This is a genomic window from Streptosporangium sp. NPDC050284 (genome assembly GCF_044459525.1).
Taxonomy (GTDB): domain Bacteria; phylum Actinomycetota; class Actinomycetes; order Streptosporangiales; family Streptosporangiaceae; genus Streptosporangium.
Genome location: NZ_JBITIZ010000009.1, coordinates 171,302 through 255,621, shown reverse-complemented (window position 1 = coordinate 255,621; position 84,320 = coordinate 171,302). Strand labels below are relative to the sequence as shown.

Below are 84,320 nucleotides of genomic sequence, written 5' to 3'. Positions count from 1 at the left end.
TGTGACGGCCGGCGGCGCGGCGCGCGCGGCGGCGCCGCGGCTGGGCCGCCCCCCCCCCCGCCCCCCCCCCCCCCCGGCGGGGGGGGGGGCGCCCCCCCCCGCCCCGCCCCCCCCCCCCCCCGCCCCTCTCCCCATGTCCGCTCGGGCTCCCCGCGCGCCTCGCTCCTCGCGTCGGGGGCGGAGCACGCTCGGCACCGGCGGCACTCCCACGCCGGGTCCACTCCCCTGGCCGAAGCCGGGAGTCCGCGCCCGGCAGCTCCGACCGCGAACGCGCCGCTCGGTCTTTTCCGGTTTCAGACGGCCGCCTCAGCCGCCCAGGTACTCCCCCGCCGCGTCGAGGAGCCAGGCCGCGAGGTAGGCCGCGAAGGACGAGCGGACGAATATGTGGAACTCGTCGCCTCCGCGCGCGGCGAGGACGACCTGGGCTCGGGCGAGCATGGTCTGGGCGCAGCGGCCGGGGCCGAACACGCGAGGGTGCAAGTCGAGGGCGCAGCCGTGGGAGAGCAGGTCACGGGCCCTGGGACCGGCCACGAGCAGTACGGTCCGCTGGGCGGAGACGTCGGTGACGGCGGCGTGACCGGTTCCGGCCGCGGCTCGCAGCCGGGTCTCCAGACCCGTGTCGCCCGCGGGCCCGACGACGAGCCACTCGTCGGGACCGAGCCACAACACCAGGGTGTCGCTCCCGGCCGTACCAGACGGCACATCGTGGCCGGTGCTCGCGAAGGTGTTCGGCTCGACGGGGAACGGGACGCCGAGGGCGGCGAGGGCGCTGGCGACGCCGGCCGCGGTGCCGCTCCCCGGCTCCACCCGCAGGTCGATCTGGGTGAGGAACGGCAGCTCCGCGATACGAAGGTCCTGGCTCGACACCGGTTCCAGCCGGGCGAGCGGGCTCAACCGCCCGGTCGGTGGCTCAGCCATCGCGGCGCGCTCCCTCGGGGTCGTAGAGGACGTGGTGGGTGACGGTGACGGGCAGCAGTTCCCCTGCGACGGGCACGTACAGCCGCTCGCCGACGCGTTCGCGCCCGCCGCTGACGAGGGCGAGGGCGAAGGTCCTGCCGAGCGCGGCGCTGCGGTAGCTGGAGGTGACGTGGCCGAGCGTGGGGACCGGCGGCTCGGGCAGCCGGTCGAAGGCCACCAGGTGGGAGCCCTCGGGCAGCAGGAGGTCCGGGTCGAGCGGCAGCAGGCCGACCAGGTGCTTGCGGTCGGGCCTGGCGGTGTCGGCGCGGGAGAAGGAACGCTTCCCGAGGAAGTCGGCCTTCTTCTTGGACACCACCCACTCCATGCCGAGGTCGGCGGGGGTGACCGTGCCGTCGGTGTCCTGCCCCACGATGGGGTAGCCCTTCTCGGCCCGCAGCACGTGCATCGTCTCGGTCCCGTACGGGGTGACCGCCCCGGTGGCCTGGAGCGCCTCCCACAGGGCGAGCCCGTCCCAGGCGCTGACATTGATCTCGTACGCCAGCTCACCGGAGAAGCTGATCCGGCACACCCGCGCGTCCAGGCCCGCCACCCGGCCGTCACGCCACGTCATGAACGGGAAGCTCGCGTTGTCCACGGCGAGGTCGGGGGCGAGTGCTGCGAGCACCTCGCGGGAGCGCGGCCCGGCGAGCGCGACCGTCGCCCACTGCTCGGTGACCGAGGTGCAGTAGACCCGCAGCGACGGCCATTCCGTCTGCAGCCACTCCTCCATCCAGTCGAGGACGGCCGCGGCGTTGCCGGTGGTGGTCGTCACCAGGAAACGGTTCTCGGCCAGGCGGATCACCGTACCGTCGTCGAAGACCATCCCGTCGGGGCGGCACATCACGCCGTAGCGGATCGAGCCGACCTTGAGGGTGCTCATCAGGTTGGTGTAGAGCCGGTCGAGCAGCCGCGCGGCGTCCGGCCCCTGAATGTCGATCTTGCCGAGGGTGGAGGCGTCCATCGCTCCGGCCGCCCCCCGCACGGCCCGGCACTCGCGCAGGACGGCGGCCTCCATGTCCTCGCCCTCGCGGGGGTAGTACCAGGGCCGCTTCCACTGGCCGACGTTCTCGAACGGCGCTCCGTGGGCCACGTGCCACTCGTGCAGCGCGGTGACCCGGACGGGATCGTGCAGCGCTCCCCTGTCGCGCCCGGCGAGGGTCGCGAAGGAGACGGGCACGTAGGGCGCGCGGAAGGTGGTGGTGCCCAGCTCCGAGACGTCCACGCCGAGGAGGTGGGCGACGACACCGCTGGTGAGCACCCCGGAGGTCTTTCCCTGGTCGTGCGCGGTCCCCGCGGTGGTGTAACGCTTGACGTGCTCGACCGAACGGAGCCCGGCCCCGGTGGCGCGCATGATGTCGGCGACGGTGACGTCGCGCTGCAGGTCGACGAAGTGGGTCCGGTAGTCGTCGGCGGGGACGAGCCACACGTGCTCGGGAAGGGCTCCGCCCAGTGTCTCGTCGGCTGTCTCGTCGGCTGTCTCCCGAAGGTTCGAGACCGCCTGCGTGTCCCGCGTTCCCCCGGCCCCCGCGGCCTCCGTCGCCTCCCGGACGGACGCGTGGGGGGCGGTCGGGAGGGCACCGAAACCGGCCGCCTCGGCGGCCCGCGCTCCGGCGGCGGCGCCGTCCTCCAGGCAGGAGGCGAGGGTGCGGAGCCCTCGGGCGGCCCCGGCCACCTCGACGGCCTGACGGCAGGTTCCGGGGACGAAGGAGCCGAGCGCCTCGTCGTAGCGAAGTGTCCCCGACGCCTGGCTGAACAGGTGGACGGCGGGGTTCCATCCGCCCGAGACGAGCAACAGGTCGGCTTCGATCTCGCGTCCGCCGGAGGTTTCCGCCTTGGAGGTGTCCGCCTCGGACGCGTTCGTCCCGGAAGCGGGCGCCTGTGAGGCGACACCTCCGGGCGCGGCGGACCCAGACGCGGTGATCCCAGAGGCGACGGCCTCTGACGTGTTCGTCCCGGCAGCGGCTCCGGAAGGCGTGCCGGCCTCGGCGGGTCTTTTCGAGACGGTCACGGAGGTGACGCCGTGTTCGCCGTTCACGCGGGTGACGACGTGACCGGTGAGCACCTCGGCACCTCCGAGGCCCCCAGCGAGGTCCCCCGCGTCGTCCGTGCCGTCCACGTCGTCCGGACCGCTCAAATCATCCGGGCCGCCCCGCCCCGCCGCCCCGCCGGGGCCGTTCCGGCTCGGGTCGGCGGCGAGGCGCGTGTCCACGACGGCGGCGATCTCGACGCCCGCGGCGGCCAGGTCGCGGGCCGCGGCGTAGGCGCTGTCCCCGGTGGTGAACACCACCGCGCGGCGGCCGGGCAGGACCCCGTACCGGTTGACGTACGCGCGCGCCGAACCGGCGAGCATCACACCCGGCAGGTCGTTGCCCGCGAAGGCGATCGAACGCTCGTGCGCGCCCGTGGCGAGCACGACGCGGCGGGCCCGGACGCGCCAGACGCGCGTCCGGGAGGAGGCGTTCTCCCCCCTGCGTTCCACGGCGACCAGGTAGTTGTCGTCGTAGTAGCCGAACACGCTGGTACGGGTGAGCACCCGCACCTCGGGACGGGCCTCCAGCGCGGCCAGCGCGGTGGCGGCCCAGGTCGCGCCCGGGAGGCCGTCGACGCTCTCGCCGGTGTCGGGCAGGCTTCCACCCGGCGAGGGACGGTCGTCGGCGAGGATCACCCGGGCGCCCGAGGTGGCCGCCGCGGTCGCCGCCGCGAGGCCCGCCGGTCCCGCGCCGACCACCAGGACGTCGCAGTGCGCGTACACGCCGTCGTGGCGCGCCGGGTCGGGTTCGGCGGCGAGCCTGCCCCTGCCCGGCAGGCCGATGGCCACCAGTCCCGCGTACAGCTCGACGACGGTGGCCTGGAGCATCGGCTCGGGGAAGGGGTGCTCGATCTGGACGACGGCGTTGGGTTCCTCGGTCCAGGCGGCGAAGATCCCGCGAGGGCGGCCGAGTGCGACGCTCGTCGCGACCGTACGGACGCCGTTGGCGAGCAGCGCGGCGGCGAGCGTGTCGCCCCGGTACCCCTCGTAGTCGCGGCCGTCGAACCGGAACGGCAGTGTCTCCCCGCGATGGCCCGCCCGGCGGAACGGCTGCTCGCTCACCGGCTCACCGGCCCCGGCTCGCCCACCCGGTAGACGGCGTGGAACTCGTTGGTGGCGGTGTCGCGGACCGCGTTGAACCAGCGGCGGCATCCGGCCACGTGGTACCAGCGCTCCGCGAAGGGCCCCTTGGGGTTGTCGCGGAAGAACAGGTATCTCGCCCACTCCTCGTCGGAGAGCGCGGCGGGGTCGTCGGGGTAGACGACGTGGGCCTGCCCGCCGTAGTGGAACTCGGCCTCGTCCCGTGGCCCGCACCACGGACAGGGGATCAGCAGCATCGGTCGGGCTCCTTCAGTGGGCCACCGCGGCGGCGCCGTGCTCGTCCACGAGCGCGCCGGTGGTGAATCGTTCGAGCGTGAAGGCGGCGTTGAGGGGGTGCGGCTCGTCGTGGGCGATCGTGTGCGCGTAGCACCATCCGACGCCCGGGGTGGCCTTGAAGCCGCCGGTCCCCCATCCGCAGTTGACGTAGAGACGGTCGACGGGGGTGAGCCCGACGACGGGCGAGGCGTCGGGGGTGACGTCGACGATCCCTCCCCAGGTGCGCAGCACGTGGGCCCGCGCGAAGACGGGGAACAGCTCGAGCGCCGCCGCCATCTGCCGCTCGATGATGTGGAACGCGCCGCGCTGCCGGTAGGAGTTGTAGGCGTCGATGCCCGCCCCCATGACCAGCTCGCCCTTGTGCGCCTGGCTGACGTAGACGTGCACCGCGTTGGACATGACCACCGTGGGGTGTACGGGCTCCAGCAGCTCCGAGACCAGGGCCTGCAGCGGGTGGCTCTGCACCGGCAACTCCACCCCCGCCATCCGGCCGACGACCGAGGAGTGTCCCGCCGCGCACATCGCGACCCTGCCCGCGGCGATGCGGCCCCTGGTGGTGCGTACGGCCTCCGCGCGCCCGTCCACGACGTCGATGCCGGTGACCTCGCAGTGCTCGATCAGGTCGACGCCCATCGCGGCGGCGGCGCGGGCGAACCCCCACGCCACGTAGTCGTGCTTGGCGATTCCCGCGCGCGGCTGGTAGGTGGCGCCGAGGACCGGGTAGCGGGTGCCGGGCGAGACGTCGACGATCGGGCAGACCTCCTTCACCTCCTCGGGGCCGAGCCATTCGGCGTCGACGCCGTTGAGGCGGTTGGCGTTGACCCGGCGGACGCCCTCCCTGACGTCCTGCAGGCTGTGCGCGAGATTGAGCACGCCGCGCTGGCTGAACAGGAGGGGATAGCCGAGGTCCTCCTCCAGCCCCTCCCACAGCTTCAGCGAGTGCTCGTAGATGCCCGCGCTCTCGTCCCACAGGTAGTTGGACCGGATGATGGTGGTGTTACGGGCCATGTTGCCGCCGGCCAGCCAGCCCTTCTCCAGCACGGCCACGTTCGTGATCCCGTGGTTTTTGGCCAGGTAGTAGGCGGTGGCCAGGCCGTGGCCTCCGCCGCCGACGATCACCACGTCGTAGGAGGGCTTCGGCTCGGGAGCACTCCACAGCCGGTCGGGGTGCTCGGGGAGCTCCTCGGTGCTCATCGTTTTCCTTTCGGCGTGGAGTCCTCCGCCTTCATGCACGGCAAGGAAGTCGACGTCGTCCCTTCTCGGTCCCTCGGGCGAGCCCGCACGCGGGCGGGTTCGGGCCTCGCGGAGTTCACGGGCATCCCCTTCGTTCCCGGTGCCCGGTCAGCCACGCAGGCGCTCCATCGCCGGGTCGTAGAGCGGCTCCTCGGCGACGACGGCGGGCACCCGCTTGTCGAAGTAGCCGATGTGCAGCTCTCTCCCCGGCACGGACAGCTCGGCGGGCAGCCAGGCGTAGGCGATGTTCTTGCCGATCGTGTGGCCGTAGGCGGCGCTGGTGACGTATCCGGCGCGGGACTCACCGTCGTACACCGGCTCCTTGCCCATCACGACGGCGGCGGAGTCGTCGACGGTGAGGCAGGTCAGCCTGCGCCGGGGGGTCGTGCCGCGCTCGGCGAGGGCCGCGCGGCCGATGAAGTCGCCCCGGTCGGCCTTGCGCACGGCGAAGCCGAGGCCCGCCTCGTACGGGTCGTGCTCGTAGGTCATGTCGGTGCCGAAGGAGCGGTAGCCCTTCTCCAGCCGCAGGCTGTTGAAGGCGCCGCGGCCCGCGGCGATGATCCCGTGCTCCTGGCCCGCCTCCCAGAGGGTGTCCCACAGCTTCGCGCCCATGTCGGCCGTCGTGTAGAGCTCCCAGCCCAGCTCCCCGATGTAGGAGAGCCGCAGCGCGGTGACGGGCACGGCGCCGACGTACGCCCGCGCGGCACGGAAGTAGCGGAAACCGCCGGGGCCGAAGGCGGGCCCGGCGAGCGGGGCGACGACCTCGCGGGCCAGGGGACCCCAGACGCCGACGCAGCAGGTTCCCGGCGTGATGTCGGTGACGGTGACCGACCCGTCGGCGGGCAGGTGACGGCGCAGCCAGTCGAGGTCGAGGTTGCCGTTGGCGCCGACCTGGAACAGGTCGCGGCCCAGCCGGGCGACGGTGATGTCGCTGCGGATGCCGCCGTCGTGGTCGAGCAGCAGGCAGTACGTGACCGAGCCGACGGACTTGTCGACGTCGCCCGTGGAGATCCGCTGTAGAAAGGCGGCGGCACCGCGGCCCGCGACCTCGATCCGCTTGAGCGCGCTCATGTCGTAGAGGGCGACGGCCTCGCGTGAGACCTGGGCCTCCGCGCCGACGATCGGCGACCAGTGGCGGGCGGCCCACTCGTTGGGGCGGGGGATGTCACGGCCGTCGAGCAGAGGCGCGTTGGCTCCGTACCACTGGGGGCGCTCCCAGCCGACGGTCTCAAGGAAGTAGGCGTCCAGCTCGCGCTGGCGGGCGTGAAAGGGGCTGGTGCGCAGCGGGCGCAGGTTCTCCGCCGGCTGCAGCGGGTGGATGATGTCGTAGACCTCGACGAAGTTCTGGCAGTCGCGGGTGCGGACGTACTCGGGGGCGAGCTGGTGGGCCTCGAACCGGTTGACGTCGCACTCGTGCAGGTCGAAGGAGGAGCAGTGGCCGTCGGCCAGCCACTCGGCCATGGCGCGGCCCACCCCCGCCGAGTGGGTGACCCACACGGCCTCGGCCACCCAGAAGCCCTCCACCTCGCGTGACGGTCCGAGCAGCGGCATGTTGTCGGTGGTGAAGGAGAACAGGCCGTTGATCCCCGCTTCGAGCTCGGCCTCCCCCGTGTCGGGCAGCAGCGTCTTCGTCTCGGCCCAGGCGGGGGCGAAGTCGTCGCCGGTGAACGCCAGCACCGAGGGCATGACCTCGGCGTCGGCGAGCGGGAGGATCTCCTCGGCGGTGATCGGCATCGGGCGGTGGCCGTAGTAGCCGACGCCGAGCCGATCGAAGCGCTCCCGGTAGTACAGGTCGGCGTCCTGGTGGCGCAGGATCGGCCGGACGGCCTCGCTGTCCTGTCCGGCGAGCGCGGGGACGGGACCTGTCCAGGCGAACTGGTGGGCGAGGGGGGTGAGCGGCAGCGTCATGCCGACCATGCCCGCGACCTTGGGCCCCCAGATCCCGGCGCAGCAGACCACGAGGTCGGCGAGGATCTCACCCCGGTCGGTGACGACGGCCGCGACCCGGTCGTCCTCGACGCGGATGTCCAGCACCTCGTGCCGGTCGAGGACGCGGACACCGCGTTCCCGTGCGCGCGCGAGCTGGACCTCGACGGCGCGCACCGCTTTGGCCAGGCCGTCGGTGGGGACGAACAGCCCTCCGAGGATCTTCTCTCGGTCGAGCAGGGAGTGGCGCTCCACGCACTCCTCGGGGGTGAGCACGCTCGCCTCGATCCCCCAGGAGGTCGCCCAGCCGTGGCGCCGGTGCAGCTCGGCGAGCCGCTCGGGCGTGGTGGCCACCTCCAGGCCGCCCACCTGGAGGAAGCAGTCGAGGTCGACGAGTTTTTCGACGGTGTAGCGGGCGAGCTCCGCCATGGTCTTGGAGGGGTTGGTCTGGAAGACCAGGCCCGGCGCGTGCGAGGACGATCCCCCGGTGGCGGGCACGGCGCCCTGGTCGACGACGGTGATGTCGTCCCGGCCCCTGGCCGAGAGCTCGTCGGCGAGGGCCGCCCCGACGACCCCGGCTCCGATGATGACGACGCGTCGGCCCGCCATACCCACCTCCGTCGTTGCGCAGTCCGAAACGAAGTGCGCTTCCCGCAACAGATTGTCCTCCCGTCGCCAACACTGTCAAGAACGGGCCAGCGGTCGTCCACGGGAAACGGCGAACCGGGGACAGCCGGGCCTGCTCCGTCCCCTCGTGCTCTGAATCGCTCCGGATCTGATGGAGGCTCCGGTGTGCCCCGAGTTCGGATAGGGGAACTTTGGCTGGTGGGTACTGACGGACTCACACGAAGAATTCGACTGGCTTGCAAAGCACGGCCCGTTCCGTCACGTCTCCTGTGTCACCTTCGCCCGGTCCCTCAGTCCTCGCGAGGCGTTGATGCGTCTCGGCGCGGACAGCAACGGCCTCGAAGAGGTGACCTTTGAAAAGCACCAGGAACGAATGATGGAGTACATCGATTCGGACAGCATGCGCACCAGCTACGTGGCCGCGCTGGACGTGAGCGGCTGGACCGTACTGATCCAGCTCTGGACTGGATCAATCGGCCTCAACAGTCTTCTACTGCGTAACCTCTCCCAGAGGGACACCGACACGAACCACCTGTGGCCCGACTCGACCTGTTGTCCACAGAGCCCTCCAGCGCGGGAGATCCCCACTGGGATGTCTTCCTTGCCGCGCTCGCCGAACATCTCGCCGCGAAAGACGGCCATGCCGGCCCCTCCTGGGCCGAATCACGCCGGCTCCACCAGTTCTGGTTCCCGTTCAACACCCCGGCAGCCCGCGTCGACGTATTCGTCCACGCGCCGGCTTCCTTCCGGCGCCGTGGGGTCTCCGTCCATCCCCAAGAACCGGAAGTCGCATAAACGACGTCTCTCTGCCGATCAGGCCGCGTGCGGCTCGAACCATACCGAGCCCAGATCGTGGCCGGAGGTAAGGCGAACGTCAGCGTTCAGCGCCGCAGCCAGATGCCGTAGCAAGGCGATCGTCGGCGCGGTCCCACCCTCCTCCATACATTCGATCTCATCCTCGGTCATACCCGCACGCTCGGCCAGTTCGGCAATGGTCAGCCCAAGCGCATCACGTCGGTCATACAGAGCCTTACCGAAGGCCAACGCCTCTCGAATCATGATCCGTTCAGGGTCCTCGGCCTGAGGCTCAGGTCGCACCCAGCGGGTGTGATAGCCAGTCATCACACCTTCCTCTCATAGATCTCGGCCACCGGCCCATGATGGTCGCGTTCACAGATCTTCTGCGCCCGGACCGCCCTGTCGATCTGCCGCTGATCGTGCTGCTTGGTCTTACGGAAAACCGTGAGCAACACGATCGTCCTACCCGGAGTAGACCAGTACGTCACCCGAGCTGCAACATCACGAAGCCGAACCCGTAGTTCCCAGACCGGCCCTTCCAGGTGGTCCGACCATGGACCACCAAGTTCAGTCCCTTTTTCCGCCAGTAGACCGGCGACCTCATCGACCCGCTTGAAGTCGCTGTCACTCAGGCTGTCGAGCCACTCACGGACTTCGGGTTCGATCTCAAAGCCGTACGGCTTACGCACATGAGGCCCTTCCCGTGCACGCACCCCACTCAGGGTAGTGAATCGTTGCCAACAGTGACGGGCATCGAACCCATCTCGCCCCACATGAGCCCTCATCAGCGCCAAGCCGCCCTCGGAAAATCCGCCGACATGGACGGACACAGTTGAGGCGAATTCTGTCTTAGCGGTACAACCAAAGGACAGGACACGAAACACAAAAGACCCCGACTTGTTTGCACAGGTCAGAGTCTTGCGGTGGGCACCACTGGGTTCGAACCGGTGACATCTCGCTTGCAAGGCGATCCGAGCGAGGGCGCGACCAGGGCCGATACCGGCGCTGACCTGGGCACACAGTCCACAGCCGTCCACCGTTGTCCGCCCCCGTCCGGGGTCGTTGTCACCCGGTTGGTCACCCAGAAGTGGCGCTCTCCGCAGGCTCGCGCGGCTCCTCCGCCCAGACGTCCCGGCTGGAGATCTACTCGACCACGATCTTCGCCGTGGCCGATGAAAGGTTCCAGGTAAGCGGACGACCGTAATAAACCGGTCAGTACGGCACGTTTCCCCCAGGGAACATACGTGACACATCACGGTAATGACTGATCTATAGCGTCACGCGCAATACCGGGTTCCTCAAGGAGCGCGTAGTGCGCAAAGTCCTGATCTCCCTCACCTCCCTCTCCCTCTCCTTCACCCTCGTAGCCGTGCAACCCCAGCAGGCCAACGCCAAGGTCAAACTCGATCTTGAGAGTTTGACCGGCGCCGAGGCCATCTCCCTCATGGCCGCCGGCAAGCTGACCTCGGTCGACCTGACCAAGGCGTACATCGACCGGATCACCGCGCTGAACAAGCGCGGGCCCGGCCTGAACGCCGTCACGGACCTCAACCCCAACGCGTTGAAGGAGGCCGAGGCGTACGACCGCCTGCGTAAGAAGGGCAAGTCGCTCGGCCCCGCCATGGGGCTGCCGATCCTGCTCAAGGATTTGATCGACGTCGAGGGCATGCCCACGACGGCGAACAACTGGTCGCTGCGCCGGTCCTTCCCGGCCTCCGACGCCGGCATCACCAAGAAGCTGAAGGAACGCGGCGTCGTGATCCTCGGCAAGGTGGGGCTGTCGGAGTACGCCAACAGCTTCGGCTCTCAGCCCTCCGGGTTCGGCAACTACGGCGGCCAGGTCATCAACGGCATCGACGCCGACCAGAACCCCTCCGGGTCGTCGTCGGGCACCGGCGCGGCCATGGCCGCGGCGCTGTCGACGCTGGGCATCGGGACCGAGACCTCCGGTTCCATCATCTCGCCGTCGAACGCGCAGTCGCTCGTGGGGCTGCGGCCGACCGTGGGTCTCGTACCCGGTTACGGCATCGCGCCCATCTCGGCCTCGCAGGACATCGCCGGCCCGATGGTCCGCACGGTCTCCGACGCCGCGCTCACACTGGCCTCGATCGCCGGGCCCGACCCGGTGGCCGACGCCGGGTACAAGGCCATGTTCGGCGACGACTACATCGCCAAGGGCATCATCCCGCCGCTCCCCGCGACGCTGCCCGACTACGCCAAGGCCATCGATCTCGGCTTCGTGCGCGGCAAGAAGATCGGGTACAACGGCACCCTCACCGAGGGCAGTCCGCTCAAGATCGCGTACGACGCCCTGACCGCCGCCGGCGCCATCCTGGTGCCCCGCCCGCAGGCGACGATCCCCTCGCTGCCCACGCTGCCCAGCGGCTATGAGCAGCACAAGAGCATCGACTCCTACTACGAGCGGCTCGGCCCGCAGGCGCCGATCAAATCGCTGGTCGAAGAGGTGCAGGTCAACCAGGCCGAAGCTCACCAGGCGCTCAAGTTCGGCAACGTCAACCACCTGAACTCGTCGCAGGCGGACGTGACCCCGGGTGGGGCCAACGAGCAGGCGTACCGGACGAACCTCGCGATCCGTAAGGCCGCCTGGCACAAGGCCATCGACGACATGGTGACGTACACCAACTCGGACCCGGCGCAACCGGCCGACCCGGTGATCGCCATCCTGGGCAGCGCCCCGAGCGCCCCGCAGGCCGGTTACCCGTCGATCACGATCCCGATGGGCTACACCGCGACCCATCGGCGCGCCCAGAACGTGCAGGTCCACGGCAACGCCTACAGCGAGTTCAACCTGCTCGGCGTCGCCTACGTCATCGAGCAGGCCACCAAGCTGCGCCGGCCGGCCAGCCTCGTGAACCCGAGCATGTACCGCTGCGCGAAGACGACCCCGGCTCCGCCGTTCGCCGAGCGCGGCGCCTGCAACCCCGACTACGACGCCGTCCTCAAGGTGACCCACTACGACTCCCGGCCGCTCGGTTTCTCGCTGGAGACCGAGACGGCGCAGAGCCTGATCCAGAGGCTGAACAAGGACGAGGTCTCGGCCGAGGAGCTCACCCGTGCCTACCTCGACCGCATCGCGCTGACCAACGCCGAGGGCCCGGCCACCCAGGCCGTCCGCGAGATCAACGCCGACGCGATCAAGGAGGCTCGCAAGCTCGACCAGGAGCGGTGGAAGTACCGCACCGGCAAGCCCGCCGGCCCGAACGACGCGCGCCCACCGCGTCCCGCCCTCTGGGGCCTGCCGGTGCTGGTCAACGACACCATCGACGCCAAGTCGCTGTCGACCACGGGCGGCTCGATCGCCCTCCAAGGTCTCAAGCCGGCCGACGACTCCGCCCTCGTGGCGAAGCTGAAGGCCGCCGGCGCGATCGTGCTCGGCAAAACCAACGTCACCGAGCTGAACGGCGTCTTCGACGCCAACCTGCCGAAGGGCTACTCCTCGCTCGGCGGCCAGGTCCTGCTCCCGAACGACACCGACAAGACCCCTGCGGGTTCGTCGGCCGGCGCCGCGGCGGCCACCGCCTCGGGTCTGGCCGCGATCACGATCGGCATGGAGACCTCACTCGACTCGGCGCAGCTCCTCGCCCCGGCCGACGCGGCCGGTGTGGTGGGACTCAAGCCGACCGTCGGCCTGGTCAGCACGACCGGTGTGCTCCCTGTGGCCAAGTCGCAGGACGCCCCCGGCCCGATCACCCGCAGCGTCGGCGACGCCGCGACGATCCTCAACGTGATCGCCGACCCGGCGAGCCCGGTCGACTACACGAAGGACCTCAAAGCCGACGCCCTCGCGGGCAAGAAGATCGCCGTGGTGTCCAGCACGAGCGCCCCCTACCAGGAGGCGATCGCCAAGCTCCAGGGCCTCGGCGCGACCGTCACCCAGGTCTCGATCGCCACACCGGCCGCGACCGACAGCGTCGTCGCCACCGAGTTCAAGCGTGACCTGAACGCCTACCTCGGCGCGGCCAAGCCCGGCACGACGCTGCAGAGCATCATCGACTACAACAACGCCAACCCGGTCGAGGGCCTGAAGTACCAGCAGGGTCAACTGCTGGCCGCCCAGGCGATCGACCTGTCCGACCCCGCGACGAACGCCAAGTACACGACCGACCTGGAGGCCGGCAAGGCCGCCAACAAAGCCGTCCTGGACACCGTCCTGAGCGGGTATGACCTGATCCTGGTCCCGAGCGGCAGCAACGTGATCGGCTACGCCGACCGCGCCGGCTACCCCGCGCTCACCATCCCCGCCGGGTATGGCGCGCAGCAGAGCTCGTCGGGCCGCAACCCCATCGGTGTGACGCTGATCGGCGGCGCCTTCTCGGAGGCGAAGCTGCTGGCCGGCGGCTACGCGCTGGAGCAGGCGATCGACGACCGCCTCGCCCCCAGCTACACCAACCCCAGCATGTGGCGCTGCGTCCCGGAGAGCACCTTCTTCACGGGCGAGTTCTGCCTGCCGGGCGACCGCATGGCCCCTCGTTACAAGGGCTGACCACTGGTTGAAGAGAAGGGCCCGCGGTCTCCCCCGCGGGCCCTTTTCTCATTGCGGGGTACGACCTGAGCTGCCCGTCCACTGCCTGACTTGGGCCGGGGCGGCCCTTCACGCAAGGTACCGAGGCCATGGATGACATCTTTGGGAGTCAGTCGCTCACGCCCCGTTCCGAAGATCAGGAACGGGGCGTTTCGGCTGGTGGGCACTACCGGGTTCGAACCAGTGACATCTCGCTTGCAAGGCGAGCGCGCTCAGGAGGTGGGGAGCCAGGCCTTCACCTTGTCGGGGTTGTCGCCGACCCACTTCTCCGCGGCCTCCTCGGCCGTCATCTTGTCCTCGGAGATGTACTTGGCCACGAGGTTCTGGTCCTCGTTCGTCCAGGTGAAGTTCTTGATCAGGTCGTACGCCGGACTGCCGGAGTCGGCGAACTTCTTGCTCACGATCTTGTCGAGGTCGTAGAGCGGGTAGTCGCAGGCCACCTTCTCGGCGTCGGCGTCGCAGCCCTCGGTGTACTCGGGCAGCTTGATCTTGACGAGCTTGACCTCCGACAGGAACCACTGCGGCTCGTAGAAGTAGCCGAGCATCGGGGTCTTCTGCTTCTCCGCCTGCCTGAACCCGGTGATGAGCGCCGCCTCGCTGCCCGCGTAGACGACCTTGTAGTCCAGCTTCAGGTTCTTCACCAGGGCGGCGTCGTTGGTCACGAAGGACGGGTCGCCGTCGAGCAGCTGCCCCTTGCCCCCCGACTCGGAGGTCTTGAACAGGTCGGCGTACTTGTTGAGGTTCTTCCAGTCGGTGATGTCGGGGTACTTCTCGGCCATCCACGGCGGCACGTACCAGCCGATCACCCCCTTGTTACCCGTCGATCCCGCCGAGACGGCGACCTTCTGGTCGTCGATGTACTTCTTCTTCAGGTCGTCGTGGGCCCAGTTCTCCACGATCGCGTCGACCTGGCCGGTGGCGAAGCCCTGCCAGGCGACCTCCTCCTTGAGGTCCTTCTTCGTGACCGAGCAGCCAAGCTCCTTCTCCGCCACGTGGGCGATGACCGCCGCGGTCGCCTCGTACCCGACCCACGGGTTGATCGCGATGTTGACCGCGCCGCACGCCTTCTTGCCCTCCGCGCCCGAGGCGGCCGGAGCGGCTCCCGTGTCGCTCTCGCCGACCTTCGCCCCGCCGCACGCGGAGACGAGGAGGCCGGCCGCGACCAGGAGCGCCATCGCCCGCGGTCGCCCGATCCTCGAAACTGTCACCAGGTCCTCCTGATATTGGGTGTCGTGTGCCGTGTTCGTTCCGCCCGGCGGGTGTCCGGCCGTGCCCTGTCTCCCGGCTGTCTCCCGGCTGTCTCGTCTCTTCCCGCTCCTCACCGGACGCCGTGCGCCTCGGCGTCGGCCCGCCGCGCCGCCGCCCTGGTGATGCGCTCCAGCATGATCCCGAGTACGACGATCGCCACGCCCGCGGCGAGCCCCTTGCCCCGCAGCTGCAGCTGGGAGAAGCCCGCCACCACGTCGTAGCCGAGCGCGCCGGCGCCGACGAGGCCGCCGACGACGACCATGGAGAGCACGTAGATGAGCCCCTGGCCGGCGGCGAGGGTGAGCGCGGCGCGCGCCATCGGCAGCTGCACCTTGGTGATGAGCTGCCAGGTGCTGGAACCCGCGGCCGTGGCGGCCTCCACCGCGCTCGGCGCCACGCCGCGGATGCCGTCCGCGGTGAGCTTGACCGCCACCGGCGCCGCGTAGACGACCGCGGCGATGATCGCGGTGATCCGGGTGGCGCCGAACAGGCCGAGGATCGGCACCAGGTAGACGAACGGCGGCATGGTCTGCCCCGCGTCGAGGACCGGCCGCACCAGCTGGTCGACGCGGTCGCTGCGTCCCATCCAGACGCCGAGAACCACCCCCAGGCCCATCACCAGGACGGTGGCCACCAGCGTGGAGGCGAGTGTCACCATGCTGTCCTGCCACAGGCCGAGCACGACGAGCACGGCGACGCAGACCGCGGTGACGAGCACGATCCTGACATTCGTCAGGATCGCGGCGAACGCGATCAGCACCGCGCCGACCAACCACCACGGCGAGTCGGTGAGCAGCGCCTCGAACGGGTTGAGCAGGCCGTAGGAGACCGCGTTCCTGAACGCGCCGGTGTAGACGGCGAGGTTGTCCTGCGCCCACAGGGTGGCCGCGTCGACGCCCTGGCGGACGTACCGTCCGACGTTCGCCTCGCCGGGGAACTCCGCGGCCCACACGTAGACATGGGAGAGGTAGACCAGCACACCGGTGACCGCGAGGACCGCGCCGATCTCCGCGCGGCGGCAGCCCGCCCCACGGGAGAGTCCGGCCCGGTTCCTGGCCTCGACGCGGCGTCCCGCGGCGGAGGTGACCCGGTCGAGCACGATGGCCATCACGACGATCGCCAAACCCGCGTTGAAGGCACCGCCGACGTCGAGGGTCTCCAGCGCCTTGACGACGGTCTTGCCCAGGCCGGGGGCGTCGATCAGCGCGGCGATGGTGACCATGCACAGCGCGGCCATGATGGTCTGGTTGACGCCGACGACGATGGTCCGCTTGGCCAGCGGGAGCCGTACCTTCCTCAGGGACTGCCAGGCGGTCGCGCCCAGGGAGGTGCTCGCCTCCAGCGTCGCGGGCCGCACCTCGCGGATGCCGTGCGCGGTGATGCGGATCGTGGGCGGGACGGCGTAGACGACGGTCGCCACGGTCGCGCTCGCCGGGCCGATGAGAAAGAACAGGGTGAGCGGCGCGAGGTAGACGAACGTCGGCATCGTCTGCATGAAGTCGAGCAGCGGGGTGACCAGGCGGTCGAACCGGTCGTTCACCCCGGCCCAGACACCGAGCGGGATCCCGATGAGCAGCGAGATCGCGACGGCGGCCAGAGTGAGGGCGAGGGTGTCCATGCTCTCCTCCCACAGCCCCAGCAGGCCGAAGGAGGCGAAGCCGATCGCGGTCAGCAGGGCCACCCTGAGGTTGCCCCACAGCAGCGCGACCGCCGTGGCGATCGCGACCACGCCCAGCCAGCCGACGACCGGCAGCGGGCGCCCGAAGGACGGCTGGCTGATCAGCGCCTGGACGAAGGTGACGAACTCATCGAGGAAGAGCCGAATGTAGTTGACGAAGTACAGGAAGAACGGGTTCTCGTTCCTGCTGTTGTCGATGACCTCGCTCGCCTCGTTGACCCGTACGTGCAGCGGGGTCAACTCCGCGCCGCCGAGCTGGAAGGTGTCGCGGCCCTGGAGGAACACCCAGAGCAGCACCCAGGCCGCGACGACGGCGGCGATCAGATAGCGGCGGGGCCAGGCGGGCAGGAGCCGCAGGCCACCGGCCGGGGTGGCCCTGACGGCCATCAGCCCTGCTCCCCTGACCTGCCCGGCCCGGCGACGGGCTCCGCGGACTCGGTGGAGGCTCTGTCCGGAGACCGCCCGGCGGCTCCGACGGGTTCGGCGGGTTCGGCGGGTTCGGCGGGTTCGGCGGAGGTTCTGGCCGGAGACGGCCCGGCGGCTCCAGCAGGTTCTGCGAGTGTGGCCGGTTCGGTAGTGGCCCCCTCGGGAGACGGCTCGGCAAGCACGCCGAGGACCTCCTCGGCGGTGACGACCCCCAGCAGCTCACCGCCCTCGACGACCTTGACCGGGCGCGTCGCGCGCAGGACCGTGTGCACGACGTCGCGTACGACGACGTCGGGGCCGACCTCAGGGCCGTCCAGCGGTTCGTCCGGCCGGGGCGGGCGCATGATCCAGCGGGTGGTGAGCACGTTCGAGCGGGGCACGTCGCTGACGAACTCGCGCACGTAGTCGTCCACCGGCGCCCCGACGACCTCGTCCGGCGTGCCCATCTGGACGAGCTCGCCGTCGCGCATGATGAGGATGCGGTCGCCGAGCTTGAGCGCCTCGCTCAGGTCGTGCGTGATGAAGATCATCGTCTTCCCGACCTCGCGGTGCAGGCGGATGACCTCGTTCTGCATGTCCCGCCTGATCAGCGGGTCGAGCGCGGAGAAGGGCTCGTCGAAGAAGAGCACGTCCGGGTCCACCGCGAGGGCCCTGGCCAGCCCGACGCGCTGCTGCATGCCGCCCGACAGCTGGTCGGGGTAGGAGTCCTCCGAACCCGACAGGCCGACGAGCTCGACCATCTCCCTGGCCCGCTCGTAGCGGGCCTCCTTCCTCATGCCGCGGATCTCCAGCCCGTAGGCCACGTTGTCCAGCACCCGCCGGTGCGGCAGCAACCCGAAGTTCTGGAAGACCATCGCGAAGCGGTGGCGGCGCAGCTCGCGCAGCCGCCGGTCGCTCGCCTCGCGGATGTCCTCGCCGTCGAACAGCACCTGTCCCGCCGTCGGCTCGACGAGCCGGGTCAGGCAGCGGACGAGGGTGGACTTGCCGGAGCCGGACAGGCCCATCACGACGAAGACCTCCTGGGACCGCACGGTGAAGGAGACGTCGCGGACGGCGGTCACGCAGCCCGTCCTCGCCCTCAGCTCGCTTCGCGATAGCTCCGCGAGCGGGGTTCCGACGACCCGGTCCGGACGCGGGCCGAAGACCTTCCAGAGACCTCGCACGTCGAGGACGGCCCGGTCCTCGCGTCGCGCGGCGGCCTCCGGCCGCACCTGCTGGGTCGGTGACGTCATGGTCGTGACCACCTCACGGGTCGTCTGGGGACGAGGGTCGGTCCGTCAGCCGCGGAACCACCGCTGCGGGCGGGGGCGGACGTTCCGCCGCACGTGCTTGGTCTCCCGATACTCGGCCGGACCCGCCTGGCCCGGCTCGCGGCCTATCCCCGGCCGCCTGAAACCGCCCCGCTCCGCCCGGGGGGCGTAAGGGCGGTGGCGGTGGTCGTTGATCCGGACGGTCCCGCGCCGGAGCCGCCCGTTCACCTTCCACCAGGCCCGCAGCAGCACGAACGGCCGTCCTTCCGTTACCGCATGATCCGCTGCGCATAACGCAGTTGCGTATGACGCATCGGAATGCTTAACGAGGAACAGAATCGTCCTTTTTCGTTCACGCAGTCAAGGGTTTGCGGTCTTCATTCCCGTACCAGCCCAATCGTGAGGAGACCTCGGCCGCGGCCGCCATCACCTGCTCGGCCACCTCGGGGAGGCGCTCGGGCGGCAGCCGGAAGGTCGGCCCGGACACGCTCATCGAGGCGACGACCGTGCCCTCGACGTTGAAGATCGGCGCCGCCACCGCGGTCAGGCCGATCTCCAGCTCGTCGGCGGCGGTGGCGTAGCCACGCCTGCGGACGGTGTCGAGTTCCTCGCGCAGCAGTTCGGCGTCGGTGACGGTCAGGTCGGTGAACGGGCGCAGCGGCCCGGCGGCGAGCCGCTCGAACCGCTCTTCAGGGGCGTGGGCGAGCAGCACCTTGCCGTTGGACGTCGCGTGCAGCGCCACCCGCCGCCCCGCCCAGTTGTAGGCCTGCAGGGCCGAGGGCCCCGCCATCTGGTCGACGTACAGGGCCTCGTCGCGATCGAGGATCGCCACGTTCACGGTCTCGCCGACCGCCGCCGCGAGCCGCTCGCCGCTGGCACGGCTCTCCCGCACCACGTCGAGCCGCACGGTCGCGGCGCCCGCGAGCCGGACGATCCCCACCCCCAGCCGGTACTTCCCCCGGTCGGCGGTCTGCTCGACGAGCTCGTGCAGTTCCAGCGTCATGACGAGACGGAACGCCGTGGAGCGGTGGACCCCCAGCTCCGCGGCGATATCGCTGACGCCGAGGTCACCGTGGCGGGCGAGCAGCCGCAGGACGGACAGCGCGCGGTCGACGGACTGCACCGCAGCGCCATCTCTCTCCAGCTCGTTGCTCATGACACAACTGTAAGCGGATCGCGCACAGGCACGGCCTACGGAAAGCCCCTCATCACCGTCCACGGGAGAAGGCCCCGGCGACGGAGGTGGCCTCCGTCCATGCCGGGGACCGCGCGAGACGCGGCGGACGGACGGGCGCGGTCAGGCACGGTCGGCGGACGGGCACGGTCGGCGGGGAACGACCGGCGCACGGCCGACGGGCGCACGGTCAGCGGGTGAACGACCGGCGGGCGCGGTCAGCGAGGGGAGCCGTCGCGGTGCCGATAGAAATCGGCGTGCTCGGCGGCGAGCGGGGTGTTGCCCAGGATCAGGTCGGCCGCCTTCTCCGCCACCATCATGACCGGCGCGTAGATGTTGCCGTTGGTCACGTACGGCATCACCGAGGCGTCCACCACGCGCAACCCCTCCAGGCCGTGGACCCGCATCGACAGCGGATCCACCACCGACATGGCGTCGACGCCCATCCTGGCGGTGCAGGAGGGGTGCAGCGCGGTCTCGCCGTCCCTCGCCACCCAGTCGAGGATCTCCTCGTCGGTCTCGACCCCGGGGCCCGGCGACAGCTCACCGGCGTTGAACGCGTCCATCGCGGGCTGGTTCAGGATGTCGCGGGCGACCCTGACGGCCTCCACCCACTCGCGCCGGTCCTGCTCGGTGGACAGGTAGTTGAAGCGCAGCGCCGGGTGAACCCGGGGATCGGTGCTCTTGATCTTCACCGAGCCGCGCGAGTCGGAGTACATCGGCCCGATGTGCACCTGGTAGCCGTGCCCACCGGCGGGCGCAGAGCCGTCGTAGCGGACCGCGATGGGCAGGAAGTGGAACATCAGGTTGGGGTAGTCGACGTCTTCGTTGCTCCGGGTGAAGCCGCCCGCCTCGAAGTGGTTGGTCGCGCCGGGGCCGCTGCGCAGGAAGAGCCACCGCGCGCCGATGAGCGGCCGGTTGCGCCACTTCATCGCGGGCTGCATCGACACCGGCTGCTTGCAGCCGTACTGGATGTAGACCTCCAGGTGGTCCTGGAGGTTCTCGCCGACGCCCGGCAGGTCGTGCACGACGTCGACGCCGAGGGCGTCCAGCTCGGCGGCGTTGCCCACCCCGGAGAGCTGGAGCAGCTGCGGGGAGTTGATCGCGCCGCCGCACAGGATCACCTCGCCCGCGTGGACCGTCCGGCCGTCGTACTCGACGCCGACCGCGCGCCCGCCCTCGAAGAGGATCCGGGTGACGTGCGCCCGCGTCCTGACCTCCAGGTTGGGGCGGTTCATCACGGGGTGCAGGTAGGCGCGGGCGGCCGACAGGCGGCGCCCCCTGCTGATGTTGCGGTCGAAGCGGGCGAAGCCCTCCTGGCGGTAGCCGTTGACGTCGTCGGTCAGCGGGTATCCGGCCTGCTGCACCGCCTCGAAGAAGGCGCCGAACAGCGGGTTGCGCACCGGCCCGCGCTCCAGCACCAGGGGGCCGCCCCTGCCCCGCCAGGAGTCGGCGGGGTCGGCGGCCAGGCAGTTCTCCATGCGCTTGAAGTAGGGCAAGCAGTGGGCGAAGTCCCAGGTCTTCATGCCCTCGTCGGCGCCCCAGCGCTCGTAGTCCATGGGGTTGCCGCGCTGGAAGATCATCCCGTTGATGCTGCTGGAGCCGCCGAGCACCTTGCCCCTGGCGTGGTAGATCCGGCGGCCGTTCATGTGCGGCTCGGGCTCCGACTCGTACTTCCAGTCGTAGAAGCGGTTCCCGATGGGGAAGGGCAGCGCGGCGGGCATGTGGATGAAGACGTCCCACGGATAGTCCGGGCGGCCCGCCTCCAGCACCAGCACCCGGTTGGCGGGGTCGGCCGACAGCCGGTTCGCGAGGGCGCTTCCCGCAGAACCGCCCCCGACGATGACGAAGTCGTACATGTCTGCCTCGCCTCGCTCAAGCTGGAGGTAATGCCGGAAATTGTAGCGAATGGCGCAATGGGCTGCACTATTCGCAACGGCGATTGTTCCCGCGATGGCATTCGTTGTCCCCAGCGCCTACAGTCCCTGGCTATGGGCAACGATCCCCTCGGCGGCCGTACCGCCGACAGCAGTGGCGGAGTCCAGTCCGTCGACCGGGCCATCACCATCCTGGAGATCCTCTCCGAGCGCCGCGAGGCCGGGGTGAGCGAGATAGCCCAGGAGATATCGGTCCACAAGTCGACGGCGTTCCGGCTGCTGGGGGCGCTGGAGTCACGCGGCCTGGTCGAGCAGGCCGAGGAGCGGGGAAAGTACCGCCTCAGTTTCGGGATCATCCGCCTCGCGGGCGGGGTCGCCTCCCGGCTCGACCTCACCCAGCAGAGCCGTCCCGTCTGCCGCCGCCTCGCCGAGGAGATCGGCGAGACGGTCAACATCGCCGTCCTGCGCTCCCACTACGCGATCAACCTCGACCAGGTACGCGGCCCGGCGGCGGTCACCACCCACAACTGGGTCGGCGAACTCACCCCGCTGCACGCCACCTCCAGCGGCAAGATCCTGCTCGCCCACCTCGACGACCTGCACCGGGTCCAACTGGTCACCGCGAGCGGGCTGAAGACGTACACCCCGAACACGATCACCTCGGCCGACGCGCTGGAGAAACAGCTTCTTCAGGCCCGCGAGCGGGGTTACGCCGTCACCGTCGAGGAGTACGAGATCGGCCTGAACGCCGTCGCCGCGCCCATCCGCTCCCACGACGGCGAGATCGTCGCCGCCGTCAGCGCGTCCGGCCCGGCCTACCGCTTCGGCGAGGAGCGGCTGCACGAGCTGGCGCCGGTCGTGATCGCCGGAGCCCTGGACATCAGCCACCGCCTCGGCCACACCGACCGAACCTGAGCGCCACGGTCTCGCCGCAACCACCCCCGCCTGGTGTGCGGCGACCGGCAGCCCCGTGCCGATCGCGAATCGTGCGCCGTAAGCGCCGCCCCGCGGATCGTGCGCCGTGAACGCCGTCCTCCGGCCCAAAAGCGTTCGCCCCGCGTTCCTCGGGCGGACTAGCGTTGATCTCCCTCACGCGCGGGAGGACGCGCCCCGCCCCGCGCCCACGAGCCGGCGAACTGGAGAAGCCATATGACTGCTCAGCTCGTAGCACTCTGCTTCGACGCGAACGACCCGCTCCGTCTCGCACGCTTCTGGGCCGGAGTCCTGGGCTGGGAGACGGCCGACGACGCCCGCGACGACGTCACCCTCCTGCCGAGCGATGACACCGGATTCCGGATCCGATGTCTGCCGACCCCGGAGAAGAAGACGCGCCAGAATCAGATGCATTTCGATCTGACGAGCACCTCCCTTGAGGACCAGCGGCGCACGGTGGCCAGATCGCTCGAACTCGGCGCGCGGCACATCGACATCGGGCAACGCCCCGAGGAGGGGCATGTGGTGCTCGCCGACCCCGAGGGCAACGAGTTCTGCGTCATCGGGCCGGGCAACAACTTTCTCGCCGACTGCGGATTCGTCGGAGCGCTCGCGTGCGACGGTTCGCAGGAGGTCGGATACTTCTGGAGCGAGGCGCTGGGCTGGCCGCTGGTCTGGGACCAGGACCAGGAGACCGCGATCCGCTCGCCGCACGGCGGACCAAAGATCACGTGGGGCGGCCCCCCGGTGGCGCCGAAGACCGGGAAGAACAGGCTGCACTTCGACCTCGCCCCACCCGCGCACGGTGATCATCAGGCGGAGGTCGAGCGTCTCGTCTCCCTTGGCGCGACCCTGATCGAGAGCGGTCCGCGCGGGACCGGCCGGGTGCTGATGGCCGACCCCGACGGCAACGAGTTCAGCGTGTCGCCCCCGCCGACAACGTGACCGGCCCCGGCGGATCGACGCCGAGCCGGCCGGGAGACCCAGGTCACGTTCGTCCGATGTCACAGGGAGTCGGGCTGCCTCGTCTCTGGAGGTGTAGCCATCGACGACCACGAAGGGGCACACCATGGACGCGCGACTGAACTACTTCGCCGACCCGACCGCCGGCAAGATCCTCAAGCACTTCATGGCGGCGGGCAAGGCGCTCAAGGAGTCGCCGCTGCCGGCCGCCACGCAGGAGCTGGTGGCGCTTCGGGTGAGCCAGATCAACGGCTGCGCCGTCTGTGTCGACATGCATACCAAGGACGCCGTCGCCGCCGACGAGAGCTCGGTCCGGCTGAACCTGGTCGCGGCGTGGCGGGAGGCCACGGTCTTCACCGAGGCCGAACGTGCCGCGCTGGAGCTGGCGGAGGAGGGGACCCGGATCGCGGACGCGGCCGGTGGGGTCGGCGACGAGGTGTGGGCGTACGCCGCCAAGCACTATGACAGTGAGCAGCTCACCGCCCTGGTGCTCCTGATCTCCTTCATGAACGCGGCGAACCGAATGAATGTCATCAGCCGGCAGCCGGCCGGCGACTACGAGCCGGGCCGGTTCCACTGAGAGGGCGGGGATCAGGTGTGAGCGAGGTCGAGGAGTTCGAGGAGCTGCGGCCGCTGCTGTTCTCGATCGCCTATCGGATCCTGGGCAGTGTCGGCGAGGCCGAGGACGCGGTGCAGGAGACGTGGCTGCGCTTCGACGGCTCGGCGACCCGGCCCACGTCGGCCAAGGCGTTTCTGTCGGCCACGGTGACGCGGATCTCCATCGACGTGCTGCGCTCGGCGCGGGTGCGGCGGGAGGAGTACGTGGGTCCGTGGTTCCCCGAGCCGCTGCTGAGCGATCCGTATCAGGATCCGGCGCGGGCGGCGGAGCTGGCCGACTCGGTGTCGATGGCGGCGTTGCTGCTGCTGGAGCGGCTCAGCCCGTTGGAGCGGGCGGTCTTCGTGCTGCGGGAGGTGTTCGGCTTCGGGTTCGACGAGGTCGCCGCGGCGGTGGGCCGTTCGGAGGCGGCGTGCCGGCAACTGCTGGTGCGGGCGCGGCGCCACATGGAGGCCGGGCGTCCGCGCTTCGAGGCGGTCCGCGCGGAGCGGGAGGAACTGGCGTCACGGTTCTTCGGCGCCTTCCGCGAAGGTGACCTCGCCGGTCTGCGTGAGCTGCTCGCCGCCGACGTCTCGATGGTCGGCGACGGCGGCGGCAAGGCCCCGCAGCTGGCCAGGGCGGTCGTCGGCGCCGAGTCCGTGGCCCGGCTGCTCGCCTCCCTCTCTCTCAAGCTGGCCCGGATCGACGTGACGTTCGAGCCGCACGAGGTCAACGGCGAGCCTGGCGCGATCTTCCGCGACCGGGACGGCAAGGTGCTCTACACCCTGGTCCTCGACATGCTCGACGGGCAGGTCCAGACGATCCGCTCGGTGATCAACCCCGACAAGCTCGGGCACGTGGGCCCGGTGGCGGATGCCTGGGCGCTCGTCCGCGAGCTAAGGCAGGCACACCGGCGCACGAAATGATCGTGCCGAGGAGCGGGGGCCCTCGGCACGATCGTTTCGTGCGCCCTCGCTCCTCGGCTCGGATGAATCGGTGGCGGGCGGTACGAGCGGTTCCTTACGCGGCGTAGGTCTCGAACTCCGCGACCTGCGGCGTGGCGGTCGCGCCGGTGATCCTGAAGGTGATCTTGCTCAGCGAGGTGGCGGTGAAGGTGATGGTGCCCGCCCCGCTGCCGGACTTCAGCACGGCGCCGTTGGCGGGGTTGACGACCTGCCAGGCCCCGATGGCGCCCGTGGCGCCCGACGCCTCACGGATGACGATCCTGGAGACCGTCTTGGCGGAACTCCACTTGATCGAGATGTCACCGGTCGACCCGGACGGCGACCAGTAGGTGCTCAGATTGCCGTCGCGCACGTTGCCGTAGCTGGTCCCGCCGCCCTTGCTTGAGCCGTCGGAGTCGGCCCCGATGCTGAGGTTGGTCCCGCCGGACGGAGGGGTCGACGGCGTGACGGTGGGGGTAGGGGTGGGGTTGCCGGACGGCGGCGGCGTCTGCGGTGAGCAGCTGCCGTTCGACACCTTTATCCCCTTGTTCGCGCCCGCCGTCTGGCTGACGACGCTCGGCACGCAGCTCGCCCCGTCGAGGCTGTAGGAGTACGGGACGCTGACGGTGGTGTTGGACTGCGGGTTGGGACCGGCGGGGTTGTTGTCGCCGCTGCGGCTGGACCAGGTCACGTTGTCGAAGATGTTGCCCGCGACCTGCCAGTAGCCGGCCTCGCTGGTGTAGAAGGTGCCCAGGACGTCCTTGGAGTTCCTGAAGTAGTTGTTCTCCACCTTCGCGCGGGCCCCGGCCCGGGAGTTGATGCCGGACTCGCGGAGGTTCACGTAGGAGTTGTTGTAGATGTGGGCCACGCCGCCACGCAGCAGGGGCGTGCGGGAGTCGATGTTCTCGTACAGGTTGTGGTGGAAGGTGACGAAGCCGTTTGAACGGTCGCTCTCGCTGGACCCGATGAGCCCGCCGCGGCCGGAGTTGCGCAGGGTGCTGTAGGACAGGGTCACGTACTGGGTGTCGTCCTTCATGTCGAAGAGGCCGTCGAAGCCCTCCGACTCCCCACCTGAGGCCTCCAGGGTGACGTGATCGACCCAGACGTTGCGGACACCGCTCTCCATGCCGATGGCGTCACCGCCGTTGGACGTGGGCGAGCCCGACTTCTTCACGTTCCTGATGGTGACGTTCTGGATGATGATGTTGCGGGCCTCGCGGATGTGGATGCCCAGCTGGTCGAAGACGGCACCGTTGCCGACCCCGATGATCGTGACGTTGCTGATCTGCTTGAGCTCGATCACACCGGCGGCGGTGTTGCAGCTTCCGCCAGACACCTTGGTGGTGTTGCCGTGGTTGATCGTCCCCTCGACCTGGATGGTGATCGGAGTGCTGCTGCTCGCCCGGTTACACAGGGCCGCGTGGATCGCGGTCCCCGTGGTGGCCCGCACCGTCTGCCCGCCCGCGCCGCCGGTGGTCCCGCCGTTGGCGGTCGCGTAACCGGTGGCGCTGCCGACCGCTGCCGACGCCTGGAACGTCGGCAGGACCACACCGACCGCGGCCACGGTGGCCGCCGCGGCCAGCCCCGCCTTGAGTCGCAACGCGACTGCTCGTCTCATCCTCGTCTCACTTTCTTCGCCAGGTAGGGGGCCCGCGAATCCATACGGGTCGAATCCATGCAGGTCGACACGGAAAGCGCTTTCCCATCGCTTGCACGATAACGTCGGCCGTCAAAAGGCGTCAATGGCGACGGTGAAAGCTGCAACAAAGCTGCACACGCACCTGTGAGCTCCACGTAACGCGCCACCTCCACCCAGCGGCCGAGGACGACCACGAGGTTCCGGGGTCCGGCCGGGGATCGCGGACCCACCCCTCGAACACCGAAGACCTCCACCTTTCCGCGGTCGAACGATCCGCACTTCCGACGAGTCCGGAGCGGTGGTTACCCGGGACGCGAATTCCTTGCCGTATCCGGCCGTACAGCGGGAAAGACTCCGACACACCGTCCGGAAGTTCGAACCTGACGTAAATCCCGGTTTCACCCAAGGAGGAATCGGCGATGTTCGGATTGTTCGGACAGACACCGGCCCGAACGCCTCCATCGGGAAGGATTTAATTCCGGAAAGGGCCACCTTTTTCGGCTTCGGCGATTCGACGGCGGGATCGCGACGGGAGACGGGACTCTCCGGCGAGGCGTCATCCCCTGGCAGGACCGCCGCTATACCGCGATCCTACCCCCAGGTCAACCCACCTCATGCACGTTTCTCACGAACCCCGGCCATTGGATTGACAAAGATCACAAAAAAGCCGCACATCTTGATTATCGGCGAGCTCACAACGCTTTTACGGCCGACGATAAACCATCGAACCATCGGCCCGAATTTTATATGCAATAAAAAGTGTCATCAATATTGAAAGTACGACGACTACGGCACACACTCGGCGTTAAGAAGGCCCACCCCCCAGCTTTTGGAGCCTCAATGGACCGAGCCGTAACCGGAACTCACGGGCGTAGGAAAACGACGCTCCGGCGACTCACATCCGCCGTCGTCGCGACCCTCGCCGTGGCGTTCCTCTGTGTGCCGTCCGCCAACGCCCTCGCGCTGCCGACACCAAAGGACCTGACCGCCTTCCTCGACCTCGAATGCTTCAAGACCGACCCGTACCAGCCGCCCACCACCACGCTCACGCTGCGGCACCTCAACCCGGTGCTCGGCAACCTGCCGGTCGAGACCGTCACCCTCGGCCAGCGTGAGCAGTTGTGCGTCCCGGTCGCCAAGAACAACCAGGCGCCGCCGTCGCCCGCGCTCGACTTCATCAGGTTCATCGACCTGGCCTGCTACAAGATCTCCGGAACCACCGTGAACACGGGCCTCGTGCTCAGCCACCTCAACCCGCTTTTCCAGGGCCTGCCACGCACGCAGATCTCCATGACCACCCCGCAGCAGCTGTGCGTGCCGGTCATCAAGAACAACGCGGTCCCGCCCGCGGAGATCCTGGCGTTCGTCCGCCACATCGACCTCAAGTGCTACGCCATCACCCCCAACACCTCGCTGAACCAGCAGCTGTCCCTGCGCCAGCTCAACCCCGTCCTGACCCCGATCATCCCCACGCACGGCGCTCAGATCCTCAACGCCCGCCAGCTGTGCGTCCCGGTGCAGAAGGCCGGCGACAACATCCCGGGCGAAGTGCTCAACATCGTCCGGTGGATCGACCTGGAGAAGTTCGACCTCGCCACCCCGGCCCTGCCCACGGTCTCGCTGACCCTGCGGCACATCAACCCCGTCCTCGCCGGCCTCCCCGCCGAGAAGGCCGTCCTCAGCGGCGCCAGCCAGATCGCCCTGCCCGTCGCCAAGAACGGCAACTTCCCACCGGGCTGACCTCCGGCCACGGCGCCTCTCCATCGGCGCCGGCGCATTCCAGGAGTCGTCGCAACACGGTGATCGGTCGTCGGCGACGAGAAACCTGACAGGACGCTCGGCCGCGGCACGCGGCCGAGCGTCCTGTCGCCGTTCGGCACAGTCGCGCTCGCCTTGGTGCATGTGAGACGAGATGGACACCCTCCTCGCGAGCCGCGAGCCTCCGACCGCACCTTCATATAGCCGTATACGAATGATAGTATTCGGGCATGCCATTGACTGCGGTGGACAATCCACTGACCCTGCGGCTGCTCGGCCTCCTGGTGGAGCGGCCGATGCACCAATACGCGCTGGCGGTCGCGCTCAACGAGCGCTATCCGTACCTGAACGCCAAGAGCGGCTCCGTCTACACACTCATACGGTCGCTGGAGGCGGCCGGATGGGTGGCGCCGACCGGGGTCGAGCAGATGGGCAACCGCCCGGCGCGCACCGTCTACGCCCTGACCGATCAGGGCTGGAGCGTCTTCAAGGAACGGGTGCGACGCCAGATCCGCGAAGCCAAGGTGACAACCTCGGCGTTCGTGGACGCCCTGGCCTATCTCGGCGCGCTCGACCGAGCCGAGGCCCCGCACGTGCTACGCGAGCGGCAGACGTCGCTGGAGGAACGGATCGCCGAGTTGGAAGGGGCGAGCGACCCCGGCTTGCCGGAGATCACCATGATCGAGGTCGACTTCGTCCTGCACCAGCTGCGCGCCGAAGCGGAATGGATCCGCGCGCTGATCACGCGCGTCGACGACGGCGAGCTGGCATGGCCGGTGAAGGGACAGGCATGAGCGCGATGACGTACGGCATCTACGCGGCAGGCCAGGTGGCCGCCACGGTGGGCCCGCCGGACGACCCGGCGGCCATCGACGACCTGGTCCGAGGCCTGAGCGGCGGACGGCCCTTCCTCGTCCGCGAATACGCGCACTTCCTGGGAACGCCCGCAGACCCCGAAAAAGCGCGGATCCTGGCACCCGACCGGAAAATGCGCGAGCTGACCATGCCCGACCGGTGGTACGTCACAGGAAACCGCCGACTCGACCTCGTCCTGTGCTACCTACCCGCCGAACGCGACCTCGACGGCTGGCTAGCCTTCATCGAACAGGCCGTTCATCGATACGGGGCCATCGCGCGCTTCCTGCAGATCACCCTGGAGCCGAACTTCAAACTGCCCTGGATCGACGGCAGCTCCCCCGGGGTCCTCGACGCCCTCACCACCGGGACGCGCCACGCCCGCCGACTGCTCGACGCCGCCGGGCACCGTGACGTCCGGCTCGGATTCTCCGTCGCCGAACCGCCCGAGTTCCTCGGCGGCGACGAGGAGTTCTGGGCGTACCTGGAGGCTCTCGCACCCGCGGACTTCGCAGCCCACGTCGACTACGTGGGCCTGGGGCTCTACCCCGACGCTTTCTCCCCCGTGCCCGAAACCGCCCTCGCCGGGCTCACCGAGCACGCACTGCGCCATCTGCGCGAGCAGAACATGCCCCGTGCCCACCTCGGCCCGAACGTGCCCATTCACATTGCCGAGAACGGCACCCCCACCGGGCCCGACCGCACGCCGGACGACCAGGCATCCCGGCTCGACATCATGATCCGTACGGTGGCCGCCGCCGCCACGCGCCACAACATCACTCACCACGAGCTGTTCGGCCTGCGTGACGCCGACTCCGCCCGTGCCGAGCCGACCGCCCAACTCGGGCTGACCACCAGCGACTACCGCCCCAAGCCCGCCTACGACGTCTACCGCAAACTGATCGCAGAAAGCTGAGCCGCACCTCACTCCGTACCGAGCCGAGCGCGCTCAGGGGCCGTCCGAGGCCGGCTTCTCGATCCCCTACGGCCGAGAAGCCGGCCGGTCGCCCGGCGCTTCGGCGAACGTGGCGCCGATCTCCATCATCCGCTCGACCGCGTAGGCGGGGTCGATCAACGCCTCGGGAGTGTGGAGTCCCGGCGCCACGGTTTCGCCGCGCAGGCCGAGCAGTCGTTCGACACCGAGGGCGACGGCGAGCGCGGTCAGGTCGCGCTGCCCCTCCGGGTGGCGGAGGTGGCACCTCCTTCTGAGCGGCGCGCCCCGGTGATCCTCTCCTTCGAGATCGATCCCGACCACGCTGGAGGCGGGCTCACCTCGGCGCCTGTCTTCGGCGGACACACCGACCGCGAACGCGAAGCGGACGTTCGGTGCGCCTGTCGCGAGGGCGAGACTCGGAACGTCGAGGGCGGCCATGAGCTGACCGGGCAGGACGGCGCCGTCGGCCCCGAAGACCTCCACCCGCGCGTCGGGGCCGTCGACCCAGCTGAAGACGCCGTCGCGACGGACGAGACCCGCCGAGGTGGCGGCCGTCAGGCGTTCCATGTCCGCCGCCGCCGCGGGCCCGCCGATGTCCGGCTCGTCCAGCACGGCGCCGACCCCGATGGTGTCGATCCGGCCGAACTCCCTGGCGAGGTCCAGTGTCGCGAGGGTGACGAGACCGGCGTACCAGTGGCTGGCCAGCAGGATCGGCGCGGCGCCGGCCCGCCGGCCGCCCGCGACGACCTCGGGGGCGATGTCCGTCAGGCCGCTGGAGAGGCTGACGTACGGCAGCCCGCGGTCCTGGGCGTAGCGCAGTCCGTTCAGGTGGCTGTCCCACAGTGCCGCGACGACCGCCGAGTGTTCATGGCCTGCGGGGAGGCCGAGGTCGTCGCGGCGCAGATCGACGGTCACCGCTGTCGCGTCGCCGAGGTCGTCGGCGACGCGCCGCGCACGCTCCAGATCGCGGCCCGCGATCGTGAGCGGCAGCGTCGGATACCAGCGGCGCAGGATGGCCGCGATCCCCGCGCCCGTCTGGCCGGACCCTCCCATGATCAGTACCGATTTCGCGTGTTCCATCGCGTTCTCCTCTCACGTCTCCACTAACCTACATTTTGTAACCTACACTTTGTAGCCTAGGCTGGGCGGCAACGCAAGGGAGGACGATGGCCCCGGCATCGACCCGCCTGTCCAAGCAGGCCAGGCGGGAGCAACTGCTCGACACCGCCCTGACGATCGTGCGCGACCAGGGCGCCGACGGCCTCACCCTGCTCACCCTCGCCGAAGCCGGCGGAGTGAGCAGGCCGATCGTCTACGACCACTTCGGCACCCGGCCCGGTCTGCTCCTCGCGCTCTACCAGCGGCTCGACGAACGCCACAGGACCGCATCGGCACAGGCGTTACAGGAGGCCGAGCCCACCCTTCGCGAAACGGCGCGCGTCCTGAGCGACGCGTACTTCGTGTGCTCCACCGACATGCCCGAATGGAACGCCGTCTCCGCCGCACTGAGGGGAAACCCGCGGATGGAGACGATCGAGCGGGAGATGTTCGACAGCTTCACCGACCTGATGGCCTCGGCGTTGACGCCGTACTCCGGCCTCACACCGGAGGCCCTTCGGCTGCGCTGCGTCGGCGCGCTGGGTGCGGCCGAGGCGATCGCCGCGGAACTGAACCGGGGACGGACCACCGCCACCGACGCGGTCGCCGCGCTCACCGACCTGATCGTCGGCGGCATCACCGTCGGGACCGACCGATCGGCGACCGACGGTTCATCGCGGTAGTCCCATGGACAGACGGGAACTCCGCCAACCCGTCGAACAACGCGTACGAAACCGGATTCGCTTCCGTCCTACGGCCAGGCGGCCAACTGGAACCAGACCGACTTGCCGTACGGGTTCAGGGTCCAGCCCCAGTTGTGGGAGAGGTCCTGGACGATGGCGAGACCACGGCCCGATACCTCCAGGTCGCCGGTCCGTCTCAGGCGCGGAATCGCGATGCACGCGTCGTAGACGTCCACGGTCAGCAACTCCTTCTCCCTGCCGACCGTGACGCGGACAGGACTCATGGGAGAAACGTCCGACGAACCGTACGCCAGCGCGTTGGTGACGAGTTCCGAGGCGAGGAGTTCGGCGATTTCCGGGATTTCTCCGGCCGCCTTCCAGTCGGTGGCGACATCGCGCACGAACCGGCGGGCGGACGCGACACTCGCCGGTTCACGCGGTATCCACTTCTCCCCCAGCGGAGAAAGTCCGGGATTCATCGCGTAGCGATATTCGGTCAGCGCCGCGCTCGCCTTGAGGACCTCTTCCATGATTTTCTCTCTCCGTCTCGGATTTCGTATGTTCAGCCTGCCGAGACGTGGCTACTCTTGGTAGTCGAACGGTTACCAACGCTGCGAGCTGGAGTTCATCGGCCTTTTGTTGAACTCCGACAAGGAGGGCATCATCTCCAATCTCTATACGCCTCAGGCGATCTGGGGCAGAGAGCTGCGCCACCACCGCAAGGCCGCGGGCCTCACCCAGAGCCAGCTCGCCGAGCGGATCCACTACAGCGAGTCCCTGATCAGCGGGATCGAGACGGGCCAGATCCCGTCCTGCCCGGATTTCGCCGAGCGCTGCGACGAACTCCTCGAAACAGGCGGCCTCCTGTCCCGCCTCCTCGACTGGCGCAAAGGACAGGTCTTCCCCGCGTGGTTCGGGAAGTGGAGAGACAAGGAGCAGGAGGCAACCGCGCTACGCGCCTATGAACCGCTCGTCTTTCCCGGCCTCCTCCAGACAGAGGGGTACGCTCGGGTCCTGCTGCGCGGAGACGAGACGGCCGTGGAAGCTCGCCTGGATCGTCAAAGCATCCTCACCCGGGAGGACCCCCAGCCTCCAACACTCCGCTGCGTGGTGGACGAAGCGGTTCTCCACCGCCCCATCGGCGGCCCCAAAGTGATGAAAGAGCAACTGGAGCACCTCATCTCGGCGGTCAGTCCACGACTGAGTGTTCAGGTGATTCCCCAGGGGATGCACTCGGGTTTGATGGGCGGATTCGCAATTGCCACCCTAGAAGGAGGGGACAACGTACTGTATGCGGAGACGGCAGTTCGCGGCATCACGACGAGCGATCCGGAAGACGTCGCCATTGCCGTGGAGCGTTTCGAGGCTATCCGGAGCGAAGCGCTGCCGATAAGCATGTCCATCGATCTCATCCAGAAAGCGGTGTCGGAAAAATGGACCTGAGCAACGCCACGTGGGTCAAATCCAGCCTCTCAGGAGACAACGGCGGAAACTGCGTCGAGGTCGCCACGCTCAAGGACACCACCAACCACCCCCACCTGATCGCCGTACGCGACTCCAAAGACCCCCACGGCCCCAAACTCCTCCTCACCCCCACCACATGGACCACCTTCCTCAACCACCTAAAAACCGACAAGCTCACCATCGACTAAAGGACCGCTCTCCATCGTCGGAACACCGACCACCCAGAACAGGCAAGATGACCCCGTAAGGCTCGGAGAGCTGCCCGTCGGACGTCTTTCGTGGGCACCGAGCAGGAGGAGGTGGTGATGGCTGGGCGGCTGGTTGAGCTGGAAGTGGAAAACTTCCATAGCTTGCGGAAGGTGTCGTTGCCACTGGGACCGGTCAACGTGCTGGTGGGGCCCAACGGTGCAGGCAAGACGAACGTGCTGAGGGTGTTCGACTTCTTGGCCGACATCGTCCGGACCGATTTGGGACCCGCATTGGAGGACCGGGGAGGCTTTGACGAGCTGGTGTTCCGGGGTGGCGACCTGCGGCCAGACCATATTCAGATCGGGTTGAAGGGGCACTGGTCCGTGCCCGAGACATCCGGATGCCCGCTTGACATGTACCGCTTGAAGATCAACGGTAGCCCTCCGGCGCGCGAGGAGATCTTCCACCTCAGCCGTGCCGGCGGGTGGCGGAACCGGATCGAAGTGTCCGGTGAGAGAGTTGCGAGTTCACAGTACGGGGCCGACGAGGTGATATCGGATGACGAGTCCGAGCGGCGCACCGCAGTAATGGAGGTCGGGATCCAGCCGTTCAGCACCGGCCTGTCCACTCTGCCCCGCCTGTCAGAGAGTTTCGGCGGGCGAGAGGTGGTGGCCCTGGCCGACTTTCTCACCACCTTCCGCGTCTTCGACGTAGACGTCCCCCGTGCGCGCATGCCCTCGCGCGTTTCCCGGAGCGGATATGAGGCCATCGCGGACGACGCCTCCAATCTGGCGAGGTTCCTGTTGACTCTGCGCGATACCGATGAAGAGGCGTGGGAGCGACTCCAGGCCGACGCCATAGAGGTGCTCCCCCAGCTCGAAGCACTCGATTTCGACTATCCGTCCGGGGGCGCTCGTTCCGTCGTCGTGGTCCTCAGGGAGCGCGGGCTGCGCGAACCCACCTCACTGCTCGACGCCTCCTACGGCACGATCCGCCTGCTTGGTCTTCTCGCGATGCTCTACGACCCCAGTCCGCCCGCGCTCACCTGCGTCGAAGAGATCGATCATGGCCTGCATCCTCAGGCGTTGGAGATCCTCGTCGAGCGAGTCCGGGAGGCGAGCGACAGAACACAGTTCATCATCGCCACACATTCACCGGCCCTCGCCGACCGGCTCAAGCTAGAGGAACTCATCGTTTGCGAACGAGCGGAAGATGGTTCCTCCGTGATCCCGACGGTTTCAACTTTCAGCGAGCCGTAATCGCTCGTACGAGCAACTGCGAGAAGACGCCACCCGTTGTTGCAGCGATCACATGTGCCTCACATCCGTAGGCTTCGCGGTCCTCGGAGCCTTGATGCTCCTCGGCGATACTCACGGCTTCCGGCGGCCGAGCCCGCGACGACGACCCCGTCCGTGCAGACCGCTCCGCCCCCCTGCCGCGAGGCAGGTAAAGGCTTGCCGGGGCGGCGGGCCGAGCGGCTCGATCCGGTCCCGGTCGTGACCGACATTGGCTCGGGCGGGCCCGCGAGCGTGCCAGGCCCGGCGAGGACCCGACCACCGCCGCAGCGGCGACCGCCGGCGCGGAAGCGGGCGCGCGGCCTCTGATCCCGCGCTGGCTGCGCGGGACGGGAGGGGCGCCAGGTCACCGCGTCGGCCGTTCTCCGATTACCCAGGTCCTTCCGTTACACAGGAGCGGGCCGTACGTGTAGGTCCTGCCGCTCTCGGTGCCGGTGGCGACCAGCCAGCCGCTTTCCTTGGGCTCGAGTTCTCGACACATATCCTCGGGAAGACCCCGGCTCGTACCCCCTTCCGGTGCGAGAGTGGCGAAAGAGCCGCCACCGACCTTGTGTTTGATCGTGACGGTCTCCGCAGTGTGGTTGTAGATGTGAAACTGTTCATCGTCCCGGGGTGTACACGCACCGAGAAAAATCATGGAGATCACCGCCAGAGCCGTCGAACACAGGAGGGTCGGCGTCGGGCATGCTCCACGAGGTGTGTTCATGACGACCTCCTCGTTCCCGTCCCCGATGTTCACCCGTGGTGCCCGCCGCTTCTTTCAGCGAGCCAGGTGATGGTCATGTTCATCTGGGGAGCGCAGGATCGGCGACACGGTTCTCCTCGGAACACACTACAGTCGGCCGGAGTCGCGGTTCGCTGTCTCCCCGCCGACGACGTTTGAATCCTGACCCTCTGTCATCACCATGGGGTGAGTTATCACGCGTCGTCGGCACTTTCTCACCGTCACCGCGCCGGAGAGGCCGGGACAGAGCCTCTCCGGCGCAGTGAATCATTTACGGTCGCATCGAAACCACCCGGGCACGACCGATCACGGGATCTTCGAAGAAAAGAACGCACTCGTCGGTACGTCAATGAACTGTGTCCGATAGGCATCCGGGAAGAAGTAGCCACGAATCCGGCAGCTTGAATTCATTGCGCTTGTGCCCACTGTGTAGGAGATAGCGATTCTGCGGTCATCAGGGAAAACCCCCGGATGGATTCTCACCCCATGAACGGCGGAATATTTAGGGCTAGTCGCCGTCTCCGGCGGGGTGTACAGATCGACCATCTCCGACCCAAATCCCCATGCGGTCCTGGAAGGTATCGCGATAATTTTCCCCGGCGCCTGGGACGCGGGTGTGTGACGCACCAGCCAGAACAGGCCGTTGATGTGAACGACACTGAAATCCACTTCCGACTTCGGCAGCAGAGGCTTGGACGCAGAGCACGATTCCACCCATTGCGCGGATCCTCCGCTACCTACACCGGCGTAATATCGCCAGTGGGTCTGGTCGACGAGGCCGGAGGAACCCGAACCGGGCGCACGGGCGAGGTAGAGCGGCTTCTCAGCCTGGGCCCCGTCGGCTTCCCAGCCGTAGATGTAGGTGTATCCGTCGTGGTCCAGGAGCGAGGCCCCCCAGATAATCGGGTATGGAGCTCTGGCAGAGCAATCCTGCAGGCTTGTGGGAGCGGCGTTGATCACGTTTTGCGTTCCAAGGTCGTCAGCCGAGAACCTGGCATAGGCGCCACGTGTGTTCTCGTCCCCTATTCCCTCGTAGTAGAACTTGATCACCTCGTTGCCGAAGATCTTGGAGTCTCCGGTCCAATACTGTCCTCCCTCGCCCACTGGCGTTTTCGCGTACCGAGACCAGAAATCCGTGCCGGGGTCGGTCTCCCGGCAGGTACTGCCGCCAGTGATCGTACGCAGTGTCGACCCATTTTGGATCACCACTGAATTCCGGATGTAACTGGTCTCGTTACCGGCCGATCGCTTCGCGGGATCACCGAGGAAGGTGTCCGCGAAGAACCACGCCCGCTTCCCCTCAGGCAAGGGCAGGGACTGGGCCGCGTCACCGCCGCTCCAGTCCGCACACTTGGCATTTTCACCGTATGTCTTGAACATGTTGGTCAACGCGGCGTTGATCTGCGGCCCAGGTTCGGTGACCAGGGAGGCGCTCCAGTTCACCGACTCGTCGTTGGCGTCGTTGCCCGAGCCGGCCGACGCGGCGACCGTGTCGACGCGGGCGATGATCAGAGTGGCGACTTCCCCTGAGTTAAGGGCGATGGACGCGGATCCGGTGCTCTCGGACATGGTCGCCCGCGACCACTGCAACGGAGTTCGTGCCGCCAGTCCCGACCAGGTGACCAGCAGATATCGGAAATCCGGCGGCGAATGCTTGTTGCTCCCCGTCACGGTGATGTTAAGTTGCCCGTTACCTGAGGCCAGAGGGGTGAACTCCAGATATGAAGAACCTCCGGGCTGGATCACGGGTACCAGTCCTTCCGCCGAGCCCCCCCACGCCAAAGCCCTCTCCGTGGCACGAGCGGGACGGTTGTCAGGAGAAAGCTGATCGCGCCAGATAGAGGAGGCGTGCGGGTCACTGTAGCCGTCAGCGGCACCGAGAAAAGCGGTTAAATTCGTTGTTTTGGCCCCCAGTCGATAGTTGGCGACCGCGAAGCCCGCCAGTTCATTCTTGAAGTTCCGACCATAGCCAGCCAGGACTTGATCGATGGCTTCTATCGGAAGTTTGTCGCCCATCACCTGCCAGGTCTGCCGCACGAAGTCGAAAGCGGTCGCCTCGGTCAGATAATTCGCCAGGATGAATGCCCCGTACTGCCGTTTGGGACTGGTGCTCCACGGCGAGAGCGCTACGTTCAGCGCCTGCTCGGGTTTCTGTAAGAACAACGGCAGGTTCCACGCGTAGGCGTCCGACTGCGGACCAAAGGGGTTGATCTTCTTGTACACCTCGTGGGTGGCCCACTCCGCTGTGGCCTCCATCCACCAGTTGATGGAAGTCAGGTTGGCGCCCAAGTGCGTATTGGGCAAATAGTGATACTGCACGGCGTGAAACATCTCGTGGTAGGGAAGGTAGGTGTACCTCCAATGTTGCCGCGCGCCGGGGGTCGACGGAAACGGGTCGCCTGGATCGGGGGGAAGCAGGATCACCGGCCCTGCGGTGTCACTGCCAGGCCCTCCTGTGGGAATGGTGATGCCTGGATGATTGGGGTTGGCTCCACCGAAATCGAATCCGACGGCCACCTGGACTCCCTGGCCGGTGATGTCGTATCCCCAGGACTTGTACTGCTCCCACGCCTTGACAAGGTTGAAGGTGATGGAGTCGATGGCGTCGGGAATGTCGTTCCCGTCGCCGTCCACAGCCTGGACTCCATCTTCCGAAGTGAGACCGTCTACGTTGTAGTAGATTTCGAACCTGGTCGTCGTGTTCTCGGTGTGAAGGCAGGAGAAATCCTGCTCCAGGTAGACAACGGCGGCACCGCACTCTTTCCACGCCGCAGACGTCGTGGCGGACTCCGGTGGGGCAGAAGACCCCGTCACGATCGGGCCGGGGCTTTCGAAGGCGTCCTTCAGCCATAGCTTGGTCTCGGGGGACGCCTGCCGCTCGGCCAACGACAAGGCGTAGTAGAGGGCTAGGCCCGCCTCGTGCGGCACTCCCTCCTCCGCCCGCAGTCTCCTCGGGACCCTCTCCGGGTGCATGAGACGTTCGACCGAGTAACGTGCGTACTCGTCGACGCTGATCTCTCCGTGCTTCCACGCCTTGGAGAGCGGGTCGTCATCACCGAAGTCGGGTTTCTGCCCTGCCAACTTCCTGTGTGACTCGCTTTCCGGGCGTTCAACCGGCCGATACGCCGTTGGAGCGCCGGCCTCGTCGGGAGGGTGCAGTCGCACCGGCCCGCTCGCCGGATTTGGGGACGGGGACGGGCTCGCCATGGCGCCCGGCGTCGTGGATGACTGCAGGAAAGCCGCGAGCATACCGATCACCGTCAACGTCGCCACACGCATCCGGAAACGGTTTCCAGCTGAAAGCAATGGATTTTCCACCTGTCAAGAGAAGTGACGAACGAGATCACTCGTCAACGGGATGTCGATCCAGCCTGTCGGCAGAGGCTCCGCGGGTGCGAAAGGGCATCCGAAGCCGCTGCCCAAATCCACGCATGCGTCAGCGCCGGAGCAGATTCTGGCCATGACATTCATCACGCCGACGTTTGGGAGGCGTTATGGACAGGAGGCCGGCGTGAAGGCGACCGCGTCGAAAACCACGCTTTCGTCTCCCACACCATTGCCGTTGAGAGTGCTCAGCGATACTTTCGCCGAGCCGGAGAAGTTGAACACGCCGAGGGACACCCAGCGGTTCGCCCGCTGACCGGGATTCGCCTTGACAGGCCGCTGCGTGATCACTCGTGGTCTGATGCCCTGGGCGGTGTGGACGTCGTATCGGGCCTGTCTGGTGTACCCATAGTGGTCCGGCAGGTGGACGAAGATCTCTCTGAGCCCGTTGACCGGCTGGTCCAAAGTCCACGTGCCGATGACCCTCATGACCGCCCCGTTGTGGCCCGCGTTGCGCGTGTACGCGAACCACTGGTGGCCGCCGAAACCGTTGCCGAGCTGCTGGAAGTCCGCCTTGGCGGGAACCTTTCCCGCGGCATCCTTGCCGAACTCCAGGGTGAAGGTTCCCGAGTTGGTCCAGCCCGTGTTGTCGCAATTGCCTCGGACGGCGGGAGCGGTACGGGGGACGTCATCGACGATGAGGGCGCCGGACGGCAGGCCGGGAGTGAGGCACGGATACCAGAGATCCGTGGGTTCCTCGCGTTCGGTGGACGCCCAGGAAGGGTCCGAGTAGCGGATGGTGCCCTCGTTCCCGCACTGGACCGGGCAGCTCTTCCAGAGTTTCGGGATGTGCCACCAGCATTTGAAGTCCGCACGCAGACACGTGCCCCGAGGTGTGGAGGCCGGGTCCTCATGGTTGACGGTACCGGGCTGGCAGTTGTTGTGATCCCCGCCCGAGCTTCCCGGCGCGACACAGAACGCGCTGAGATCGACGACGGAAAGGTTCGCCTGCTGGATCACCGGGACTATCGCGGAACGATGGAGGGTGTCGTTCCACCAGGCGGGGTTGTAGCCTGCCTGTTCCTGGTACTTACCGAGATTCGTGTCCCAGTAGGTTTTGGTGATGGGCCAGGCGGCCCAGCCGAGTACCTTCTCCTGGTAAGGCCAGTACTGCGGGGTGGCGGCGTCCATGTAGGTGTTGCCGTCCAGGAATGGGTGGCGCCCCTGCTTCCAGATGGAGCTAGAAGGGTTGTTGGTCCAGCCGAGCCCCCAGGCGCCGTTGTTTGGCTTGCCTTCTGCGTCGTTGCCGTTGGCCTGCGCCCTGGGGTGCCAGCCGGAGTTGTAAGCCCAGATCGCGAAGTACCAATTCTCCAACTTGGAGGAATCACCGTTGTTGGCGATCATCTGTCCGCCGGTGTCGGTCCGGATCTGGTTCCACTTCTGGGTCAACGTACGCAGTCCTGCCGCGATGTTGGTGACGTAGTCGAGCGCCACGGCTTTCTGCTTCTCCACCGGCAGCGCAACCTCTCCGGGGCGTGTCGAGCCGGCTTTGCGCATCCCGTCGGTCTGCTGAGAGATGCCGTACCCGCAGTCCGCTTCGGTGAAGTCGATGGCCCAGTCGTTGGAGGGGTCGGTGTCGTAGATGTCGACCCCGTAGTAGTTGCCCACCAGCGGGTTGCCCGTCTCGCCTTCGGAGACCCGCCGCTGGGCCTGCCAGAGGTTCGACTCCTGAGCCAGGATGCCGAGCATGATGTTCGTCGGCACCCGTCCTCCGCCCTGAAGGTCCTCGGCGGGGAACATCGCCTGCGGAGACCACGATGCCAGTCCAGATCCTTTCCAGTTGGTGGGCCGCGTCAATGTCAGCCGTTTCTGCACGAGCTGATCGACCGCCCACTCCACCTGGCGCCAGTGCGGCTGGTACGTCTGCAACTTCGGATCATTGCGTGGAACCGCGCAGCTGTGACCCGCGTCGATCGGATCATCCGCGGCCGCGCTTGCCCGCGGACCGCTCCCGTCCTTCCCTGCCTGTTTCGCGATCTTGGTGAGCGTGGGATTCATCAGCGTGCCGGTACGAATCGTCGGAGTGGATACTGTTTTCGGCACCATCTCGAAGCTCAGCTTCGCCTTTGTCGCTGGGACCTCCGCTTTCACGTCGATCCGTTCGGCGCCGCCGTCGACCGCGCCATCTCTGCCGACACCGTCGATTCCGGTGCCCCTGGGGTCTCCGCGCAGTCCTTCTCGCAGGCCATGCCGGGCTGCACCGGTGATGACGAGTTCACCTCGAGACGAGACTTGACCGGTGGCCGGAGCGTTGAGGGCGGTCATCTTGCCGGGAAGTTTCTGAACCTTCTCCGCCTTGCCAACAAGAAAGACCGCGCCCTCGCTGCCCGCGCGGATCGAGAGTGCGCCCAAATCACCCTCGGCCAGGGTCCTGGTCTTACCGTTGTGGTAGTAGCGAACGGTCACACGACCCGCGGCCTCCTCGGCGAAGGCGATCCCTCCCTGGTCGTCCACCCGGATATCGAAGGGGACGGAGTCGGTCTCAGCCAATGTCCTCAGTTTCCCCGAGCCGGAAACCGAGACGAGGGCAGTGCCCCTGGCCACCGCGTAACCGTCCTTGTACGGGACCGCTGAAGTGATCTGCCCCGGAATGACGACGGGATCGGTGGTTCGGCCTTCGCCGGTCTTCACTCGGAGCAACCGGCTGGTGCGGTGCTCCTCATCGGCCCCCTGGGTGAGCGCGACGGTGCCGTCCGCCCCACAGCCGGGGTTGAAGTACGCCAGGGTGACCTGATCTTCGAGCTTGACGACTGCTCCGTTGTCGATGTCGACCACCGCCGCGAAGGCTCCTCGCGCGAAGAGTTCGGGTCTGTTGGTGAAATGGCGCGGAGCGTAGGCGACCATCATGCGGTTCCCCTCCCCGGTCAGGCAGGCGTTGCCGATCCATTGGTCGGTGTCCATCCCCGGCTCGCTGAGCGTGGCGACCGTGCGCCACTGGTAGCCAGCGTCCCCCCGTGCTACCAGGACGTGAAACCCAGTGGAATCACCCGCCGTGGCGAAGGCGAGATCCTTTGACGTCCTCCATCGCTTCGAAAGAACACGATCTCGCTGGCCGGGAACCACCTGCGAGATCTCCGGCGGCGGTCCAGGCGCCGGCGTCCCAGAATTCGATTGGGAAATCCCCCCTTCCCGAATACGCGCTTCCAAAGGGTCGGCCGCCGCACTCCCCTGAAGGGGCAAGAGCGCCCCAAAAAGGAGTGTTGCGGTCACACCGGAAACGAACGTCAATCTCTTCGATACCGTGCGTGACATAAGGAACCACCAAAGTGAGATAGAGGGATGGAGACGAATCTCGAAGCCGGGCCTCTCACCCCGAACGCTTTCGGCGATGCCGCATTTACTCAGAGCGATAAACGGCGCGTGATATGCAGAGAACCAAAGTCAGATGAGTATCACGCCTATTTTGGGAAGTCAAGGCAAACCTACTCCGATAAGGTGTTGCGTCCGCACCGACTCATTAGGCATCATGAATATGATCATCCGTTGACGACCTCGCTCCTCGCAGTGGGCGATGCTCCGTCCGTACTCCCGGAACTCGGGAAAGCCATTGGAGAATATTGACCGAAGAGTCAAGGACACCGACCTTCACAACAAAAAAGGTGGCACGTCACGTACTCAGATCACGAGAAGTTGTCATTCCGGGATCGAGTCACCCTGAATCGATCCCCCGGAGGCCGATCGAAGAGTGCCGTGGTCCGCGATTTTCCCCGATCGCTCTGAAACCCCAAAGTTTGGTCTGACCAGGCAGAAAGAGGAACGATATGCGATCCCTCGGTGCTCGAGCCACCCCTATTGCTCGCCGCGCGGTTCTACTCTTCACCGGCTTGGTCGTGGCCCTGGGCGTGCTACCGTCGACGGCGGCGCATGCCGACGGGATTTACCGGTGGCAGAACCAGCGCAACGGCGGGTTCCTGGAGGTATGGCTTTCATCGCACAGCAATGGCGCTCAAGTGATCACTTGGAGTAGCAACCCCGGCTCCAACAATCAGTGGTGGGCGGACTACAAGCTGACCGACGGTTACTACCTACTGCAGAATTACAACAGCTCGAAGCACCTGGACCGCTTCGACAGTCCCTCGTCCTCAGGCGATTGCAGCGCATATCAGTACAGCTCGACCGGTGACGACTGGCAGCGCTGGAGGTACGAAAGGATCTGGAGCGACTACCACGGCCGGTACTTCGTTCGCTGGATCAACAAATACGGTTGCAACGGCGATCCCTGGTGGGCCTTCCTCGCGGCGCACTCCGGGCAGTCGGACGTCTACACGTTCCAGGACGACGCCTGCGTGCCGGGCGCCATCCCAGACGCCTGCTACTGGCGAAGGAATGGCGAATGACCGTGATCGAGAAGAGGACGAACATGTTCACCAGGAAGCGGCTACTGGCCGCAACGGCCTTCGCGGCCTTGACGCTGACCGGATGCGGCGACCAGCAGTTCCAGGATGTCGGCCTGACTTCGGTGCAGCAGACTCCCGGCCCCACCGGTCCCACTCCCGCACCGACCGTTCCTTCCGAGACCGGTGGCCCGGCTCCGGTCGCGGAACCGTCCCTGGGGCCTGTACCTCGCATAACCAACGGCGACCGGGTCCCCATGCCACTCGATCCGTATATGACGTCGATGAACGACATCAAGACCATCGACATGGCCCGCGACATCGCGGGTGCCCAGTGCATGAAGAGGCTGGGATTCGATACATGGACTGCTGACACGATCCGCACCTGGGATCCGGCGTCCTACACCGAATTCGACCTCTTCGAATACCTCGACCCGAAGGCCGCGGCGGCGAACGGCTACCTCCCCGCCGGAGGCGGTTCTTCCCGTACCTCCGAAGAAGCCGACCGGAGCTCAGGACGTCAACCGACCAAGAGCGAACTCGAAGCCTATTCGGGCTCGGCCGCTCAGACGTCGAAGAAAGCCATCCCTCCCGGCGGCTGTTCGGGCGCCGCGGAAACCGAGATCTACGGGGACTCCCGCCGTCTCCCGGCCGACCCCCGTGAGCTGGCGGTAAGGTCCCGCATCCTGGCAAAGGGCGACAGCAGGGTAAAGACGGCGATTTCGGGCTGGCGTGCGTGCATGGCCAAGAGCGGCCTGCAGTTCGTCGATCCCGCACTCGCCTCACGTGACCCTCGATGGGTGTCACGTGACCCGGCCATGCCCGCTGGTGACGAGGAGAAGCGGGTGGCCAGCGTCGACGCAGAATGCCGGCTGGAGGTCAACCTGGTGGGAACCTACAAGACGGTGCGCGCCGCCTATGAGAAGCGCCTGCTGGAAGAGAACAAGGCCCAGCTCGATGCCGCGAAGACGGTTTTCGACACATGGCTGAGGAACGCCAGGACCATCATCGCGGAGGGCTGACCCCGGTGGAGGTCCTGATCCCGACGAAGCCGCCGGGATCAGGACCTCGACGGACGGAAGATCCAGGAAGTCCGCCGGTCCTACGAGCCGTGGCCAGCGGCCACGGCTCCTACCGGAGGCCGTCGAAGAGGTCGTCTTCTCGGTCGGCCGCCTCGGGGACGCGGTTGACCGCGCGGATGAACCCCTCGCTCCCGAAGGCCCGCTGCTGCGCCTCGAGGGGCATGCGCAGCATGAAGATGTTCTCCCCCTGGCTGGCGTGCGCCTCCAGCGCCTTGCGCTTACGCTCCACGTCGATCATCGCGGTGATCTGCTCCTCCGGGACCCCGAAGTCGTCGGGCAACTCCAAGTCCTCGAGGGCGACGCCGGTCGAGCGGAGGAACTCGAACAGCTCGCCGACCCTTTCGCGGGGCACCGCGGTGTAGTACTGAGGATGAAAGCTGGGCGTTATGACGGTTGGAGGGGCAGCCCGGTCTCGGCGATAAAGCCGTCCAGTAGCGTCGGCTGATACTGCATCTGTTTCAGTTTGCTGCGGATGACGAGGGTGAGCTGGTCGATATCGTCGACGGCGAGGTTGAGCAGCTTGTCACGCAGGCAAGCCCATACCCCCTCGGCCGGGTTGAGCTCGGGTGCGTAAGCGGGAAAACCGGTAGAGCAGCAGCCAATCGGGGTGCGCGTCGATGAACGTCGCGGCGCAGACGTGCGCGGGCAGCCCGTCCCAGACGACCATGATCGGCCCACCCAACTGCTGATGCGCCGCGCTCAGCAAGGCGGTCAGATCTCCCGGCCCGAACCCCTTTACTGCGATGGTAGGTGATCATCTGATAGATCAGCCGCGTGCGCATCCCCTGATTCACGCAGACCAGCCCGGCGATCGACATCCTGCCCGACGCGCTGCCCGGCACCGGCAGGATCAGAGTCTGCCCCCGCGGCGCCCAGGTCCGGCCCTTGGGCGGCCTCAGAGGTCGCCCGGCCTCATCGACGAAGACGACCCACGTGCCCCAGGCTGTCGCGACGTTTTTATAGCTGCTCTTCACCCGCGCACCATGTAGGACACCCCGAACACCGCCTTGATCAGTAGCCTGACCCTGGTCAGGGTCCATCGCTGATCAGCCTAAGGCCTGTCTGACAATTCGAAGTGGCGGAGCCAGAGCATGACGGATGCCAGGGTGACACCAGCGAGGTAACGGCTGGCGAGCTTGTCGAAGCGGGTGGCGATGGCTCGCCACTGCTTGAGCTTGGCGAAACACCGCTCTACCTGGTTGCGCTCCTTGTAGGTGACCGTGTCGAAGGCGGGAGGGCGACCTCCTTTGCTGCCCTTGCGCTTGCGGTTGGCGATCTGGTCCCTGCGCTCGGGGATGACCGCCCGGATACCCCGCCGCCGCAGGTGCAGGCGGATCTCCTTGGAGGAGTACCCCTTGTCGCCCAGCAGGCGATGCGGGCGGGTGCGGGGCCGGCCGATGCGGCGGCGCAGCCGGAACTTGGTCATCACCGCTTCGAAGACGGTGCAGTCCACGACGTTGCCGCCGGTCAGATGCAAGGTCAGCGGCAGGCCGTGAGCTTCGGTGATCAGGTGGAGTTTGGTGGTGAGTCCACCGCGGGAGCGCCCGAAGGCCTGTCGTCTTTGGGACTCTTTCGTATCGATCGTCCCGCCGTCGTTCCCCTTTTTCGGGCTCCGGCGGCGTGCTGGTGGGCGCGGGCGATGGTCGAGTCGATACTGACGGTCAGTTCGACGGTGCCGATCGAGTCGTCCTTGACCTGCAGGTCCTCCAGGATCCTGGCCCAGGTGCCGTCCTCGTCCCAGCGTTTGAACCGCTCGTAGCAGGTCTGCCAGGGGCCGTATCGTTCGGGGATATCCCTCCAAGGGGCTCCGGTACGCAGCCGCCACAGGATGCCGTTGATGACCTCGCGATGGTTGCGCCAGGGGCGTCCCCTGCCGTCCGTTACGGGCAGCAGGGGCTCGATCCGTTGCCAGGCCTTGTCGGTCAGTTCACCTCGTCGCACCACGAACGATCATCTAACCGTACCTGGGATGATCATTTATCAGACAGGCCTTAGCCGTACATGCCCGCGCCATCTCCCAGCTCCACCTCCAGCTGCTCCGGTTGCCCATCGCTCAGTCGGCATCTGCTGCTGGGCTCGTGAGCGGCCAAGGCGGCCTTGCCGTCCTCTGACCAGGCCCGGCGCCATTCACAGGCCGACTTGCAGGTGATGCCCCAGCAAACTGGGCCACCCGCGGCACACCGATTCCTCCGGCGAACAGGTCCGCGGCCCGCAACCGCAGCTCCTCACGCTGCGACCGCACCCGGGCGGACAAGCCCCCGCTTCTGTCCGCTCACCTCACACCTCCAGGTCTACACCCACACCGACAACGCACCGGAATCGGCCCCAAGCACACCGTTACGCCGAGATTTCAACCTCAGTACTTCTGTCTGACTGATAGGCATGGGAGTGACTCCGGTTCGACACCCATGAAGGTGCTCCTCCAGCTCGGCTTCGACCAGCGGAAGAGGCTTCCTTCGGGATCCCGGCGTCTCGACCTTCTTCACCTCCGGCAGGACGCCTTTGTCAACGGCGTGAAGTGAAAGCCAACCGTCAGGAGCTGTTCAGGGACGGGAACGGCGGAGGAGTCTGATGACGACGCTCTTGGAGGTGGGGGTGTTGGAGGTCTCCGCGACCGAGTCCAGGGGCACCAGGACGTTGGTCTCGGGGAAGTAGGCGGCGCAGCAGCCTCGGGCGGTGGGGTAGGCGACGGCGCGGAAGCCTTCGGCCCTGCGTTCGCCGTCGGGCCACTCGCTGACCAGGTCCACCATGTCGCCGTCGGCCAGGCCCCGCTCGGCGAGGTCGTCGGCGTGGACGAAGACGACCCGGCGGCCGTTGCGGATGCCCCGGTAGCGGTCGTCCATGCCGTAGATCGTGGTGTTGTACTGGTCGTGGCTGCGGACCGTCTGCAGCAGCAGCCGCCCCGGTGGGACCCGCAGCACCTCCAGGGGGTTGACGGTGAAGTTCGCCTTTCCGGTCGCGGTCGGGAAGCGGCGCTCGTCGCGGGGCGCGTTGGGCAGGGCGAAGCCGTCCGGGTGGCGGGCTCGGGCGTTGAAGTCCTCGAAGCCGGGGATCACCCGGGAGATGTGGTGGCGGATCACGTCGTAGTCGGCCGCGAACCGCTCCCAGGGCACCTGCGGGTCGGCGCCGAACAGTTCCTTCGCCAGGCGGCAGACGATGTCGACCTCGGAGAGCAGGTCGCCGGAGGCGGGCGGCAGGTTGCCCCGCGAGGCGTGGACGAGGCCCATGGAGTCCTCGACCGTGACGAAGCGGCCCGCGCCGCCGTCGGGCGCGGCGTCGCGTTCGGTGCGTCCCAGGGTGGGCAGGATGAGCGCCTCCCGCCCGCACACCGCGTGGGAACGATTCAGCTTGGTCGACACCTGCACCGTGAGCCGGGCCCGGCGCATCGCCTCCTCGGTCACCGCCGTGTCGGGGGTCGCGGCCACGAAGTTGCCGCCCATCGCGACGAAGACCTTCGCCTGCTCGGAGCGCAGGGCGCGGATCGCCTCCACGGTGTCGAAGCCGTGTTCGCGGGGCGGCTCGAAGCCGAACTCATCGCGCAGGGCGTCGAGGAACCACGCGGGGGGTTTCTCGTTGATGCCCATGGTGCGGTCGCCCTGGACGTTGGAGTGGCCCCGGACCGGGCACACGCCCGCTCCCGGGCGGCCCACGTTGCCGCGCAGCAGCAGGAAGTTGACGACCTCCCTGATGGTGGCGACGGAGTTCTTGTGCTGGGTGAGCCCCATCGCCCAGCAGACGATGACCGACTTCGCGCCCAGCACCTCCCGTACGGCGTCCTCGACGGCCGGGCGGTCCAGCCCGGTCGCCTCCTCGACCTCGGCCCAGTCGAGGGAGCGCAGGTCTTCTGCCCACTTGTCGAAGCCGTGAGTGTGGGTGTCGACGAAGTCGCGGTCGACCACGGTGCCGGGGGCGGCGTCCTCGGCTTCGAGCAGGAGCAGCGACATCGCCTGGAAGAGCGCGAGGTCGCCGTTGAGGCGGATCTGCAGGAACCGGTCGGCCAGCGTGGTGCCCTTGCCCACCAGCCCGGAGGCCCGCTGCGGGTTCTTGAAGCGGAGCAGCCCGGCCTCGGGCAGCGGGTTGACCGCGATGATCCTGGCGCCGCCGCGCTTGGCCCGCTCCAGCGCCGACAGCATGCGCGGGTGGTTGGTGCCGGGGTTCTGGCCGACCACGAAGACGAGGTCGGCCCGGTGCAGGTCCTCCAGCGAGACCGTGCCCTTGCCGATGCCGAGGGTCTCGTTGAGCGCCGAGCCGCTGGACTCGTGGCACATGTTGGAGCAGTCGGGCAGGTTGTTGGTGCCGAACCTGCGCACCAGGAGCTGGTAGGCGAACGCGGCCTCGTTGGAGGTGCGGCCCGAGGTGTAGAAGAGCGCCTCGTCGGGGCTGTCGAGCGCGCGCAGCTCGCGGGCGATGATGGCGAACGCGTCGTCCCAGGTCACCGGCACGTAGTGGTCGGAGCCTTCGGGCCGGTGCATCGGCTCGGTGAGCCGTCCCTGCTGGCCGAGCCAGTAGTCGGTGTGCCGGGCCAGGTCGTCCACGGTGTGCCTGGCGAAGAAGTCGCGGGTGACCCTGCGGACGGTGGCCTCCTCGGCGACCGCCTTGGCGCCGTTCTCGCAGAACTCCGCGGGGCTGCGGTGCCCGCCCTCGGGCCAGGCGCAGCCGGGGCAGTCGAAACCGTCCTTCTGGTTGATCACGGCGAGGGTGCGCAGGGTGCGGCCGACGCCCATCTGGGCGTTCGCGGCCCGCAGGGACCGGGTCACCCCGGGGATGCCGGCGGCCCACTCCTTGGGCGGGCCGACCTCGATGCCGTCCTCGTTGACGTCGTCGCGCGGAGCCTTCCTGGCCATCCTCGCGCCTCCTTCCCGCCGGGTCAGCACACTATAGGCGCTCGCCCGGTTCCTGGCCGGACCCGGCCCCCAGCCTGTCGAGCACCCAGTCGTGGAAGGCCCCGATGTGGTGCTCGCTGGGCACCAGGACCCCGCCTTGAGCGTACGCCCGGGAGTTCATCGCGGGCTGGCACCTCTCGCAGGCCTCGAAGTCCTGCACGTTGACGCGGTGGAAGAGCTCGACGGAGGGGCCCAGGTCCCTGCCCGAGTCCACGACGTCGCCCAGGAAGAGCCAGTCGCACTCCACGATCGTCCGGTCGGCCGCCAGCGGGAACATCCGGTGCAGGATCACGTGGTCGGGTACGAGGTTGACGAAGACCTGCGGTTTGATGGTGATCGCGTAGTAGCGGCGGTCCTGATCTTCGCCGATCCCCGGGATGCGGTCGACGCCCTCGGAGCCGTCGACGGTGAACCCCCGGATCTCCTCGCCGAACTCGGCCCCGTGCCCGACGAAGGACTGCGCCGCGTACCCGTCGGCGAACTCCGGAAGCACCTCGGTGAGCTCGGGGTGGATGGTGGCGCAGTGGTAGCACTCCATGAAGTTCTCGACGATGAGCTTCCAGTTCGCCTTCACGTCGTAGACGATCCTGCGGCCCACCTTGAGGTTGGCGATGTCGTAGTTCTCGATGGACCTCTCGTCGCCCAGCCGGTGCGTCGCCTCGGCGATCACATCCGCCTCGAACGACGGCGGCTCGTCGGCCAGGCACACCCACACGTACCCGATCCACTCGCGCACGTGCACGCTGATCAGCCCGTACTCCACCCGGTCGATGTCGGGCATCCTGGTGAGGTTCGGCGCGGCGATCAGCTTGCCGTCGAGATCGTAGGTCCACGCGTGGTACGGGCACTGGAAGGACCGTTTGACCTCGCCGGACTCCTCGGTGCGTATCCGGGCGCCCCGGTGGCGGCACACGTTGAGGAAGGCCCGGATCGAGCCGTCTCTGGCCCGGGTGACGAGGACGCTCTCGCGGCCCACCTGGACGGTCCTGAAGGCTCCGGGTTTGCCGAGGTCGGACGCGCGGGCGACGCAGAACCACATCGTCTCGAAGACGCGGGCCTGCTCCAGGGCGAAGATGTTCTCGTCGGTGTAGTAGCCGCCCGGCAGGGTGGCGATCACGCTGGGGGGCAGGCTTCTCGCGGTCACGATCGCTCCTCTTCACGCGGTGCTCGCGTCTTCACGGTGCTCGCTTTTTCTGCATGGCCCTCGGGGCGGCACCCTCGCCTACGCGGTGCTCGCGTTCTCACGCGGCGCCCCGGCCTACGCGTTCTCGCGCGATCTTTTATGCGGTGCTCGTGCGGACGCCGGGCGGCAGGTTCGGCGGCTCGGAGGAGGGGATGACGTAGACGGTGTCGTCCTCGACCACCACCCGGTGGGTGCGCAGGGGCAGCTTGGCGGGAGGAGAGTTCGGCCGTCCCGTCCGCAGGTCGAAACTCGACGAGTGCAGGGGGCACTCGATCTCGCAGCCCTCCAGCCACCCGTCGGACAGGGAGGCGTCCTGGTGGGTGCAGGTGTCGTCCACGGCGTAGATCTCGCCGTCCTCGGTGTGGAAGACGGCGATCGGCGGGTCGACGTCGAGCCGGTGGGCCTCACCCGGTGGAAGAGCCGCGAGGGGACAGGCAGGGATCATCGCAACAAACCCCGGTTTCGTAAGGCGGAACAGGCAGCGCTATACGCAACAGCGTGACCTCAGGGAATCCCGATGTCAAGGGTCATCCCAGAGCTTCGGCGGCCGGGTTCACCCTGGTGACCGGCACGTCACGTCACCGTCACACGAAGGGCTCACGCGTAGGCGTCGAGGCCGAGTTTGATCGCGACGATCAGGCCGCAGGTGGCGGTGCCGAGCCGGAGCGCGCGGCCGGGCAGGCGGCGGGCGAGCGGCGGTCCGAGCAGGCCGCCCAGGAAGAATCCCAGCGCGAGCGGCGCCACCGCCGACCACTGCACCGGGCCGAAGAGGGCGAAGCCGATCGTGGCCACCGCGTTCGCCAGCGAGGACACGACGGACTTGATCGCGTTGACCCTGACCGGCGCCTGGTCGAGCACGGCCGAGAGCACCGCGAACATGAGGATCCCGCCCGCGGCACCGAAGTAGCCGATGTAGACCGCGACGACGAAGAGCGCGGCGCGCGCCGTCCACCCGTTCTCGTCTCCGATGCCTCCTTCGGCCTTGGGCGGGCGGATCAGCAGCAGCGAGGCGACCGCGATCAGCCACGGCGCGATCGCCTCGAACGTGTCGGAAGGGGTCATCAGCAGCAGCGCCGACCCCACCGCCCCGCCGATCAGGGTCATCACGCCGAGCCGTAGGACCCTGCCGCCCTGCCCGGCGAGCTCAGGTCTCGAACCGAGCGCCGCACCCACGCCGTGGAAGGTGAGCGCCACGGTGTTCGTGACGTTCGCGGTCAGCGGCGGCAGGCCGAACGCGAGCAGCGCCGGGTAGGAGACGATCGACGCCAGGCTCACCACCGTGCCGACCACCCCGGCCAGCGTCCCGGCGCCCAACAGTCCCAGCATCTCGGCCATGTCCACGGGGTCACAGCCAATCACACGCCCACGCGTGACGTGCCCGGGCCCCCCAGCCCCACCTCCTTGTCGGCCGGTACGGGGTCCGCGGGGAGCAGGACGGTGAACACCGCCCCGGCTCCCGGGTGCCCGTCCGCGGTGACGGTCCCGCCGTGGCCGTCCACCACCTCGCGGACGAGGGCGAGACCGAGACCCAGGCCCCCGCTGCGGGACCCGCCGACGAACCGGGTGAAGAGACGTTCGGCGTCGCGGGGATCGAGGCCCGCGCCGTCGTCGCGGACGTCGAGCCGGACCGTCTCCGGGGCGCCGGAGAGGACCACCCAGATGTGGCCGCCCGCCCGGGTGTGGGTGAGCGCGTTGTCCAGGAGCGCGGAGATCACTCTTCGCAGCGCGGACTGCGCCCCGCGCACGACGTGGCCGCCCGGCCCCTGGCACCGTACCTCGATCGTCACGCCGCGCGCCTGGGCACGGGCCGTCTCGGCCAGGACGAGCTCCTCGGCCAGCGCGGCGAGGTCGACCGGACCGAAAGGCTTGCGCAGCTGCCCGAACTGGGCCGTCAGCAGCAGGTCCTCGACCACGTCGCCCAGCTGCCGGGTGCCGTTCACCAGCTGGTCGACCTCGGCCGCGGCGAGGAGCGGGTCGGTCTCCCGCCGCAACCCGCGGGCGACGATCTGGGCGCGGACGTGCAGGCGGGTGAGCGGGGTACGCAGCTCGTGACTGACGTCCGCGGCGAACCGGCGCTGGCGGGCCAGCGCCTCGCCCAGCGGCGCGATCGCCCTTCGGGCGACGACCTGACCGATCATCAGTGCGGCCAGCAGGCCGGTGAGCTCGGCGACGGCGAGCGTGCGCAGCAACCGGCGCCGCTCCGCGGCCTGGTAGCGAAGGTCCATCGCCGCCTGGACCGTCACGTCACCACGCCGCTGGGTGCGGATGAGATAGGACTGCCCGGCGATCTCGACCTGGGCGACCTGGGGCTCGTGTCCGGCCGCGACCTGGCGCAGCGCGGTGCGCACCGGCAGCGCCACGGGTGCGCCGGGAGAGCTGAGCACGGCGCCGTCCCGCAGTTCGAACAGCCAGACGCAGGGCGGGGGCTGCGACAGGGGGGCGCGCTGGGCCGCGACGGTGAGATCACGCCGCGCGGAGGCCTCCTGGTCGCTCACGATGACGCAGTACGCCAGCCATCCGACGAGCACGAGCATCACGGAGATCGCGCCCGCCACCTGCGTGGTGATCCGGCGGCGGGCACGGGCCAGCAGGTGGCGCTCCGGCTCGTGGGGCGGACGCCTTCTCACAGCCCGCCCAGGCGGTATCCAACACCTCGCACGGTGCGTACGACGTCCGCCCCCAGCTTGGCGCGCAGATAGTAGACGTAGGTGTCCACGATCGACTCCGTCCGGGCGCCGTCGAAGACGCGATGGCGCAGCGAGGCGCGCGTGTGCACCTGCCGCGGCCGGGTCGCCAGCGCGCACAGCAGCCGGCACTCCTGCCCCGACAGCGTCACCTGCTCACCGGTCGGCAGCTCCACGACGTGGGACTCGGGGTCCAGCCAGCCCGCGCCGAGCGGCAGCAGCCTGGCCTGGTCGAGGTTCCTGCGATGCAGTGCCCGCACCCTCGCCAGCAGCTCCTCGATCTCGAATGGTTTGACCAGGTAGTCCTCGGCGCCCGCGTCGAGCCCGGTGACCCGGTCGGCGACCGTGCCGAAGGCGCTCAGCACGAGCACCGGCACGGTGACGGCCCGCCGTCGCAGCCGGGTCAGCAACTCGATGCCGTCGACCGCCGGCAGGCCCCGGTCGACGATCATCACGTCGTAGGGACGGCTCAGGCCCAGGTGCAGGCCGCGCTGTCCCTCCCGGGCCAGGTCGACCCTGTATCCCTGCTCGGTGAACAATCCGAACAGCATGGACCCGAGCTCGCGGTCGTCCTCGACGAGGAGCAACCGGCCAGCGGACGGGCTGGATATCGCCGATGTCGCAGCCACGAAGCAACCGTAGACATTCCTCCCACCGAATTACCAGTTTTCCCGAAATTGTTGAAACTTACATGACAATGTCCACAGCGTGTTCAGATGATCACAAAGCGATATTTATCATGCATTTGGGGCATTCAACGCATCTGAGCTATTCGGACGGTCACGAGGAAAGAGATTTCTCGACCTGTTCCTCCGAGGAGCGCGGACCCCGGTCGGCGGACACGGATCCGTGGGCGCGTTCGTGGCGCTCCGGCAGCGCCAGTTTGTACAGCGGCAGGGCTCCCGCGGTGGTGACGATGGCCACCAGCACGAGAATGGCGAAGAGCTCCTGGGTGATCATGCCCTGCGCCAGGCCGATGTTGATGAAGATGAGGATCATCAGCCCTCGCGCGTTCATGAGCGCCCCCACCGCGTAGGACTCGCGCCAGCCGAATCCCAGGGCCCTCATCGACAACGAGCAGCCGAAGTACTTCCCGCAGAAACCCGCGGCGAGGATCGCGGCGAACGCCAGGAGCATGGGACCGCCGGCGATGCCGTCGAGGTGGGTGTTCAGCCCCGAGAAGGCGAAGAAGACCGGCAGCAGCAACGTCGAGACGACGTCCATCATGCGGCCGTGCAGCGCCTGGCGGAACGCCGGGTCGCGGGGCATCGCCAGCCCGGCGATGAAACCGCCGAAGACCGCGTAGACCCCGATCCAGTCGGTGAGCCAGCCGGCGGTGAGAGGGACGAGGACGACGACGTACATCGCGCCGGGGCCGATCTTTCCGGTCCGCGCGACGCTCTCGCCCAGGGGCCGCAGCAGCGGCGCGACCACCTTCAGCATCACCACCGCGAACAGCGCCGCCAAGGCGATGGTGCGCACCGCGTCGCCGGTCCCCGCGTTGAGGTGCATCGCCGACAGCACGGCGAGGATGCACCAGGCGAGGGCGTCGTCGATGGAGGCCGCCACCAGGGTGAGTCTTCCGAGGGGGGAGTTCTCCAGCCCTCGCTCGTACAGGATCCTGGCCAGCATGGGGAACGCGGTCAGCGAGAGCGCTCCCCCCACGAACAGGGCGAACTCCCACCGGCTGACGTCGGGGCGCGAGAGCATCTCCCACAGGAGCAGGCCGACGCAGGAGCCGAGGATGAGGGCGGGGACGATGCCGGCGAGCGCCAGCGTCGCCGCCCGACGGCCCTGGCCGGGCTCCTCCACGCCGTGCCCGAGCCCGGCCCCCACCAGGAACATGTACAGCGTCAGCCCGATGGTGCTCAACACGTACAGGACCGGCCTGACCTCGGCGGGGAACACGGCCGCCTGCGCCTCGGGGAACAGCTGGCCGAACAGCGTCGGACCGAGGAGGACACCGGCGACCATCTCGCCGAGGACGCGCGGCTGCATCATCATGAGCGCCAGCCGGCCGCATATCGCCGCGGCCAGCAGAATGACGACCAGGGCGGGCAGGACCTTGAGGATCAGTTCGAGGTTCGGGTCACCGGCGGCGACCTGTGCCAGGGTGGGCATACCGTTTCTCCGCTCGTGGTCCGGGTGATCATCTGCTCTTTGTGGCGGCCAGGCGATCGGCCTCCGCGAAATGGCGCTCACACAGCCGTTGCTCGCGCGCGTCCCAGACCATGTAGGTGCCGAGGACGAGTTGCACCAGGCTGCGCCAGACGTCCTCCCAGCGGTCGCGGAACCGCACGAACACCAACGTCGCCCGATGGGCCGCCCCCCTTCGGGCGCCCCTCGGAACGAGCAGGCACGGTCCCCGGTTGGGCATCGAGCGGGTGTGGGAGGCGGAGGTGTCGAGGGCGTACGCGCGCAGGACCTCCCGCACCGCCACCCGCATGGTGATCGGCGCCAGCCGCCAGGCGGGGCAGGGACGGTTCGCGGCGATGCCGAACGGGATGTGGTTGAGTTCCCGGACCGCGGGCCGGTCCGGGCGAGGACGGCCCGAGACGGGACAGCCGGGGGCCGGGCGGTCCGGGGCGGGACCGCTCTGGCCTGAGTGGTCCGGCCGGTCGCCCCGCCCCGAGCGGCCCGTCCGACCTCCTCGGCCCGAGCGGTCCGGTTCCGGAGGGGCCTGGCTTGAGCGGTCCAGGTGCGAGTAGTTCGCGTGCGAGCGGTCCGTGGCGAAACGGCCGGGGTCGAAACGGCCGGGATCGGAGAAGCCCTCGCGGTGGAAGGCGGGATAGTCGAAGCACAGTACCGAGCCGGCCGGGATCGTCGTGTGCTCGTCGAGGGAGATGTCGCCGGTGGTGACACGGTGGGCGATGCCGAAGAGCGGGTAGAGCCGCAGCGTCTCGGAGATGACGCGGTCGAGGTGGCGATCGTCGCCCGCGAGCACCTCGGCCTGAGTCTCCGGGTGCTGGGCGAGGACCATCAGCAGGTGGGCCGTCGCCTCCGACATCTGGACGACCGCGGTGTTGAAGAAGGTCCCCTGCAGATAGAGGGCCTGCTCCCTGGCCGACAGCCCCGCGGGGAGCCGGTCTCGCACCCGGGGCAGCAGGCCGGCGAGATACCGGGTCAGCCGGTCGCGCCGGTCCATGTGCCGCAGCCCGCAGCACTTGAGCGCGGTGACGACGTCGTCCGCGTTGGCCACGATCAGGTCGCGCGCCGTCGGCGGACACGGCTCGCCGAAGACGAGTTCGTAGTAGAACTCCGCCCAGACCGGCATCATCAGGTCGCGCAGCCGGACCAGCCCACCCGCGTCCCGCAGCGTCCGGGCGACGCAGCGGCGGGTGAGCTCCTCGGCCTCCACGCGCGGTACGGAGAGGAAGCCGCGCGTGGCACGGGCGACCGCGTCGTACCGCTCTCCCACCTCGAGGTGTTCCTGGTGCAGCTCGGCGCCGGGCGAGAGCCAGTACCAGAACAGGTCCGACAGCGCGGCCCCCCGGCTGCGGCCGTTCACAGCCGGGTGGGAGTAGATCTCCCTGAACCTCTCGACGCCGATCAGGTCTCCGGGGACGGTGATCCCCTCCTCCCCGTTGATCCGGGCGAAGACCCGCGTCCGCAGCGCCACGACCTTGGCCGGGAGCCATCGAGGCAGGCTGAGCACGGCGACGGCACCGGCCGCTATCACCGCCGCCCTGACCGGCGCGGTCACCGGCATGACCGCCGCACCATGCCCGGATCGAGGTCGTGGACCGACGCGCAGCCGCACAGGGTGAGCGCGTGCTCGACCTCCGCACGGAGCAGGTCGAGCACGCGGGTCACGCCGCGCTCGCCGTCCGCGGCCAGACCCCAGATCACCGGACGGCCGACCGCGACCGCGTCGGCGCCCAGCGCCATCGCCTTCAGCACGTCGGTACCGCGCCGTACGCCTCCGTCCATCAGCACCGGGACGGCACCGCCGACGGCGGCCACGATCTCCGGCAGCAGGTCGACGGCGGCCGGGACCGTGTCGAGCTGGCGGCCGCCGTGGTTGGACACCATCAGCCCCGAGACCCCGTGGTCGAGCGCGAGGCGCGCGTCGGCGGGATGCGCGACGCCCTTGAGGATGATCGGGAGCGCCGTCGTCTCCCTGAGCCGGTCGATGTGCTCCCAGGAGATCTCCGGCGACATGACGATCGGCCGTACCCGCCCGCCGTCGCGCAGGTTCTCGCAGGCCATCCCCTTCGGCAGGTCGTGGAAGCCGTGCTGCCGTTCCCGGTCCCGCAGGCCATGGGCCGGTGAGTCCACCGTGACGACCAGCGCCCGGCACCCGGCCGCCTCGGCGCGCCGCACGAGCGTCTCGGTGAAGGCCATGTCCGGCTGGACGTAGAGCTGGAACCACAGGGTGGCCTCGGGCGCCGCTGCGGCCACGTCCCCGACGGCGACGGTGGACGCCATGCTCACGATCATGATCGTCCCCGCGCGGGCCGCCGCCCGCGCGGTGGCCCGCTCGCCCTCGGGGTCGGCGAGCCGGTGGAAGGCGGTCGGCGCCACCAGCACGGGCATCGCCGCCCGGCCGCCGGGCAGGGTGACGTCGGTCCGGGGTCTCCCCGCGCCTCGCAGCACCCGAGGCACCAGGGAGAGCCTCTCGAACGCGGCCTCGTTCGCCCGTACGGTGACCTCCTCCCCCGCACCGCCCGCGAAGTAGTCGTAGTGCTCGGGGGCGAGGCGCGCACGGGCCGCGGCCTCGAACTCGCGCGGGGTCCACGGGCCCGCCGGGGCCGGCTGCGCGGCCGGGGGCGTCGGGGGCGTCGGGGTCACAGTCGCCCGTGTGCTCGCGTCCGCCAGGTGCGGGAGACGCTCATCCGCCGCGTCCGGCATCCTCGCGTCCACCGCGTGCGGGACCATGTCCGGCACGTCCGCCAGGTGTGGGAAGGGATCACCCGCCACGCCCGTCCTCCCCACGCCCATCAGGTGCGGGACCATGTCCGGCGTCCTCACGTCCGTCACGCCGGTACCGAGGCGGTCTGGCGGGCGAAGAACGCGCGGAGCGGTTCGACGTGGACCTCCCGGGAGGTCCACTCGTTCTCCAGGTTCTCGGTGACGTGGTGGACGGCCGGCGGCGCGCCGGCCCGGTGGTGGCGCACGACCGGGTGCAGATAATGGCCCTCGGCGGCGCGTTCGGCGTCGTTCTGCCGGATCCGGCCCACCCCGATGTCGAACGGATCGACCTTGTCGTGCTCGGGTCCGTACTCCAAGGTGATCGTGAAGTGGCCGCCGTCGCCGATCGGCGGACCTTCCAGGTCGACCGGCAGCTCCTCCATATAGCGCGCCCCGCCGTGGCCGTCGAGGACGATGACGTCGCCCAGCAGCCCGAACTGCTGCCACAGTGCCGAACTGCGGTTGACCCGTTCGAGCACCGCCTCCGCGAGCGCCTCCGGCTCGGCCGGGAGCTCACGGCCGGGCCACGGGGCGTCGTGGTACCTGTTCTCCAGGACTCGGTGCAGCGCCCGGGTGCCGTACCGGAAACCGTGGATGAACCCGCTGGTGCCGCGCTTGAAGTCGCGGGACTGCGTCAGGGTTCCCGCGAAGTAGAGGCCGGGCACGTTGGCCGACTCGTAGGCGGGGGTGAGCGCGGGGAACCTGTCGTTGATCATCAGGTCCGGGCGGCACTCGTCGGAGAAGATCGAGGCGTCGATCCGGAAGCCGGTGCAGACGATGACCCTGTCGTAGGGGATGTCCTTGGTGACCTCGTCGGCGCGGACGAAGCTCACCGTCACCAGGTACGAGCCGTCGGCCTGGCGCTCGATCCGCTTGACGTCGCCGTCGAGCAGCGCGTTCTGGGACTTGAGCTGGTAGGTGTCGAGGAAGTTGTTGTTGACCGCGCGCAGGTTTCCGACGAAGTGGGTGCGCCACGCCATCCGGACGGAGTTCGGCCCGGAGACGTGGATCACCGCGGCCGTCTCGACCAGGCTGTCGGCCGTCTCGAACGCCGAGTTGCCCTTGCCGATGATGAGCACCCGCTGGTTCACGTATTCGGACGGGTCGGTGGAGACGGTGCCGTAGGGTTCGGCCGTCTCGATGCCCGGTATCGGCGGGATGTTGGGCCGGCTGACCCCGGTCGCGACGACCAGCCGTCTCGCCTCGTAGGTCCGGCCGCGCTCGTCGGTCACCAGGAAGTGGCCGTTGCCGGAGGCACGGGTGACCTGGGTGACGCGGGCGTCGTAGGTGACGCGCAGGTCGCAGGCGGCGGCGAAGTCGGCGAGATAGCGGACCATGTCGTCGGCGTGGGGGAAGTAGCGGTCGCTGTAGCGGGTGAACAGCAGGTCGGGGTCGTCCGACAGCAGCGAGTTCCAGTCCATCCGGAGGTTGAGTTCGGGATCGTCGGAACCGGTGTACTTCTTGTTGATCGAGATGAGCTGGCGGTGGCGCGGGAAGGTCTGGAAGAACGCGCCCGCCGCGGGGCCCGCCTCCAGGATCAGATAGCTCCGTCCCGCCTTGGCGAGAAGGTATCCCAGTTGCAGACCCGCGGGTCCTGCACCGATCACCACGTAGTCCAGGGCATTGTCCGGCACGTACAACCTCCGTCACAGCGATCTGGTCGAACGGACGCCATCAGTGTTGGCGGGCAATTCTCAGAGAAGGATCAGAGAGCCCGCCGGTCGAGCAGGTCCAGCAGAGCGCGCTTGTCGGGCTTGCCGCTCGCGGCGACCGGGACGGAGGACAGCGTCGTGATCGTCCAGGGGACGCTGCTCTCGCCGAGTTCGTCGCCCACCAGCGCGGCCAGCGCGTCGCAGTCGAGGGTCCTGCCCTCGGCCGGTACGACGAACGCGTGGACGGCCTCTCCCGTCAGCTCGTCCGGTGCCCCGGCCACGTACGCCTCGGCGACGTCGGGATGGCCGGCCAGCACCCGCTCGATGGGCCCCGCGTACACCACCATCGCGTTGACCATGATCACGTCACGGGTGCGGCCGACAAGGTGCAGGAAACCCTTCTCGTCCAGGTGGCCGAGGTCCCGGGTGCGCACCCAGCCGTCCCGCAGGGTCTCGCCGGTCTCCTTCGGATCCCCCCAGTAACCCGACATCAGGTACGGGGTGCGCACGTAGATCTCACCGGTGCGCCCTACGGCCACCTCATGGTCCTCCTCGTCGCGCACGCTGATCTCGACACCCGAGTACGGTCGGCCGACCGAGGGCAGGGCGTGGGCCGGGAACGCGGCGATGTCCGCGGGAGTGAGCACCGAGATCAGGCCCACCTCGGTCTGCCCGTACCCCTGGTAGACCACGGGCCCGAGCCGGTCCCCCGCCTCCGCCAGACGCCCCGGACCGATCGGTGATCCGGCCACCACCAGCGCGCGCAGGCAGCCGACGTCGACCGGCTCGTCCCGGAGCAGGTCGAGCATCTGGTACAGCCGGGGCACGGTAATGATGGAGCCGGTGATCCGGTGGCGTTCGATCGCGTACGGGAACAGGGGCTTACCGTCCTCCTCGGGGATCACCGCGGTGCCCCCTCCCAGCAGGCACAGCCCCAGGAAGTCCAGGACCACCATGCTGGACAGGGTGCCGAACAGCATGTAGCGCTCGAAGGCTCCCGCGAGCTCGTTCGTGAGCGGGGACCACACGCGGGGCTGCCACGACCAGTGCTCGCCGAGCGCGCGGTAGGTGATCGCGCAGCCTTTGGGGCGGCCGGTGCTGCCGCTGGTGAAACTCAGGGCGGCCACGTCGTCCGGACGGGCCGCGGCGACGAGGGGCCGCTGCTCGTCGGCACCGGTGTCGGCGAGCAGGTCGACCGCCGCGAGGACAGAACGGCCGTCGGGCTGGGGGCACGGCCCGAGCGAGAGCAGCGTGATGGGGCCGGCGGCCCCGAGCAGCTCCGGCGTCACGGTGGACCGGTCGACGAGGAGGGCGTCGACTCCCATCCCGAGCACATGGGCGAGCTGGGCCGCCGGGTAGCCGGGCCGGACTCCCACGACCCGGCAGCCCAGGGTGTAGGCGGCGATGTGGGCGGCGAACGCCTCGGGGGTGACGCCCGTGTTGACGGCGACGGCCCTGCCGGGGCCCAGCCCGGCGTCGAGCATCGCCCCCGCCAGCCGCCAGATGATCTCCAGTAGCTCACCTCGCGAGACGACCCTGTCCCCCTGCTCGAAGGCCGGGGCGCCGGGCGAGTTCCGCAGCGCTTCGAGAAGGGGGTGCGGGAACGGCGGCTCGGCGGGAACACTCATGCTCGGCTCCTCTGGTCTCACTCGGGTCACCGCGGCGTCTTCGCGATTCCGGATCTCTCCGGGGTCTTCGCCGGGGTTCTTCCGGGGGCGTTTCCTGGACCCTCGTGGGTCCCTGCGGCGGCTATGGGACCCGCCTGGGCGGCATGCCGTGTACGGTCGGCATGCCGCCCATCACGAAGCTAGACAGCGCAGATCAGAGAATCATCAGAGATCCCGCCCCACCGGCCGCCGGTCGTCGACATCCGGTGGGGGCGCCCCGGGCGAGCTCCCGGAAATCCGGCTTCTCGGAAACCCGGTCGGAATCGCGACCTCAAAGTGAATCTGACCGCGCCCGACCGATCGAATGACCGTCCATGGGGCACAGCCATCAGATGAGCAGCGGACGATCCGGGCACGACGCGGTGCGGGAGCGGCCTTCGCCGGTGAGAGCGCGAGCGGGCGCGGCGAGCGTGCTCGGCACGGTGCTGCTGGGCGCGATGGTCGTCGCGCAGGTCGCCACGGGACTGCAGGCCCGGCCGATCCTGCTGACCAGCGTCGTCGTCCTGCTGCTCGCGGCGAGCGCGCTCGCCTTCGCCTGCGCGACCCACTCCCCCGCCAAGGTCTTCGCGGCGTTCGCGGCCGTGGTCGCGACCGGGTACGCCGCCGAGTGGATCGGGATCAGGACGGGCGTGCCGTTCGGCGCCTACCACTACACCGATGTTCTCCAGCCCGCGCTCGGCGGGGTGCCGGTGATCGTGGCGGTGGCGTGGGGCGGCATGGGGCTCGCGGCCCACGCCGTGGCCGCCGCCATCGCGCCGGGGAGCAGGGCCGCGCGGATCGTCACGGGGGCGCTCGCCCTCACCGCCTGGGACCTGTTCCTGGACCCGCAGATGATGCGGCTGGACCTGTGGGTCTGGCACGACCCCGGCCCCTACCGGGACGTCCCCCTCGGCAACTTCGCGGGTTGGCTCGTCGTCTCCCTGCTGGTCATGGCCCTGCTGGAGGGCGTACTCACCGAGCCCGCGACGTGGAACGCCGGGCTGGTGTCGGTCTACACGGTGATGGCGGTCATGGAGACCATCGGCTTCGCGTTCGTCTTCGACCCGACGGACCCGCTGGTGGCCACGGCCGGAGGGCTCTCGATGGGCCTGTTCACCCTGCTCGCCTGGAGGCGCGGACGCCGTGGACGGCCGGATCCCGAGGCGGGCCGGGCGTGACACCTCACCCATGGAACCCATCGGATTCACCAGACTCGTCGAACTCGTCGGAAGGGGGCGCGGATGCCTGAGACAACGGTGATAGGCGGCGGCGTCGGTGGCATGGTCTCCGCGCTGCTGCTGGCCGGGCAGGGGCATCGGGTGCGCCTGTACGAGCGGCTCCCCCGGCTGGGCGGCAAGCTCGCCGAGCACACCAGGGACGGCTTCACCTTCTCCATCGGCCCCTCCCTGCTCACCCTGCCCGGCGTCTTCACCGACCTCGGGCTGCAGCTCGACCTGGTGGAGCTCGACGAGCTGTGCCGCTACCGCTTCGCCGACGGCTCGACGCTCGCGGCGTACCGCGACCCGGTGCGGATGGCCGCCGAGGTCGACCGGCTCGCGCCCGGCGAGGGCCGCGCCTGGCTCGCCTTCCACGACTGGGCGCGGGGCTGTTTCGACGCCTCGCGTCGCACCTTCTTCAGCGGACCGCTCACCCGGCCGCCCACCGAGGCCCGCCTGTCGGACCTGCTCGCGGTGGCGCCTGGCCGGACCCTCGACGGCCTGGCCCGCCGTTTCTTCACCGACCCGCGCCTGCGCCAGTACGTCGGCCGTTACGCGACCTACGCGGGCTCCGACCCGTACCGCGCCCCGGCCGCGCTGGGGTGCGTCCCGGCGATCGAGCACGGCGAGGGCGGCTGGTACGTCCCCGGAGGGCTTCCCCGCATCGCCGACGCCCTGGTCCCGCTGCTGGAGAAGGCCGGGGTGGAGGTCGTCCTGGGCGCGGAGGTGACCCGGGTGCTCACCGACGGCGAACGGGTCACGGGGGTGCGGCTCGCCTCGGGCGAGCGTGAGCGCGCCGACATCGTGGTCGCCAACACCGACGCCGCCGCGCTGTACGGGCAGCTGTTGCCCGACCGGCGGCGGCTGCGGCGCATCGCCGCGCTCGGCACCTCCTCCTCGGCGTTCCTGCTGCTGGCCGGGGTGGAGGGCAGGACAGAAGGGCTCGGCCACCACTCGATCGTCTTCTCCGGCGACTACGAGCGGGAGTTCGGTGACATCTTCCGGCGGCGCAGGCCACCGGAGGACCCGACCGTCTACATCGGCTGCTCGGTCGTGGACGACCCCTCGCAGGCCCCGCCGGGCACGGAGAACTGGGTCATGCTGGTCAACGTCCCCGCCCGCGACCCCGGCCGGTGGCCGATGTCCCCCGAGGCGTACCGGGACCTGGTGCTCGAACGCCTGGCGAGCAGGGGTCACGACCTGTCGGGGCGGTTGCGTTTCGTGGACCTGTTCACCCCCGCCGACCTGCGCGACCGGTACGGCTCGTGGGGCGGCTCGATCTACGGCGGCGCCTACTCGGGCAGGCTCGCGCCCTTCCGCCGCCCGGGCAACCGGGGTCCCCTGCGCGGCCTGTACCTGGTGGGCGGCTCGGCGCATCCCGGCGGCGGGCTGCCGCTGGTCGCGATGGGCGCCCGCATCGTCGCCTCGCTCGTACGGGAGGACTTCCCCTCCGGTTCTCCGGGACATCCCGGCGTGGAGGCCTGACGATGAGAGTCCTCACCGCTCTGCAGGCCGCCGCCGCGCTCGTCGTGGCGGTACGGCTGGCCAGGGGGCGAAACCGCCTGCCCCCGCTCACCGTCGCGCGAGACCACCACCTGCCCGCGCCGACTCCCGCCCGGACGGCGCGAGACCGTCCGCCCGTGCCGGTTCCCGCCCGGACGGCGCCGCCGCGCGTCTCGGTGGTGATCCCCGCCCGCGACGAGGAGGCCCGCATCGGCCCGTGCCTGTCGGCGCTGCTCGCCGATCCGGACGTCGCGGAGATCGTCGTCGTCGACGACGAGTCACGCGACGGCACCGCGCTCCTCGCGGCCGAACTCGGCGCGAAGGTCATCGCGGGAGCGCCGCTGCCCGAGGGCTGGGTGGGCAAGCAGTGGGCGCTGAAGCAGGGGGTCGAGGCCGCCGGAGGCGACGTCGTGGTGACCCTGGACGCCGACGCCAGACCCGCGCCGGGGCTCATCGGCGCGCTCACCGCGACCCTGGGAGAGTACGACCTGGTGAGCGCGGGACCCAGGTTCGTGTGCGAGGGGGTGGCCGAGCAGGCGCTGCACGCGTCGTTCCTCGCAACGCTCGTCTACCGCTTCGGCCCGATCGGTCCTTCGGCTCCCCCGGCCCCGCACCGCACGGTGGCCAACGGCCAGTGCACGGCCTTCCACCGCACGGCGATGCTGGACGCCCGGGGATTCGCGCGGGTACGCGGGCACATGGCCGACGACGTGGCACTGGCCAGGACCCTCGCGGCGGACGGATGGTCCGTGGGATTCCTGGACGCGGGAGGACTGCTGGAGGTCGACATGCACGATTCCGCCGCCGAGGTGTGGCGGGAGTGGGGGCGGTCGCTGTCGCTGCGCGACGTCACCGCGCCCGGCTGGCAGGCCGCCGACCTGGCCGTGGTCTGGCTCACCGCCGCACTGCCCGTGCTGCGGCTGGTGACCGGCCGTCCCACCCGGCTCGACCTGGCCCTGCTGACCGTACGGTCGCTGCTCGCCGGCGCGCTGCGCGGCAGCTACACGCGGCCGGGGCTGGGCGTGCTGCTCTCCCCGCTGCTGGATCCGCTGGCGGCCCTGCGGCTGACGCAGGCCACGTTGCGCCCGGTGCGCAGCTGGCGGGGCCGTACCTACCCGGCGACCACGACGGTCTCCCGCCTCGGCCAGGTCACGACGGGTACGCCGCCGGGGCAGGTCACGACGGGCGGACGTCCAGGACCGGACACGACGACCATGTCGCCGGAGCGGGTCACGACGGCCACGCGTTCCCGGCCGGGTCCGACGACCACGTGGCCGGGCCGGGTCACGAGGGGCGGGAGTTCCGCGCCGCCTGACCGAAGCGCAGCCCGATGAGGCACATGAGCAGCCCTGTCCCGGCCACGTACGCGACCGGCGCGAAGAGCAGTTGCAGCAGCGGGAGGCCGAAGACACCGACGCGCGCCCCGATCGCGAACGACCGCGTCACCAGGGCGGCCACGATCAGGGCGGCCACGCCGAGCAGGAAACCCGGCGGGCAGATGACGGCGAAGCCGCCCGCGAAGGTGAGAATCGAGCGACCGCCCCTGAACCCGGCGAAGACCGGCCAGGCGTGCCCGGCCATGGCCGCGGCCACCGCGAGATACACCGGCACCGTGCTGTCGCCGCTCACCCCGCCGGGCCAGGTGAGGTGCGTGCCACTGACCCACAGGGCGAGCAGCCCCGCGAACGTGCCCTTGAGCATGTCGCCCGCGAAGACCGGCACGGCGGCCCGCCAGCCGAGCCGCTCCCTGACGTTCCAGAAGCCGGGGTTGCGGTCGCCGACCTCTCGGGGGTCGAACCCGTACGCGCGGGCGACCAGCACGGCGACCGGTACGGACCCGAGAAGGTAGCCGCCGATGACCGAGACGAGCAGCGGAACCATCGTTTCCTTCCATCTCACGAGATACGCGGATCTAAGGGCTATGCGCTACATGGCGTTCGACCGGCCGGTGCTGAGAAACACGCCGGGGCTGGTGTTCTGGCGGCTGCTCGGCTCAGGGCGCGGAGCGTCGACGGGCATGGACGCGGACCTGCGCCGCTGGGCCCTGCTCGCGGTGTGGCGCGACGAGCGGGCCCTGGACCGCTTCCTGGACGAGTCGCCGGTGGTGGCGCGCTGGCGGCGTGAAGCGCGGGAGTCCTGGCAGGTGCGGCTCGCTCCCGTCGCCTCACGTGGCAGCTGGAACGGGGTGGAGCCGTTCGGCCCGCTTCCCGCGAGCACGCCCGGGATCGATCCCGGCGGGCCCGTCGTCGTGCTGACCCGCGCGTCGATCCGGCCCTCCCGGCTGGTGGCGTTCTATCGCTCGGTTCCCGGGGTGGACCGCCTGCTGGCGGAGCAGGACGGCTGCCTCGCCTCGGTCGGCGTCGGCGAGTGGCCGCTGGCCAGGCAGGGCACGTTCTCGGTGTGGCGCGACGCCGCGGCGGTGCGGGACTTCGCCCACAAGGGGGCGGCACACCGGCGCGTGATCGGCAGGACACGCGAGGAGAACTGGTACTCCGAGGAGCTGTTCGCCCGGTTCTCCCCCTACGCGAGTGAGGGCACCTGGGACGGCGCCGACCCCCTGGCCTGACCCACCCCGGTCCGTCCTGTCCCGGGGCCGGGGTCCCGCCCCCGCCCGACACGCGGATACCACCGTGAAACGCGCGCACCGCGAGCACGGGAGCACCTCCGCCCAACGGGCGGACGCCGTGGTGAGACGCCCGCCCCGCGTCCGGGAACGCGGGAGCACCCGGCCGCCCGCCCCCGTTCACCGAGCGGGTCCCGCGGTGAGATGGTCGCCGAAGCGGGTGACGACCCCGCCCTCGGCGAGGTCGTGGGCCACCGCGCAGGCACGCGCGATCGTCGCCGCCCGCGAGGAGCCGTGCGCGACGACGACGGTACCGCTCAGCCCGAGCAGCGCCGCCCCGCCGTGGGTCTCGGGATCGTAGCGGTCGGCCACCGTTTTCAGTTCCTCGGCCCCGGCGATCCCCGAGCGCGCCACCAGCGTCAGCGCGGCCCGTACCGAACCCTCCACGTTCTTGAGCACCACATTGCCGGTGAAGCCGTCGGTGGCGATCACGTCGACGGTGCCCGCGAGCACGTCGTGGCCCTCCACGTTGCCGTGGAAGCGGAACGGCAGTTCGGGAAGCAGCTCACCGGCCCTGCGAGTCAGCCGGTTGCCCTTGCCGGGCTCCGAGCCGATCGACAGCAGGCCCACCGACGGGTCGGCGACGCCGAGCACGAGTTGCGCGTAGGAGGCTCCGAGCAACGCGAACTGGGCGATCATCTCCGGTGTGGGGTCGGAGGTGGCTCCCGCGTCGATCAGCACGGTGGCGCCACCGGTGACCGAGGGCAGCGCGATCGCCAGGGCCGGCCGCAGGACGCCCGGGGCACGGCCGATGCCACGGATGGCACATGAGACGACCGCGCCCGTGGATCCGGCCGACACGAAGGCCGAGGCCGCTCCTCGCCGTACGAGATCACAGCCGACCGTGAGGCTCGTCGTGGTGGAGGAGACCGCTCCCGCGCCCCGTTCGGCCATCGGGACGACGTCCTCGGCGTGCACCACGCCGATCTCGGAGACGGCGCCGTGGCGGTCGAGCTCGGCACGGATGACCCCCGCCCTGCCCACCAGCAGCACGGGGACCCCCAGCTCGCGATGGGCGGCCACCGCCCCGGCGACCGTCTCGATCGGTCCGTGGTCTCCGCCCATCGCGTCAACGACCACAGGCTCTGCCATCACACTCTCCCCACGACAACGACAACAGCGACACAGAAGACGGTGTCGAACGGTCTCTCACCGGACGACCCCGCGCCCGGCGGTCCCACACCCGCACCCACTCCCCTCGCCTTCGGCGGCCTCTCATCGAATGACCTCACGACCCGAAACCTCGCGACACGTCCGCCCGGCCGGTTCAAGGAATCTCGACGATCACGCGGCGTTCGGCGCGGTCGGCCGCGGACGCCGCGAGCAGGTACCGCGCGAAGATCGACAGTCGTCGTCGCCGGGGTACGACGATCCTCGCGCCGAGGACGTCGTAGCGGGCGGTCTCGATCCGGTCGAGGATGCCTCCGTACAGCTCGAAGGCCGCTCGGATGCACGGCCGGGAGGAGGGGGTCAGCATGGCGAACCCCTCCTCGGCCCGCGCGTAGTGGTCCCTGGTCCGCCGAGCCTGGAAGGCGATCAGCTCGCGCAGTTCGGGGGTGGTGACGCCGCCCTCCAGATCGGCGACCTTCACCCCGAACCGGTCCAGGTCCTCCAGTGGAAGGTAGACCCGGCCGCGTTCCAGGTCCTCGGCGACGTCACGCAGGAAGTTGGTCAGCTGGAAGGCCAGCCCCAGCTGGCGAGCCGGTTCGCGGGCCTTCTCCTCCATGCCGGGCAGCGGTTCGAGAACGGGCAGCATCATGGTGCCGATCACCGCGGCCGAGCCCTCCATGTAGACGAGCAGGTCGTCGTAGGTCGGGTAGCGGGTGACGGTCAGATCGGCCCGCATCGAGCTCAGGAACGCGTCGATGTCGCGGTGGTCGATGTCGAAGGAGCGCACGGTCTGCGCGAACGCGGGGAGCACCGGGTCGCCGGTGGTCTCGCCCGCCAGGGCCTCGGTGAGCCGGGCGGACAGGTCGTCGAGTGCCCGCGCCCTGTCGCCGGTCATCGTGAAGGAGTCCACGATCTCGTCGGCGTAGCGCGCGAAGCCGTACAGGGCGTGCACGTGCGGGCGTTTCCAGCTGGGCAGCAGCAGGGTCGCCAGGTAGTAGGAGCGGCCGTGCCGGGCGTTGAGCCTGCGGCAGAGTTCGTAACTGGCGGTCAGGGTCATCGGGGGGTCTCCAGTACGCGTTCCGCGGCGAGCCTGCCGGAGATCAGCACCGGTGGCACCCCGACCCCCGGCGCGGTGTACATTCCGGCGAAGTGCAGTCCAGGGACGCGCCTGGCCGCCCCGGCCGGCCGGAACCAGGCCGTCTGGGCGAAGCGGTGGTCCAGCGCGAACGGGGTGCCCGCCGAGTGGCCGAGCCGCGCCCAGGCGGGCGGGTCGATGGTGAGCCTCGGCGCGGCGGACAGATCGCCGTAACCGAGGTCGGCGAGCCTGCCGAACAGCCGGTCCTCCAGTTTCGGGGTGAGCCGCTCCCAGTCGGCGCCGCCACGCAGGTTCGCGGTCGGTTCCAGCACGGTGAGGGTGGCGTGGCCCGACGGCGCGGCGCCGGTGTCGGACTCGGGGTAGGTGACGAGCAGGTTCGGGTCGGGCTGTGGCCTCCCGGCGCGCAGCGCGTCGAAGGTGGCCTCCCACTCCCTGCCGAAGTGCAGGGTGTGGTGCGCCTGCCCGGCCAGGTGGCGGTCCAGGCCGAAGTGCATGACCAGGCAGGAGGGCGAGTAGCGGGGACGGCGGAGCCGCCAGTCGCCCGCGCCCTTCGGGAGCAGCCCGGTGTGGGCGCGGGACAGGTCGCAGGCGACCACGACGTTCCCGGCCGCGAGGCGCTCTCCGGTGTCGAGCCTCACCCCACGGACGCCGGAGGATCCTGCCTCGACCTTCACGGCGCGGACCCCGTACCGGATGCGCGCGCCCGCCTTCTCGGCGAGCGTCGCCAGGGCGACCGGGATGGCGTGCATCCCGCCGTCGCGCGGGAAGAAGACGCCCCCGACGGTGTCCATGTGGGCGATGACCGCGTAGATCCCGAGCGCCTGGCGGGGCGGCAGGCCCACGTACAGGGCCTGGAAGGTGTGCGCCTTGATCAGCCGGTGGTCGGTGAGGTGGCTCCTGACGAGGGAGTCCATGCTGCGGAAGCCGCCCAGGGCCGCGAGGCGCGCCAGGACGCGGGGCTGGGCGAGGTCGCGCAGCCTCGTCATGTCGCGGTCGATGAACGCGGGCCACTCGATGTCGAAGAGCTCGCCGAGCCTGGCGCGGAAACGCCGGTATCTCGCGGCCTCCGCGGCGCCGCTCAGCGCGCGCACCCGCTCGGTCATCGCCTCCTCCCCGGCCACCAGGTCCAGGTGGGAGCCGTCGTGGTAGCGCAGCCGGTAGTACGGGTCCAGGCGCCGCAGCGGAAGCATGCTCTCCATGTCCTGTCCGGCGGCGGCGAAGACGTCGGCCAGGACCTCCGGCATGGTCAGCACCGAGGGGCCGGTGTCGAAGCGGTACTCGCCGAGGGTGGCCGTGCCGCAGCAGCCGCCCGGCACCTCGTTCGCCTCCACGATCGTGACGTCCCGCCCGGCGGCGGCGAGCCGGACCGCGGCGGCGAGACCTCCGAGACCGGCGCCGATCACCACGACCGGGCTCACGCGCCCCTCCTCGTCACCAGGTCTCCCTCACCGGCCGGCCCGTCCACACCCGCGACGAGTACGCCGGCCGCCCGTACGGCCGGACCCGTCACTCCCGCGCCGGTGACCTGCGGCGGCGCGTCGGCCTGTGTACGGGTGGGCGGGGTCGCCTTCCGTCCCGGATGGGGGTCCGTCCGCTCACGGGACCGGTCGGTCCCACGTGTGACGGCGGCCATGGGCATCACTCCTTCTCGTCCACAGGAGACTTCGCAAGCGACACCACGTCTGGATGCGTTTGTCCGACGGCAGGCGTATGGCCCGTGACCGGTGGCATCTGACGATCCATCCCCGGGCCGGGCTGCGGGTAAGTCAACCCACGGCGCAAGAAGGCGTAAAAACGGCGAGGCCCGGCGTCCGCCGCGCGGCGGACGCCGGGCCTCGCCGTTAGGGTCAGTGGACCGACCGGCGGACCGCCCGGAGGGCGTCGACGATCCCGTAGCCGTAGAAGCCGTTTCGCGACGCGCCTCCCTCACACGTCTGCGTAGAGGTCGCCGTGCCGCCGTCCGGCAGGTGCCGGGTGTAGGTGTGGGCGGGCGGGGTGGGACAGGGCGTCCTGGTCGCGGTGCCCTTGAGGGCCCTCTCCACGACGACGGGACGGAGCATCTTGCCTCCGTGCACCCGGTCGCGCCGGCCGTACTCGCTCACGATCAGCGCGGCGACCCCGGCCGCGCGTGGAGAGGCCATCGAGGTGCCCTGGAGATACACGTAGTAGCCGCAGACGTCGCCCTTGCAGTCGCGGACCACGTTGGTGACGTTGGGCGTGCCGTCGGGGTTGAGCTGGCCGCGCGCCTCGGCCAGCGACTTGGGATAGGCGGCCAGTGTCGCCCTGGTGACGTCGCGGTCGCCGTTCGCGGTGTCGTAGACGTCGCCGCCCGGGGAGGAGACGCCGATGTAGCCGTTGCCGTAGTCGGAGTAGTACGCCTTGCGCCTGCTGACGCCGGTCGCGGACACGGAGATCACATGCTTGGCCTCGCTCGGCATGGAGACGCAGCTCGGGGGGATCGTGCGCGAGTAGGGCGACTCGCCGGGGACGCCGGCGAAGTCGGGGCTGGAGGCGTCGACGATCTCCTTGGTGTAGTCGAAGGCCCTGTTGCCCGCCGCGGCCACCAGGGTCACCCCTTTGTCGTGCGCGTAGGTGAGCGCCCGCTGCATCGCCTTGATGATCGTGGCCTGCTCCTGCCGGTTGGCCGGAGAGTCCGCCGGGTTGTCGACGCAGTTGAACATCCACGGGTCGATGTAATAACTCATGTTGACCACGTCGACGCCGATGTCACCGGCGTAGGTCAGCGCGTCGACGCTGGGCTGCAGGAAGAAGAATCCCGAGTCCTGACCGGCCCGCAGGTTCACGATCGAGACCTTGGGCGCCACGCCCGCTATGCCGAGCCCGTTGAGGGGCGAGGCGATCGACGACGCCACGTGCGTGCCGTGTTCGTTCTCGTCGACGTCCACCGGGTCGTCGCAGGAGCGGTCCGGCTCGGCCTCGCACGGGCCGTCGACCTTGTTGCCGTCGGCGTCGACGGGAATGTCGACGGTGAAGTTGCGGCTCAGTTCGCGGTTGAAGTTGGGTGCGATGTCGGGGTGGGAGCCGTCGACACCGGTGTCGATGACACCGACCAACACGCCCGGGTCGCCCTGCTGGTGGCGGTAGGAGCCGTCGACGGTCGCGTGAATCTGCTTCATGTCCCACTGGAGTTCCGACAGCGGCTCCGCGGCGGGCGCGGGTGCGCCGAAGGTGGAGGCGGCGGGGGCGCCGTCACCGGCCTTCTCCACGGCACTCGCCCGCACGGTCGCGTGGCCCGCCGCTCCCCTCCTGGCGGAGGGCACGCTGCCGATGGACCGGTTGTGGGCGATGTCGTCGATCGAGGCGGCGTCGCGCACCTCCTCGGCGAAGTCGGTGTTCGCCGTCTTGACGGTGGCGACGCCGATCGCGGTGTTCTCCCTGAGGATGCTTCCGCCCGCCGTCCTGATGGCCTGCCGGGCGTCCGCCGGGCGCGCGCCCTCGGTGTAGAGGACGACGTACTCGGCTTCCACGACCGGTTCGGCGACCACCCGCCGGGCCTGGGCCGGGGATACCAACGTGGCCGCCGCGAGGGGGACGACGGCCGCGGTGACGATGACGCGTTTCACATATACCTCCATATATCCAAAGAGCTCCCCGCAAATGTGATTTCACGCGCACCAAGCAATTCATACGTGGACACATCTGCCGCCGGTGCGCAATAAAATCAACAGGCGCGGGGGAACCCCGTAACTCCTGCTACCCGCACACATTGGCGAATCATGCCATCAGTGAACCGTTAAGAGGGGATTCTCGCGCCAAAACTGATAACAGCATGGAGCTTCGCATGGTCAAACTCATTTGAAAATGACTTAAATGATGCCGAAAGAATCGGAAAAGAGAGCGGGAGGGAGGACCCGCAACCGAGGGTCGGACCGCCTTTCCAGCACAGCCGACGTCGTCCGGCTCGCGCGACGCGAGCCCCGGCGCAGGTCATGGCCGTCCTCACTACCGGCGGGAGCGTCCACACCGTCCGTAGACATCCAACGATCTTCGCGCCGCCTCGACGAGAGGCGAGAGGGTACGGCGATTCGCCAGCGCCCGGGGCAGCTTCCGCAGGGCGTATCCAAGTCCTCGCCATCCGGCCGGGCCTTCGCACGCGGCGGTGAGCACGGTACGCGTCACCACCGGCCACGGCCGGCGCAGGACGGCGTTGAGCACCGCGTTACGGGACGCGAGGACCCGACGGCGGCTCACGTCGCGGGAAGCGGAGGGATGGTGGTGAGCGACGACGTCGTCGACGTAGGCGAGTCCCCAGCCCGCCGCGGCCAGGTCCAGGGCGAGGCGCTCCTCCTCCCCGAGGAAGAAGATGACGTCGTCGAAACCGCCGGCGGCCAGATACGCCTTCCGGCGCACCACGGCTCCGCAAGCCAGAAAGCCGAGAACGGACGGACCGGGAAGGTCTGATTCGACTGCGAGAGGAGAATTCACCATGTCCCTACATATCGGGTCAAGGCGCTCTTCCATCCCCACCAGCATCCGCGCCGCCAGTACCGCCAGGCGGGGATGGGCGTCGAGCACGTCGGCAGCGCGTTCGAGCGCGCCGGTCGCCCACCAGGAGTCGTCGTCGGCGAAGGCGACGTAGGGTGTCCCGGCGAGTTCCACACCGAGGTTGCGAGCCGGTGCACCGAGGTTGCGTCCCAGTTCGACGACCCGCACGTGGGGAAACCTTCGTCGTACGAGAGCCGGGGTGCCATCGGTGGAACCGTTGTCAAGCAAGATCACCGGGGACTCGTGGCGCGGTAGCGAGCGCTCCAGGTCGTGGCGGCGGTTGCGCGTGGCCACCACCACCGTCACGCGCGGGAACGGGTCCATCCCGCCGGCCTGCCGAACGGTTTCGCGCCGGAGATCTTCTGATCTCGCACTGCCACGACACGGATCCCGCCTTCGCCGGGGTCCCGGGTCCGGCTTGGAGGAATGAGGTTCCGGGCCGGTGGCCGACGCGCGACGCGCGGCGCGCGGCGCCGGGCTCCGGTTCAACGGCTCACATCCGTGATCTCCCGCTGCCCGTGGATCTCCCGGTCGAACCAGTCGATGGTGCGGCGTAGTCCCTCGGCGACATCGACGCTCGGCCGCCATCGCAGCTTGGATGCGGCGAGCGAGATGTCGGGACGGCGAACCTCCGGGTCGTCGAGCGGGCGGCCGACGAAGTGGATCGGAGACTCGGAGCCGGTCAGATGACGAACCGTCTCGGCCAGGGTAAGCATGGTCAGCTCCGTAGGGTTGCCGATGTTGACCGGGCCCTCGAACCCGCTGTGAGCCAGGGCGAGGATCCCGCTGACGGTGTCGTCCACGTAGCAGACCGACCTGGTCTGCCCGCCGTCACCGGCCACGGTGATCGGCCTACCGCTACACCGGCGACCTCCCGCGCGCGGGCGTCGTCGTCAACGAACCCGTCAGGCGTCACCGGATCGCCGGGACCGATCTGTTGCCCACCCTCGCCAAGGCCGTGCCGCTCGACCTCTTCGGCATGAAGGTCACCGGCCTGCCCTACCGGACCTTCGAGGACCTGCCGCAGCGGGTGATGCACGCCGCGCTCGCCCGGCGCCGCGTCTACCTGCATCCCTACCGGTGGACCTCCCTCGGCCTGTCCCTCATCGAGGCCATGCTCCTGGGCATGCCCGTCGTCGCCGTGGCCGGCACCGAGGCCGTCGAAGCCGTCCCCTCCGAGGCAGGCGTCGTCTCCACCCGCGTCTCCGCTCTGGCAGGCGCCCTTGAGATGTTCGTCGCCGATCCCGACCGGGCGGTACAGGCCGGCAGGGCCGCCCGCGCCGCCGCCCTGACCCGCTACGGTCTCGGCCGCTTCCTGGCGGACTGGGACCTCCTGTTCAGCGAGGTCGGCGGACGCGCCCGGAGCCTTTCCGAAAAAGCTCGGTAATCACGATAGCGAGGGATTCCGAACTACTCGCAAAAACCCGAGCGAACGTATCTTTCGATGCGCGGGTGAAGCGTGCCGCGCGGGCGGGTCGCAGGGCATCCACCCGCAGACCGCCTCCCCACGGTTCCGGGGAGGCGAAATGCCCGCCCAGACCCGCCGGTACACGAAAATCCCGAACACGATGGTGGCCGTGTCGACGCCGATGGCACTTCCGCCAGGGTCGCGACGGCATCGAACGCGACCTGCCACGAGCATCCAAGCAGGTCGGCGACCGATTCCACTGGATGCCCACCGGATCGGCGGAACACGTGCGTCTCTAGGCCCAGGGCCTCTCGGTCCAGGTCTCGGCAAAGGACGGTGGCGCCCGTCGTCGAGGTGGTGGATCGACTCCAGGTCACCCGCGAACCCGGCCGTCGACCAAGGTGATCGGATGAGCGCCCTAATCGATCGTCGCCGTTCACAGTAGAGGTTCTCGACCTGGCCGGGGTGGCACCGATGGCTCCGGCCCACGGGGTGCTCGTCGGGCAGCGGAGGAGCGGGCGGGACGACGATCGAAGGATCGTGTCGCACGACTCCGGCGTTCGTGGTGAGCATGAGCAGTCACGCACGGAGGAATGAGTAGTCAGTACTCTACCTCTCGAATTCCACAGCTGAAAAAGTTTCCCTTGTCGAAAAAAGCATTCCAATTTCGAAAGGGACAATGAGAATGAAGCTCCGCACCTTATCCGCGGGACTCGCTGTCGCGGCCGCGGCGGTGACGCTCGCCGGGGGCCCCGCGACCGCCGCGGACGGCCCTTCCGAGGCCGACGTCAGGGCGGCCATCGAGCACGCCGTGTCGGGCAAGGCCACCGCCGCGGAACTCAAGATCATCAAGGACGACCCCCAGCTGGCCCGTACGGTGCCGGTGTCGGTGAAGGCGGGCGATCCGGTCGTCACCAAGGTCGACCCGCCCCAGCGGTCCGGCGGCCGGGACTCCTCCGCGCTGCGCGCCGCACAGGCTTCCTACCAGCAGAAATGCTGGGCTGTCGATTACCCGCTGACGCTCACGTCCTGGGCGGGCACCACCATCTACACCTGGCATCACGCGTTCTCCTACTGCACGGCGAACCAGGTTTCCGGCTGGGAGAGCACCCGCGTCATCTCCGTGGCCCCGTACAGCCGACGTGACTACTTCACCGACAAGTCCTCTGTCGTCTACCCGCAGGGCCTGGTCACCGACGCGGTCAATGCCCTCGTGGGCGCGCCGATCGGAACCAACACCACCGGCGTCGGGTCGCCCTATCACTCCCACATGGCGCGTTCGGTCAACCTCTGCTTCGCCCAGTTCAGCTGCTACGCCAGCAACCTGCCGCAGAGCAAGCTCACCCTCGGTTCGGAAGGCGTCGCGGTGGCGCTCGCCTCCGCCCTGTGAAAACGCCCGCAGTGAATTCGAGAGGATATGGAAACGCCATGAACAATATTGTCAGGAAAGCGGGCACCACCGCGCTCGCCGCGCTCACCGTGCTCGCTGTACTGGGCCCGGCCTCTCCGGCCGCCGCGGGCGCATACAAATATCTGGAGACGGACAAGGTGGCCTGTCCGGCGTGGGCGACCGGAACCTTCTACGACAGCTACCAGCCGACCGGCTATCGCGCCTTCGCGAACGAGTGCCATACCAAACCCTATGTCACGAGCGCGCGGGTCCGGCTCGTCACCAGTTGCTCGTGGGGCTTCACCTACCGCAGTGAACCGGCGGCGGTCGTCGAGGGCCGCTGGACGAGCTTCACGAGCCCCCCACGGACTGAGCCCGGCTGCCTGTTCGGGGTCTCCGATTACTGGCTCGAAGCGGCCTGACACGCCGCCCGCGCCACCCGGGTCCCGCCCCGCCGACGAAGGCGGGCGGGACTCGGCGAGTCCGCGGCCGCGTCGCCCGTGCACAGGGGCACGGACTGCACGGCCGACCGGTTCACCTGTTCGTGCGGCCGAGCCGGCCGGTCAGCTCCTGGCGGTCCGATACGCCGAGCTTCGCGTAGACGCGCTGCAGGTGGTTGTCCACCGTCCTGACGGAGATGGTCAGATTGGCCGCGATGTCCTTGCTGGACATCCCTCTGGAGGCCAGGCTCGCGATCTCCCTTTCCCTGGCCGTGAGCGGCACGGCCGCGTCGGCCGCCTGGAGCAGGGGCGTCCGCGCGCCCTCGCACAGGGCCGCGGCGGCGGCCGACCGCGCGGCGGCGGCGGAGGCCTGCCGGGGGTTCCCGAAGCGGCGCCACAGTTCCGCTGCCGCGCCCGCCGCCTCTGCCGCGAACAGGCTCGCCCCCATCCGGTCGAAGTCGTCCGCCACCGCTATCAGGCCGTCCCGGTCGCCGGCGGCCAGCGCGACCGCCAGCCGTGCCCGGGCGGTGATGAAGGGCCCTCCGGCCTTCGCGAGCTCCGCGAGACGGTTCGCCGCCTCCGCGGCGCCGCCGAGCCGCGCGAGGTCGGTCAGCAGCGTGGCCTCGGAGGAGAACTGCCCTCGTTCGCGGGCCTCGGCCGCCGCCTCCCGTAGCACTCTCCTGGCCGCCCCCCGCTCTCCCCGCGCCACGTGCGTCCATGCCTCGCCGAGCCGTTCCTCGGGCACGCGCACCGCCACCGCGAGCCCGGCGTGCTCGGTGAGGGCGGCCTCCGCCGCGCGCACGTCACCCTGTAGCGCCGCGGCCGCCGCGAGCCCGGTGAGGGCGAGTGGACGCAGGATCACTCCCTGAGGGCGGGTGTCGTGCGCGATCTCCGCGTACCAGCGGCGCGCCGAGGCCGGGCGGCCGGCCATCCAGGCGTTGCGGGCGAGCGGGAAGACCAGGAGTGTACGCTGCCACCCGGTCGGCACCCAGCCCGAGTCGGTGTGGGCGCGCTCGGCGGTGACTCGAGCCTTCTCCAGACGTCCGATCTCGGTCAGGGCCAGAACGAGCGCGGACCACGCGGCCGCCTCCTGCGGGCCGTGACCCCTGCCCTCCGTCCTCGCCTTCGCACACAGGGCCACGGCCCGCTCGGCCCACGGCACCGCCTCCTCACTGCGACCGAGAAAGGACAGCGCACTCGACCTTGTCGCGGCGGCGGCCGTCCACGCCGCCACGCCCGCGATGTCACCCACCGCCGGTTCCTCGTCCCGCATGTCGTCGAGCAGGTCGAGGCTCTCGGCGTGGCGACCGAGGCTGGAGAGTATGTTGGCCTCGTTCACCCGCAGCGCCCACAGGCCTGCGGCACTCGTGACGCGGTCGCGCGCCGCGTCGTTCGCGGCGACGACCTCCTCGCGGGTTGTGCCGCGGCACCACATGAGGTTGTGGGTGCGCGCCAACGCCACCGCGAGCGTGCGACTCTCCCTGGTGGCCTCCCCGTCGGCCCTGCGCAGCACGTCCTCGGCCTCCTGCGGTCGGCCCGCCTCGGAAAGCGTGCGGCCGAGCAGAAGCAGGGCCGGGAAGGTGAGTTCGTCCTCGGGAATTGCCCGGAGGAAGACGAGCGCGCGGGCATGGTCGTCGCCGTGCGCGGCGAGCCGGGCGGCTTGGAGGAGGAGGGCCGGATCGGCGCTGCCGGTGCCGGCGAGCCGGTAGGAGGCCAGGCGCATGGCGTCCTCCCGGCGGCGCGAGCCGGTCCGTTCCAGCCTGTCCGCCTGCTCGCGCAGGATCTCCTGCCGCCGCCCCTCGGTGATGCCCGGGGGCAGCACCTCCGCGTAGAGAGGGTGCGCCAGGCGGGCGTACGTACGCCGCCCCTCCCGCACGACGGTGACGAGCCCGGCTCGCTCCAGCTCGTCCAGGATCTCGGTGCAGGGCTCATGTTCGAGGTCGGCCACCGACACCGGACCGCACAGCGCGAGGACGTCGAGGAGACGACGGCCGCACGGCGCCACCGTCGCGAGCCGGTGGCGGATCACGTCCGTGAGGCGACGGGTGACCGGAAGGGGCTCGGTGGCGGCCAGTTGCCAGACCTCCCCGTCGTTCGTCAGCCTGCCCTCGGCCAGCGCGCCACGCACCAGTTCGCCTAGATAGAGCGGATTGCCGCCGCTCGCGGCGTGTAATCGGTCGACGGTCTCGCGGTGGACGTGGCCGGCCAGGGCGTGCTGGAGGAGCTCGTTCACCTCCCGCCACGTCAGCGGCGCGAGGTCGGCGTGGTGGACGGCGTCGCCTCGCCCGAGCGTCACGACGCTCTCCAGGGAAGAGGCGTCCGAGCGCACCGTGCCCACCAGGAAGACGGCGTCGGTCTCCATGAGCTGGCGCAACAGCATGACCGAGGCGGAGTCGAGCAGGTGCAGGTCGTCGATGAGCAGAACGAGGCGGGCCGTCGCGGTGTATGCCCGCGACATGAGCCGGACCGCCGTCGCGAAACCCGCGATGGGATCCGACAGGTCCACGCCGTCCGGCAGGAGATGCGCTATCGCTCCGAGAGGGATCTCCGCCGCCGCGCCGGTCGCGGCGGCGCGGCCCACGGCGTGCCCCCGCAGAGCTGCGACGGCCAGACATTCCTCCGCCAGCCGGGTCATGCCGACGCCGGGTTCACCGAAGATGAGGAAACCCTTGTAGCCGGTTTCATGGAGGACGGCCTTGAACGCCTTCAGCTCCGCGTCCCGGCCCACCAGGGACCAGCGCCTCGCCACCACCTCAACCGTCGCCACTGCGGCCTCTCCTTCCACCGGGCAATGTCCACCGAACAATCGGGCATGTCGTACTGGGGGCCGGCCGGAGACGCCTCCGGTTGTCCCCGGAAGCCGGGGGCCGGGAAGGAGCAGGTGCGAAAAACCGCACATCGGTAGACGTGCGGTTTCGCCGACGGCATTCCACAACGCTGTGTGCCGACCGACTGATCGTCAAGGTGATCTGTGGCGGAGGCCGACCTGCGCGCCATTCTGCGAGCGTCTCCAAAAGATGTCAATTGCATTAAGCCGCGGCCGGAATAACCCTGTCCGTAATCTTATATGGATTTTTGTTCTACAAGGTGCCGTCTTACGCGTGGAGCGAATGGTCAGCGCCGGAGATCTCCCCGCCGGAGAAAAACTCCATTGCCCGGTGAACGCGGCGAAGAGGTCCCGCGCGTGACGTCTCACATCGTCGTCCGCGCGGCGGTCGCGCCCGGGGCGCCGATCGGTCCCCGTTGGCGGGTCGACAGTCCGCGAGCCCTGACCGGACGGCGTTGCCGCTAGAGGACCCCGACCTGCTGCCAGGCGGCGCGCATCTTCCGCTGCTCGCCCTCCCCGCGCCTCTTCCTGCCGGGAAGGTCGAAGTCGCCGCCGTTCTCGACGTCGTAGACCGTACGCACCATGCCGGGAGCGGGCTCGACGTCGGAGAGGGTGAGATTGAGCTGACGCAGCGCGCCACCGAACGAGGCGCGCTGCGCTCGGGCGCTCTCCGAGGTGGCGAGGGTCTTCAGCGCGGACTCCCGCTCGGCGGGGGTTCCGTGTTCGGCGACCGCTTCAAGCAGGTCGGGAGGTGCGATGCAGCACGGGGGCATGCTGTCGAATGTCGTCATACGTTAAGGATCGTCACCGCCTGCTCAAACTGTATGAGTATTGCCATACTTGATGCCTTCGGAGGTGGGCTGGGGTGTGCCTACGGGAGCGGTCGTGAGAGGGTTCTTCTGCTCGACGATCACGGGGTCGTGACCGCGCCCGGGGAAGAGGGCGAGACGGAGGCGGCGGTGCTGGGAAACGTGGAAGAGAACGAGGGGACGGTGCGGGCGCTCACGGTGGCGACGCGCGGCGGGCGGCCCGCTTCGGCCACCGGCTCACCGATGGCGGGGTCGCCGGTGACGGGTCTCGTGCCGGGAGCCACCGGCTCGCGAAGCGCGCGACTCAGGCCGGGAGACACCACTTCTCGGAGGACGGGCCGCGCATGACGTCACTGCTGGCCATCAGCGACCTGCACATCGGCTACCAGGAGAACCGCAGCATCGTCGAGAAGCTGCGGCCCACCTCCCCCTCCGACTGGCTGCTGGTCGCCGGGGACGTCTCAGAGAAGGTCTCCGACGTCGAATGGACCCTGGGGCTGCTCGCCGAACGGTTCGAGAAGGTGGTGTGGGCGCCCGGCAACCACGAGCTGTGGACCCATCCCAGCGACCCCGTCCAGCTGCGCGGCGAGGAGCGCTACCGGCACCTGGTCGAGGTGTGCCGGAACCTGGGGGTGGCGACGCCCGAGGACCCCTACCTCACCTGGACCGGCCCCGGCGGCCCGGTCACCGTCGCCCCGCTGTTCGTGCTGTACGACTACACCTTCCGCATGCCCGGCGTGGCCACGAAGGAGGCGGCGCTCGCCCGCGCGTACGACAAGGGGGTGGTGTGCACCGACGAGATGCTGCTGCACCCCGACCCGTACCCCACCAGGGACGCCTGGTGCGACGCCAGGATCGCCGAGACCGAACGGCGCCTGGAGGCCAGGCCGCCCGGGGTGCCCACGGTGCTGGTCAACCACTACCCGCTGGTGCGCGAACCCACCCTGATTTTGTACCACCCGGAGTTCGCGATCTGGTGCGGCACCGAGCGCACCGCCGACTGGCACCTGCGCTTCGACGCCGCCGCGGTCGTCTACGGCCACCTGCACATCCCCAGGACCACCTGGCACGACGGTATCCGCTTCGAGGAGGTCTCCTTGGGCTATCCCCGCGAGTGGCGTCCCAGGTCCACCGCACCCGGTCAGCTGCGGCGCATCCTGCCCAGCCCCAAGGCCGCCTCGTGATCGAGAAGATCCTGCCGCCGTGGGTGGCGAGTTCGGAGCGCTTCGAGGACCCGCCGGACGTCGTGCTGTTCCCCGAGGAGGAGGAGGCCGTCGCCCGCGCGGTGGAGAAGCGGCGGCGCGAGTTCGGCACCGCGCGCCACTGCGCGCGTCAGGCCCTGGCCGAGCTCGGACTGCCGCCCGCGCCGATCCTGCCCGGTGAGCGCGGCGCCCCCGTGTGGCCGGACGGGGTGGTGGGCGCCATCACCCACTGCGCCGGATACCGCGCGGCGGCCGTCTCCCGCGACGCGCTCACCATCGGCATCGACGCCGAGCCCCACGAGCCGCTCCCCGACGGCATCCTGCCCGCGGTCTCCCTGCCCGAGGAGCGGGCCGCGCTCGCGCGGCTCGACGGCGACGTGCACTGGGGCCGGCTGCTGTTCAGCGCCAAGGAGAGCGTCTACAAGGCGTGGTTCCCGCTGGCCAGGCGTTGGCTCGGCTTCGAGGAGGCCCACCTCGTCTTCTCCCCCTCCGGTACGTTCACCGCCCGCCTCCTCGTCCCCGGCCCTGTCGTGGATGGCCGGGAGCTGACCGGTTTCACCGGCCGCTGGCTGGTCTCCGACGGCCTGGTCGTGACCTCCATCGCCGTACCGGGAAAGTCCGTACCGGGATAGTCCGCGGCGTCCCCTGCGGGAGGTCAGGACTTTCGTTGACATCCGCTCCGCCCCGAAGGGCGGAGGTTCCCGCCTGCTACACGTGCGGCTTCCGGCCGTCGTCGGCCCGCCGCCTTTCGGCGGGGGGCCGACGTGTGCCCGTTCAGTGAAAGAGGGTCAGGTCGTCGTGCAGGTGAGGGCGGGGATGTTCCTGCTGGAGCCGGAGACGACGAGTCCGAAGGTGGTGGAGGCGCCGGCGCCCAGCGAGCCGTTGTAGGCGGCGTTGCGGGCGGTGACCGCGACCCCGCTGCTGGTCACGGTCGCGTTCCACGCCGACTGGATGCTCTCTCCACCCGCGAGGTTCCATTTCACCGTCCAGCCGGTGATCGCGCTGGAGCCTGCGGTCACGTTCACGTCGATCTGGTAGCCGTTGGACCAGTCGGAGGCGATGCGGTAGGTGGCCGAGCAGCCGCCGCCCGGACCCGGGGTCGGGGTGGGCGTGGGAGTCGGGGTCGGCGTGGGGGTCGGGGTGGGGGTCGGAGTGGGCGTGGGGGTCGGGTCGGGGTTCGTGCCACCGGTGAAGTTGACGTCGCTGCAGAAGTAGTACGACTGGTCGAGGTGGCTCGCCTGCCAGACGGTGTAGACGATGTGGTGGCCGGTACGGCCGGGCGCGTTCACCGGGATGGCCGTGGTGGTGCCCGTCGGCCTCTTGCCCAGCTCGTTGACGAGTTCCAGGTCACTCCACTTCAGCGCCTGGGTCTTGGGGTTGAAGCCCTGTTTGGTGACGTAGACGCGGATGTAGTCCGCGCCGTGCGAGGCCTGGTCCAGCAGGTTCATCGTGAACGAGGAGGGACGGTCCACGGTCTTCCACGCGCCCACCGTGTCCATGGTCCGGTAACGGCCGTTCTCGGTCCGGCCGCCGCTGCACAGCTGCCCGTCCGGGATCGCGCCCTGGTGGTTGCCGCCGACGTTCTCGCGGAACAGCCCGTTCCAGTTCCACATCGCGTTGGGGTTGTCCTGCCAGGCCTGCCAGCACATCGGGTCCTGCTGGGCCATGGCCGGGTTCTGGAAGTCACCTGCCCAGCGCTCCCAGCAGCCGTAGTTGCGCGAGGGCGGATCGCTGATCGAGCCGTGCGCCGAGGCGGGGGCCGCCATCACGGTGGTGAACATGAGCGCGGTCGCGATCGCGACGGCGGCCGCGACGACCATCCGCCATACCGAGACTCGGTGGACGGTGACGCCGTCGGACACGTGCACTTGGTCGCGCAGAAGTCGGAGCGTACGTGACCTCATCGTGTGAAGGTCTCCTTTTGAAGGCCGGGATTTCGAATGCCGGGATGACGAGTCCTGGCGCGCCGAGTGAGGGCGGAGTCCTCACGCCAGAAGGTCACCACCGTCGCCCACTCCCCGGCCCCGGAGCAACCGTGGCGCATGCTTCCCGGAAGGCGACCGGCCTGGAACTGGCCATACGCTACAAAACGGATGAAAGGTTCATTTCCGATGATTTTCCCGGAGGCGGCTCCGGCATCCGTTCCCAACACCCACCCGGAGGCGGCGCTCTCACTCCGTCCCGCCGAAAGTGATCGGCAACCGCGACGGACAACAACCACGCTGAGCGTGGACACCGTCATGACTTACCCGAAGGCACCAGCCGGGGCACGGCTGTCAACGTAGCCGGCGATGTCGCCGTGAAGCGGCAGCGCTGTCGGGGCTGCGGCCGGAGGGATCCATGCCGAGGCCGGCCCGGCGGTCACATCCGCCGCCCCCTGGGACGGATCTTGATCTCGCGCATGTCGGTCACCGCGAGCTGCAAGATCTCATGCGAATGCCCGTGCGCCTCCAGCGCGACCATCGCGCCAAGCGCCGCCTCGTCCTGGCCGTCGTCCGGGCCTGCCGGAACCTGGCAGCGGAAGGTGAAGGCCGTCACGCTTTGATCGTGGGTGAACGTCCCGGCCTCGGTGTAAGCGAGGTCGCTCGCGGCCAGGACGGCCGCCCGCCCCGCGTCGTCGAGCCCGGTGAACTTTCCTCTGATCGTCACTCTGAACAACTGCTCATCCCTCTCGTACGGCATAGCCGAGCAGGCGCTCCCCCATGAGGCCCTCCGCGGCGTCGATCAGCTCCAGCACGTCCGCGGCGATGGCGTCCGGCCGCTCACCGGCCGCGGTCCGCCTGCCGATCTCCGACAGGACCATGCTGTGCAGGCTCCCAAGTTGCCAGGCGACAGCCCCCGGCACCGGGTCACCGGGCTCGGCTCCGGTCTCCTGGACCAACCGGGCGGTCAGCTCGGCGGTCATCTGGTGGGCAAGCCACTCAAGCCGGGCGGTCAGCGTGGGCGCGGCTCGCATCATCTCCAGCACGCGGCCGAACCCCTCGCTCAGCCCGACCTTGCGCTCGTGCCCGCTCACCTCCTGCCGCAGCCGCGACAGGACCGCATCGGCCGCCGACTGGCCGGGGTCACGCCCGCGTACCATGTCGGCCAGTCGCTGCGGGGATGCCTCCTCCGGGGGCAGGACGAGGTCTTCTTTGGTGTGGAAGTAGTTGTAAACGGTGTTGACCGACACCTCGGCAGCCGCAGCGATCTCGGCGATCGTGACGTTGTCGA

At 69.2% G+C, this 84,320-nt stretch carries 68 protein-coding genes and 3 pseudogenes (1 of these 71 cut by a window edge); 24 read left to right on the top strand and 47 right to left on the bottom strand.

Features of this window, described 5'->3' with window-relative positions; translation table 11 throughout:
• Window positions 1–306: 306 nt before the first annotated feature.
• From ACIBH4_RS22385 to ACIBH4_RS22365, 5 genes are all read right to left on the bottom strand, one after another.
• On the bottom strand, window positions 307–918 hold the full coding sequence (locus tag ACIBH4_RS22385) for a sarcosine oxidase subunit gamma family protein (RefSeq protein ID WP_362768861.1): 612 nt from the start codon (window positions 916–918) through the stop codon (window positions 307–309).
• Complete coding sequence (locus ACIBH4_RS22380) at window positions 911–4,048, bottom strand: 2Fe-2S iron-sulfur cluster-binding protein (protein WP_362768858.1); 3,138 nt, start codon at window positions 4,046–4,048, stop codon at window positions 911–913. The genes ACIBH4_RS22385 and ACIBH4_RS22380 overlap by 8 nt, the downstream gene beginning before the upstream one ends.
• Window positions 4,045–4,323 (bottom strand): sarcosine oxidase subunit delta, encoded by a 279-nt coding sequence (locus ACIBH4_RS22375; RefSeq protein ID WP_350946323.1) that lies wholly within the window; start codon window positions 4,321–4,323, stop codon window positions 4,045–4,047. The genes ACIBH4_RS22380 and ACIBH4_RS22375 overlap by 4 nt, the downstream gene beginning before the upstream one ends.
• A 13-nt stretch (window positions 4,324–4,336) precedes the next feature.
• Window positions 4,337–5,557, bottom strand: a complete 1,221-nt coding sequence (locus ACIBH4_RS22370) for a sarcosine oxidase subunit beta family protein (RefSeq protein WP_362768855.1) — start codon at window positions 5,555–5,557, stop codon at window positions 4,337–4,339.
• 147 nt (window positions 5,558–5,704) lie between these two features.
• Complete coding sequence (locus ACIBH4_RS22365; RefSeq protein WP_362768853.1) at window positions 5,705–8,131, bottom strand: FAD-dependent oxidoreductase; 2,427 nt, start codon at window positions 8,129–8,131, stop codon at window positions 5,705–5,707.
• A gap of 223 nt (window positions 8,132–8,354) precedes the next feature.
• Between ACIBH4_RS22365 and ACIBH4_RS22360 the strand changes: the two are divergent.
• Window positions 8,355–8,657, top strand: a pseudogene (locus tag ACIBH4_RS22360) (DUF6461 domain-containing protein); the annotation flags it as partial.
• A gap of 305 nt (window positions 8,658–8,962) precedes the next feature.
• Here ACIBH4_RS22360 and ACIBH4_RS22355 read toward each other — a convergent pair.
• Together ACIBH4_RS22355 and ACIBH4_RS22350 are read right to left on the bottom strand one after the other, a co-directional pair.
• Complete coding sequence (locus ACIBH4_RS22355) at window positions 8,963–9,271, bottom strand: helix-turn-helix transcriptional regulator (RefSeq protein WP_362768850.1); 309 nt, start codon at window positions 9,269–9,271, stop codon at window positions 8,963–8,965.
• The gene (locus ACIBH4_RS22350; RefSeq protein WP_362768847.1) at window positions 9,271–9,660 is read right to left on the bottom strand and encodes a type II toxin-antitoxin system RelE/ParE family toxin; all 390 of its coding nucleotides are present in this window, start codon (window positions 9,658–9,660) and stop codon (window positions 9,271–9,273) included. The genes ACIBH4_RS22355 and ACIBH4_RS22350 overlap by 1 nt, the downstream gene beginning before the upstream one ends.
• A 599-nt stretch (window positions 9,661–10,259) precedes the next feature.
• On the opposite strand from ACIBH4_RS22350, the gene ACIBH4_RS22345 reads away from it, so the two are divergent.
• The gene (locus ACIBH4_RS22345; RefSeq protein ID WP_362768844.1) at window positions 10,260–13,451 is read left to right on the top strand and encodes an amidase family protein; all 3,192 of its coding nucleotides are present in this window, start codon (window positions 10,260–10,262) and stop codon (window positions 13,449–13,451) included.
• A gap of 251 nt (window positions 13,452–13,702) precedes the next feature.
• On the opposite strand, the gene ACIBH4_RS22340 is transcribed toward ACIBH4_RS22345, so the two are convergent.
• The 6 genes from ACIBH4_RS22340 to betA all read right to left on the bottom strand — a co-directional run bounded on the left by ACIBH4_RS22340 (window position 13,703) and on the right by betA (window position 21,125).
• Entirely contained in the window at window positions 13,703–14,698 is a 996-nt protein-coding gene (locus tag ACIBH4_RS22340; RefSeq protein WP_362768841.1) for an ABC transporter substrate-binding protein, read from the bottom strand.
• A gap of 110 nt (window positions 14,699–14,808) precedes the next feature.
• On the bottom strand, window positions 14,809–16,803 hold the full coding sequence (locus ACIBH4_RS22335) for an ABC transporter permease subunit (RefSeq protein WP_362768838.1): 1,995 nt from the start codon (window positions 16,801–16,803) through the stop codon (window positions 14,809–14,811).
• Window positions 16,803–18,074, bottom strand: coding sequence for a glycine betaine/L-proline ABC transporter ATP-binding protein (locus tag ACIBH4_RS22330; RefSeq protein ID WP_362768835.1), 1,272 nt, complete (start codon window positions 18,072–18,074; stop codon window positions 16,803–16,805). Before ACIBH4_RS22330 ends, ACIBH4_RS22335 begins: the two co-directional genes overlap by 1 nt.
• A 45-nt stretch (window positions 18,075–18,119) precedes the next feature.
• Window positions 18,120–18,344, bottom strand: a complete 225-nt coding sequence (locus ACIBH4_RS22325) for a hypothetical protein (protein ID WP_399172723.1) — start codon at window positions 18,342–18,344, stop codon at window positions 18,120–18,122.
• Between the two features lie 100 nt (window positions 18,345–18,444).
• The gene (locus ACIBH4_RS22320) at window positions 18,445–19,248 is read right to left on the bottom strand and encodes an IclR family transcriptional regulator (protein ID WP_362768832.1); all 804 of its coding nucleotides are present in this window, start codon (window positions 19,246–19,248) and stop codon (window positions 18,445–18,447) included.
• Window positions 19,249–19,484: 236 nt separating this feature from the next.
• Window positions 19,485–21,125 (bottom strand): choline dehydrogenase, encoded by a 1,641-nt coding sequence (gene betA, locus ACIBH4_RS22315; protein ID WP_362768830.1) that lies wholly within the window; start codon window positions 21,123–21,125, stop codon window positions 19,485–19,487.
• Window positions 21,126–21,257: 132 nt separating this feature from the next.
• On the opposite strand from betA, the gene ACIBH4_RS22310 reads away from it, so the two are divergent.
• The 4 genes from ACIBH4_RS22310 (at window position 21,258) to ACIBH4_RS22295 (ending at window position 24,560) form a co-directional block, all read left to right on the top strand.
• The gene (locus ACIBH4_RS22310) at window positions 21,258–22,058 is read left to right on the top strand and encodes an IclR family transcriptional regulator (protein ID WP_362768827.1); all 801 of its coding nucleotides are present in this window, start codon (window positions 21,258–21,260) and stop codon (window positions 22,056–22,058) included.
• A gap of 234 nt (window positions 22,059–22,292) precedes the next feature.
• Complete coding sequence (locus tag ACIBH4_RS22305) at window positions 22,293–23,021, top strand: VOC family protein (protein ID WP_362768824.1); 729 nt, start codon at window positions 22,293–22,295, stop codon at window positions 23,019–23,021.
• Between the two features lie 124 nt (window positions 23,022–23,145).
• On the top strand, window positions 23,146–23,619 hold the full coding sequence (locus ACIBH4_RS22300; protein WP_362768822.1) for a carboxymuconolactone decarboxylase family protein: 474 nt from the start codon (window positions 23,146–23,148) through the stop codon (window positions 23,617–23,619).
• Between the two features lie 17 nt (window positions 23,620–23,636).
• On the top strand, window positions 23,637–24,560 hold the full coding sequence (locus ACIBH4_RS22295; protein WP_362768819.1) for an RNA polymerase sigma-70 factor: 924 nt from the start codon (window positions 23,637–23,639) through the stop codon (window positions 24,558–24,560).
• Window positions 24,561–24,654: 94 nt separating this feature from the next.
• Here the strand turns inward: ACIBH4_RS22295 and ACIBH4_RS22290 are convergent, their stop codons facing one another.
• Window positions 24,655–26,196 (bottom strand): pectate lyase, encoded by a 1,542-nt coding sequence (locus tag ACIBH4_RS22290; protein ID WP_362768816.1) that lies wholly within the window; start codon window positions 26,194–26,196, stop codon window positions 24,655–24,657.
• 945 nt (window positions 26,197–27,141) lie between these two features.
• Between ACIBH4_RS22290 and ACIBH4_RS22285 the strand changes: the two genes are divergently transcribed.
• The 3 genes from ACIBH4_RS22285 (at window position 27,142) to ACIBH4_RS22275 (ending at window position 29,746) form a co-directional block, all read left to right on the top strand.
• On the top strand, window positions 27,142–27,957 hold the full coding sequence (locus ACIBH4_RS22285) for a hypothetical protein (protein ID WP_399172718.1): 816 nt from the start codon (window positions 27,142–27,144) through the stop codon (window positions 27,955–27,957).
• A 248-nt stretch (window positions 27,958–28,205) separates the two neighbouring features.
• Window positions 28,206–28,769, top strand: coding sequence for a PadR family transcriptional regulator (locus tag ACIBH4_RS22280; RefSeq protein WP_362768810.1), 564 nt, complete (start codon window positions 28,206–28,208; stop codon window positions 28,767–28,769).
• Window positions 28,766–29,746, top strand: coding sequence for a hypothetical protein (locus ACIBH4_RS22275; RefSeq protein ID WP_362768807.1), 981 nt, complete (start codon window positions 28,766–28,768; stop codon window positions 29,744–29,746). Before ACIBH4_RS22280 ends, ACIBH4_RS22275 begins: the two co-directional genes overlap by 4 nt.
• Window positions 29,747–29,812: 66 nt before the next feature.
• Here the strand turns inward: ACIBH4_RS22275 and ACIBH4_RS22270 are convergent, their stop codons facing one another.
• Window positions 29,813–30,844 (bottom strand): hypothetical protein, encoded by a 1,032-nt coding sequence (locus tag ACIBH4_RS22270; protein ID WP_362768804.1) that lies wholly within the window; start codon window positions 30,842–30,844, stop codon window positions 29,813–29,815.
• An 86-nt stretch (window positions 30,845–30,930) separates the two neighbouring features.
• Here ACIBH4_RS22270 and ACIBH4_RS22265 point away from each other — a divergent pair, with 86 nt between their 5' ends.
• Window positions 30,931–31,545, top strand: a complete 615-nt coding sequence (locus ACIBH4_RS22265) for a TetR/AcrR family transcriptional regulator (RefSeq protein WP_362768801.1) — start codon at window positions 30,931–30,933, stop codon at window positions 31,543–31,545.
• Window positions 31,546–31,613: 68 nt separating this feature from the next.
• On the opposite strand, the gene ACIBH4_RS22260 is transcribed toward ACIBH4_RS22265, so the two are convergent.
• On the bottom strand, window positions 31,614–32,075 hold the full coding sequence (locus ACIBH4_RS22260; RefSeq protein WP_362768799.1) for an ATP-binding protein: 462 nt from the start codon (window positions 32,073–32,075) through the stop codon (window positions 31,614–31,616).
• 109 nt (window positions 32,076–32,184) lie between these two features.
• Between ACIBH4_RS22260 and ACIBH4_RS22255 the strand changes: the two genes are divergently transcribed.
• The 3 genes from ACIBH4_RS22255 to ACIBH4_RS22245 all read left to right on the top strand — a co-directional run bounded on the left by ACIBH4_RS22255 (window position 32,185) and on the right by ACIBH4_RS22245 (window position 34,457).
• Window positions 32,185–32,988 (top strand): helix-turn-helix transcriptional regulator, encoded by an 804-nt coding sequence (locus ACIBH4_RS22255; RefSeq protein ID WP_362768796.1) that lies wholly within the window; start codon window positions 32,185–32,187, stop codon window positions 32,986–32,988.
• Window positions 32,979–33,197: a DUF397 domain-containing protein gene (locus tag ACIBH4_RS22250; protein WP_362768793.1), complete on the top strand. Its 219-nt coding sequence runs from the start codon at window positions 32,979–32,981 to the stop codon at window positions 33,195–33,197. The genes ACIBH4_RS22255 and ACIBH4_RS22250 overlap by 10 nt, the downstream gene beginning before the upstream one ends.
• 90 nt (window positions 33,198–33,287) lie before the next feature.
• A complete protein-coding gene (locus tag ACIBH4_RS22245; RefSeq protein WP_362768790.1) occupies window positions 33,288–34,457 on the top strand; it encodes an AAA family ATPase in 1,170 nt (389 codons plus the stop codon).
• A gap of 382 nt (window positions 34,458–34,839) precedes the next feature.
• On the opposite strand, the gene ACIBH4_RS22240 is transcribed toward ACIBH4_RS22245, so the two are convergent.
• The 3 genes from ACIBH4_RS22240 to ACIBH4_RS22230 all read right to left on the bottom strand — a co-directional run bounded on the left by ACIBH4_RS22240 (window position 34,840) and on the right by ACIBH4_RS22230 (window position 41,811).
• Window positions 34,840–35,199 (bottom strand): hypothetical protein, encoded by a 360-nt coding sequence (locus ACIBH4_RS22240; protein ID WP_362768787.1) that lies wholly within the window; start codon window positions 35,197–35,199, stop codon window positions 34,840–34,842.
• Between the two features lie 324 nt (window positions 35,200–35,523).
• Window positions 35,524–38,535, bottom strand: a complete 3,012-nt coding sequence (locus ACIBH4_RS22235; RefSeq protein WP_399172711.1) for a hypothetical protein — start codon at window positions 38,533–38,535, stop codon at window positions 35,524–35,526.
• Window positions 38,536–38,709: 174 nt separating this feature from the next.
• A complete protein-coding gene (locus tag ACIBH4_RS22230) occupies window positions 38,710–41,811 on the bottom strand; it encodes a hypothetical protein (RefSeq protein ID WP_362768781.1) in 3,102 nt (1,033 codons plus the stop codon).
• A gap of 620 nt (window positions 41,812–42,431) precedes the next feature.
• Between ACIBH4_RS22230 and ACIBH4_RS22225 the strand changes: the two genes are divergently transcribed.
• Together ACIBH4_RS22225 and ACIBH4_RS22220 are read left to right on the top strand one after the other, a co-directional pair.
• Window positions 42,432–42,938 (top strand): RICIN domain-containing protein, encoded by a 507-nt coding sequence (locus tag ACIBH4_RS22225; protein ID WP_362768866.1) that lies wholly within the window; start codon window positions 42,432–42,434, stop codon window positions 42,936–42,938.
• Complete coding sequence (locus ACIBH4_RS22220) at window positions 42,935–43,957, top strand: hypothetical protein (protein ID WP_362768778.1); 1,023 nt, start codon at window positions 42,935–42,937, stop codon at window positions 43,955–43,957. Before ACIBH4_RS22225 ends, ACIBH4_RS22220 begins: the two co-directional genes overlap by 4 nt.
• Window positions 43,958–44,066: 109 nt before the next feature.
• Here ACIBH4_RS22220 and ACIBH4_RS22215 read toward each other — a convergent pair whose 3' ends face one another.
• From ACIBH4_RS22215 to ACIBH4_RS22145, 15 genes and pseudogenes are all read right to left on the bottom strand, one after another.
• Window positions 44,067–44,369, bottom strand: a complete 303-nt coding sequence (locus ACIBH4_RS22215) for a hypothetical protein (RefSeq protein WP_362768775.1) — start codon at window positions 44,367–44,369, stop codon at window positions 44,067–44,069.
• A 32-nt stretch (window positions 44,370–44,401) separates the two neighbouring features.
• A complete protein-coding gene (locus tag ACIBH4_RS22210) occupies window positions 44,402–44,695 on the bottom strand; it encodes a hypothetical protein (RefSeq protein WP_362768772.1) in 294 nt (97 codons plus the stop codon).
• A 292-nt stretch (window positions 44,696–44,987) separates the two neighbouring features.
• Window positions 44,988–45,056 (bottom strand): annotated as a pseudogene (locus ACIBH4_RS22205) (hypothetical protein); the annotation flags it as partial.
• A gap of 12 nt (window positions 45,057–45,068) precedes the next feature.
• A protein-coding gene (locus ACIBH4_RS22200; protein WP_362768864.1) for an IS5 family transposase occupies window positions 45,069–45,958 on the bottom strand; the annotation gives its coding sequence in 2 pieces (ribosomal slippage) (window positions 45,069–45,593 and window positions 45,596–45,958; 888 coding nt in all).
• Window positions 45,959–46,560: 602 nt separating this feature from the next.
• On the bottom strand, window positions 46,561–48,861 hold the full coding sequence (locus ACIBH4_RS22195; protein WP_362768769.1) for an FdhF/YdeP family oxidoreductase: 2,301 nt from the start codon (window positions 48,859–48,861) through the stop codon (window positions 46,561–46,563).
• 31 nt (window positions 48,862–48,892) lie between these two features.
• A complete protein-coding gene (locus ACIBH4_RS22190) occupies window positions 48,893–50,044 on the bottom strand; it encodes an aromatic ring-hydroxylating dioxygenase subunit alpha (RefSeq protein WP_362768766.1) in 1,152 nt (383 codons plus the stop codon).
• Window positions 50,045–50,180: 136 nt separating this feature from the next.
• Complete coding sequence (locus tag ACIBH4_RS22185) at window positions 50,181–50,528, bottom strand: bifunctional 3-phenylpropionate/cinnamic acid dioxygenase ferredoxin subunit (RefSeq protein ID WP_362768763.1); 348 nt, start codon at window positions 50,526–50,528, stop codon at window positions 50,181–50,183.
• Window positions 50,529–50,680: 152 nt separating this feature from the next.
• Window positions 50,681–51,418 (bottom strand): sulfite exporter TauE/SafE family protein, encoded by a 738-nt coding sequence (locus ACIBH4_RS22180; protein WP_362768761.1) that lies wholly within the window; start codon window positions 51,416–51,418, stop codon window positions 50,681–50,683.
• A gap of 20 nt (window positions 51,419–51,438) precedes the next feature.
• On the bottom strand, window positions 51,439–52,710 hold the full coding sequence (locus ACIBH4_RS22175; RefSeq protein WP_362768759.1) for a HAMP domain-containing sensor histidine kinase: 1,272 nt from the start codon (window positions 52,708–52,710) through the stop codon (window positions 51,439–51,441).
• Entirely contained in the window at window positions 52,707–53,396 is a 690-nt protein-coding gene (locus tag ACIBH4_RS22170) for a response regulator transcription factor (RefSeq protein ID WP_362511621.1), read from the bottom strand. Before ACIBH4_RS22170 ends, ACIBH4_RS22175 begins: the two co-directional genes overlap by 4 nt.
• Before the next feature lie 151 nt (window positions 53,397–53,547).
• Complete coding sequence (locus ACIBH4_RS22165; RefSeq protein WP_362511623.1) at window positions 53,548–54,888, bottom strand: cation:proton antiporter; 1,341 nt, start codon at window positions 54,886–54,888, stop codon at window positions 53,548–53,550.
• Between the two features lie 28 nt (window positions 54,889–54,916).
• Window positions 54,917–56,476, bottom strand: coding sequence for a cytochrome P450 (locus tag ACIBH4_RS22160; protein WP_362511626.1), 1,560 nt, complete (start codon window positions 56,474–56,476; stop codon window positions 54,917–54,919).
• On the bottom strand, window positions 56,467–57,747 hold the full coding sequence (locus ACIBH4_RS22155) for an alpha-hydroxy acid oxidase (protein ID WP_362511628.1): 1,281 nt from the start codon (window positions 57,745–57,747) through the stop codon (window positions 56,467–56,469). Before ACIBH4_RS22155 ends, ACIBH4_RS22160 begins: the two co-directional genes overlap by 10 nt.
• A complete protein-coding gene (locus tag ACIBH4_RS22150; RefSeq protein ID WP_362768756.1) occupies window positions 57,744–59,312 on the bottom strand; it encodes an NAD(P)-binding domain-containing protein in 1,569 nt (522 codons plus the stop codon). The genes ACIBH4_RS22155 and ACIBH4_RS22150 overlap by 4 nt, the downstream gene beginning before the upstream one ends.
• 71 nt (window positions 59,313–59,383) lie before the next feature.
• Complete coding sequence (locus ACIBH4_RS22145) at window positions 59,384–60,958, bottom strand: AMP-binding protein (protein ID WP_362511634.1); 1,575 nt, start codon at window positions 60,956–60,958, stop codon at window positions 59,384–59,386.
• Between the two features lie 371 nt (window positions 60,959–61,329).
• Here ACIBH4_RS22145 and ACIBH4_RS22140 point away from each other — a divergent pair, with 371 nt between their 5' ends.
• The 3 genes from ACIBH4_RS22140 (at window position 61,330) to ACIBH4_RS22130 (ending at window position 65,030) form a co-directional block, all read left to right on the top strand.
• On the top strand, window positions 61,330–62,154 hold the full coding sequence (locus tag ACIBH4_RS22140) for a carotenoid biosynthesis protein (RefSeq protein ID WP_362768753.1): 825 nt from the start codon (window positions 61,330–61,332) through the stop codon (window positions 62,152–62,154).
• Window positions 62,155–62,217: 63 nt separating this feature from the next.
• Window positions 62,218–63,678, top strand: a complete 1,461-nt coding sequence (locus tag ACIBH4_RS22135) for a phytoene desaturase family protein (protein WP_362511640.1) — start codon at window positions 62,218–62,220, stop codon at window positions 63,676–63,678.
• A 2-nt stretch (window positions 63,679–63,680) separates the two neighbouring features.
• Window positions 63,681–65,030 (top strand): glycosyltransferase family 2 protein, encoded by a 1,350-nt coding sequence (locus tag ACIBH4_RS22130; protein ID WP_362511643.1) that lies wholly within the window; start codon window positions 63,681–63,683, stop codon window positions 65,028–65,030.
• Here the strand turns inward: ACIBH4_RS22130 and ACIBH4_RS22125 are convergent.
• Window positions 64,981–65,577 (bottom strand): glycerol-3-phosphate acyltransferase, encoded by a 597-nt coding sequence (locus ACIBH4_RS22125; RefSeq protein WP_362511646.1) that lies wholly within the window; start codon window positions 65,575–65,577, stop codon window positions 64,981–64,983. The two genes, ACIBH4_RS22130 and ACIBH4_RS22125, sit on opposite strands and share 50 nt — an antisense overlap.
• 40 nt (window positions 65,578–65,617) lie before the next feature.
• Here ACIBH4_RS22125 and ACIBH4_RS22120 point away from each other — a divergent pair, with 40 nt between their 5' ends.
• On the top strand, window positions 65,618–66,262 hold the full coding sequence (locus ACIBH4_RS22120) for a spheroidene monooxygenase (protein ID WP_362768750.1): 645 nt from the start codon (window positions 65,618–65,620) through the stop codon (window positions 66,260–66,262).
• A gap of 177 nt (window positions 66,263–66,439) precedes the next feature.
• On the opposite strand, the gene plsX is transcribed toward ACIBH4_RS22120, so the two are convergent.
• The 7 genes from plsX to ACIBH4_RS22085 form a co-directional block, all read right to left on the bottom strand.
• Window positions 66,440–67,411 carry a phosphate acyltransferase PlsX gene (gene plsX, locus ACIBH4_RS22115; protein ID WP_362511652.1) on the bottom strand — a complete coding sequence of 324 codons (972 nt, stop codon included), beginning with the start codon at window positions 67,409–67,411 and terminating at the stop codon, window positions 66,440–66,442.
• A gap of 175 nt (window positions 67,412–67,586) precedes the next feature.
• The gene (locus tag ACIBH4_RS22110) at window positions 67,587–68,486 is read right to left on the bottom strand and encodes a phytoene/squalene synthase family protein (protein WP_362768747.1); all 900 of its coding nucleotides are present in this window, start codon (window positions 68,484–68,486) and stop codon (window positions 67,587–67,589) included.
• Window positions 68,483–69,943, bottom strand: coding sequence for a phytoene desaturase family protein (crtI, locus tag ACIBH4_RS22105; protein ID WP_362511658.1), 1,461 nt, complete (start codon window positions 69,941–69,943; stop codon window positions 68,483–68,485). The genes ACIBH4_RS22110 and crtI overlap by 4 nt, the downstream gene beginning before the upstream one ends.
• The gene (locus ACIBH4_RS22100) at window positions 69,940–70,158 is read right to left on the bottom strand and encodes a hypothetical protein (RefSeq protein ID WP_362511661.1); all 219 of its coding nucleotides are present in this window, start codon (window positions 70,156–70,158) and stop codon (window positions 69,940–69,942) included. The genes crtI and ACIBH4_RS22100 overlap by 4 nt, the downstream gene beginning before the upstream one ends.
• A 214-nt stretch (window positions 70,159–70,372) precedes the next feature.
• Window positions 70,373–72,109, bottom strand: a complete 1,737-nt coding sequence (locus ACIBH4_RS22095) for a S8 family serine peptidase (protein WP_362516915.1) — start codon at window positions 72,107–72,109, stop codon at window positions 70,373–70,375.
• Window positions 72,110–72,488: 379 nt separating this feature from the next.
• Complete coding sequence (locus tag ACIBH4_RS22090) at window positions 72,489–73,355, bottom strand: glycosyltransferase (protein ID WP_362768744.1); 867 nt, start codon at window positions 73,353–73,355, stop codon at window positions 72,489–72,491.
• A 161-nt stretch (window positions 73,356–73,516) separates the two neighbouring features.
• Window positions 73,517–73,873: a hypothetical protein gene (locus tag ACIBH4_RS22085; protein WP_362516922.1), complete on the bottom strand. Its 357-nt coding sequence runs from the start codon at window positions 73,871–73,873 to the stop codon at window positions 73,517–73,519.
• 11 nt (window positions 73,874–73,884) lie between these two features.
• On the opposite strand from ACIBH4_RS22085, the pseudogene ACIBH4_RS22080 reads away from it, so the two are divergent.
• The 3 genes and pseudogenes from ACIBH4_RS22080 to ACIBH4_RS22070 form a co-directional block, all read left to right on the top strand.
• Window positions 73,885–74,418 (top strand): annotated as a pseudogene (locus tag ACIBH4_RS22080) (glycosyltransferase); the annotation flags it as partial.
• Window positions 74,419–75,124: 706 nt separating this feature from the next.
• Window positions 75,125–75,829: a hypothetical protein gene (locus tag ACIBH4_RS22075; protein ID WP_362516925.1), complete on the top strand. Its 705-nt coding sequence runs from the start codon at window positions 75,125–75,127 to the stop codon at window positions 75,827–75,829.
• 38 nt (window positions 75,830–75,867) lie between these two features.
• The gene (locus ACIBH4_RS22070; protein ID WP_362516928.1) at window positions 75,868–76,251 is read left to right on the top strand and encodes a hypothetical protein; all 384 of its coding nucleotides are present in this window, start codon (window positions 75,868–75,870) and stop codon (window positions 76,249–76,251) included.
• A 112-nt stretch (window positions 76,252–76,363) separates the two neighbouring features.
• On the opposite strand, the gene ACIBH4_RS22065 is transcribed toward ACIBH4_RS22070, so the two are convergent.
• Both ACIBH4_RS22065 and ACIBH4_RS22060 read right to left on the bottom strand, forming a co-directional pair.
• Window positions 76,364–79,036, bottom strand: coding sequence for a LuxR C-terminal-related transcriptional regulator (locus ACIBH4_RS22065; RefSeq protein WP_362516931.1), 2,673 nt, complete (start codon window positions 79,034–79,036; stop codon window positions 76,364–76,366).
• Window positions 79,037–79,557: 521 nt separating this feature from the next.
• Window positions 79,558–79,887, bottom strand: coding sequence for a hypothetical protein (locus ACIBH4_RS22060; RefSeq protein WP_362768741.1), 330 nt, complete (start codon window positions 79,885–79,887; stop codon window positions 79,558–79,560).
• A gap of 362 nt (window positions 79,888–80,249) precedes the next feature.
• Here ACIBH4_RS22060 and ACIBH4_RS22055 point away from each other — a divergent pair, with 362 nt between their 5' ends.
• Together ACIBH4_RS22055 and ACIBH4_RS22050 are read left to right on the top strand one after the other, a co-directional pair.
• Entirely contained in the window at window positions 80,250–81,089 is an 840-nt protein-coding gene (locus ACIBH4_RS22055) for a metallophosphoesterase (RefSeq protein WP_362516937.1), read from the top strand.
• On the top strand, window positions 81,086–81,739 hold the full coding sequence (locus tag ACIBH4_RS22050) for a 4'-phosphopantetheinyl transferase superfamily protein (protein ID WP_362768738.1): 654 nt from the start codon (window positions 81,086–81,088) through the stop codon (window positions 81,737–81,739). The genes ACIBH4_RS22055 and ACIBH4_RS22050 overlap by 4 nt, the downstream gene beginning before the upstream one ends.
• Before the next feature lie 156 nt (window positions 81,740–81,895).
• On the opposite strand, the gene ACIBH4_RS22045 is transcribed toward ACIBH4_RS22050, so the two are convergent.
• The 3 genes from ACIBH4_RS22045 to ACIBH4_RS22035 all read right to left on the bottom strand — a co-directional run.
• The gene (locus tag ACIBH4_RS22045) at window positions 81,896–83,011 is read right to left on the bottom strand and encodes a lytic polysaccharide monooxygenase (RefSeq protein ID WP_362516943.1); all 1,116 of its coding nucleotides are present in this window, start codon (window positions 83,009–83,011) and stop codon (window positions 81,896–81,898) included.
• 457 nt (window positions 83,012–83,468) lie between these two features.
• Window positions 83,469–83,789, bottom strand: coding sequence for a DUF6204 family protein (locus tag ACIBH4_RS22040; RefSeq protein ID WP_362516946.1), 321 nt, complete (start codon window positions 83,787–83,789; stop codon window positions 83,469–83,471).
• On the bottom strand, window positions 83,770–84,320 hold the 3' portion of the coding sequence (locus ACIBH4_RS22035) for a TetR/AcrR family transcriptional regulator (protein WP_362770302.1). Its footprint extends 88 nt past the window's final position; the window shows 551 of its 639 coding nt (coding positions 89–639); its start codon lies beyond the right edge, outside the window — the gene reads right to left on this strand; the stop codon is at window positions 83,770–83,772. The genes ACIBH4_RS22040 and ACIBH4_RS22035 overlap by 20 nt, the downstream gene beginning before the upstream one ends.

What these genes read in the sequence shown, in the direction of transcription:
- ACIBH4_RS22330 (WP_362768835.1), bottom strand. Translation starts at nt 18,074, where the DNA reads ATGACGTCACCGACCCAGCAGGTGCGGCCGGAGGCCGCCGCGCGACGC.
- ACIBH4_RS22265 (WP_362768801.1), top strand. Translation starts at nt 30,931, where the DNA reads ATGGCCCCGGCATCGACCCGCCTGTCCAAGCAGGCCAGGCGGGAGCAA.
- ACIBH4_RS22145 (WP_362511634.1), bottom strand. Translation starts at nt 60,958, where the DNA reads ATGAGTGTTCCCGCCGAGCCGCCGTTCCCGCACCCCCTTCTCGAAGCG.
- ACIBH4_RS22185 (WP_362768763.1), bottom strand. Translation starts at nt 50,528, where the DNA reads ATGATCCCTGCCTGTCCCCTCGCGGCTCTTCCACCGGGTGAGGCCCAC.
- ACIBH4_RS22270 (WP_362768804.1), bottom strand. Translation starts at nt 30,844, where the DNA reads ATGGAACACGCGAAATCGGTACTGATCATGGGAGGGTCCGGCCAGACG.
- ACIBH4_RS22120 (WP_362768750.1), top strand. Translation starts at nt 65,618, where the DNA reads ATGCGCTACATGGCGTTCGACCGGCCGGTGCTGAGAAACACGCCGGGG.
- ACIBH4_RS22130 (WP_362511643.1), top strand. Translation starts at nt 63,681, where the DNA reads ATGAGAGTCCTCACCGCTCTGCAGGCCGCCGCCGCGCTCGTCGTGGCG.
- ACIBH4_RS22165 (WP_362511623.1), bottom strand. Translation starts at nt 54,888, where the DNA reads ATGCCCACCCTGGCACAGGTCGCCGCCGGTGACCCGAACCTCGAACTG.
- ACIBH4_RS22090 (WP_362768744.1), bottom strand. Translation starts at nt 73,355, where the DNA reads ATGGACCCGTTCCCGCGCGTGACGGTGGTGGTGGCCACGCGCAACCGC.
- plsX (WP_362511652.1), bottom strand. Translation starts at nt 67,411, where the DNA reads ATGGCAGAGCCTGTGGTCGTTGACGCGATGGGCGGAGACCACGGACCG.
- ACIBH4_RS22100 (WP_362511661.1), bottom strand. Translation starts at nt 70,158, where the DNA reads ATGGCCGCCGTCACACGTGGGACCGACCGGTCCCGTGAGCGGACGGAC.
- ACIBH4_RS22290 (WP_362768816.1), bottom strand. Translation starts at nt 26,196, where the DNA reads ATGAGACGAGCAGTCGCGTTGCGACTCAAGGCGGGGCTGGCCGCGGCG.
- ACIBH4_RS22335 (WP_362768838.1), bottom strand. Translation starts at nt 16,803, where the DNA reads ATGGCCGTCAGGGCCACCCCGGCCGGTGGCCTGCGGCTCCTGCCCGCC.
- ACIBH4_RS22110 (WP_362768747.1), bottom strand. Translation starts at nt 68,486, where the DNA reads ATGACCCTGACCGCCAGTTACGAACTCTGCCGCAGGCTCAACGCCCGG.
- ACIBH4_RS22070 (WP_362516928.1), top strand. Translation starts at nt 75,868, where the DNA reads ATGAACAATATTGTCAGGAAAGCGGGCACCACCGCGCTCGCCGCGCTC.
- ACIBH4_RS22275 (WP_362768807.1), top strand. Translation starts at nt 28,766, where the DNA reads ATGAGCGCGATGACGTACGGCATCTACGCGGCAGGCCAGGTGGCCGCC.
- ACIBH4_RS22140 (WP_362768753.1), top strand. Translation starts at nt 61,330, where the DNA reads ATGAGCAGCGGACGATCCGGGCACGACGCGGTGCGGGAGCGGCCTTCG.
- ACIBH4_RS22320 (WP_362768832.1), bottom strand. Translation starts at nt 19,248, where the DNA reads ATGAGCAACGAGCTGGAGAGAGATGGCGCTGCGGTGCAGTCCGTCGAC.
- ACIBH4_RS22385 (WP_362768861.1), bottom strand. Translation starts at nt 918, where the DNA reads ATGGCTGAGCCACCGACCGGGCGGTTGAGCCCGCTCGCCCGGCTGGAA.
- ACIBH4_RS22305 (WP_362768824.1), top strand. Translation starts at nt 22,293, where the DNA reads ATGACTGCTCAGCTCGTAGCACTCTGCTTCGACGCGAACGACCCGCTC.
- ACIBH4_RS22125 (WP_362511646.1), bottom strand. Translation starts at nt 65,577, where the DNA reads ATGGTTCCGCTGCTCGTCTCGGTCATCGGCGGCTACCTTCTCGGGTCC.
- betA (WP_362768830.1), bottom strand. Translation starts at nt 21,125, where the DNA reads ATGTACGACTTCGTCATCGTCGGGGGCGGTTCTGCGGGAAGCGCCCTC.
- ACIBH4_RS22135 (WP_362511640.1), top strand. Translation starts at nt 62,218, where the DNA reads ATGCCTGAGACAACGGTGATAGGCGGCGGCGTCGGTGGCATGGTCTCC.
- ACIBH4_RS22220 (WP_362768778.1), top strand. Translation starts at nt 42,935, where the DNA reads ATGACCGTGATCGAGAAGAGGACGAACATGTTCACCAGGAAGCGGCTA.
- ACIBH4_RS22040 (WP_362516946.1), bottom strand. Translation starts at nt 83,789, where the DNA reads ATGCCGTACGAGAGGGATGAGCAGTTGTTCAGAGTGACGATCAGAGGA.
- ACIBH4_RS22280 (WP_362768810.1), top strand. Translation starts at nt 28,206, where the DNA reads ATGCCATTGACTGCGGTGGACAATCCACTGACCCTGCGGCTGCTCGGC.
- ACIBH4_RS22310 (WP_362768827.1), top strand. Translation starts at nt 21,258, where the DNA reads ATGGGCAACGATCCCCTCGGCGGCCGTACCGCCGACAGCAGTGGCGGA.
- ACIBH4_RS22300 (WP_362768822.1), top strand. Translation starts at nt 23,146, where the DNA reads ATGGACGCGCGACTGAACTACTTCGCCGACCCGACCGCCGGCAAGATC.
- ACIBH4_RS22375 (WP_350946323.1), bottom strand. Translation starts at nt 4,323, where the DNA reads ATGCTGCTGATCCCCTGTCCGTGGTGCGGGCCACGGGACGAGGCCGAG.
- ACIBH4_RS22195 (WP_362768769.1), bottom strand. Translation starts at nt 48,861, where the DNA reads ATGGCCAGGAAGGCTCCGCGCGACGACGTCAACGAGGACGGCATCGAG.
- ACIBH4_RS22045 (WP_362516943.1), bottom strand. Translation starts at nt 83,011, where the DNA reads ATGAGGTCACGTACGCTCCGACTTCTGCGCGACCAAGTGCACGTGTCC.
- ACIBH4_RS22240 (WP_362768787.1), bottom strand. Translation starts at nt 35,199, where the DNA reads ATGAACACACCTCGTGGAGCATGCCCGACGCCGACCCTCCTGTGTTCG.
- ACIBH4_RS22180 (WP_362768761.1), bottom strand. Translation starts at nt 51,418, where the DNA reads ATGGCCGAGATGCTGGGACTGTTGGGCGCCGGGACGCTGGCCGGGGTG.
- ACIBH4_RS22055 (WP_362516937.1), top strand. Translation starts at nt 80,250, where the DNA reads ATGACGTCACTGCTGGCCATCAGCGACCTGCACATCGGCTACCAGGAG.
- ACIBH4_RS22370 (WP_362768855.1), bottom strand. Translation starts at nt 5,557, where the DNA reads ATGAGCACCGAGGAGCTCCCCGAGCACCCCGACCGGCTGTGGAGTGCT.
- ACIBH4_RS22355 (WP_362768850.1), bottom strand. Translation starts at nt 9,271, where the DNA reads ATGACTGGCTATCACACCCGCTGGGTGCGACCTGAGCCTCAGGCCGAG.
- ACIBH4_RS22365 (WP_362768853.1), bottom strand. Translation starts at nt 8,131, where the DNA reads ATGGCGGGCCGACGCGTCGTCATCATCGGAGCCGGGGTCGTCGGGGCG.
- ACIBH4_RS22060 (WP_362768741.1), bottom strand. Translation starts at nt 79,887, where the DNA reads ATGACGACATTCGACAGCATGCCCCCGTGCTGCATCGCACCTCCCGAC.
- ACIBH4_RS22260 (WP_362768799.1), bottom strand. Translation starts at nt 32,075, where the DNA reads ATGGAAGAGGTCCTCAAGGCGAGCGCGGCGCTGACCGAATATCGCTAC.
- ACIBH4_RS22075 (WP_362516925.1), top strand. Translation starts at nt 75,125, where the DNA reads ATGAAGCTCCGCACCTTATCCGCGGGACTCGCTGTCGCGGCCGCGGCG.
- ACIBH4_RS22250 (WP_362768793.1), top strand. Translation starts at nt 32,979, where the DNA reads ATGGACCTGAGCAACGCCACGTGGGTCAAATCCAGCCTCTCAGGAGAC.
- ACIBH4_RS22160 (WP_362511626.1), bottom strand. Translation starts at nt 56,476, where the DNA reads ATGCCGGTGACCGCGCCGGTCAGGGCGGCGGTGATAGCGGCCGGTGCC.